A 115343-nucleotide genomic window follows, 5' to 3' on the forward strand; every position below is an offset into this window, starting at 1 on the left:
CGTTAGGAGGGCTTCTACCTCGGCTCGGCGGGGCGGGTCGGCGCCACGCCGGGCGCAGGTCAGCGCGGCCACCGTCGCGGCCTGCCGGAGCACCGCCTCCCACTGCGGCTCGGTGACCGCGGCGAGCCGGTCCGCCGGCCGGTCGCCGAGCGCGTCGAGGTCGGCCAGCGCGGCCAACAGGCCACCGGTGAACGAGTCACCGGCACCGACGGTGTCGACAACTGTGGTGCGTACCGCTGGTTCCTCGTGCAGCGTCCCGTCGGGGGCGAGCAGCCACGCGCCGTCGCCGCCCCGGGTCACCACAGCGCAGAGAACTCCGGCATCGCGCCATTCGGCCATCACGTCGGCCGCCGACCGGTCCGGGTGGAGCCAGGCGAGATCCTCGTCGCTGGCCTTGACCAGATGCGCGTGGCGCACCTGCCGGCGTACCCGTTCCTGCTCCGCAGCCCGGTCCGACACGATGCTCGGGCGCAGGTTGAGGTCGATCGAGACGGTGAGCGCGTCCCGCTGGCGTTCACGGGCGAGCAGATCCTCCAGTACCTGCGCGCCGGGTGCCAACGCGAGCGCCAGCGACCCGGTGTGCAGGGCTGTCGCCGGTGTCCCGGTGAGGTCGGGCAGTTCCTGCGGCGTCCACTGCCAGTCGGCCGCGCCTTCCAGCCGGAACTCGTAGCTCGCCTGCCCGGCCGCGTTCAGGGTGGCGACCGCTACCGAGGTGGGCTGGTCGGCGCGGACCGCCCAGGCCAGGTCCACCTGGTTGGCGTCCAGATGCTCGGTCAACTGCCGGCCGTACTCGTCGGGGCCGATCCGGGCCAGCAGGCGTACCCGCTGGTCCAGTCGGGCGAGCGTTACCGCGACGTTCGCGGGCGACCCGCCAGGCACGGCCCGCTCCCCCTCGGCGCTGACCACCAGGTCGATGAGGGCTTCACCCGCCACCACGATCATTCGGTCACCTCGCCCGGCTTGCGCGGGCCGGGGCCACCCAGCCCGTCGGCCGAGCGGGACAGCAGCACCGCCTGGTACGCGTGGTAGACGTCCGGCCGGCCGTGCCAGACCGTGTCCGAGGGCAGGTTCTGCGCGTCCAGCTCGTGCCGCCACCCGGTGTCGTCGATGAGGTTGCGGCGGGCGTACGCCCAGAAGACCTGGAACCAGTCGGCGTAGACGGCGTGCCCGGTGCGGCGGTGCAGGGTGACCGCCGCGCCGATGGCCTCGGCCACCACCCAGTGCATCCGGGAGCGGACGACGGGCCGGTCCTCCCAGTCGATCGTGTAGACGAAACCGTCGGCGCCGTCGACCGCCCAGCCGCGCCGGACGCTTGCGGCGAACAGGGCACGGGCGTCGGCGAGCAGCCAGCAGGGCGGCTGTGGCAGGACGGCCTCCAACTCCAGCAGCAGCCGGGCCCACTCCAGCCAGTGCCCGATGGTCGAGCCGTACGGCCGGAACTGGTCGGCGGGCTGCTCCCGGTTGTAGTCGGGCAGCGGTGTCCAGTCGGCGGTGAAGTGCTCGGGCAGCCGCCAGTCGTGTCGGGCGGCCTCGCCGTGCACGAGGTGGGTGGCGATGCGCAGGGCGCGATCGGCCCAGCTCGCGTCGCCGGTGGCGGCGTTGGCGGCGAGGAACGCCTCGACCATGTGCATGCTGCTGTTGGCGCCCCGGTAGTCCTCGGGGACGGTCCAGTCGCGGTTCCACGATTCGCGGACCGCTCCGGCTTCGTCGTCCCAGAAGTGGTCCAGCACCACGGCGAGCGCGTCGTCGAGCAGCTCGTGCGCGCCGGGTCGCCCGGCTCGGGCGGCGCTGGACGCGGCGAGCAGCACGAAGGCGTGGTCGTACCCGGCCTTGCGGTCGTTTGTCGGCTCGCTCTGCTGGTCCACGGCAGCGAACCAGCCGCCGTACTCCGCGTCGCGCAGCAGCGTGCGCAGCGCCGTGACGCCGTGGTCGACGAGGGCGGCGGCGTCCGGTTCGCCGTTGCGGTGGGCGAGCGCGGCCACGTGGGTCATCCGGCAGGTGATCCAGGTGTACAGCGGTTCGGCACGATCGGGTGTGCGGTCGTCGGTCAGCCACCAGAAGCCGCCCTCGGGCCGGAGGGCGCGGCGGGCGGTGTCGAGCAGGGTGCGGGACTGGTCGGCGAGGAACTCGTCCAGGTCGGGCAGGTCGGGTGACCCTGCCGGGACGGGGGCAGGTTCGGCTGCGGATCGGGGCACGTCGGTCATCTCAGCTGGTCACCGCCGGGTAGGGAAGGGACATACGGCCAGGATCGGCGGACGAACCGGGTCCGCGCCGGAAAACCGCAAACGGTACGCCGCGAACCGACCTGTCGGGTCGGGTACGCGAGGAGGAAAGCACCATCACCCTTCCTCCTCTTTTGTCCGTTGACATCGTTGTCACTGCTCAACCCTGCTCCGGCAGTCGCCGACTGTCAATTCCGCCTACGGTCCGGCCCGTCACACCGGTCCGGACGAACTCGTGACGGGCTGCCGCAGGATCGTGCGCTGCCGTTCGGGGGCGACTCTACGGAAGTCGCTCAGGTAGATCTCGTGGTGATCGCCGGCCATCTGCAACCCCTCGCCGGGGATGAACTCGTGGTGCATCCGGGCGAGCACATCCGCCTCGTCGTCGAAGGAACCCACGTGCAGCGTCTGCACGCACCGCCCCTCGGACAGCGTCTCCAGGCGTACGTCGGCGAGGCGCGCCGGCCGGCTCTTGACAGTGACCTGCTCGACGGCGGCGGTGAACATGGTCCTGTCGATCCAGTCCGGAACCATGAGCAGCAACGTCCAACTCCACAGCGACTTGTCCCGCGCCGCCGTGAAGGACGCCATGTCCTCGGCCCACCACAGGCCCTCCAGCGGAGGAACGACATAGTCGCGCCCCAGGCCAGTCTTGCTTGCGAACTTCAGCTTGTACGCCACCGGATAGAGCGCTTCGACAGCGGCTGTGAAGGCGGGCGACGTGTTGGGGTCGCCCTGCCCGTCGATCATGAGGTACCGCATGTCGGGCACGTCGACGATCCGGAACCGGCCCCGATTCGCCTGGTAGGTGTCGAGGGTCTTCTTGAAGTCGACCTTGCTCGTCATCGGGCACCCGTCACGACGGCCATGATACGAGCGTCGGTGGTCGCTCGCCTCGTCGCGGAGTTCGACGCTGACCGATAATCCAGCCATGCGGGTGACGATGGCAACCGATGCCGGCCACGCCGGGCGTACCAATGAGGATTTCGCCGGCGCCGTCGCGTCGGGCATGGTCCTTGTCGACGGCGCAGGTGGCATCACCGGTGTCGAGAAGGTCTGCCGCCACGGCGTGACCTGGTACGCCACCCGCCTGGGCGGCGCCCTCCTGGGCGGTCTGTCCGGGGACCGGAGCCTGCGCGACGTGCTGGCCGAGAGCATCGAGCGGGTCACCGACCAGCACCGTGACACGTGCGACGTCACCCACCCGATCAGTCCGTTCGCCGCCGTGGCCATGCTCCGGTTCTCCGACGGGCTCGTCGAACACCTGGTCCTCGGTGACGCCGTGGTGCTCGTCGGCCGGGCCGGGGCCGCGCCTTTCGTCGCCCACGATCCGCGCGAGGTGGTGATCGCCAGGTCCTTCGAGGCGCGTCTGAAAGGCGTTGCCGAGGGCAGCGACGAGTACCGGCGGCTGCTGCTGGAGTTGCGGGGCCGGCGAAACAGCCCTGGCGGCTTCTGGGTGGCGAAGGACGACCCGCACGTGGTGGACGAGGCGGTCTGCGGCAGTTGCCCAGCGGACGAGGTGACCACGGCTGCCCTGCTCAGCAACGGTGCGAGCCGCCTCGTGGACACCTTCGGGCGTACGGACTGGGCCGGGCTGCTGCACCTGCTCGAAACCGGCGGCCCCGACGAGGTCATCCGCCGGGTCCGGGAGATCGAGGCCCGCGACGGCGTCGCCACCGACGACGCGACGATCGTCTTCCGGAGCTGAACATTGATGACACGGAGCCGGGCCGGCACGCGGTCCAGGGGTTGCTGTCGTAGGGCAGCGATAGCCTGCCGACCATGACGAGCGCCGAGCTGGACGAGCTGATCGTCGCGGACGCCGACGGTTTGCGCGCCTGGTTGTCGGTAAACCACGCCACATCGCCCGGCGTCTGGCTCGCCCTTACCAGGAAGGGCGGCACCGTCACCACGCTGACCTGGCAGGATGCGGTCGACGAGGGCCTGTGCTTCGGCTGGATCGACGGGCAGGCACGCAAACGGGACGCCGAGACCTCCTGGATCCGGTTCACGCCGCGCCGCTCCCGCAGTTCCTGGTCGCAGATCAACGTCGCCCACGTGGCCCGGTTGGAGGCGCAGGGCCGGATGCAGCCCTCGGGCCGCGCCGCGGTGGAGGCCGCCAAGGCCGACGGGCGGTGGGCCGCCGCCTACGCACCACCGTCGAGGGCCGAGGTCCCGGCCGACCTGCTCGCCGCCATCGCCGCCAACCCCTCCGCCCAGGTCATGTTCGACGTGCTCACCAAGTCCAACAGGTTCGCTCTCATCCACCGGCTCAACGCCGTGAAACGGGCGGAGACGCGCGAGCGCAAGATCGTCGAGTTCGTCGCCATGCTGGCCCGCCACGAGACGTTCTACCCGCAGAAGGCAAAGCCTCCGACCACACAGTGACAGCCCCTCAGGTGGCGAGCTGGTCGCGGCTGCGGGTGAGGTACGCGTGTTCCGCGGGGTTGCTGGCAAGCCCGATGGCCCGGTCGTAGGCCGCCCGGGACTCGCCGCAGCGCCCGAGCCGCCGCAGCAGGTCGGCGCGGGCTGCGTGGAAGGCGTGGTAGCCGTCCAGGACCTCGGCGAGCCTGTCGATCTCGGCGAGCCCGGCGTCCGGTCCGTCCACTTCGGCCACCGCGACAGCCCGGTTGAGTCGCACGATCGGCGAGGGGTCGAGCAGCACCAGGCGACCGTAGAGGGCGACGATGGCCGACCAGTTGGTGTCCCGGGCCGACGGCGCTTCCGTGTGAACCGCGCTGACCGCCGCTTGCAACTGGTAGCGCCCGGGTGGCTCGCCGCCGTCCGCCACCGCCCTGATCCGCTCGCGTACCAGGGCGGCGCCCTCGGCGATGAGGGCGCGGTCCCAGGCGGCGCGGTCCTGCGCGTCGAGGGTCACCAACTCCCCGGTACGGGACACCCGCGCGTGCCGCCGCGCGTCGGTGAACAGCATCAGGGCCAGCAGGCCGGCCACCTCACCGTCGTCCGGAAGCAGCGCCCGGAGCAGGCGACCAAGTCGGATCGCCTCGTCGGTGAGGTCGACGCGCACCGGGTCGTCCCCCTCGCTGGCGAGGTAGCCCTCGTTGAAGACGAGATAAACGACAGCGAGTACGCCGGGAAGCCGCTGACGGATGTCGTCGGCCGAGGGCACCCGGTAGGGAATGTTCGCCGCGCTGATCTTCGCCTTGGCGCGGGTGATGCGTCGCGCCATCGTCGTTTCCTGCACCAGGAAGGCGCGGGCGATCTCGGCGACGGTGAGACCACCGAGCAGGCGCAGGGTGAGCGCCACCCGGGCCTCCACCGCGAGCGCGGGATGGCAGCAGGTGAAGACCAGCCGGAGCCTGTCGTCCTCGACGGGGCCGGTCGGCTCGGGAGGGCTGTCGTCGTACATGATCTGGGCCGCCTGATGCTTGGCGTCGCGCTGCGCATCACGACGGAGCCGATCGATCGCCTTGCGGGCGGCGGTGGTGGCGAGCCACCCGCCGGGATTCGGGGGTACGCCCTCGCGCGGCCACCGCTCCGCAGCCCTCAGGAACGCCTCGGCGGCCGCTTCCTCGGCGACGTCAAGGTCGCCGAAGCGGCGCGCGAGGGCAGCGACCACCCGTGCCCATTCCTCGCGGTGGGCGCGGGTGATCGCCTGCTCGAACGCGGAACCGGTCACGAGCTCATTTCATCGCGAAGCCGCTCCGCCTGCCGTCCCGGGACCCCGGAACCGGTGCACTTCCTGCGGCCAGTCGAGCACGACAGCGAGTCGGCCCGCCCAGTACCGCGCCGCCTCGTCGTCGGGCACGTCCACGACGGCGAAGCCGCCGAGGTGCTCCTTGGTCTCGACGTACGGGCCGTCGGTGAAGACCGGCTTGCCGTCGACACTTTCGACGCTGCACACCGCAGTGGACCTGTCGAGGGCACCGTTGGAGAAGATCAGGACACCTTCGGCCAGCATCTCCGCCATCACGGCGTGGCTGGCGACGGACTTCGCGCGTATCTCCTCCGGCGTGTGCTCGGGCACCCACTCGTCGTTGAAGGTGATCAGGTACTCCGGCATGATCGTTTCCTCTCACTCCCCGGACGAGGGGCCTCTCCCCGACCTCTCGCCTGCGGCGGCCCGGTCGGCCGCCGCACACTGGTTCCACGAGCGGCTACGCCCTGATACGACACCATCCCGGAATCTCTTCGTCGATGCAGCCCACCGCACCGACCGGGCGATGCCCCAGGATGGCCGGATGGATCTGCCCAAGGGACTTGACTGGGTACGTCGCTCACCCACCGGTCGGGCCTGGCTCGCCACACTCCCGACCTGGCTGGCCGAGTGCGCCGAGCGGTGGTCACTACGGCTCGGAAACCCCTTCGAGTACGCCTACGCCTCCTTCGCGGTCCCCGCCGACCTGCCGGACGGCACTGCTGCCGTGCTGAAACTCCAGTACCCGGACGACGACAGCCGGCACGAAGCCGACGCACTTGCCCACTGGGACGGCGACGGTGCGATCCGGCTGCTCGCCCACGACCCGCAACGACGCGCCCTCCTTGTGGAGCGCTGCCGGCCCGGCACCGCCCTGCACCACCTACCGATGGACCAGGCACTGGACGTGATGGTCGGCCTGCTCCCTCGGCTCTGGCTGCCGGCCGGCGAACCGTTCACCCCGCTGGCCGAGGAGGCCGCCGGCTGGATCGACCGGATGCCCCGCAACTGGGAACGGGCCGGCCGGCCGTACCAACGGCGAATCCTCGACGCCGCCCTCGACCTGCTCGCCGGACTGGCGTCGAGCCAGGGCGAGCAGGTGCTCATCAATCAGGACCTGCACGCCGGCAACGTCCTCGCCGCCGACCGCGAACCGTGGCTGGTCATCGACCCGAAACCGCTCACCGGCGAACGGGAGTTCTCGATCGTGCCCCTGGTGCGCGGTCAGGAACTGGGCCATTCACCGACGGCCGTACGACACCGGCTCCACCGGCTCAGCGGCGAGTTGGGGCTGGACCGGGAACGGGTCCGCGGCTGGACGATCGGCCAGACGCTGGCGTGGAGCATCGCCGACGACATCGTCCTTCCGCAGCAGGTCGAGGTGGTGCGCTGGCTGCTCGACGAGGATTGACCTCCGCACGTCAGGCGGTCGAGCACCGGGCGCGCGGGTGCGGCGCGGCGCCAGACTCAGCTGGGCTGGCAGGTGCGGCACCAGTAGAGGTTGCGGCCGGCCAATTCGCCCCGGCTGACCTCGGTGCCGCAGACGTGGCAGGGCGCGCCGGGGCGGCGGTAGACGTACACCTCGCCGCCGTGCCGGTCCACCCGCGCCGGCCGCCCCATCGCCTCCGGCAGGTGCGCGTCGCGCACGGTGTCGATCCTGCCGTGCTCGACCGCGAGCCGCATCAGCCCGACCAGGTCGGCCCACAGCGTGTCCCAGGCGGCGCGGGTCAGTTGCCGGCCCGGCATCGTCGGCGGCAGCCCGGCCCGGAACAGCGCCTCGGTCACGAAGATCAACCCCGTGCCGGCCACCACCGACTGGTCCAGCAGCAAGGCGGCCAGTGGCGTCGAGCTTCGGGAGATCCGGGCGTACGCCCGCTCGGGGTCGGCCTCCGCCCGCAGCGGATCCGGTCCGAGGCGGGCTCGCAGCGCGGCGACCTCGGGCGGGGTGAACAGTTCGCAGGCGGTAGGCCCACGCAGGTCCAGCCAGTGCCGGTCGCTGACCAGTCGCAGCCGTAGCTGACCGACCGGCTCCGGTGGCTCCCCCGACCCGTCGGTGAACTTTCCGTACAGCCCGAGGTGCACGTGCAACGTCAACTCGCCGGCGTAGTGGTGCAGAAGATGCTTGCCGTACGCCTCGGTGCCCTCCAGGACGGTGCCGGAGAGCCGCGCCGCCCCCTCGGCGAAGCGGCCCTGCGGGCTGGCGGCGTGCAGCTTGTCCCCTGCGAACAGCTCGGCATGCCGGGCCGCCAGGCGATGAATGGTGTGTCCCTCTGGCACGGGTGCCAAGGATAGCCAGACCCCCAGGGGCGGAAGCCCGAGCCGCGTAGGCCCCGAGGCGCTGCCAGCGGTCAGGGGCGCGGCGTCGTCAGCCCCGGTTGCTCGCCCTGCAACCCGGCCAGGAAGGCAGCCCAGGCGGCCGGGGCGAAGGCGAGCGCCGGGCCGGTCGGGGCCTTGCTGTCCCGTACGCCGACGACACCGGGAAGGTTGTCGGTCACCTCGACGCAGTTGCCGCCGCTCCCCCCGCTGCGGGTGCTCTTGCGCCAGATGGCACCGGCAAGGTCAGTCATGATGCTCCTCGATGATCGAAGTGATCATTTTCTCTGATTCTGCCTCACTCGACGCGAGCGCTTCCAGGTCAGACCAGACGTGTTCGAAGGCAGCCACCTCGGTTGGCTTGTCGAGGTAGAGCGCCCCGGTGATGTTTTCCAGATAGACGGTGGTGGGCTCGCTCGACGCCCGCCCGAGCGCCTGCGCGAAGCCCAGCAGGACGAACGTGCCCGTCTCGCTTGCCAGCGGCGGACCGGCGGCGAGCGGCAGCACGCGCAGGCTCACGTTCGGCAGGGCTGCCACGTCGAGCAGGTGACGCAACTGCCCCACCATGGCCCGGCGATCGGGGATCGCGCGGCGGAGCACTGCTTCGCTCAGGACGACCCGCAGGGTAGGCGCGGCGGGAAGCCGACGAACGAGAATGCCCTGTCGTTGCAGCCGCACCTCCACCAGCTTTTCCCGGTCTTCCCCGCTCATGCTGGGGTTCTTCCGGCGGAACAGTTCGGTGGCGTACTCGCGGGTTTGCAGAAGCCCAGGAATTAGCTCCGCGTCGTATTGACGCAGCGCGGTCGCGGATGATTCCAGACCGACGTACAGCGAGAACCACGACGGAACGACATCGCCGTACGAATGCCACCACCCCTTGGCGCGAGTTTCCTTCGCAAGCGCCGCGACGATCTCCTTCATATCTTCGGGTACGCGATAAAGGGCGCACATGGCACGCGCGTCCACCACGCGCACCGGAACCAGCCCTTTCTCGATGCGCCACACCTTCTGCCGCGAGCAGTCCAGCGCTGCCGCAGCGGCGTCAAGCGTCACGGAGGCGTCCTCACGAAGCTGGGTGAGCAGCCGCCCGAGCTGCCGCCGAGGCACCGTGGACCCGCTTGTTTCATCCGTCATGCAACATCGCCGCACCCTTCCTGCAACACCAGGTGTTGCGCCCCGCACCCAATTGTCTTCCATTCATCGTGCGTCAATACGGGCTCAGGCTAGAGCGGCCCGGAGTGTTGCACAAGGTGGCCAGCATGGAACACGCTGTCACACGCCGGAGCCTCCCGTGCAGCGTGAGCAGAAATAGCGTCGGCAATAGTCAACTGTCGCGACTCACCGCGTTTGCGGATTGGCCAGCGACGCCATTCCTTTGCGGAAGGACGACGCAGTGCGTGTGTCGTACAACGAATACCTGTTGGTCACCGCGCTGACCTTCGCCCGACGACATCGACCCGTCTGGAGTTGGGAACGCTGGCGCGAGGTGTGCCGCTGCGGCGCGGAGCTGCCCTGCCGAGCCCGCCATCGGATCCCGATCAGCCGTGGTCACTGGCCGACGTGACGGACGCGACGGGCAGGGCCGAGGAGCTGAAGCCCGGCAGCCTGCTGCTCATCGGCGAGGAGTGCTCGGTCCAGTTCGCCGGCGAGCGGGCGCTACGTCTGCGGTTGGTGAGTGTGGACGCTCGCCCGACGTACCCCGGCTGGGTCTGGTTGACCGGCTATGCCCTCGACGGCAAGGGCTTGGCCGTCGACCGCCGAGAGGTGTACGTGCAGCTGTCCGGAGTGCGGGTGCTCAACGCGGACCCGTGATCTCGGATTCATGGAAATCGCGGTGTCCCGAGCGCGTGGATACCCCGCTTTCCAGGAACCCGAGTCGATCAACGGAAACCCCGCGGCAAAGGCGGCGCTGAGCTAGCGCCGAGCGCCGCGTACCCCGGTTTGGTGTCAGGAAACGCCCGTCGGGGTATTTCAGGGCGGTACCGCGTGGGTGCCACCCGATCCTGTCGGCCACCACGCATTCAACAGGAGGTGTGTAGTGGTCAAGATTCCTTCGCTGTCCCGCCGGTCCGAGCCGGCGCCGACGCAGGACGAGAACGTCGACGGTCGCGATACCCCGGTCGGCGATCGCGCGAACACTGTGATGACCGGGGGCCGGTCGAACGACGGCCCCGCCAGCCCGGTGGTCACGGACCGGGACGCCGACCAGACGACGTACCGCAGCGGCGCCGCGCCCACCGAGCAGGCCGGCACCGCGGAGCGGCCCTCCGAGCAGGCCGCCGAGCGGCGGGCCGCCGAGCGGGCCGCCGTGGCCCGGGCCGCCACTGCCCGGCCGATGGAGGGCGACGCCCGCTCCACCACCGCGCCGTCGGCGGAGCGCATCGGAGCCGCGGACACCGACACCCGCACGGCCGCCCGGTCGGCAGACACCGACACGCGCACGGCCGGCCTGCCGGCGGACACCGACACCCGGCCCGGCATCGCTCCGACCCGGGGGCGCACCGACGAGCGGGACACCGACCTCGACCCCACCGCCCGGCGGTCCGCCACGACGGACGGGGCGGTGACCGACCGTCCGGTCGACCCGACCCCGGACCGGGCTGACTCCGAGCCTGCTGTGGTACGCGGCCCGAAGCCCCGCGCCAGCTTCCTCGCCACCCTCGGCCTGATCGTCGCGGTCGCCGGTGCGCTGTTCGTGCTGACCGGCACCTTGGCGGGGTACGGCATCGGGCTCGGCGCGTTCGGCGCGGTGCTCTCGGTGCTCGGCCTGATGGCCACCCGCCGTCGGCACGTCGCGGGCAAGACCGACGCGCTCTTCGGCATTCTGATCGGGCTCTCCGCCGTGGTGATCGGCGTGCTGGCGATGACCGGTCAGTTCGTGTGGCCTACCACCGATGGCGACTGGGTGCAGCGCTTCCGGGAGTGGCTTGACTCACAGTTTGTCGATCGTTTCTAGGGGGCACTGTTCGGCTCGCCGGTGGTGCACCGGCAAGGCCGGCGGTTCGCCGGTAGCCCGAATCTTCGGTGGTTCACCGGCCGGGCAACACTCGTTGAGGGGCGGCGGTTCGCCGCCCCTCAAGTGTGTCCAGGGTCCGGCAGCGGCCGCGCGCCCAGCGACCAGGGACCAGGGACCAGCGACCTGCGGCCAGCGGCCCGACACGCCAACCCTGTGGCCCGAAACTCGAATCGCGCTCACCGACCATCGCTACGCAACAAATCGCAGCCGAACCCCGCCTAGACGCAACGAATGTTCGGTCTGCGCAACTCTCGACGGTGGATCCTGTCGCTGACGCCGCATAGCGTTGAGCAACGGCGCCAGCCCGTGGGCCACGGTGGCCGGGGCGCGCCCGACCCGTGGGAGCAGGACCATGACGATGGACGCCACAAGCCAGCGCCTTTTGATGTGCCGGCCGACGTACTTCGCCGTCGACTACGCGATCAACCCCTGGATGGACCCGAGCGCACCTGTCGACACGGCTCTGGCCGTTCGGCAGTGGGAGCAGCTGCGCCAGATCTACAGCGACCTGGGCCACTCCGTCGAGGAGATCACCCCGGTGCCCGGCCTGCCCGACATGGTCTTCGCCGCCAACGGCGGCACCGTGATCGACGGCAAGGCGATGGCCGTGCAGTTCCGCGACCCGCAGCGCGCCGACGAGGCGCCCGCCTACCGGGCCTGGTTCGAGGCCGCCGGCTTCGAGGTGTCCGACCCCAAGCACGTCAACGAGGGCGAAGGCGACATCCTGCTGGCCGGTGACCACCTGCTGGCCGGTACCGGCTTCCGCACCGCGCACGCCGCGCACGCCCAGTTGCAGGAGGTCTTCGGCTACCCCGTGGTCACCCTGCAACTGGTCGACCCGCGCTTCTATCACCTGGACACCGCGCTGACAGTGCTCGACGAGCGGACGGTCGCGTACCTGCCCGAGGCGTTCTCCCCCGGCAGCCAGGCCGTGCTGCGGCGGCTCTTCCCCGACGCGGTGCACGCCACGATGGCCGACGCCGAGGTGCTGGGGCTCAACGCGGTCAGCGACGGCCGGCATGTGGTGCTGCCCGTCCAGGCCACCGACCTGGCCGCCGCACTGCGCGACCGGGGCTACGAAACCATCGGCGTCGACCTTTCCGAGCTGCGTAAGGCCGGCGGCGGACCGAAGTGCTGCACGCTGCGACTCCGTCAGGGAAAGGCAAGCAAGTGATCGTGGATGACATCCTGCGTACGCCGGGAGCGGTCCGGGACGCCGAGCGCTGGACAGCGCACAACTACCACCCGCTGCCGGTGGTGATCTCGTCAGCGGAGGGCGCCTGGCTCACCGACGTGGACGGCCGCCGCTACCTGGACTGCCTGGCCGGCTACTCGGCGCTCAACTTCGGCCACCGGCACCCGCAGCTGATCGCCGCCGCGCACGCCCAACTGGACCGGCTGACGCTGACCAGCCGCGCGTTCATCCACGACCAGTTCGCCGACTTCTGCCGTGAGCTGGCCGAACTGTGTGGCAAGGACCTGGTGCTGCCCATGAACACCGGCGCCGAGGCGGTGGAGACCGGCATCAAGGTCGCCCGCAAGTGGGGTTACCAGGTCAAGGGCGTGCCCGCCGGGCAAGCCAACATCGTGGTCGCCGAGGGCAACTTCCACGGCCGGACCACCACCATCGTCAGCTTTTCCACCGACGAGGACGCCCGCGCGGACTTCGGGCCGTACACCCCGGGGTTCACTGTCGTGCCCTACGGCGACCTGGCCGCCCTGACCGCCGCCATCGACGAGAACACGGTGGCCGTGCTGCTGGAGCCGATCCAGGGCGAGCAGGGTGTGGTGGTGCCGCCCGACGGCTACCTGCCGGGCGTACGCCAGGTCTGCACCGAGCGGAACGTGCTCTTCATCGCCGACGAGATCCAGTCCGGCCTGGGGCGTACCGGCGCGACCTTCGCCTGTGACCACGAGGGCGTCGTGCCGGACATGTACCTGCTGGGCAAGGCGCTCGGCGGCGGCATCGTGCCGGTGTCGGCGGTGGCCGCGAACGCCGACGTGCTCGGTGTCCTCAAGCCCGGCCAGCACGGCTCCACCTTCGGCGGCAACCCCCTCGCGTGCGCGGTGGCGATCGAGGTGGTCCGGCTGCTGGCCACCGGCGAGTTCCAGCGCCGCTCGGCCGAGCTGGGCGAACGGCTGCGCGCCGGTCTGGAAGCCCTGGTTGGCAAGGGCCTGGTCGGCGTACGCGTGCGCGGCCTGTGGGCCGGTCTGGACATCGACCCGGCGCTGATGAGCGGCCGGGAGGCGTGCGAGCGGCTCGCCGAGCGCGGTGTGCTCGCCAAGGACACCCACGGCTCCACCATCCGGCTCGCCCCGCCGCTGGTGATCACCGAGGAGGAGATCGACCTCGCGGTGGCCCAGCTCGCCACAGTGCTGGCCAGCTGACCGACCACGCTGAACGCAACTACAGGGAAAGTGCTGCCTCGACACCATCCGAAGCAGCACTTTCCCTGTTCTTGTGCAGATCTTGGCGGGCCGCACCGCACCGGGCGGGGCAGGGCACGTCAGGGACGGGGCAGTCGCATCGCCATCGTCGGGGCCTCCGCCATCACCGACGTGGGGGTGAACGGGGCCCCCGTGGGCAGTTCCTCGGCCCTACCGATCTGCACCCCTGGGTACAGCTCGACCATGTCCGCCTCACCCAGCACCCTCGACTGCTGGGGGGCCAGCGGAATCCGGTCCGACTCGGCCATCGAGCCGGAGGGCCGGATGCCGGAGCCGTTGGTGCTGATGTCGGTCACGATGACCTCGCCGACCCGCAGCTCGAAATGGACGTGACCACGGCTGATCCACCGCCGCGCCTCGTCGTTGAGCCACTGCCCGAGCATGATTCCGCCGTCCTGCTCCGGGGCACGGCCGGCCACCACAGGCTGGTCCTCGGTGAGCACGAACCGCCGCCGGACCAGGCCACCGACGCGCACCGCGAGCACCTCGCTGCGCGGCCGCGGGCCGCCGTCACCGAGCCGTACGCCGTGCCGGGGGCAGGTGGGCACACCGTTGCGCAGAGCGGGCGGTGGCTGCGCCGCCGGGCTGCGGTCCGCCCCACCGGTCAGGTCGGCGAACGCGCCGCCCCCACCGCCACCGCCGAACAGCGCGCAACCCGACTCCGAGCACCGCCACTGGCGGGCCAGCAGCTTCACGCCGGTCGGCGAGCGCTTGCCGGCAACGGGTGTGTGCCCGCCGCCGACGTGCGCGATGAACACCGGCCCACCAGCGCCGGGCACCGGGGCCACCACCCGACCGGGCTGCTCGACAAGCCAGGGGAACCGGCCGCGCAGGCCGTCGAAGCGGACCCGGCTGAGCACCGGCAGCCCCAGCAGGTCGGCGACCTCGAGCATCCGGTCACCGGGGTTGTCGAGCACCTCGACGAGGCCGTCGTCGGCCCAGCGGCGGACGACCATCCGCTCGTTGGAGGTGAGGTCCGCGTCGGAGAGCAGAGCCCGGTGCACCACGGCGTACACCTGGACGCTGTCCTCCTCCAACTCGCGGGAGAGCGCGTCGATGACCATGCCGAGGCGCAGCAGGCTTGCCGGCCGACCGCCGTCGATGTCCTGGTAGCGGATCACCTCGGCCAGGTCGAGCACGGCACGGGCCAGCGACGGGTCCGTGCAGACCCGACCCTCGATGGCATCGAGCACCTTGCTGATCTCGAACCTCATGAGGCACTCCGCATGATCTCGTTCGAGTCATCTCGTACCGCGTGTGCGGTGAGCAGGTCTGCCATGCGCCGACCCTACCGGTGCCGGCCGCCGGCATCGACCAGCGGCCGGGACCACTCGAACCGCGCAGCGACCGACCCGCTCAGCCGCGCAGCGGCCGGCCCACTCAACCGCGCAGCGGCCGGCCCACCTCGTGCAGGTGACCGAGCGCCTGCCGGTACGACTCGATCAGCCCGGTCTCGGCGTACGAGATGCCCTGCTCCGCGCAGTAGGCGCGGACGATCGGCTGTGCCCGGCGCAGGTTGGCCCGGGGCATGTTCGGGAACAGGTGGTGCTCGATCTGGTAGTTGAGCCCGCCCAGCGCGGTGTCCACCACGCGGCTGCCCCGTACGTTGCGCGAGGTCAGCACCTGCTTACGCAGGAAGTCCAGCTCGTCCTCGGCGGTCGGCATAGGCATGCCCTTGTGGTTCGGCGCGAACGCGCAGCCCATGTACAGGCCCCACAGCCCCTGGTGCACGACGGCGAAGAGCAGCGCCTTGCCCGGTGACATGACTGCCAGCAGCAGTGCCACGTATCCGGCGGTGTGCGCGACGAGCAGGCCCGCCTCCACAGCGCGGTGCCGCATCGGCGTGGCGTACCGGCCGTCGGGGTTGCGGCCGACGATCGCCCGGATGCTCGCCACGTGCAGGTTCAGGCCCTCCAGCAGCAGCATCGGGAAGAAGAAGTACGCCTGCCGCCGCGCCATCCACCGGCCGACCCCGCGGGTCTGTATGGCCTGCTCAGGCGTCCACACCAGGGCGCCGGCGCCGACGTCCGGGTCCTCGTCCTCGTGGTTCGGGTTGGCGTGGTGCCGGTTGTGCTTGTCGACCCACCAGCCGTAGCTGAGCCCGACCGCCAGGTTGCCGGCCACCAGCCCCACCAACTCGCTGGGACCGCGCCGACGGAACATCTGCCGGTGCCCGGCGTCGTGACCGAGGAACGCGACCTGGGTGGTGGCCACCGCCAGCAGAGCCGCGAGTGGCAGCTGCCACCAGGAGTCTCCGACCAGGACGACGGCCACCCAGCCGGCCACGAAGGCACCGAGGGTGAGCACGATCCGGGCGACGTACGAGGCGGGACGCCGCTCCAGCAGGCCGGCCTGGCTGATCCGTCGGGACAACTGTGCGTAATCACTGCCTCGCCGTTGTACCGGCGGTTCCGCCACCGCTCCGAGCGACATCGTTGCTCCCCGTTCCCGGTTCACCCGCACCGGGTGGCCCGGGGTTCACTGTCGAGTCTCCGGCAATCAGTTGCGCTGAGTAACCCAGACAACCCCCGGGTGGGGGGTAGGGCTCGCCCTACCCCCGCGCTCAGCCCAGCCGGCCCACCGCGTCGCGCAGCCGCGTCAGATCGCGACGCCGCCGCTCGTAGGTGGCGGCGAGCCCGATCAGCGCCAGCCCACCCACGCCCAGGTAGAGCCACCGGGGCAACAGGTCCCAACTACGGGCCACCTCGTGCAGCGCCAGGACCGCCAGCACCGCGCCGCCGAGCACCACCGGAGCCTGCCAGCGACGGCTGGCACCGCCCAGCACCGTGCCCAGCGCCGCCGCACCGAGAAGCAGCCGCCGCCAGGGCTGCGGGTCCGGCCCCGCCAGCACCGACACCAGGCTCGGCAGCAGCGCCGCGGCCAGCCCCGGACCGAGCGCCAGCCAGCTCGTCAGGTCGGGCCGTGTGCGCAGGGCCAGCAGACCCGCGCCGAGGGCGAGCGCCGCGGCAGGCACCGTGTACGCCTCCAGCACCGTCACCCCGCCGGACTCCAGCAGCACCCACACTCCGATCAACTCGCTCACTGCGGCGATGCCGCCGAAGGCCCACCGTCGGCCGGCCGGCTCGCCCCGGCGCAGCAGCCGCAGCGCAACTGCCACACCCCACAGCACACAGATGGTCGGGAAGTGCCGCGTCGACCCGACGGTCAGCAGCGCCGCCACCACAGCCACCGCCTGCGCGGAGGCGTCCAACACCCGACCGATCTGGGCGCGGGCGGCGGTCCCCGCTGGCCGCGGCCGTGCGGTCAGCGCACCGAGGGCCAGGACCAGCGCGGCCACCGCCAGCAACGGGTACGCCGCCGCACGCAGCGGCTGCCCGCCAGCAAGCGGGGCGGTCACCGCAAGCGCACACGCGGCCCCGATCGCCGCGAGGCAACCGGTGACACGCACCCCGGTAGCCCGTGCCGCGACGGCGACGACCACAGACGCCACGAGCAGGACTCCCTCTGCGGCGAGCGTGCCCGCACGGTTGGCCACGAGCCCTGCCACCCCGACCGCGACAAGCACCGCCCCCACCGGTACGGCGATCGGCGCGAGCGCCGGCCGGGGTGCGGCCAGGGCGGCGTACACCAGCGCGACCACCCCGGTGAGCAGCATCGCGGCCGGCAGCACGGGCCAGGGTGCGCCCGCCGCCACGAGCAGCACCGGCAGCGCGGCTGCGGCGAACGGCAGCGCGGGCAGCCACGGCGGGCGCACCTCTCGACCGAGCAGTACGGCGACAAGTGCCACCGCCACAAGCGCCAGCCCGGCGGGGAACCGCTCCGGTTCGGCGACGACTGTCGGCACACCGGACCAGACCTTCCCCCACCCGTCGTACGGCGCCACGAGTGCGCTCAGCACCGACGGCAGCGCCGCCAGCACGGCGACCCCGGCCAGCACCACACCCGCCGCGCTCAGCGCCCCCGACAGACCGACCGCCGACGGCCCCCCGACCGCCGACGGCCCCCCGACCGCCGGCGGCCCCCCGATTGCCGACGGCCCCCCTGTCGCCGGCACTCCCCCGATTGCCTGCGGCCCTCCGGTCGCCGACGGTGTCCCGGTCGCCGGCTGAGTGCCCGACGGCTCGCCGGCTACCGGCCGCTCTCCCGACCCGGCCGGCTCGGCACCTGTCGTCGACAGGTCCCACCGGGCGACGAACGCGACGCCAAGCGCCGCCAGCGCGGCGTACAGCGTCACGGGCTCGTCGCGCGCCACGACAAGTGGCGCGAGCCCGGATACGGCCGCCACGAGGATCGCGCCGCCAACCGCGTACCCGGTCAGGTTCTCCCGGTGGCGACGCACCGCGAGCACCCCGGCCAGCGCCAGCCCGGCGGTGGCCAGCGCGGCGCGCGCCTGCCACCAGGGCGGTGCGCCCGCGGCGAACAACGCCACCACGGCGATGCCGGGCAGCGCGACCTGCGCGACGGCCAGACCGACACCCGCGACCCACCGGTACGGCCCGACGGCCCGGCGCACCGCCAGCGCCGCACCGAGCACCGCGACGGTGCCGAGCACCACCAGGAACCCGACGGGGGCGGCCAGTGCCACCAGCAGCGCGTGGGCGAGCAGGACAGCACCACCGAGAGCCCAGCTCAGCAGGATGGCCGGTCGGGTCGACGGGCGGACCAGCGCGGCGAGCAGCAGCGCGACCCCGCCCGCCAGGTCGACGGCGACCACGGCCGGCCACGCCGCTGTCCAGGCGATGGGTACGGCGAGCAGCACCGCCACCCCGCCGGCCGACGCGAGCACCCCCCACACGCTGCGAGGCAGCAGCAGCGCCGACGCGCCGAACGTCAACGCCACGGCGGGAGCGACCTGCCAGCCCCAGCCCAGGTCCGGTCCCAGACCGGCCCCGTCCCACGGCGGCAGCGACCGGCCAGCGGTGGTGAACGCCAACGCGATGGTGATCACCAGCGCGACCTGCGCCGCACCCACCGCGACAAGGAGCGCCCCTACGCGCGGGCCGGTCCGCCAACCGGCCGGCAGCAGCCGCACCGCACCGGCCAGGCCGAGCGCCACCGTCGCCGCCGCGAGCAGCAGCAGCGAGGGCCACAGTTTGCCCACCGGGCTCACCAGTGCGGCCGCAAAAACCGGCACCAGCAGCGCCGCGGCCACGGTCCGCAGCGCCGGGCCACCGAAAAGCCAGGACGCTCCGAACGCGGTCAGCGCGACCAACAGCAGCGGCGCACCGGCCAGCAGCGGCGAGTCGAACGCCTCCCCGTACAGCAGCGGCACCAGGGCGCAGGCTGCGGCGCCCACCAGCGCGAGGATCTGGCCGGCGCCCGCGACGATCTGGCCAGCGAACCGGGCCGAGCCGGTCCCGTCACGCAGCGCGTACAGAACCGCCAGGTTCAGCAGCGCCACCCCGAGCAGGACAAGCGTCCAGCCTGTCGCACCGAAATCGGTCTCCACGGCCAGCAACGGCAGCACCGGTTGGGCGGCCACCAGGGCGGCGAACCACGGCCCGGTCAACCCGCTCAACCGGGCGTACCCCACAGCGATCGCCGCGCTGGCCCCCCCGACCAGCGCGGCGTACCGGGTGCCCGGCCAGTCGGTCACCCCGCCCAGGTTCACCGACCAGGCCGCGTACCCGTCGAGCAGTACCAGGAGCAACCCCACCGCGGCGAACGTCTCCGCAGTGCCCCGCAGCCCTCGATGGACCGCAAGCAGCGGAACGGCCAGGGTGAGTGCGGTGACCGCGGCGAGGATCAACGCCCGGCCAGCGACCCCTACCGACGCCCAGGCCACGGCCGTGAAGACCACCGCTGCCGTACCGAGCAGGAGTCCACCCAGGACGAACAGCAGACCCTGCACAGTCCGGGTCGAGGTCTCCGCCGCGCGCGGCCCCGAACCCGTCGCGACCACCGGCGCCGGCGCGTAGGGGCGCCCCGGGGCGACGTACTGCCCCGGCGCGACCTGCGGCCCTTGAACCACATGCGGCCCTTGAACGACCTGCGGGGCCTGAACGACCTGCGGGGCCGGTCGCACCGCGCGGACCATCGCCGCCAGCTCGGCCCGCCGCCGCGAGGCCGCCGTCAGCTGCCCAGCCAACTCGGTGTACGTCCGGCGAGCCCGCTCCACCTCCGGCCCCAGCCGGGCGACCTCCCGCCCCAGTCGGACCACCTCGGCCGCAAGCGGGTCGGGTGGGCGGCGGCAGCCGGTGCACCCGACCTTCAGATCAGCCGAGGCACCGCAGGCGGGGCAGGGGTAGCGGGTATCGTCCACCCGGCCATCATCCAGGCAAGATCGAAGACTGCCCAGAGTGCGCGTACCTAGGTGAGCGTTTCCGGACTGATCAGTGGGCAGCCCTGGACGTTCATGTACCGCGGGGCGGCCTGGCGGCTGAAACCCCCGATGTCAGGGCCGTGTGTGCTCGTGCACCCACGTGGCGTAACCGGGGTGTCCGCTCTCCACTCTGGACACCAGGATCTCCGGCACCTCGTACGGGTGACTGACGCGGATCTGGTCCACGAGTGCGGCGAGCCGGTCCGGCGCGGTCTTGAACTGCACGGACCACTCGGTGCTGGTGTCCACACCGGAACGCCACCAGTAGGTGCTGTCCACCTGACCGCCGACCTGGGCGCAGGCGGCGAGCCGTCCCGCGACGGCCGCGGCCGCCAGCACGTCGGCGACCGAACGCGCATCCACCACCGTCGTCACCACGCAGATATGGTCCACCAGCGCACCCTACGCGGCGCCGTCCCGATTGGCCGCGATCCAGGTGTCAATCTGCGCCCACCAGTCATAGAGCCAGTCGATGCGCTGCTGGCGGCCGGTGGGCACCTCCTCGGGCGGCACCGACCAGAACCGCATGACGATCCGCTTGTCCATGGGCAGTTCCCGCCACACGTCGGCGACGGTGAGCATCCGGTCCAGGCCGGTGTGGGCGACGAAGATGACCCCGGCGTCCGGGGCGGCGTCCAGCGCCGCGAGCATCCCTCCGGGCTGCGGGGCGAGCACGTGGCGCATCCGTTCGGCGCGCTGCGCCATCCGCTCCAGGCCGAGGGAGCGCAGCCGGGCGATGGCGCGCAGCCGCCGCTTCGGTGTGAAGTTGCCACCCTCCGGGAAGATCACGAAGGCGTCGTCGTCGTCGAGGCCGGCGGCCAGGTGCCCGACCTGGCGTACGGTCTCCTCGCCCCGCTCCGGCGTGGGCGCGATGAACCGGCTGGGCAGGCGGTTGAGCAGCACGTCGATCGCTGGATCCCACTGGAGGCTGTCCTTGAGCACGATCCGCGGCTCCCGGGCGAACCAGTTGACCAGAGCGTGGATCAGGATGAACGAGTCGCCCGGCCCGGCGTGCCGGCACAGCACCAGCTCGGGCCGGCCGGGCAGCGCGGTGTCCGGATCGGTGCCGACCACGTCGATGCTGAGCCGCAACGCCCAGCGGGCCTGCCAGAACAGCACCCGCAGGAACCAACCGGCAAGCACGTAGTGGGCCCGCTGGAAGGCCGGCGAGCGGGTACGCCAGCCGCACCCGGAGACGACCCACAGGAGAAAGAGCGCAAGCAGCGCGGCGGCGTCCCAGACGAGGTAGACACAGCCGATCCAGAGCAGCCGCAGCGGGCGTAGCCGACCGGGGACCAGCGGGGACGCGGCAATGGCGAGCAGCGCCCAGACCGGCAGCGTGGTCACCACGGTTATAGCGAGCAGAACGACAGCGGGGGCGATCAACAACCGGCGCAGCCACCTGGGGGGCAGCGGCATCACCGCTCCACGTTGGCGGCGAGATACCGGCGTGACGCGGTGTACGCCCGGCTGATCCGCCGCCCCACCGCCGCCATGTCCCGGTACGCCCACGGTGTGTCGTCACGTGGGTCGAGACCACCGGTCGGCAGGACGTGCACCTCGACCCCCTCGGGCAGCGCGGCCATCTCCCGGAAGAAGCGGTGCCTGCGGGAGATCTCGAACGCGACCTGCGCGATCTCCCAGGGCCGCCGGGGCGGCGTCAGGTCCCGCTCGATCCGCCCCACCTGGAGGACGAAGATCTGGCTCGCGCCGACGGCCACCGCCTCGCCGATGGGGATGGAGTTGACGATGCCACCGTCCACGTAGTGCGCACCGTCGATCTCGGTGGGTGGGAGCAGGCCTGGCACCGAGGCGGACGCCAGGACGGCCGGCACCACCGGGCCGGTGGTGAACCAGTGCTCGGCGGCCCGCTCGATGTGGGCGGCACAGCAGCGGAACGGCACCCGCAGGTCGGCGAATGTGGTGTCGGCGCCCAACTCGGACTCCAGCAGCCGGCGCAGCGGCCGGGGCGAGTGCAGGTGGGTGCGGGCGGCGAAGCGGCGCAGTTGCCTGGCGACCGAGTCGCCGTAAACCTCGCTGGCCTCGGGGGACGCCCAGAGCCGGACCAGCCGGTCGGTCACCCCCTCCGACGGGTCGGCGGCGACCAGCGCGCCGTTTACCGCGCCGATCGAGGTGCCGAGGACGATGTCGGGTTGGATGCCGGCCCGGAACAGGGCGCGCAGCATGCCCACCTCGACCGCGCCGAGGACTCCGCCGCCGCCGAGGACGAACGCCACTGGTCCCCCTGCCATGTCTCTCATCCTGGCACGGGCCCGCCGCCCACCGATGGGGCACCGTCGCAGGGTGGTCGGCGCGGGGCGGGCTCCACCACCGACGGTTGGCGTGATCGGCGTTGACAGGCACGACACATTCGCGCAACCTGATACCGCTCCCACCCCCGAGGGCAGGTGCGATCCGTGAACGCAGCACTTCAGCCGGGCCGATTGCTGGCCCGCAGGTACCGGCTCATCGATCAGATCGGTGCCGGCGGCATGTCGGTCATCTGGCGCGCCCGGGACGAGGTGCTCGACCGGGTCGTGGCGCTCAAGGTGCTCGCGCCGTCACTGGCGGCGGACGCGCGGTTCCGGGACATGGTGCGGGAGGAAGCCCGGGCGGCCGCCCAGTTGGTGCACCCGCACGTGACCTCGGTGCACGACTACGGCGAGACTGTGGACCCGGACGGGTCGATCACCTCGTTCGTGGTGATGGAGCTGCTCAGCGGCGAGGAACTGAAGCTGCGGCTCACCGAAGGCCCGCTGCCGTGGCCCGAGGCGGTCCAGGCCGGCGCACAGGTCGCCGACGCGCTGGCCGCCGCACACCGGCTCGGCATCGTGCACCGGGACATCACACCGGCAAACGTCATGATGACCGGGATGGGCGTCAAGGTGCTCGACTTCGGCATCGCGACCCGCATCGGCGCGCCGGACGAGGACGAGGACGGCGGCACCTTCGGCACCCCGGCGTACGTGGCCCCGGAGCGGCTGGACGGCGCTCCCGCCCAGCCGGCCACCGACGTCTACTCGCTCGGCGTCCTGCTGCACGAGGCGCTCACCGGCCGGGTGCCGTACCCGGCGGACACCTGGGAGCAGCTCAGCGACGCGCTGGCCAGCGGCCCGCCACCAACGTTTGCCGAGCTGCCGGAGCTGCCCGAGCCGGTGGCCCGGATCTGCCTGCGTAGCCTCTCGCTGGACCCGGCCGACCGGCCGACGGCCCGGCAGGTGGCCACCGTGCTGCGCGGTCACCTGCTGCCTGCCGATCCACCGACAGCGACCATCCGGGTGCCCGCGCCCGCCCCGCCACCGCCCACCCCGGCCCTGCCGGCGACCGAACCGGCGTTCGGGCAGGTCGGGCAGGCGGCCCCTGCGACGTTCGGCCAAGCCGGGCCGGCGACCGAACCGACCGTCGGGCAGACGACCTGGCAGCCCGCGCAGACTGCGGTGATCGAGGCCGGGCCGACGGCCGGCGACACGGCTTCGGCCGGCGAGCGGCCCCTGCGGTCACGCAGCCGCGTGGCGCTGCTGCTGGTCCTGGTGGTCGCTCTGGCACTTGTCGGCGCGGCCCTGCTGCCCGATCGACAGCCGGACCGTCAGGCCCAGCCCTCGACCGGCCCTGTGGCGCCCGCGCCCACCGATCCGCCGATCGACCCGGCTACCGATCCGCCGGTCGCCGAGCCGTCACCGCCGAGCGTGTCACCGTCGGCTCCGCCGCCTACCAGGGCTCCCACGTCGACGCCCGGCACCCTCAGCCAGGCCGCCAACCGGGTCGAGGGTCTCATCGAGGCCGGGCTCAGCGACGGGGAGATCCGCGCCGACGTCGGCCTCGACCTGCGCAACGAGCTGCGTAACCTGACCGCCGCTGTCGGCTCCGGCCGTGACGAACTGGCCCCGCCGGTGGCCCGGCTGCGCGAGAAGGTAGCGGTCCGCCTCGGCGAGGGCGGGATCAGTCCGGCGTACGCGCAGCGGCTCGACGCCGCCATCGTCGAGCTGGGCGCGGCCCGGGTCTGATCCCCGCGTCCGCTCCAACGGGCCGCTTGCAGCGACCGGGCTGGTCAGCGGGCCGCGACCGGGGTCGTCTCGCGGACCTCGGGCCGGCCGAGGGCGAAGCGTCGGTAGATGTCCTCGTAGCCGTACGCCATCCGCTCGACCGAGAAGTTCTCCGCGACGTGCGCCACGCAGTCCGCCGGGTTCAACTCGACCGACGCCCGCAGCGCGGCGGGTAGTTCGTCCGGCCGCTGGCACACCAGCCCGGTCAGACCGGGCCGCACCAGCTCGGGCACCGCGCCGCGGTCGAGGGCCACCACCGGCGTACCGGTCGCCATGGCCTCCAGCATCACCATGCCGAACGGCTCGTCCCACTGGATCGGCATGATGAGACAGCGGGCGTCGACGAGCATCCGCAGTGTCTCGGCCCGGTTGGCGTTGAGCACCACAGTCACGTCCTCGTCGATGAGCGGCGCGACGACCTGCTCGTAGTAGCGACGCTCGGCCGGCTCGTTGCACTTGCCGGCCAGCAAGAGCGGTAGGCCGGCCTCCCGGCAGGCGCGGATGGCCACGTCCGGGCCCTTGTCCGGGCTGAACCGGGCCAGCCACAGCACCGGCCCGGGGCCGGGCTCGGTCTTTCGCGGAAAACCGCGCAGGTCCAGCGCGTTGTGCACGGTGCCGGCCCAGGGCAGCGTCGAGTTGAGCCGGCGTTGGGCGTGCGAGATGGCCACCAGCGCCACGCCCTCGTCGACGTCGCCGAGCACGTCCCCGTACTCCCCCACCGGGTTGCCGTGCACCGTCGCCACGGTAGGTACGGCGCGGCGGCCGGCCACCAGCGGGCCGATTGTCGTGTGGTCGTGGATCACGTCGAAATCGGCGGGGGTGATCATGCGTTTGAGCCGGGCCAGGTGGGCCAGCTCGGGCAGCGACTCGCCGAGCCGCTCGTACTGGACCTCGGCAACTGTGGAGACGAAGCCGTTGGCGTCGGTGCCGTGCTGCTCACCGGCACCGAACAGGGTCACCGCGTGCCCGTGCGCGGCCAAGGCGTCCACAAGGCCGGCGACGACCTGTTCCAGGCCCCCGTAGCCGGGTGGCGGCACGGACAGCCACGGTGGAACCACCATCGCGATGCGCAACGACCGCTGCGACGAGCGGCGGTCGGCAGGCGGGTGGTTCACGACCACGAGTCCTCCCCCGTTGATCCCCCGGTTCGGGTGTCACGCCACCACCGTGGGGTGCGCGTGGGCGGCGGTTTCCCCTTGGCGCCACCGGTAAACCGGACAAGACGGACGCTCACCCGCCCACCAGGAGTTGGTCGTGGACGACCCGCACTCCCGGCGCGGACCAGGCCACCCGCTCGACCTGGTCCCGCTCCCACCAGGAGCGGACCACCCCGGAGAGGACCAGCGTCTCGCCGTCCACGTCCACGTCCACCGTCACCCGCTCGGCGCCGAGCGTCCGCGCCAGCGCCCGCTGGACGTCCTGGCGCAACCGCTCACCGTCCGTCGGCGTGGACGGTCGTACCTCAATGAGGTTCGTGATGCCGCGTACGCCGTCCAGACGGCGTACCTCACCCTCGGCGGCACGACGCTGCCACCCGAACTCGACCTCGCCGCGCAGCATCAGCCAACCGTTCGCCACTGTCACGTCGAGCCGTTCAGCGGGCACGAAGCTGTCCCACTCCAGCGCCCGCGAGGCCGCGAGGGCCAGGTCGGCGTCGGTACGCCCCGGGGCCCCCGGCAGGCGTACCTCGATGGTGTCGGCCACCGCCCGGACACCGCGTACGCGCCGCGCGCTGCGGACCGCCGCCCACCCCCGCGCGACGCCGTCCACGTATCCGCTCAGGGTCACGACGCCCCGGTCGACGGCCACGCCTATCTCGTTCGGCTGCAACTGCGGATCCCAGGCCAGCTCGGCCAGGACATCGCGCTGGATCCGCTCGTCGTCGCGGACAACCACCACCGCGCTCACGTCCCACCCCCGTACGGTCGCCGGTTCGCTTGCCGAACGTGCCGGGCCAACGGGTGACGGCGGTTCACCCGATCCGGGTGAACCGCCGCGCACCGCAGAAAAAAGCGGCGGGTGACGGAGCCAACCCCCTTGGCTCCGCCACCCGCCGCCGGAGGGAGGCAGGTTGGGTTTATCGGTTAGGACGTCTCGGCGAGCGTCACGGTTGCCGACTTCTCGGTGCCGTTCCGCTTGAACTGCACCTCGACCCGGTCTCCGACCTTGCCGGCCTGCACCGCGCCGACCAGGTCGTCGGAGTCGTTCACCGGCTTGTCGCCGAAGCGGGTGACGACGTCGCCGCGCTGGAGGCCGGCCTTCTCGGCCGGGCTGCCCGGGGTGACCGACGCGATGAGCGCGCCGCCGCCCTCGGCCTGGTTGACACCCACCCCGAGGGACGGGTGGCTGACCTTCTCGCCGCGCTGGAGCTTGCCCGCGACGTCCTTGGCCTTGTTGCTCGGGATGGCGAAGCCGACGCCGATGTTGCCGGTGCTCTGGCCGGAGGTGGCGATGGCGGTGTTGACGCCGATCACCTCGCCCCGGGTGTTGACGAGCGCGCCACCGGAGTTGCCGGGGTTGATCGGGGCGTCGGTCTGCAGCAGGCCGGAGATCGAGCTGGCCCCCTGGCTCTGCTGGTTCGGGTCCTGGGGCTGATTGTTGTCGCCGGCCCGGATGGTGCGGTCCCGGGCGCTGACGATGCCCGCGGTCACCGAGCCCTGCAACCCGAGCGGGCTTCCGAGGGCGAGCACCTGGTCGCCGACCTGCATGGCGTCACTGTCGCCGAAGGTGGCCGGCTTGAGGTCGCTCACGCCGCTGGCCTTCACCACGGCCAGGTCGGTCTTCGGGTCGGTGCCGACGATCTTCGCCTGGGCGTTCTTGCCGTCGGCGAAGACCACCTGCACCGAGTCGCCCGTGGCGGAGGCGACCACGTGGTTGTTGGTGAGCACGTATCCGTCGGCGCTGAGCACCACGCCGGAGCCCTCACCACTGTTGGTGGCGATGGAGACGACGCTGTCCTGAACGGCGGCGGCGATCTTCGGCAGGTCGGCGCTGTTGAGCACCGGGGCCGCCGTGTAGGTACGGGTGATGCCGTTGTCGCCGTCGAGGGCCAGCGCGAGCGCGCCGCCTGCCACACCGGAGCCGAGCATGAGGGCGAACACCGCGACACCGGCGCCTGCGAACTTGGCGATCCGGCTCGGCCGTGGCCCGGTGCCCGGCGGCGTGGCCTGCGGACCCCACGGAGGCATCGGCTGCCCGGGGTGCTGCTGGTGCTGGGCGTGCTGCTGGTAGGCCATGCCCGGCTGACCCCCGCCGGTCCAGCCGGACTGCTGACCCGCGTACCAGGGCGCACCCGGGTACTGCTGCGGATAGCCGGGTTGGCCGTGCGTGGGGTGCCCGGGGACCGGGTACGGCGCGGCGGAGGGGGTGCTCGTCGAGGGCTCGTAGCCGGTCGGCTGGCCGGCGTACCCGCTGGAGGGGGCCGGGGCGTCGGGAGCGGCGGTGGGGTGCGCGCCCTCGTCGGTCGAGACGACCTGGACGGGCGTGGTCGGGGAGTCGGTCTGCGCGCGTTCGTCGCGCGGCAACTCGGCGGTGGGGTGCGACGGCTCGGCGTCGGTGGGTGCCGGCCGCCGCTGCGGGTCGGACTCGAACTCGGTCATGGGACTACCTTCTCCCCAGGCACTGCGACCAACCTGGAATCGTCCTGGAAGTTGCCTGAAAGTCACTCGCCCACGCCCTCGACGTGTGGCACCTGCGGCAGCCGGACCCGGAAGGTGGCCCCGCCGCCCGGCGTCTCGACCACCTCGACCGAGCCGTGGTGGGCGGAGACCAGAGCCGCGACGATGGCCAGGCCGAGGCCGGTGCTGATGTTCCCGTCGGCCCGTCGGGTCCGCGCCGCGTCTGCCCGGTAGAACCGCTCGAAGACCCGCTCCGACTGTTCCTCGGTGAGACCGGGGCCGGTGTCGGCCACCTCCACCACGGCGAAGTTCCCTGGCTCGGCGCGCAGGCGCACGCTCACCTGGGCATCGGACGGGGTGTGGGTCAGCGCGTTTGTCACGAGATTGCCGATGACCTGGCGCAACCGCGCGTCGTCGCCGAACACGACGAGTGGGCCCGAATCGGGCGCGATCTCCAACTCGATACGCCGGTCCGGAGCGATCACCCGGGCCGCCTGCACCGCGTCGGAGGCGAGCACCGGCAGCTCCACCGGGGCCAGCGAGAGCGGCCGCTCCCGGTCCAGCCGGGCCAGCAGCAGCAGGTCCTCCACGAGCAGCCCCATCCGGGCCGCCTCGTCCTCGATGCGGCGCAGCAGGCCGGCGGTCTGCTCCGGTGCCCGCGCCGCGCCCTGCCGATACAGCTCGGCGAAGCCGCGGATGGTGGTCAGAGGGGTACGCAGCTCGTGCGAGGCGTCCGCGACGAACTGCCGCATCCGCTCCTCGGAGCGTCGCGCCCGCGCCTCGGACGCCTGGGCGGCGGCAGCGGCGTCGCGGGCGCTGCTCTCCGCCGAGCGGGCGGCGAACTCCGACGCGGCCCGGGCGGTGAACGCCGCCTCGATCTGGGTGAGCATCGCGTTCAGCGCTCGGGAGAGCCGTCCCAGTTCGGAGGTGGGTTGTTCGTGGCCCTCCTCCGGGTCGGGGACTCGGCGGGTCAGATCACCACCGGCGATGGCAGCGGCGGTCCGTTCGATCTCCACGAGCGGTTTGAGGCTGGTCCGGACGATCGCCGCGCCCACCGAGGCGAGCAGGAGCAGCACCGCGCCGCCCACCAGGAGGTCTATCCAGACCAGGCGCTTCACCGCCATGTCCACGTCGGTGAGGTGCTGGCCGATGGCCGCGAGCTGACCGTTCGGCAGCTCGGTGTAGAGCATCCGCCAGCGCACGTTGCTGGCCCGTGCCCGGACGGTGAAGGGTTCGCCTTCCAACTGCTCGAAGCCTGCGGCGTCGGCCGGCCACGGGGGCAGGTCGCCCATGCCGAAGCGTCTGTCGTCGAACTGGTAGCCGAGGACCCTGTCGCCGCTCGGGCTGGTCACCACCACCAGGTAGTCGGTCGGGATACCCAACCGACCCTGCTGCGCCGCCACCACCGCGCTCTCGATGCTGCGCGCCGAGCCGGTGAGTTCGCTGTCGACCTGGCCCACCAGGTAGCTGCGTAGGAAGAACGTGGTGAGCGAGCTGATGACCAGCAGCGCGCAGGCGACAAGGGCGAGCACCGCGGTCACGAGCTTCACCCGCAGTGGTACGGCCCGCAGTCGTCCCTTCGCCTGCTGGACCGCTTTCACGCCGCCGGCTTGCGCAGCACGTACCCCACGCCGCGGAGGGTGTGGATCAGCCGGGGTTGGGTGGTGTCGACCTTGCGCCGCAGGTAGGAGATGTAGGACTCGACGATGTTGTCGTCACCACGGAAGTCGTAGTTCCAGACGTGGTCGAGGATCTGCGCCTTGGACAGCACCCGGTTGGCGTTGAGCATCAGGTAGCGCAGCAGCTTGAACTCGGTCGGCGACAGCTGCACCCGCTGCCCGGCCCGGTGCACCTCGTGGGTCTCCTCGTCCAACTCCAGGTCGGCGAAGGTGAGCCGGGAGGGCGCCTGTTCACCGGTCGTGGTGCGGCGCAGCACGGCGCGGATCCGGGCGGTCAACTCCTCCAGGCTGAACGGCTTGGTGACGTAGTCGTCGCCGCCCAGGGTGAGCCCACGGATCTTGTCGTCGGTGGCGTCCCGCGCGGTCAGAAAGACCACAGGGGTACGCGTACCGCCCTCGCGGAGCATCCGGATGACCTCGAAGCCGTCGAGATCCGGCAGCATCACGTCGAGCACCACCAGGTCGGGCCGGTGGTCCTTGGCGGCGTTGAGGGCCGCGCTGCCACTGGTCGCGGTGGCCACGTCGAAGCCCGCGAACCGCAGGCTCGCGGAGAGGAGTTCGAGGATGTTCGGGTCGTCCTCGACGACGAGAAGTCGCGCCTCGGTTTGGGTAGCGGGCATGTGCCCATCATCGGTGACCTCACTGCACCGACGCTGGACGCTTCCTGGAAAATCCCTGTGAGTCCGGTCGGCGCGGATGTCAGCTGCGAAGGCTCTGTCAGCGCAGCAGCCGGCGGAGCCCGTCCAGGGTGCCGTCGAGGAGCCGGGTCGCGGTGCGCAGCTGGGTGTCGCTGAACCGCCGGGCGCGCGCCAGACGGCCGACCTCGGCGGCGAACGCGGCCAGCCGCTTATCGAACTCGTCGAGCAGGTCCGCGTCCGGTCCGTCGGACGACGCCGGCCGGGGCGGCGGGGCGGGCGGCTCCCACCGGGTACGCCGGGTCTGCCGGGTGGCCCCGTTCACCTCCCGCTTGAGGTCGCGCGTCGCACCACTCGACTCACCGCGCTCCTGGCCGGCGAGGGTGGAGAGGTCCGCCACGGAGGCGGCGATGTCCGCTTCCAGGACGGCCAGCTCGTCCGCCCGCTGGCGCAGCTCGCCTCGACCGGCATCGGTGATGGAGTACGTCTTGCGCCCTCCGCCTGCTGTGTGGCTGACCAGGCCCTCGGCTTCGAGGCGCTGGAGCCGGGGATAGATGGTGCCGGCGCTGGGCGCGTACAGCCCGAGGAACCGCTCCTCCAGGAGACGGATCAGCTCGTAGCCGTGCTTAGGGCCGTCGTCGAGGAGTCTCAGCAGGTAGAGCCGGAGCCGACCGTGGCTGAACACGGCGGTCACGGCGGCTCCTTCCGGTCGGGCTCCACGGTTGGGCGCGGGCCACGATGCTCCCGGGCGTCGCGGAGGCCCAGAGTTTAACCATCCCAACGGCGAAGACCTGGTGGCACCACGTGGTCGGGCAGGAATCCGCACCGACCGACGGTCGCCCCCCCGGGGGGACCAACCACCTCGGCCAGGGGCAGATCGGATGCCGCATACCGCCGGCCGCCGGCCGCGCCACTTGCCGCCGGCAACAGGTGTACGGCCGACTCGGCGGCCCGGGCCAGCAACCGCCGGTCGGCGTCACGGGCCGGGTGCAGCGCGGCGGCGATCGTCACAGTGACCACCAGGTCCCGCGCCGCCACCACCCTGGCCACCGAGCGCAGCAGGGTGTCCGCGCCGAGGAACGCGGCTGCCGTGGTGGCGGATCCGATGGCCTCGCACCGGTAGGCGAGTCGCAGCGGCACCACCAGGCTGCCCGAGTCGATGGCTGCCTGGAACATGGCCGGGCGGAACCCGCCCCCGGGGCGACACGTCACGGCGTCGTCGCCCGCGCACCAGGTCGTACCTTCGGGAAAGACCGCTACCGAGCGACCGGCGCGCAGCGTGTCGGCGAGCCGGCGCACGGTGGCAGGCAGCACCCGCGGCCGGGACCGGTCCACGAAGACCGTGCCGCCGGCGGCCGCGAGCAGACCGAGCACCGGCCAGTTACGGACCTCGCGCTTCGCCACCAGTCGGGCCGGCGCGACCGCCAGCACGGCCAGGATGTCCAGCCACGAGACGTGGTTGGCGACCAGCAGCGCGCGCCGCCGGGGCAACCGGCCCTTGATCACCAGTCGGACGCCGAAGGCCCGCGCGGTGGTCCGAGCCCAGCCACGCGCCAACGCCTGCCGCTCACACGCCGGCAACGCGGGCAGCACCGCCGCCACCCCCAGCCCGGCAAGCAGCATCCCGGTCGCCGCGGCCAGCCGGAGCACCCGGCGGGCCACCGGCACTGTCGGCACCTCGCCAGCCGCCGGCAGGCATTCCTCGCCGCAGCCGGAGGTCGGCCTCCACAGGTCGTGCGGTACGGCGGTCACCGCTGCGCCTCGCCGAGGAAGTGCCGCAGGTAGCGCGGGTTCATCCGGTCCAGCGAGAAGAGCACGTAGAAGTCCGCGCATCCGAAGTCCGGGTCGTACGACGGCTCGCCGCAGATCCACGCGCCCAGCCGCAGGTAGCCGCGCAACAGCGGCGGAACGGCGCTGGCACCGGCCGCCGAGCTGACAGCCGCCGTTGAGCTGACAGCCGCCGGCTCGGCGAACCACGGACGCAGCGGCCGGACCCGCAGCGGAGGCGGCGACAGGTGCCGGGCCTGTGCCTGGGCCCACACCTCGGCGACCGTCCGGCCGCCGTCGGCGATCGGGACGGAGGCGCAGCCACCGAGCCAGCGGGAGCCGCGCAGGTGCAGGTACCGGATGATCCCTGCCCACATCAGGTTGATCACCGCTCCGGAGCGGTGGTCCGGGTGCACGCAGGAGCGGCCCGCCTCGACCAGGTCGTCGCGCAGCGGGTCGAGCGCGGTGAGATCGAACTCGTCCTCGGCGTACCGCCGGTTGGTGCGCCCGGGCGGTAGCAGCCGGTACGTACCGACCACCTCGCCGCTGCTCTCGTGGCGGACGATCAGGTGGTCACAGTGGGCGTCGAAGGCGTCCACGTCCAACCCGGCAGCACCGGGACGGAGGGTGGCGCCTAGTTCGGTGGCGAACACCTCGTGGCGCAGGCGTTGCGCGGCCGCGACCTGGGTGGGGTCGTCGGCGATCAGCAGGGTGTATCCGCTGGTCGTCAGGGGTGCGCCAGCGACATGCAGAACGGCCATGGGACCTGTGTAGGTGCCCCGGGTGCCATCGGCGGTGACCACCGGTGTCGATCGGATGAACGGCGGCCGGCCGATGGACCCGACCGGGATCGTGCGAGGCTGCCGGAGGGCTGGCGCCGGTGCCGGCCACACCCCCACGGAGGTCGACACATGCGCATCGAGTCCCGCTACAACGGCCCTCCCGGCTCGGGCAACGGTGGTTGGAGCGCGGGAGTGTTCGCCACCGCGGTTGGCGGCTCCGAGCCTGTCGAGGTGACGCTGCGTCGGCCGCCGCCGCTGGACACCACGCTGAGCCTGGTGGACGGCGCGGTCCTCGACCCGGCCGGCGAGATCGTCGCCGAGGTCCGCCCGGCCGGTGACGTGGACGCCGTCGTACCCCCTGTCGACTGGGCGACAGCGGTGGCCGCCTCGACCAGCTACCCCGGGCTGGTCGAGCATCCGTTTCCCGGCTGCTACGTCTGCGGTCCGGACCGGGCGGACGGCCTGCGGATCTTCCCCGGCCGGCTGCCCGACGACCGGACCGCCGCGCCGTTTCGTGCCCCCGAGCAGGTCAGCGCGGCCACGGTCTGGGCGGCGTTGGACTGCCCCGGCGGGTGGACCGTGCTCGCGGCGGGCCGCCCGTACCTGCTGGGCCGGATCGCGGCGGCGATCGTCGCCCACCCCGCGCCGGGTGACGAGTGCGTGGTGACCGGCGCGCTGATCGGTGTCGACGGTCGCAAGGCGATGGTGCACACCAGCCTGTACGGCCCGGACGGCGCGCTGCTCGGGGCCGCCCGGGCCACCTGGATCGCCCGCTGACCTGCGCCGTCGTCCGCACGGGGGACGCGCCTCCACCGCGCGACGGACCACGCCGTACGGACCGCGCCTGATTGACCTTGTTGCTCGGGGCAGTCACGCTGTGCCACGGCGTACCTCGACGCCACGCACGGGAGGAGAACGATGACTGACGGGCAGCGAAGCCCCACCAGCGACGGTCAGATCGTGGTGTCCGGTCTGACGAAGCAGTACAAGAGTGTGCGGGCGGTGAACAACCTGTCCTTCACCGTGGCACCGGGGCGGGTGACCGGCTTCCTCGGCCCGAACGGCGCCGGTAAGACCACCACGCTGCGCATGCTGCTGAACCTGGTCACGCCGACCAGCGGCACGGCCACCATCAGCGGCCATCGGTACGCCGACCTCACCGACCCGCTGCGGCACGTCGGCGCGGTGCTGGAGGCTTCCAGCGCGCACAAGGGCCGTACCGGCATCAACCACCTGCGGGTCATCTGCGCGGCGGCCGGGCTGCCCAAGCAGCGGGCCGACGAGGCGTTGGCCCTTGTCGGGTTGACGCCTGCGGCGAAGCGCAAGTTCAAGGGCTACTCGCTGGGTATGAAGCAGCGTCTCGGCATTGCCGCGGCGATGCTCGGCGACCCGCGGGTGCTGGTCCTTGACGAGCCGGCCAACGGGCTCGACCCGGAGGGCATCCGGTGGATGCGTGGGTTCCTCAAGAACCTCGCCCACGAGGGCCGCACGGTGCTGGTCTCCAGCCACCTGCTGTCCGAGATGCAGTTGCTCGCCGACGACGTGGTGATCATCGCGGCCGGGCAACTGGTCCGGCAGGGGCCGGTCGACCAGGTTCTGGGGTCGATGACACAGGGCGCCCGCGTGCGGGTCCGCACCCCGCAGGCCGAGGCGCTGACCGCCGCGCTCAAGGCCCAGTCGGCCACCGTCGACACCGACGAGCACGGCACCCTGCTGGTCGCCGGGGTGGACGCCCCGACGATCGGCCGGGCCGCCCTGGCCGCTGGCGTGGAGTTGCACGAACTGACAACGGAACGGCCCGACCTGGAACGGGTCTTCCTGGAGCTGACGGCCGGAAAGGCGGGCATCCGATGAACCTCGTCCGATCCGAGCTGCTCAAGATCCGTACGACGAACACGTGGTGGGTCTTCGCGCTCATCAGTCTGCCGCTCTGGGCGCTCACCCTGCTCATCAACTGGTTGCAGACCGACGTCCTAGCCAGCGAGGAGTTCGGCGAGGTGCCGGCCGACCAGGTCGACACGCTGACGGCCGCGGCAAGCCCGGACGCGCTCTCGTCGAACCTTTTCACCACCGGGCAGTTCTTCGGTCTGCTGATCGTGATGCTGCTGGGCATCATCGTGGTGACAAGCGAGTTCTTTCACCAGACGGTCACCACCACGTTCCTGACCAATCCGCACCGCACCGCGGTGATGACCGCCAAGCTCGTTGCGGCGAGCGTTCTGGCGCTGCTGTTCTGGCTTGTCACCACCGCGTTCAACCTGGTCGCCGGTTCGTTGGTCCTGAACTCGGTCGGGTTGGGCTCGCAACTGGGCAACGACGCGGCCTGGCGCGCGATCGGGTTGAACCTGCTCGCGTACCTGCTCTGGGCGGTGTTCGGCGTCGGCATCGGGGTGCTGATCCGCAGCCAGATCGGCGCCACGGTGACAGGCATCCTGCTGTACCTGGGTGGCTCGATCGGGGCCATCGTGGTGATCAGCATTCTGGCCGCCCGCTGGGGTGACTGGATCAACAACCTGCAACTGCTGGTGCCGTCGCTGGCCTCGTCGCTGATGGTCACCGGCGCGGACATCCCCGGCAACCCGCCGCGCTGGGCGGGTGCCGCGGTGCTCATCGGGTACGCGGTGGTCACCGGCCTGGTCGGCACGCTGTTGATGCGTCGACGCGACATCTCCTGAGCGACCGTTTCCGGGGTTGGCGGCGGCACGGCCGCCACCCCGGGAACGCCGTACCGTGACGGCCTGTGGCGCCGCGCACGACCGGCATCCGTATTGGGTCGCTTTACCAGTTGGTGACCGGTCACGCAGCGCTTACTGAACTTCTGGCATCTTCTGTGAATCCGGCCACGGTGCGGAGGCGGAAATGCCAGGGAGTTTCGTACGGCGTAGCCTGGGAGTCGTCCTGTCCGTGCCGTTCACTGGCCCGGCGAGGCACCCGCGTGACACACAACCCGCGTGAAAGAGGCGATTACCGGCCGTGTCGACCCAGCAGACTTCGCAGGAGAACCCACTGGCGGGTTTCGGCCCGAACGAGTGGATCGTCGAGGAGATGTACCAGCGATACCTCGCCGACCCCACGAGTGTCGATTCTGCCTGGCACGACTTTTTTGCCGACTACCGACCGGCGCCGGGCGCCGGGACACCGCGCGGAGGTGAGGCGTCGGGCAAACCGGCCGCCGCACCCGAGCCGGCCGGCCAGCCGGAGGCGGCAGCCACGGTGAGCCAGCCGAGCAGCGCCCAGCCGGCCACCGCCGCTAAGCCGACCGCCGCGAAGCCGGCGTCGGCCAAGCCCGCCGCGTCGGAGGCTGCTCCGGCCAAGGCCGCACCGGCCAAGACCGCGCCGGGCAAGGCCGCACCGGCGAAGCCTGCCGCGAAGGCCGCCAAGGCCGACACGTCAAGCGATGACGGTCCGCAGACCACGCCGCTGCGAGGTGTCGCCGCGAAGATCGTCCAGAACATGGACGCTTCCCTGAGCGTGCCCACCGCGACGAGCGTGCGCGCGGTCCCGGCCAAGCTGCTTGTCGACAACCGCATCGTGATCAACAACCACCTCGCCCGTGGGCGCGGCGGCAAGGTCAGCTTCACCCACCTGGTGGGCTACGCGATGGTCCGGGCGCTCGTCCAGCACCCGGAGATGAACAACTCGTTCGCCGAGGCCAACGGCAAGCCGGCAGTGGTCCGCCCGGCGCACGTCAACCTGGGCATCGCGATCGACCTGGCCAAGCCCGACGGCAGCCGCAACCTGGTGGTCCCCTCCATCAAGGGCTGCGAGCAGATGGACTTCCGGCAGTTCTGGCAGGCGTACGAGGACGTGGTCCGGCGGGCGCGGCGCAATGAGCTGACCATGGAGGACTACTCCGGCACCACGATCTCGCTGACCAACCCGGGCGGCATCGGCACCGTGCACTCGATGCCGCGGCTGATGCAGGGGCAGAGCGCGATCATCGGCGTCGGCGCGATGGAGTACCCGGCGCCGTACCAGGGCATGTCCGAGACCACCCTCGCCGAGCTGGCGGTCAGCAAGATCATCACGCTGACCAGCACGTACGACCACCGGGTCATCCAGGGCGCACAGTCCGGCGAGTTCCTCAAGGTCATGCACGAGCTGATCCTCGGTGAGCACGACTTCTACGACGAGATCTTCACCTCGCTGCGCATCCCGTACGAGCCGGTGCGGTGGATGCGCGACGTGGCGGTCAACTCCGAGGGCCAGATCAACAAGACGGCCCGGGTGCACGAGCTGATCCACGCGTACCGGGTGCGCGGTCACCTGATGGCCGACACCGACCCGCTGGAATTCACCATCCGCAAGCACCCCGACCTGGACGTCCTCCAGCACGGGCTGACCCTGTGGGACCTCGACCGCGAGTTCCCGGTCAACGGCTTCGCCGGCCGCAAGCGGATGAAGCTGCGCGAGATCCTGGGCGTGCTGCGCGACTCGTACTGCCGCCGGGTCGGCATCGAGTACATGCACATCCAGGACCCGGAGGAGCGGCGCTGGGTCCAGGAGCGGATCGAGCGCAAGTACGAGAAGCCGTCCGCCGACGAGCAGAAGCACGTCCTCAACCGGCTCAACGCCGCCGAGGCGTTCGAGACCTTCCTGCAGACCAAGTACGTCGGCCAGAAGCGCTTCTCGCTGGAGGGCGGCGAGTCGCTGATCCCGCTGCTGGGTGAGGTGCTGGAGTGCTCCGCCGAGAGCGGCCTGGACGAGGTCGTCATCGGCATGGCGCACCGGGGTCGGCTCAACGTGCTCGCCAACATCGTCGGCAAGCCGTACGAGAAGATCTTCTCGGAGTTCGAGGGTCACCTGGACCCGCGCTCGACGCAGGGCTCCGGCGACGTGAAGTACCACCTGGGCCAGAACGGCAAGTTCACCACGCCCGGCGGCGACCACTCGGTCAAGGTGTCGGTGGTGGCCAACCCGTCGCACCTGGAGGCCGTCGACCCGGTGCTTGAGGGCATCGTCCGGGCCAAGCAGGACCGGATAGACCTCAAGCTGGAGGGCTACACCGTGCTGCCGCTCGCGGTGCACGGCGACGCCGCGTTCGCCGGCCAGGGTGTGGTCGCCGAGACGCTCAACCTGTCGCAGTTGCGCGGCTACCGCACCGGCGGCACCGTGCACGTGGTGGTGAACAACCAGGTCGGCTTCACCACCGCCCCGGAATACAGCCGGTCGAGCCTCTACAGCACCGACGTGGCCCGGATGATCCAGGCGCCGATCTTCCACGTCAACGGCGACGACCCGGAGGCCGTGGTCCGGGTGGCCCGGCTGGCCTTCGAGTACCGGCAGACGTTCAACAAGGACGTCGTGATCGACATGGTCTGCTACCGGCGACGCGGGCACAACGAGGGCGACGACCCGTCGATGTCCAACCCCCAGATGTACAAGATCATTGACTCGAAGCGTTCGGTGCGCAAGCTCTACACCGAGGAGCTGATCGGTCGCGGCGACATCACCGTGGAGGACGCGGAGGAGCTGCTGCGCGACTACCAGGCGCAGCTGGAGAAGGTCTTCAAGGCCACCCGGGACGCCGCCGCGGCACCGCGCCAGCTCAACCGGCCGCGCCGCGAGGAGGAGCCGGAGCCGCAGGTCGACACGGCCACCGACGTCTCCGTGGTGAAGGCGGTCGGCGACGCGCACGTCAACCTGCCGGAGGGCTTTACGCCGCACAAGCGGATCCAGCAGCTGCTCGACCGGCGGGCCAAGATGTCCGTCGACGGCAACATCGACTGGGGCTTCGGCGAGATCATCGCGTTCGGCTCGCTGCTGCACGACGGGGTCACCGTCCGGCTCGCCGGGCAGGATTCGCGTCGCGGCACGTTCGTCCAGCGGCACGCCTCGGTGGTCGACTCCCGCACCGGCGACGACTACCTGCCGCTGATGTCGCTCACCGGCGACGGCGAGCGCTCCCGGTTCTTCGTGCACGACTCGCTGCTCAGCGAGTACGCGGCGATGGGCTTCGAGTACGGCTACTCGGTGGAGAACATCAACGCGCTTGTCGCCTGGGAGGCCCAGTTCGGTGACTTCGTCAACGGCGCCCAGTCGGTGATCGACGAGTTCATCTCCTCCGGCGAGGTCAAGTGGGGTCAGCGTTCCGCCGTGACCCTGCTGCTGCCGCACGGCCACGAGGGTCAGGGCCCGGACCACACCTCTGGTCGTCCGGAGCGTTTCCTTCAGATGTGCGCCGAGGACAACATGCGGGTGTCCATCCCGACGACTCCGGCGAACTACTTCCACCTGCTGCGTCGCCAGGCCCTGTCGCCGAAGCGCAAGCCGCTCGTGGTGTTCACGCCGAAGTCGCTGCTGCGGCACAAGCTCTGCGTCTCCTCCGTCGAGGACTTCACCACCGGCACCTTCCAGCCGGTGCTGCGCGACACCGGCGCCCCGGCGCCGGAGGCGGTCAAGCGGGTGCTGCTCTGCTCGGGCAAGGTCTACTACGACCTGTTCCAGGCCCGTCAGGAGCGCGGCGTCACCGACACCGCGATCATCCGGATCGAGCAGCTGTACCCGCTGCCGGTGGAGGAGATCCGGGCCGCTCTGGCGCAGTACCCGAACGCGGAGGACTTCGCCTGGGTGCAGGAGGAGCCGGCCAACCAGGGCGCCTGGTCGTTCGTCGCGCTCAACCTGCTGGAGCACCTCACCGACGTCCGGCTGCGGCGGATCTCCCGCCCGGCCGCGGCCGCTCCGGCGGTCGGCTCGGCCAAGACCCACGAGGTCGAGCAGGCGGCTCTGATCGAGGCGGCACTCCCCCGCCCGTGACCTGAACGCACCGCGAGAGCCGGGGCAGCGCCGTCACCACGGCCTGCCCCGGCTCTCGTCGGCCCACCGACCACCCGCCCGGCCGCACCGGGTCGAGAGCATGAGGATGTACGCGATGTACTTCACCGACCGTGGCATCGAGGAGCTCGTGGAGCGCCGGGGTGACGAGCAGGTGACCCTGGAGTGGCTGGGCGAGCGCCTTCGGGACTTCGTCGACCTCAACCCCGAGTTCGAGACGCCGATCGAGCGTTTCGCCACCTGGCTGGCGCGCCTGGACGACATCGACGAGGACTGACCGCCTGCCGGACTACGCGCCGACGATTAACTGGCCGAGCCGCCCCGGCGGTGGAGGTTACGGCGCCGGGCGCGCGTCGACGGGCGACGGGGGCCTGACCGGCGCGATGGGCGGCGGTTCCAGGCCGGTCCGTCGCAGTTTCTGCCAGCCCAGCCGGCCGCCGGTCAGCGCGGTGACCACCGACTGGATGATCACCAGGTACATCAGTTGGCGGTACGCGAACTGCTGAAGCGGCAGGACCCACAGCACGCCGAGCTTCTCCCGGTCCAGTCGGAACGCCACCATTGCGGTGACCAGCTGCATGCCGAGCATCGCCAGCCAGGCGATTGCTGTGGCCTTCCGGTCGAGGAAGAACAGGCCGTAGAGCGCCATCAGGTCGATCACCGGCGCGAGCAGCGGGAGAAGCACTCCGAAGAGGCTGACGAAGAACAGGCAGCGCCTGGTGAACCGGCCTGAGGCGCCCCGGTCGAGCACTGAGCGGCGGTGCTTCCACAACGCCTGCATGGTGCCGTAGCTCCACCTGTAGCGCTGTTTCCAGAGCTGGCCGATGCTCGTCGGCGCCTCGGTCCAGGCGCGGGCCGTCTCCTCATAGACGATCTTCCAGCCGGCGCGGCCGAGGGCGATGGTGATGTCGGTGTCCTCGGCCAGCGTGTCGTCGGTCAGCCCACCGGCGTAGCGCAGCGCCTCCCGCCGGAAACCGCCGATCGCACCGGGCACCGTCGGCATGCAGCGCAGCGTCTCGTAGAGCCGCCGGTCCAGGTTGAAGCCGATGACGTACTCGATGTGCTGCCACTTGGCGATCAGGCTGCGCCGGTTGCCGACCTTGACGTTGCCGGCCACCGCGCCCACCCGGGGGTCGGCGAACGGCTGCACCAGCCGACGGACGGAGTCGGGCTCGAAGATGGTGTCCCCGTCGACAAGCACGAGCAGGTCGTGCCGGGCCAGCGCGATGCCGGTGTTCAACGCGCTGGGCTTGCCGCCGTTGGGCTTGCGGACCACCCGGACGTTCGGCAGGCGGAGCGCCTCGACGATGTCCGCGGTCCCGTCGGTGGAGCCGTCGTCGACGACGATCACCTCGATCCCGCCGGGATGGTCGCCATTGGCGAGCGAGCGGACCGCCGCGGCGATCCCCTCCTTCTCGTTGTACGCGGGCACGATCACCGACACCGGCTCGGTGACCGGCGGCCCCCACGTCCAGTCCCTGGACCGACGGCGGCGGGCGTGCCGGCCGGAGAGCACGATCAGCACTGCGGTACGCCCCACCGTGAGCGCGCCGACGAGGACGAACAGGACGCCGAGCACGCCCAGCACGTCGTCGGCGCCGCGCACCGCCCAGACCAGCATCCGGCCGCGCCAGCGGTCCCCGGCGGTGGCTGCCACCCCGGCGTCCACCCGGTGGTCGACACCGGCGGCGGCGAAGGCGAGGTTCAGTCCCTCGGTGGCGGTGACGAAGCGGTATCCCCGTTCCTTCATCAGCGGGATGAACCGGTCCAGGGCGGCCACTGTCTGTGAGCGGTCGCCGCCGGCGTCGTGCCACAGCGTGACCGCACCCGACGTACCATCCGGGGTCGCATTCTCGATGATCTTGTCTACGCCGGGTCGTGCCCAGTCCTTGCTGTCGGTGTCGTTGAGCACCGTCAGGTAGCCCAGATCCCCGGCGGACCTCACCACCGGCCAGTCCCGGTTGTCGATAGCGTTGGCGTGCGAGGAGTAGGGAAACCTGATCAGTGGGGTCCGCACGCCGGTGACGGCCGCCACGACGAGCTGCGTCCGGCCGTACTCCAGCTGTCGCCGCCAGGCCGGCAGCTCGGCGAGCTGGGGGTGGGTGAAGGTGTGCACGCCGACCTCGTGGCCACCCGCGACAAGGCTCCGGGCCGCGTCGGGGTGCCGGGAAACCTGCGAGCCCAGCACGAAGAACGTGCCCTTGACCTGGTGGGCGTCCAGGACGCGGAGCACCTCGGGGGTCCAGACCGGGTCGGGGCCGTCGTCGAAGGTGAGCGCGATCGTCCGCTCCGGCAGCCGGTAGGAGCGGACCTGCTCGCTGTTGGCGCTGATGATCGGTCCGCCGGTCACCACCGAGGTGGGGACGTCCCGCTGACCGCTGCTGCTCTGGTGGTGGTCCGGCGTGAAGGAGGCGTTCGTGTACGCGTTGACGAAGAGCACGCTGCCCAGGACGGCAAGCAGCATGCCGAGCAGGATCCACCGCGGTTGCGGTACGGCCCGGCGGCGGTGGCGGGTCGGTGTGATCGTCGGTTCAGCCATCGGCGCGGGGACCGACGGCCTGCTCGGGCCGTTCGTCCGGCACCGACGGCGGGTTCTCGGTGGGTGCCGTCACAGTGGGTGCGGGGGCCTGCGGGGCGGTCGGTGCCGGCCTGGAGGGGGTCGGCCGGCCCGCCGGGTCGCGGGTCGGTGGGCGGGTGGCGGCCGGCGGGCGGGTGACACTCGGTGACCGGGTGGGTGCCAGCGAGGGGGGTAGCGCCGGGACTGCTGTGGGCGCCGTGGTGACCGTCGGCGTGCGGGGGGCAGCCGTCGACGGATCGGGAACGGCTGCGGTCGCCCCGGTCTGCGGTGCGGGCCGCTCGGACTGCTTGACCTCGTCGACGAACGGGAGCACCGTGTGCGGCTCCACCACGCCAGCGAAGCTGACACCCACCAGCGCGGTGTAGATCAGGCCGAGTAGCCCCGCGACGTACGCGAGCAGGCGCAGGCGGGAGAGGCGCCGACCGCTGGGGTCGACGAAGACCGGCGACTGCTTGCGTACAGCGGTCATCAACGCGGTGGGGTTGTCGGACCGCCCCATGATCATGGTCGGTGCGTCGAACAGGGACGGACGCACCTCGGTCGGCGCGTCGGTCAGGGCCGGCCGCCCGTCGAACAGGGCCGGGCGCACCTCCGTGGGCGCGTCGGACAGGGCTGGGCGCACCTCGGTCGGCGCGTCGAGGAGGGACGGCGCCACGGGCCGCCTGGACGTCCGGTGGGGTACGCGCGGGAGTCGGCGCGAGCCATCGACATCCATAACGCGTCCGGTACGCTTCGAGTCGGCGGCCGAACCGCAGCCTGCCTCGCCTGCGGGCATCGACCTCCCGATCGACGTATCGTCGCTGCTCACACGGTGGGCAGTCATGGCGCGAAGTCTAGGCGCGAATATCGCTCACCTTCATCTTCCGTCTCGCTGATGAGACATGGGCCGCACGCATGGGCCCCAGCAAAAAGATCATGCAGCCGTATGACTACTCAGAGTAGTCGCCCATTCGGTCGATCGACCGCCAGGCCAGGTCTGATCGGGCCGGCCGACGTGACGAACCGGGGTCGTACCCCGCCGAGCAGCCGACCCACCCCCTCGAACCGGACCGCCCCCGCACCCGGCCCGGCAGACGGCGCATGTCGATCGCCTCGCCCGGTCGCCGGCACGGCCACATTCGCACCCCATATCCGGCTGGTGATGTCGCGGTCCAGGGCCACCGGACCCGCGCGCGGCAGACGGTGATCTTCTAGGGTGGGTGCGTGGCCCGCAGCGTCTATCTGACCAGCGTGGGGTCCGGCGGGGGCAAGTCGACCATCGCCCTCGGCCTCGCGGAACTCCTCTCCCGGCAGGTCGAGCGGATCGGCGCGTTCCGACCGCTTGTCTCCGGCAGCCGACCCGACCCGATCCTCGCGCTCCTGCACGACCGCTACCGGATCGAAGTGCCCGAGGACGAGCTGACCGGCACGACGTACGCCGAGGCGGCCGCGCTTGTCGCCGACGGCCGCCGCGAGGAGCTGATCTCGCGGATCGTCGAGCGGTACCGGGCTGTCGAACGGCGCTGCCCGGCGGTGGTCGTGGTGGGCAGCGACTTCGCCGACGGCGGGGACGGCGCCGGCCCCCGCGAGCTGGCCTTCAACGCCCGGCTCGCCACCGAGTTCGGCAGCGTGGTGGTGCCCGTCGTGGACGGCTTCGGCCAGCCGCCCGAGTCCATCGCGGCGACGGCGCGTGGGGCGTACCACGATCTGGTGGACCTGGGCGCGACGGTGCTCGCGGTCATTGCCAACCGGGTGTCCGAGCCGATGACGTTGCCAGAGCTGCCGGTTCCCGCGTACGCCATCCCGGAGGTGCCGACCGTGTCGGCGCCGACGGTGGCCGAGGTCGCGACGGCGCTCGACGCCACGCTGCTGGCTGGCGACGACGCCACACTCGGTCGGGACGTCCTCGACTACGTGGTCGGCGCGGCGCACGTGCCGATCCTGCTCGACCACCTGACCGAAGGGGCGCTTGTCATCACCCCCGGCGACCGCGCCGACCTGATCGTCGCGGCGAGTGCCGCGCACGTGGCCGGGCAGGTCTCGCTGGCAGGCGTGATCCTCACCCTCGGCGAGCAGCCCGACCCCCGGGCGATGCGCCTTGTCGAGCGGCTCAACACCGGGTTCGCCGTGCTGTCGGTGCCCAGCGACAGCTACGACACCGTCGAGGCGTCCAGCCGGATCGAGGCGCGGCCCAGCCCGGCCAACCCGCGCAAGGTGGAGGCCGCCCTCGGCGCGTTCGAGGGCAACGTGGACACCGCCGACCTGGCCCGCCGGCTGCGGGTCAGCCGGTCGGAGCGGGTCACCCCGCTGATGTTCGAGTACGACCTGATCGACCGCGCCCGGGCCAACCGCCGCCGGCTGGTGCTGCCGGAGGGGACCGAGGAGCGGATCCTGCGCGCCGCCGAGATCCTGCTCCGCCGGGGCGTGGCCGACCTCACCCTGCTCGGCCGTCCGGACGACATCGCCCGCCGCACCCGTGAGCTGGGCATCGACCTGACCGGCGCGGACGTCGTCGACCCGGTCAGCAGCCCCTGGCGGGACGAGTTCGCGGCCGAGTACGCGAAGCTGCGCGCCCACCGGGGGGTCACCGTCGAGCTGGCGTACGACGTGGTGGCGCAGGCCAACTACTTCGGCACCCTCATGGTGGCCACCGGGCACGCCGACGGAATGATCTCGGGGGCCACGCACACCACCGCCGCCACCATCCGGCCGGCGTTCGAGATCATCCGTACGGTCCCGGACGTCTCGGTGGCCTCCAGCGTCTTCTTCATGCTGCTCGCCGACCGGGTGCTCGTCTACGGCGACTGCGCCGTCAACCGCGACCCGGACGCCGCGCAGCTCGCCGACATCGCGATCTCGTCGGCCGACACCGCTGCCCGGTTCGGCATCGAGCCCCGGGTGGCGATGCTGTCGTACTCCACTGGCAGCTCGGGCGCGGGCGCGGACGTGGAGAAGGTCGCCACGGCCACCGAGCTGGTCCGGGAGCGCCGCCCCGACCTGCTGGTCGAGGGACCCATCCAGTACGACGCGGCGATCGACCCGGCGGTGGCCGCGACCAAGCTGCCCGGCAGCCCGGTGGCCGGCAAGGCCACTGTCTTCATCTTCCCGGACCTCAACACCGGCAACAACACCTACAAGGCGGTGCAGCGGTCCGCCGGGGCGGTCGCCGTCGGCCCGGTGATGCAGGGCCTGCGCCGGCCGGTGAACGACCTGTCCCGGGGCGCGACAGTGCCGGACATCGTCAACACGGCGGCGATCACCGCCATCCAGGCCGCCACCGAGGAGGGCTCGTGAGTCGGGTACTTGTGCTCAACTGTGGGTCGTCGTCGGTGAAGTGGCGGCACTACGACGGGGACCGGACCCTGGACAAGGGCACCGTCGAGCGGGTCGGCGAGCCCGGCGGCGGCCCCGCCGACCACGCCGGGGCCGTACGGCAGATCCTCGGCGATCTGGACCTGGACGGGCTCACCGCGGTCGGGCACCGGGTGGTGCACGGCGGGCGGAAGTTCAGCACCCCGGTCCTCATCGACGACGCGGTGCTGACCGCGATCCGCGACCTCGTGCCGCTCGCCCCGCTGCACAACCCGGCCAACCTGGCCGGCATCGAGGTGGCCCGGGCGGCGCTGCCGGACGTCGCGCAGGTCGCCGTCTTCGACACCGCGTTCCACCACACCCTGCCGGAGGCCGCCGCGACCTACGCGATCGACCTGGACACCGCGCAGCAGTACGGCATCCGCCGGTACGGCTTCCACGGCACCTCGCACGCGTACGTCTCCCGACGCACCGCCGAACTGCTGGACCGCCCGTACGACAAGCTCAACACCATCACCCTGCACCTGGGCAACGGCGCGAGCGCCTGCGCGGTGTCCAACGGCCGCAGCGTCGCCACCTCGATGGGGATGTCCCCGTTGGAGGGGCTGGTGATGGGCACCCGCAGCGGCGACCTGGACCCGACCGTGATCTTCCACCTGCGCCGTGAGGGCGGGATGTCGGTCGACGACATCGACGACCTGCTCAACCACCGCAGCGGCCTGCTCGGGCTCACCGGCGTCAACGACATGCGCGAGGTGCTGCAGCGCCGGGCGGCCGGGAATCGGGCCGCCGCGCTGGCCTTCGACGTGTACTGCCGGCGGATCACCGGGTACGTCGGCGCGTACTACGCGCTGCTCGGCCGGGTCGACGCGATCACGTTCACCGCGGGTGTGGGCGAGCACGCCGCGCCGGTGCGGGCCGCCGCACTGGCCGGGCTGGCCCGGCTGGGCATCGCCGTGGACTCTGACCGCAACGACGGCGACGGCGACCGGCTCATTTCGCCGGACGGCGCCGAGGTGAGCGTGTGCGTCATCCGCACCGACGAGGAACGGGAGATCGCCCAGCAGACCCGTGAGGTGGTCGACGGCGGCGGCTCGCAGCGCCAGCTAGGCGACGAGCCAGGCGACGACGGCCACCAGGAGCACGACGACCGCAGCCACACCGATGATCAGCGGGAGGCGGGACGGTGACTCCGTCGACCCGGCGGCCTCCGGCGTCTGGGTGAACGCGCGGAACGCCTCGGTGTTGCCGCTGGGGTCCGTGTAGTTCTCAGCCATGCCGGTGACAGTAGCGAAGACGGCGTCGGCGTACCGTCCCGCCCACTCCGTCGGCCCGTGTCGACCCGGCCGGCGGAGTCGACCCACCCGGGTGGCGGTGCAGCCGGGCCGGACGGCGGGCTCGCGGCGCACCCTCTGCCACCTACGGTGAAGCCATGGGGGCGGGGCGGCTGATCGCCGTACTTGTGGTGTCGGCTCTGTTGGCTGGCTGCGCGCCTGCCACCGCCGCGCCGGGCGGGTCCAGCATCCCGGCGCCGGCGCGTCGGGCGCCCGAGGGGTCGTACGCCGTCGGCGTGCGTACGTTCACCCTCGATGCGCGCTCGGCGCGTCCCCTGCCGGTGACCATCTGGTACCCGTCGTCGACCGGCAACGTGGCCCCCGGGCGGTTCCCGGTGGTGATCTACAGCCACGGTCTGTACAGCCGGCCCGAGTTGCACGCCGGGCTGACCACCCGGTGGGCGGCGGCCGGATTCGTGGTTGCCGCCCCCGCTTACCCGCACACCCGACAGGGAGCCGCCCGGTTCACCCGGGCCGATGTCCGCAACCAGCCCGCCGACGGCTGGCGGCTCATCCGGCACCTGAGCCGCCTCGACAGCGAGCCCACCGATCCGCTCGCCGGCCACCTGGACCTCGCGTCGATCGCCGCCGCCGGGCACTCCGCGGGCGGCTTCACCACAAGCGGCATGTTCGCCGAGGGCCACCCCGCCCGGCTGCGCTCCGGCATCGTGATCGCCGGCGGCGGACTGCCCGGCAGCTTCGCCGGGCCCGTCGCTCCGCTGCTCTTCGTGCACGGTACGGCCGACCAGGTGGTGCCGCTGACTGTCGGCCGGGCCGCGTACGCGCGCGTACCGGGGCCGGCCGCGTTCCTCAGCCTGCTCGGTCAGGGCCACGGCGAATACCTGACACCGGGCAACCCCGGTTTCGCGGCGGTCCTCGCCACCACCATCGACTTCCTCCGCTGGACCCTCTACGGCGACCGGGCAGCGGGAGCACGCCTGCCCGTCGGCGCCCGCACGCCCCTGACCCGCTACGAGTCCCGTCCGCCCCACTGACACCAACACCCCGGCTCGCGAACCGGTTACACGGCCACCTGGCCGGTCGATGTGGCGTCGTCCCCGCCCTGGCGTTCGGCGTTGCCATCCTGGTCGAGCAGGTCCTCGTACACGCCGATCTTGAAGGTGATCAGGTCGAGGCACTGGGCGAGCCGGCCCATCTGGCCGGTGACGCGCTCGTGGTGCTCGCGCAGGAGCGCGAGCCGCTCGCGCTCATTGCCGACGCCGTCGCGGACGAGGTCGGCGTACCGCCGGAGCGCGGGCAGCGGCATGCCCGAGGCGCGGAGAATGATGCAGACGGTCAGCCAGTCCACGTCGTCCTGGCTGTAGACGCGACGTCCGCCGGGGCCGCGGCGTATGGGGCTGACGAAGACGCCCTCCTGCTCGTAGAAGCGCAGTGCGTGCACGCTCAGACCGGTGCGCTCGGCGACCTGCCCGATGCTCAGAATCGCGGGGACGTCAGCCATGTCGTGCAGGATAACGAGGGTTGACCTAGAGCCGACTCTAGCTCCTAGGGTGCCAGGTGATCATCAATGAATCGCCAGAGGAGCATCGCCATGCGCTACCGCACCCTCGGCGGCACCGGCATCGAGGTGAGCACCCACTGCCTCGGGACCATGATGTTCGGTGCCGTCGGCAACCCCGACCACGACGACTGCGTCCGCATCGTCCACACAGCCCTGGATGAGGGCATCAACTTCGTGGACACCGCCGACATGTACGGCCAGGGCGAGTCCGAGCAGATCGTCGGGAAGGCACTGCGAGGGCGGCGCGACGACGTCGTACTCGCCACCAAGGCGCACTTTCCGATGGGCGAGGGGCGCAACCGCGGTGGGAACTCGCGACGGTGGATCCTCACGGCGGTCGAGGAGAGCCTCCGGCGTCTGGACACCGACTGGATCGACCTCTACCAGATCCACCGCCCCGACCCCCGCACCGACATCGAGGAGACGCTCTCGGTGCTCACCGACCTCGTACGCCAGGGCAAGATCCGCGCCTTCGGCTGCTCGACGTTCCCGGCCGAGGAGATCGTCGAGGCGCACCACGTCTCCGAGCGTCGCGGCCTTGGCCGGCTGCGCACCGAGCAACCGCCGTACTCGATCCTGGCCCGGGGAGTCGAGGCCTCGCTCCTGCCGGTCTGCCAGCGCTACGGCATGGGGGTGCTGGTCTGGAGCCCTCTCGCCTTCGGGTTCCTCACCGGCAGATACCGCAAGGACCAACCCGTCGACCTGTCGACCGGGCGTGCCGTCCTGCGCCCGGCGCAGTTCGATCCCACGATCGCCGAGAACACCGCCAAGCTCGACATCGTCGAACAGCTCGTCGACCTCGCCGCACAGGTCGGCTGCACGCTGCCGCAGCTCGCCATCGCCTTCACTGTGGCCCATCCCGCCGTCACCTCGGCGATCATCGGGCCACGGACCACCGGGCAACTGGAGGATCTGCTCAAGGGCGCCGCGCTCACCCTCGACGACGCCGTCCTCGATCGGATCGACGAGATCGTGCCGCCCGGAACCAACAGGTACAACCCCAACGCCGCCTTCCCACCGCCCGCACTTACCGACACCGCACGCCGACGGCGACCACTCGCCGAACGCGCCGCAGCGTGAGGTGGGTGGGTGACGGAGTCGGCACAGCGCGCCCAACCCGGTGACCCCGGCAGGGCACAATTGGCCTCATGTCTCGTCGCGTCACTGCCACGCTGCTGGCCACCACTCTGCTCATGGCCGGTCTGGTCGGCTGCTCCTCGGACGCCCCGGAGACCGAGAGCGCGCCGGCGCCGGCCACGCCACCGCCCGCCGCCAGCGCCACACCGACACCGCAGGTCCCCGCCGGGACCGCGCCGGAGACCGCCTTCGCCGTCGGCGTACGCCAGCTGAAGCTGAACCGGGACGGCCGTGCGCTGCCGGTCACGCTCTGGTACCCGGCGGCCGGGAAGGCCGGCGGCGCGGCGAAGCGGTCCGCGACGGCCGCCCAGGGCCGTTTCCCTGTGGTGATGTTCAGTCACGGCCTCACGGGCCACCCGGACGACTACGCCCCACTGCTGACCCGGTGGGTGGCGGCCGGTTTCGTCGTGGCCGCTCCGATCTTTCCGCACACCTCGCGGGGCAGCGACGGCAAGCTCGTCGACGTGCTCAACCAGCCGGCCGACGTGTCGTACGCGCTGACCCAGGTTCTCAACCTGGACGCCAAGGCCGGCGACGGCCTGCGCGGCAGGCTCGCCACCGACCGGGTGGCGGCGGCCGGCCACTCGGCCGGCGGGGTGACCACCATCGGCCTCTTCACCGGCGCCCGGGACGAGCGGCTGGACGCCGGGGTCGTGTTCGCCGGTACGGCCGTCGGCGTGGGCACCGCCTTCGCGGGTGCCGCCGCCCCGCAGTTGTTCGTGCACGGCGAGTTGGACGAGGTCGTCGACTACGCGGCAGGCAAGGCCGTCTACGACAAGGTGCCCTGGCCGAAGGCGCTGCTGAGCCTGCCCAAGGGCGACCACGGTCGGGGGCTGCTCGGCAACGTCAAGACGCTGCGGGTCGTCTCGGACACGTCAATCGAGTTCCTCCGCTGGTCGCTGTACGGCGACGCCGCGGCCAAGGAACGCCTCTCCACCGGTGCCGAGCGCGGCGACCTGGCGACCTTCGACGATCACCTCTGAGCACTGCCGCCCCGCGTTGCGCCCGCGCCGGGCAACGCACGGGACAGCAGCGCGTCAGGCCGTGTGGTCGATGACGATCTTTCCGAAGGCCTCTCCGGAGTGCAGGCGGGCGAAGGCGTCCTCGACCCTGCTGAACGGCACCACGCTGTCCACCACCGGGCGCACCTCGTTCTCGGCGCAGAACGCCAGCAGCTCGTACAGCTCACCGGGGGTGCCCATCGAGGTGCCCAGGATCTCCAGCTGCATGGCGAAGACGCGCCGGAGGTTGATCGACGGCTGGTGTCCGGCCGTCGCGCCGGACACCACGATCCGGGCCGTCGGCGCTGCCGACTTCAGCGAGTGGTCGAAGGTGGCAGCGCCGACCGTCTCGATCACCACGTCGACCCGCTCCGGGAGCCGGGCACCCGGTTCGAAGGCGGTCGCGCCGAGCGCGGTGATCCGCTCCCGCTTGCCGGCGTCGCGGCTGGTCGCGTACACCCGCTTGCCCATCGCGACGGCGAGCGCGACGGCCGCGGTGGCGACGCCACCGCCCGCGCCCTGGACCAGCACGCTGTCCGCGTCCGCGACGCGGCCCTTGGTGGTGAGCATCCGCCACGCGGTCAGCCAGGCCGTGGGCAGGCACGCCGCATCGGTCGCCGCCAGGCCCTCGGGCAGCGGGATCAGATTCGACCGGGGTACGGCCACCCGCTCGGCGAGCGTCCCGGCGAAGTGCTCGGAGAGGATTGACACGCCGCGCGGGTCACCCGGGGTGACGACCACCGGGTAGACGACGACCTCGTTGCCTTCGGGGTCCACTGCGACCGCGTCGCAGCCGAGGATCATCGGTAGCTGGGCCTCGGTGAGCCCCACCCCGCGCAGCGACCAGAGGTCGTGGTGGTTGAGCGAGCTGGCCCGGACCTGCACCGTCACCCAGTCGTCCTCCGGGTGGGTCGGCTCGGGTCGCTCACCGACGGTGAGCGCGGCGAGGGGATCGGCGTCGTCGAGTCGGGAGGCAAAGGCGGCACGCATGATCGGCACGGTAACAAGCTGAGCGGCCGTTAAGAAGGGCCCTTCCCACGCCCGGTGCGTGAGAAAGACCCTTCTCCTTTGACTCCCCGCGCCGACCTCATCCTCGACGACGCCCGTGGGTCAGCAGCTCACCGGCGGGCGACGCCGTCACGACGGGCCGCCTCGGCGACGGCTTCGGCGACGGCCGGCGCGACACGCGGGTCCAGCGGCGACGGAACGATCGCGTCGGCGGTCAGCGACTCTGCCACCACGCCGGCGATGGCGTCGGCGGCGGCGACCTTCATCCCCTCGGTGATCCGGGTGGCCCGCGCGTCCAGCGCGCCGCGGAACACACCGGGGAAGGCAAGCACGTTGTTGATCTGGTTGGGGTAGTCGCTGCGCCCGGTCGCGACGACCGCGACGTGCCGGGCGGCCACGTCGGGATGCACCTCCGGAGTCGGGTTGGCCAGCGCGAACACGATCCCGTCGGGTGCCATCCCGGCGACCGCGGCCTCCGGGATCTGGCCGCCGGAGACGCCGATCAACACGTCCGCGCCACGCAGCGCCTCGGTGATGTCGCCGTGCCGGCCGGCGGCGTTGGTGCTCGCCGCCAGCTCGGCCTTGGTGCCGGTCAGCTCGGTGCGGTGCCGGCCGATGATCCCCTTGGAGTCGCAGACGACCACCTGGTCGGGGTTGACGCCACCGGCGATCAGCATCTTGGTCACGGCGACGCCGGCGGCGCCCGCGCCGCTCACCGCCACCCGCAGGTCGCCGAGCTTGCGGTCGAGCAGGCTGGCGGCGTTACGAAGCGCGGCGAGCACCACGATCGCGGTGCCGTGCTGGTCGTCGTGGAAGACCGGGATGTCAAGCGCCTCGTCCAGCCGCCGCTCCACCTCGAAGCAGCGCGGCGCGCTGATGTCCTCCAGGTTGATTCCGCCGAACGAGGGTGCCAGCGCCTTCACCACCGCGACGATCTCGTCCACGTCCTGGGTGTCCAGGCAGATCGGCACCGCGTCCACACCGGCGAACTGCTTGAACAGCACCGCCTTGCCCTCCATCACCGGCAGCGAGGCGCGCGGGCCGATGTTGCCGAGCCCGAGCACCGCCGAACCGTCGGTGACCACTGCCACCGCGTGCGACACCCACGTGTAGTCGTCGGCCAGGTCGGGGTCGGCCGCGATCGCCTCACATACCCGGGCAACACCAGGGGTGTACGCGAGGGACAGGTCCTCGCGGCTGGTGAGTGGCACCGTCGAGGCGACGGCCATCTTGCCGCCCACGTGCAACTGGAAGACGGGATCAGCGGGGTCCACGGTGGACGAAGACATGGTGGTGACTCCAGGATCTGGCGAACAGATGGGGCGGCCGGGCCTCGCCGCGAGGTGGGCAGCGAGCGTGGCGCGCGGTGCGGGGGGTCACCCGGGCACTTTGCGAGCATAGTGTCGACACCGCCGCCCCGATGTGAGCAGGGTCATAAAGGGTGACGGGACACCCGTCCGGGACGCGGCCAGTAGCGGGCCACCACCCTCCCCCGCACGTCGGCCACCCCGTACGCCCGGGAGTCGTCGGTGACCAGGTCGTTGTCCCCGCGCAGCCACCAACCGCCGTCCTGCGGCCGGACCGCCCGCTTCACCACCAGCAGCTCGGGGCGCGTCCGGAACACCGCGACCACCACGTCACCGGGACGAACAGGGCGGCCGCCCGGGCGGACCAGCACCGCGTCACCGTGCCGTAGCGTCGGGGCCATGGAGGGCCCGGTCACCAGGACAGCGGTCAGCGGCCACCGCAGCCGGGGAGCTTCCGCTGGTTGATCGGCGCGCACTGGTTTCACCTCCAGCCCGCTCGGGGAGCAATCCCAGGAGTAATGTCGCCTTTGATCATCGCAAACCTGCCATGGAGGATCCCGATGCGACTTTCCCGCATCCTTGCGCCCCGCGTCACCGCGAGCGCTCACTGCGACCTGCCGTGCGGCGTCTACGACCCGGCTCAGGCTCGGATCGAGGCCGAGTCGGTCAAAATGATCTGCGAGAAGTACCAGGCGAACACCGACCCGGAGTTCCGCACCCGGGCGGTCATCATCAAGGAGCAGCGCGCCGAGCTGGTCAAGCACCACCTGTGGGTGCTGTGGACCGACTACTTCAAGGCGCCCCACTTCGAGAAGTACCCGAACCTGCACACCCTGTTCAACGAGGCCACCAAGCTCGCTGGCGCCGGTGGCGTCAAGGGCAGCCTGGACCCGGCCACCGCCGACCAGCTGCTCGCGAAGATCGACGAGATCTCGAAGATCTTCTGGGAGACCAAGAAGGCGTGACGTCTCCCGTCATTCCGACGATCCGGCCGGCACGTCCCGAGGACGTGCCGGCCGTCGTCGCTATGGTGCACGAGTTGGCGGAGTACGAACGCGCGCCCGACGAGTGCCACCTCACCACCGACCAGCTGACCTCGGCCCTGTTCGGCGCGGCCCCCGCCCTCTTCGGCCACGTCGCGGTGGACGAGCAGGACGTACCGGTCGGCTTCGCCCTGTGGTTCCTCAACTTCTCCACCTGGGCCGGGGTGCACGGCATCTACCTTGAGGACCTGTACGTCCGACCGGCCGCCCGGGGCACCGGCGCGGGCCGCCTGCTGCTCGCCACCCTTGCCGACATCTGCGTTCAGCGGGGCTACCGGCGGTTGGAATGGTGGATGATCGACTGGAACCCGGCGGCCGGCTTCTACGCCTCGATCGGCGCCGAACAGATGAGTGAGTGGGTCCCCTACCGACTCAGTGGTGACGCGCTGAACGACCTGGCCACCCAAGTGCGAGCCGTCGCGGCGCGCCCGAACCATTGACCGGGTAGAGTCCCCGACCGGGGGGATGAGGCGTGACTCAACTGACCGGCCAGCCAGCGACCGACGACGACGTGGTGCACCTCACCGTGCCCGCCGACGGCGGTTACCTCGGCGTGCTCCGCACCGCCACCGCCGGCCTCGCGGCCCGGTTGCAGTTCGCGCTCGACGAGATCGAAGATCTGCGGATCGCTGTCGACGAGGCGTGCGCCATGCTGCTCGCCATCGCCACCCGGGATGCCGAGCTTGAGTGCCGGTTCTCGGTGACCGACGACGCCCTGACCGTCGAGGTGACGGTGCCGACAGTGCGAGGTGCCACGCTGCCCGGCGAGTCGTCGTTCGCCTGGAAGGTGCTCACCGCTCTCACCACCTCGGCGGCTGCCACGGCCGCCGACGGCCGGGCGACGATCTCGTTGCTCACCCGCCGCTCCAGCGCCCTCTGACCAGTTCGTCACGCGCGCGGTAGCCCGGGCCGCTGACTCGGCATTCCGCTCGCCCGGCGGTCGTCTCCGCCGGCGTTTGTCACTCGAAGCCGAGGGCTCGCGTTGTCGGAGGGCTCACCAGAAGCCAGGCGATGCCGAGACCGAGCGCCATGAGCGGCACGCCCAGCCAGCCCAGGCCGGCCTGGATCATGAACCATCCGATCGGCAGCAGCATCAACTGGAGCACGATCGCGGGGGCGCGTGCGCCGGCCCGGCGGCGCAGCAGCGCGCGGCCCAGCGCCCAGAGCGCGACAGCCCCGCCGATGGCGAACGCCGTCACCAACAACGCCGACGCGAGGTCGGTGGTGGTGGCGGTGATGTCGGCCCAGACCAGCCACGCGGCGATCAGCCCGACGGCGACCGCCTCCGCCCACAGCAGCCGAACCGCCCAGCGGAGTGTGACGGGAATCGGAGCCGAGTCGATGGTCACGCGCGCCACGATACCTGGGCTACCGGAAGGTACAGTGCCGCCCATGCGGGCCGTCCTGGTGGTCAATCCGAAGGCCACCACTACCAGCGAACGCAGCCGGGACGTGCTTGTCCGAGCGCTGCGCAGCGAAGTCGACCTCAGTGTGCGCTACACCCGCCGCCGCGGGCACGGCATGACGCTGGCGCGTGAGGCCGCCGCCGAGGGGGTCGGCCTCGTCGTCACCCTCGGTGGCGACGGCACGGTGAACGAGGTGGTGAACGGCCTCATGGCGGCCGAACCACCAGCGGGTCCGCCGGGTGCTTCGATGGCCGACCGGCTGCCCGCGCTGGCCACCGTTCCGGGCGGCTCGACAAACGTGTTCGCCCGCGCGTTGGGCCTGCCCCGGGAGTGGCCGGAGGCGACCAGCATGATCCTCGAAGGACTGCGCCTGGGCCGGCAGCGGACGGTCGGGCTGGGTCTCGCCGACGACCGCTACTTCACCTTCTGCGCCGGGTTCGGGCTGGACGCCGCCGTGATCCATCGGGTGGAGCAGGCTCGACGGCGGGGGCGCGTCTCCACGCCGGGGCTCTACCTTCGCTCGATCATGAACCAGTATTTCCTCGCCTCGGACCGGCGGCATCCGGCCATCAGCCTGGAGCGCCCCGGTGAGCCGGTGGAGGACGAGCTGGCGACAGTCATCATCCAGAACACGGCCCCGTGGACGTACCTGGGTGAGCGGGAAGTCAACCCGAACCCGGACGCGTCGTTCGACCTCGGGCTGGATGTACTGGCACTGCGTCAGCTCCGTGTGGCTAGCACAACACGGACAGTGACTCAATTCCTGTCCCGGAAGCCGGATCGCACCGGCCGACAGGTGTTACGACTGCATGACACTGCGGAGTTCACGCTGCTCTCCAGCCGTCCCCAGGCGTTCCAGCTGGACGGCGACTATCTTGGCGAGCGGGAGAAAGTCAGATTCACATCCATTCCCGCCGCACTGAGAGTAATCTACTAGGTCTCGGGTACTGCCCTAGGTCGACGCGGGCCACCGCAACCGCGACGGCGGCCACCGCCACACCGAGGGGCAGGTGCCGGAAATGTCAGCAATGTCACGCGGACTGTACTATATTGATCCACGACTGTGGCACGGCGGGTAACCAGGAAGGTGCTGGAACCCGGACAAATGTGTTGTGGGCTTGCTCACCGCACGGAGTTTTTCCGAGCGTCACCCTTGACATCACGAGTGTTCGTGAAAGTATTCACAAGCGAACTTGAGTTACCGGGACATTGCGCGGATACGCTCGGCAGGCCGAGCTGTTCCAGCAGGTCCCCGGACTAACTGCCTGCTCACGCATTGCCGAATGGCCAGACGCGAACAGTCACCATCGGCATTGCGTATGCATATAGGGAAAAGCACTACCAGCAATACATTGCCACCCATCCAGAATGAGGAGTGTTGCCGCCATGGACTGGCGTCACCATGCTGTCTGCCGCGACGAGGACCCGGAGCTGTTCTTCCCGATTGGGACGTCCGGACCGGCTCTCCTGCAGGTCGAGCAGGCCAAGGCCGTCTGCAGGCGCTGCTCCGTGACCGACCAGTGCCTGCAGTGGGCGCTCGAGTCGGGTCAGGACGCCGGCGTCTGGGGCGGGATGAGCGAAGAGGAACGGCGGGCCGTCAAGCGGCGCGGCGGCCTCCGGGTGCTGCGCGCTCACTCCGCCTGATTTCCCAACGACAAAAGCTGTACGCCCCAGCGGGTCCGCCCGATGGGGCGTACAGCTTTTTGACCCGTCAGACAGTTGGCGATAGGCCACTGTGTTCATCGACCCGTCGCAATACCAAACCGGCCAACTCCGGGGCGTCGGTCAACGGGGTGGCCACCGTCACCGCACCGGCCGCCAGAGCCGCCTTGGCCACCGCGTCGTAGAACAGGCCGGGCGCCAGGAAGTACGCGGCGACCGCCACCCGGCTGGCACCGGCCTCCCGCAGCCGCGACACCGCCGCATCTGTCGCCGGTGGAGCCGCCGAGGCGTACGACACACGGCAGGGCATCCCGAAATCCGCGCTGAGCGCGTCCGCCACCCGCCCCACCGAGCCACGCGCCCGCGCGTCCCTGGTGCCGGCGGCGGCCAGCACCAGCGCGTCGAAACGGCCCGGACCCACTTGACCGAGCCGACGGCGCAATCCGGCCAGCAGCAACGGATCCACAGCCCCGCCCGCGGGGCCGAGCACGTCGGTCACGCGGACCGCGAGGGTGGGCGCCGCCCGCGTCGCGGCGGCGACGGCCGCGGGGATGTCCACCCGGCGGTGGTACGCGGCGGTCAGCAGCAGCGGCACCACCACCGCGCGCCGGTGACCGGCCGCAGCCAGCCCTCGCAACACCTCGGTCGGACCGGGCTCGGTGTGGTCCAGCCAGCTCGACAGGACCTGAAGGCCGGGCCGGGCCGCCGACACCGCCCGGGCCAGCGCTCGGGTGGCCTCGGCGGCTCGTGGATCACGGCTGCCGTGGGCGACAAGCACCACGGGCGGCGCCCCGCCGGCCAGTGTCGCGCCGGTCGGGGTCGCCGAAACGGAGGTCAGACGTGCAGCCCGCACTCGGTCTTCTCGAACATGGCCCACCGGCCGGCCCGTGGGTCCTCACCGGCCTTGGTACGCCGGGTGCACGGCCAGCAGCCGATCGACCCGTACCCCTGCTTGAACAGCTCGTTGACCGGGACGTTGAAGCGGGCGATGTAGGAATCCACATCCGCCTGCGACCAGGCCGCGATCGGGTTGACCTTTACCTTTCCGCGCCGCGAGTCGAAGGTCACGACCGGAGTGTTGGCGCGCGTCGGCGACTCGTCCCGGCGCAGACCGGCGGCCCAGGCGTCGTACCCGGACAGGGCGCGCTCCAACGGCTCCACCTTGCGCAGCTGGCAGCAGTCGTCCGGTGACTTGTTGAACAGTCGCGGGCCGTACTGACCGTCCTGCTGGCCCACTGTGAGCCGGGGCCGGATCGACCTGACGTTCACCGGTAGCGTCCGGGCCACCTCGTCGCGCACCCGGAGCGTCTCCGGGAAATGCAGGCCGGTGTCGAGGAAGACCACGTCCACGCCCGGGGCGACCCGGGACACCAGGTGAGCCAGCACGGCGTCCGCCATCGAGCTGGTCACACAGAACCGGTCGCCGAAGGTCTGCGCCGCCCAGCGGGCGATCTCCAACGCCGGGGCGCCCTCCAGATCCCGAGCGGCCTGCTCGGCGAGCGTGCGCAACTCCTCAGGGCTACGACGGGTCGGGTCGGCCGGCGTCGGCCCGCCGGGGCCGACAAGGCCCAGGCCGGCGGCGGAGACGAGGCTCATCGGGTCACCGCCCGCGACAGCAGGCCGGTGAACTTCACCGCGAAGACCCGGGTGCAGGCGTGGCACTCCCAGGCGCCGTGCCCCGACTCGTGCGGCCGCAGGTCTTCCTCGCCGCAGTACGGGCAGTACAGAGGTGCCGCTCGGTTCTCGCTGCTCACCGCAGTTCCTCCTCGTCGACTCTGATCACCCAGTTGGCGAAAGTCTCGCCAGTGCTCCGACCAGCCAGGTAGCGGCGAGCCAGCCGTTCCACGTACTCCGGAAGCTCGTCGGCGGTGGTCTTCAGACCCCGCAGCTTGCGGCCGAACCCGGCGGTCTGCCCCTGCGCCATGCCCAGGCCGCCGCCCAGGTGCACCTGGAAGCCCTCCACCTGCCGGCCGTCCGGGCCGACCACCAGCTGCCCCTTGAGGCCGATGTCGGCCACCTGCGTACGCGCGCACGCGTTCGGGCAGCCGTTGATGTGGATCGAGATGTCGGCGTCGAAGTCGCGCAGCCGCTGTTCCAGCCGGGCCACCAGCTCCTCGCCGCGGGCCTTGGTCTCGACGATTGCCAATTTGCAGTACTCGATGCCGGTGCACGCCATGGTGCCGCGCCGCCAGGCCGACGGCCGCGCCTCCAGGCCGATCCCGCGCAGGGCGTCGACAAGCGACTCCGTCCGCTCCGACGGCACGTCGAGCACCAGCAGCTTCTGGTACGGGGTGAGCCGCACCCGGTCGCTGCCGTGCGCCTCGACGACGTCGGCCAGTTGGGCGAGCTGCCCGCCGGACACCCGCCCGACCACCGGGGCGGCACCCACGTAGTGCCGCCCGTCGGCCTGCTCGTGCACGCCCACGTGATCGACCGGCTTCGACGGCAGAACGGGCGCCGGACCGTCGAGCAGCGTGCGACCCAGGTATTCCTTCTCCAGCACCTCGCGGAAGCGCTCCACGCCCCAGTCGGCCACCAGGAACTTCAGCCGGGCCCGGTTACGCAGCCGGCGGTAGCCGTAGTCGCGGAAGATCCCCACCACCCCGGCCCACACGTCCGGCACCTCGGCCAGCGGCACCCAGACGCCGAGGCGCTGGGCGAGCATCGGATTTGTGGAGAGCCCGCCGCCGACCCAGACGTCGAAGCCCGGGCCGTGCTCGGGGTGGTCGACGCCGAGGAAGGCGATGTCGTTCGACTCGTACGGGGTGTCGACAAGCCAGGAGATCGACGTCTTGAACTTGCGGGGCAGGTTGGAGAACTGCTTGTCACCGACGTACCGGGAGACGATCTCGTCGATCGCCGGGGTCGGGTCGAGCACCTCCTCGCGGGCCACACCGGCGACCGGGCTGCCCAGCACGATCCGGGGGCAGTCGCCGCACGCCTCGGTGGTCTGGAGACCGACCGACTCCAGCCGACGCCAGATCTCCGGCATGTCCTCGACCCGGATCCAGTGGTACTGGATGTTCTGCCTGTCGGTGATGTCGGCGGTGTCCCGGGCGAACTCCCGCGAGATGTCCGCGATCACCCGCAGTTGCGCCAGGCTGAGCTGCCCGCCGTCGATGCGGACCCGGAGCATGAAGAACTCGTCCTCCAGCTCGTGCGGCTCCAGCACTGCGGTGCGCCCACCGTCGATGCCGGCCTTGCGCTGCGTGTAGAGGCCCCACCAGCGGAACCGGCCACGCAGGTCCTGCGGGTCGATGGAGGCGAAGCCGCGGTGCGCGTAGATGGTCTCGATGCGGGCCCGGACGTTGAGCGGGTCGTCGTCCTTCTTGATGCGCTCGTTGGGGTTGAGCGGCTCGCGGTGGCCGAGCGCCCACTGACCCTCACCCCGGGGCTTGCGCGGCGCCCGGGCCGGGCGTGCCGTCGAATCTCCGGAACGGGCCGGGATGCTGCTGACCGCCATCGCGGCGTCCTCCGTTGTCTGCTGTGCCTCGGGGTACGCGGGCGCGACGGCCGGCCCGGCGAGCGGGCGGGACAACGGTGTCTGAGACAGCCGGCGCGGAGCGCGCCCGAGACAGATGGGTCGGGCGTCGTCAGTAGGCCGGACAGATCGCGCTGCGCACGCGGCCGTAATCGACGTGGCGGCGAGCCACGAAGCGGCGGACGACAGCGGCGGTCATGGGCTCATGCTGCCACACCCGATGGGGGCCGGCCAATGTCCGCGTGTGGGATCCCACATCACGGACCGAGACGCCTCCACTACCCCGCGATCTTGCACTTACTGACGCGACATAAGAGGCGCTCCACTCATATCGGCGACCGAAAGTGCAAGATCGACGCGGGTTGGTGGGGCGACATCGGCGTGGCTGTTGCGGGCTGAGCTCGTGGGGCGGTTGCGCGTGGCAGGCTCGAGGCTGTGGGCGGATTGTCCGAGGAGTCGACCAAGGGCCTACCGGTCTGGCTTCCTCCGGCGCTGCTGACCCTGGCGGTGACAGTGACGGGGCTGGGGTCGGCGCAGCTCTGGCGCGACGAGCTGGCCACCTGGAGCGCCGCCACCCGGTCCCCCGGCGAGCTGGCTCGGCTGGCGGGCACCATCGACGCCGCCACCGGCCCGTACTACCTGCTGATGCACGGCTGGGTCGCTGTCTTCGGTGACTCCACGGTCGCCCTGCGCGTGCCAGCCGTCCTGGCGATGACTGTCGCCGCCGGGCTGCTCGCCGTACTCGGGGAGCGGTTGGTCGACAGGCGCACAGGTCTCTTCGCCGGGCTGCTGTTCGCTGTGCTTCCCGGCACCTCCCGCTACGGTCAGGAAGCCCGCCCGTACGCCCTGGCCACCGCGCTCGCGGTGCTCGCGACCCTGCTGCTTGTGACAGCGCTGCGACGGCCGGGCTGGGCACGGTGGGCCGGGTACGCCGCAGCCGTGGCCGCCCTCGGGCTCACCCACCTGATAGCGCTCACCCTGCTGGCCGCGCACGCGTTGGTCGTGCTGATCACCTGGTGGAGAGGCCCCGCCGCAGCCGGCATCGCCGCACCGGTCGCCGGGCCCGCGCCGGACTGCAGGCCGGCACCGGTCGCCGCGCCCGCGCCGGGCGGCGAGCCGGTACCGGTCGGCAGGCCGCCCGGGGTGATCGGAGGACCCGGCGGTCGGGACCGACGGCTGTGGCGGTGGGTGGTGGCCCTGGTGCCGGCCGCGCTGGTGGTGACTCCCCTGCTGCTGCGCGCCCGCACGCAACGCTCCCGGCAGTTGAGCTGGGTCGCCCCGGCCCGGCTGGACGACCTGAGCGCGCTGCCCGGTGGGGTGGCCCAGAGCAGCGTGGTGGGTGGCCTGGTGGTCGGGGTCGCCGCGCTCGGGGCGGCCCGGCTCGGGCGGCGCGCCCTGCTGCCGGTGAGCGCGCTGCTCCTGCCCGTCGCGCTGCTCTTCGCCGCCGGTGCGGTCGTACCGCTGTGGGTGCCTCGGTACCTGGTCTTCGTGGTGCCCTTCGCCTGCCTGCTGGCCGGCGCGGCGCTGGCCGGCGTGTCCGCGCCGGCCGCGCTGGCCGTGGTGGTCGTGACCGGCCTGCTCGGCCTGCCCGATCAGACCGCGCTGCGGCGCACCCACGAGTGGCCCCGCAGCGCCCCGGTGGACTACGCGGGGGCGGCACGGGTGATCGCCGACGGCCAGCGGCCGGGCGACGCGGTGGTCTACTCACCCCGGGACAGTTGGCTGTTCCTCGATCTGGGCATCGGGTACCACCTCGACGACCCACCACGGGACGTCCTGGTCACCGAGGACGAGGTCCGTCGCGGCGACCTCTGGGCGGCCGAGTGCGCGCAGCCGGCGCAGTGCCTCGACGGCACGTCACGGGTCTGGCTGGTCGTCGCCGGGCGGCGTGCCGAGCCCCTGGCCGGCATACAGGGCCCCAAGGGCGACGCGCTGCGCGCGGACTTCACAGTCGCGCAGGTCTGGCAACGCCCCGGCCTGACCGTCGCCCTCCTGACCCGCCGCACAGCCTCCTGACCCGCCGCACAGCCCCTGGACGCCGCTCGGCGTCAGACCTGTGAGCGCCCGTCGGGGGCGCTGCGGGCCAGCGGGACGACAAGCAACGCCTCGGTGCCTCCGTTGGCGCCGGCCCGGAGCTCGATGGTGCCGCGCAGTTCCCCGGTGACCAGGGCCCGGACGATCTGGAGGCCGAGCCGGCTGGCGCGCTCCGCGTCGAAGTCCGGCGGCAGCCCGCGCCCGTTGTCGGTCACCGACACGTGCAGCATCTTGCGGAACCGGTGCGCCGAAACCACCACCTCCGGCCGCCCGGACACGTCGGCGGTCGACACCCCGGCGGGACCGGCGTCGGTCTCGTCGGCGGTCTCGTCGGCCGGCGGGAAGCCGTGCTCGACAGCGTTGAGCAGCAGTTCGTTGAGGACCATCACCAGTGAGGTGGCGATCTCCGCCGGCAGCACGCCGAAGCTGCCCTGGCGGCGCATGCCGACGCTCACCTCGGTGGCGGCGACCTCGGTGGCGGCGCTGGCCACGCGGTCGACGATGCCGTCGAACTCGACCGCCTCGTCGCTGGACATGGACAGCGTCTCGTGCACCAGAGCGATCGAGGCGACCCGGCGGACCGACTCCTCCAGGGCGACACGCGCCTCGGGCATGGCTACCCGGCGAGCCTGCAACCGCAACAGCGCGGCGACAGTCTGGAGGTTGTTCTTCACCCGGTGGTGGATCTCCCGGATGGTGGCGTCCTTGGTGATCAGCGCCCGGTCCCGGCGGCGTACCTCGGTGATGTCCCGGACCAGCACGAGCGCCCCGATCGGCACCCCGGCGGGCATCAGCGGCAGCGCGCGGGTCAGCATCGTGGCCCCACGGGCGTCGATCTCCCGCCGGGGCGGTGCCTCGCCGCGTAGTGCGGCCAGGATGCCGTTCGCGGCTTCGGTGCCGTCGAGCGGGTCGCCGGCCAGTCGCCGGTGCAGCACGGCCAGGTCCTCGCCCACCAGGTGGGAGGCGTAGCCCAACCGCCGGTACGCGGACTGGGCGTTCGGGCTGGCGTAGGTCACCTTCCCGCCGGCGTCCAGCCGGACGAGACCGTCACCGACGCGCGGCGCGGAGGTGGTCTCCCCCGGGTGCCGGGGCGGCGGGAAGGTGCCGTCCGCGATCATCTGGGCCAGGTCGTCGGCCGTTGTCAGGTAGTTGAGTTCCAACTGGCTGGGCGTACGCGCGGTGGAAAGGTTGGTGTCCCGGCCCACCACGGCGATCACGTCGCCGGCCTCACCCTCGGCGGTACGCAGCCGGACCGGGATCGCCTCGTGACGAGCCGGTACGTCGCCGTACCAGACCGGGTCGCCCTCCCGCCAGATCCGCCCCTGGGAGTACGCGACCCCCAGATGCGCCACCTCGGGCCCGCCGATGATCCGCCCCACCTGGTCGTCCTGGTACGCGGTGGGAGCGGTCGTCGGACGGACCTGGGCGACGCAGAGGAACGTGCCATCGGCGTCGACCGGCACCCAGAGCAGCAGGTCAGCGAAGGACAGGTCGGACAGCAGCTGCCAGTCGCCGGCGATCCGGTGCAGGTGGTCGATGTCGGCCGGTCGGAGATGGGTGTGCTCCTCGGCGAGGTCGCGCAACGTGGACACGGTGACCAGCCTGCCACGCCGCGCCTCACATCGTCGCGGTGACCTTCTTCAACCCGCGCGGCGCGTCCGGATCCTCTCCCCGGGCCAGCGCCAACGACAACGCCAACCGCTGCAGCGGCAGGATGTCCAGCAGCGGCGCGTACCGCTCGTCGACCTCGGGGACGGCGAGCCGGGTGGCGCCCGGCACGTCGGCGGAGCCGACCACCACGACATCCGCGCGGCGCTCACCGAGGCGGGGCAGCACCTCACCCATCGACCGGCCGCCAGGGCCGGACCCGACCACGGCGAGCACCGGGACCTCCGGGTCGGTCATCGCGAGCGGGCCGTGCAGCAGGTCGGCGCCGGAGAACGCGAGCGCCGGCAGGTACGAGGTCTCCATCAGCTTCAGCGCGGCCTCGCGGGCGGTCGGGTACGCGTACCCGCGGCCGGTGGTGACCAGTTGCTGCGCGAACCGGTAGCGCGGTGCGAGCTGGGCCGGGGTGTCGTCGGCGAGGGTCCGGGCGGCCAGTTCGGGCAGCGCGGCGAGCGCCTCCCGTTCGGCGGCCGGGAGCACGCCGTCGCCGGCCCGGATGCCCTCCACAAGCATGAGCAGGGCGAGCAGCTCGGCGGTGTACGTCTTGGTGGCGGCGACCGCCCGCTCGTGCCCGGCGGCGATGTCGATGCTCAGCTCGGCCGTCTCGGTCAGCGGCGAACCGGGGGCGTTCGTCACAGCGAGGGTGAGCGCACCGGAGGCGCGTGCGGCGCGCAGCACCTCGCTCAGGTCGGGTGAGCCGCCGCTCTGGCTGACGCCGACGACGAGCGCGTCGGACAGGTCGGGGCGGGCGCCGAACAGGGTGACCGCGCTCGGCGACGCGAGCCCGGCGGGCAGGCCGAGCCGGATCTCGGTCAGGTACGCCCCGTAGAGGGCAGCGTGGTCGGAGGTGCCCCGGGCGGTGAAGACCACGTGTCGTGGACGCCGCTCGGCGACCACTGCCGCGACCCGGGCGATCGCCTCGGCGTTGACGGTGGAGAGCAGGCGCTCGTAGCCGTCCGGCTGCTCATCGATGTCGGCGGTCATCCCGGCCCCTGCACGTGTCACGAACACTCCCCTCATGCGCGGTTGCCGCGCGTTTCCTGCTCAGTCTTGCACGTTTGCTTCGGTCAGAGCAATTGATCGAGCATGAGTGCGCAGGTGATCACCTAAACTCCTCAATATCAACTACGCTGTGCGGGCTGTTTCGCTGCGACGAGAGGACGACGTGCCCGAGGGAAGGGACGACCCCGCGCTTTCCGCGACGGAGGAGCTGGCCCTGGCCCGGCTGGCACTTGACGAGGGCGACCTACGCCACGCCGCCGACCACCTCGCCAGCGCGCTGGCGCGGGCACCCACGCTGCCCGAAGTACACGAAACGCTGGCCCGGCTGGCCGCGGCCGACGGCGGCGGGCTCGACCTCTTTCCGATCACCCACCACACCTTCGTCGGCGCCGTCGTGGCCCGGGCACACCTGCTTGCCGCCGCCGGCCGCCCCGCGGAAGGGCTGGAACTGCTGGCCGCCGCCACCGGCCACGCACCCGGGGCACAGTGGGCCGGCGTGCCGTGGGTGACCGCGTCCGAACTGGTCGAGCGGCTGGACCCGGAGCACATCGCCCGGGTCCTCATGCAGGTCTGCGCCGCGCTGCCCGACCCGGTGCCCCGCGCCGGCCGGAACGCCCTCAGCCCCTACCTCACGCTGGCCCGCAACGCCGCCACCGTCCACCCGGAGCACGGCCTTCTGCTGGGCGCGGCGTCCGCGCTGGCCCGGCGGCTCGGCGAGGTCCCGCTGGCGATCCGCTGGGCCAGCCGAGGAGTACGGTTCCAGCCGTCGAAGATGGGCGAGGTCTGGCTCGGGTACGCGTACCGCAGCGCGGGCCGGACCCGCGACGCCCTCGCCGCGCTATACCGGGCCGTCGAGTTGGACCCCGACGACCTGGCCATCTACGCCGACATCGCGGGCACCCTGGCCGACACCGGCCGGCTCGACGAGGCGCTGGAATGGACCGAGCGGGCGCTGGCCCGCGACCCGTCGTTCGACTGCGCTGTGCACACGGCGCACCGCCTGCGGCACCTGCGCGACGGCGACCTGTCCCACCTCGTCGCGCTCGCCGACTTCATCCGTGACCACCCGGACGACAGTCACGAGCACGGCGACCTCGCCCAGTGCTGCCGGGGCCGCCCCTGGCTCGGACAGTTGACACCGGCCGGCGGTCCGCTCGTCGACGCGCTGCGCCAGGCGGTCGCCGACGACGACAACGGTCTCGGCAGCGCCGTACGCCTCACGGCGGTAGCCCCGCCGAGCGCCCTGCGGACGGCCACGTCGGTGGCGCCCGGGCTGCGGATCGAGGTGACGGGCACACCGGAGCCCGACCCGCGCGAGCCCCGGCGGGCGTCCGCCCAGCGGCTGTGGAACTTCGCGGAGAACGTACCGACGCCAGCCGTGCCGGCACCCTCGGCGGCGGCGGTCGAGCGCATCGGCCAGGTGGCCCATCCGGCCTGGCCCCATCCACCGGCCGCCTACGACGCGGCGGTGGGCCTGGCCGGGCTCGATGTCGGCGACCTGCTCGGGCTGCTTGTGCACCCGCCAGCGGCACCGGCCAACGCGCTGGGCCGGCTGCTGGCCGCCCAGGACCCGTCGATCTGGGTACGCGGTGTGCAGGTGTGGGCCTGCCTGGGCCTGCTGCACCACCGCACCGACGAGCCGTGGGAGGAGTCGACAAGGCGTCGGGTGCTGCTGGACCTCGTCTGGGGCGTGGAGGACTGGGTCACCGAGGCCGCGATGTTCGCCCTGGTCACCGCCGCGTGGGTGGATCCCGACGTACGGCCGGACGTGGCAGGGGTGGTCGCTGAGCGACTGGCCGACGTGGCAGCCGTGACCCAGGCCCGGCCGGTGCCGATAGCGGTTTCACTTGCCCACCTGGCGCTGGCCGCCCCGGAGTTGGACGCCGAAACGGCGTCGCTGGCAACCAAACTGATAGGCGACCTGGCCACCCCGCAGCTCCCGCGCCCCCGCAATCCGCTACGCCGCCTCTGGCAACGCCTGGTAACCCACCGCCGCCGCTAGCTCCCCCGCACCCGTCCCCCCTCGCGATCTTGCACTTGCTGTCGCCGACTTGCCGGGAGTGCGGTTTTTGTCGGGGCACAAAGTGCAAGATCGCGAGGGCATGAGGGCGCGGTTACGCGACTGGGGCTTTGCCGAGGGCTGCCTCGGCTTCTTCCTCGGGAGTGGCCTGCGGCGCCTCGTTGGCGGTACGCAGCGGGATCTCCTTGATGAACCAGGCGAGCACCGGAATCACGACGGTGAACAGCACCGCCCAGAGGAACACGTGTGAGATCGCGTCGGCGAGGCCGCCGAGCACCAACTCACGCGCCTGGGCGGGCAACTCCCTGAGCTTCGCGATGTCCATACCGCCGCCGGCCTCACCACCGAAGGCCGCGCCCGCGCCGGAGTCGGCGAGCCGACTGGCGAAGATCGCGCCGAACAGCGAAATGCCGAACGAGCCGCCGATCGACCGGAAGAAGGTGGCCGCGCCGCTGGCCGCGCCGAGGTCCTTCTGCTCCACGCTGTTCTGCGCGATAAGCATGGAAGTCTGCATGAGGAAGCCCATGCCGGCGCCCAGCACGACCATGTACAGCGAGGACTGCAACTTGCTGGTGTCGGTGTCGAGCATGGCCAACAGCCCCATGCCCGTGGCCATCACCACGCCACCGATGATCGGGTACGCCCGGTACCTGCCGGTCTTCGTGATCGCCCGCCCGACGACAAGCGAGACGACGAGCATGCCGAACATCAGCGGCAGCAGCAGCAGACCACTGTTCGTCGCCGAGGCGCCCTGCACGGTCTGCTGATAGAGCGGCAGGAAGTTCATCGCGCCGAACATCGCGAACCCCAGCAGGAAACCGATGAGCGAGATCAGTGCGAAGTTGCGGTTGGCGAAGAGCGCCAGCGGGAGGATCGGCTCCGGCACCCGGCGCTCGACCAGGCCGAACGCCACAAGCGCCACGAGCCCCAGCGCGGCCAGGCCGAGGATCTGCGGCGAGGTCCAGTCGTACTCGTTGCCGCCCCAGGTGGTGATCAGCACGATCGAGGTGATGCCGACCGAGAGCAGCCCGGCGCCGAACCAGTCGATCCGGTGCTCGGTGCGGTACTTCGGCAGGTGCATCGTGGTGATCAGCAGAACCAGTGCCACGCCGCCCAGCGGCAGGTTGACGTAGAACGCCCAGCGCCAGGAGAGGTGGTCGGTGATGAAGCCGCCGACAAGCGGGCCGGCGACCATGGCGATGGCCATGATGCCCGCGATCATGCCCTGGTAGCGCCCACGCTCGCGGGGCGGAACCAGGTCACCGATGATCGCCATCACGCCGACCATGAGGCCGCCGGCGCCGAGGCCCTGCACGGCCCGGAAGGCGATGAGCTGCACCATGCCGTCCTGCGGGCCGCCCAGCATCGCGGAGCCGGCCATGCCGCAGAGGGCCGAGCCGAGCAGGAAGATGCCGACCGAGGTCAGGAAGACCGACTTGCGGCCGTACAGGTCACCGAGCTTTCCCCAGATCGGGGTCGAGACGGTGGTGCCCAGGACGTACGCGGTGACGACCCAGGTGAAGTGGTTGAGGCCGCCGAACTCACCGACGATCCTCGGGAGCGCGGTGCTGACGATCATGTTGTCGAGCATCGCGAGCATCATCGCGATCATCAGCCCGAATAAGACGACCCGGACGTTGGGTCGTGCGCTGGTCTCGGTCCCGTGGCTCATCGGTAAGCTCCCCCGAAGTGCTCGCCTAACTTACTTGCCGACCGGTCAGTCAGCTTACTAGCCGGACGGTAAGTTGGGTGCCAGCTAGGGTCAAGTGATTTGGAGAGACATGGTGAGGGAGAGCACAGGCGGCACCCGCGAACGCATCAAGGCCGTCGCGTTGGAGCTCTTCACCGAGCAGGGGTACGAGAAGACGTCGCTGCGCGAGATCGCCGAGCGCCTCAACGTCACAAAGGCCGCGCTCTACTACCACTTCAAGAGCAAGGACGACATCGTCGCCAGCTTCGTCGAGGAGCGGCTGGAGCGGATGGACGCGCTGATCGCCTGGGCCGATGAGCAGCCCGCGACCCTCGACACCCGGCGCGAGCTGATCTCCCGGTACGCCGACACGATGTTCGGCGGCGAGCAGCCGTCGGTGATGCGTTTCTTCGAGCAGAACCAGACAGTGCTGAAGAGCGTTGCCGCCGGCCAGCAGCTGCGGAGCCGGATGATGCGTCTGGCCTACGCGCTCTGCCGGGGCGACGACTCCCCCACCGCCCAACTGCGCGCGGCGCTGTCGCTGTTCGCGGTGCACAGCAGTTGGTTCGCGGTCCGTACGCCGGACATCACCAACGACGAGCGCCGACGGATCGCCCTGGAAGTCGCCGACGAACTGCTGGCCAGCATCAGCGAACAACCCGACCCGGGCGCGGCCCAGCAAGCGACCCGCAGCACTGAACCGCCCGGTTAGAGCGGGTGAATCAGCTGCGGCGGAGATCGAGGCGCAGGCCGAGAAGGTCGACGCCCGGCAGCGGCGACCAGTCCTTCTCGGGCACCCGGACGAAGCCCAGCCGCTCGTAGAGCCGATGCGCCGGTGCGGCCATCCCGGCGCGTACGCAGATCAGGACCGCCGTGCAGCCCAACTCGGTCGCACGGTCGACGCACGCCTGAGCCAGCACCGCGCCGACACCACGGCCCTGGGCCGCCGGGTCGACAGCCAGCATGCGGAATTCCGCCTCGCCCGGCCCGGCCAACTCGGCGAAGCGGGTCCCCGGAAGCACGAACGTCACCGAGCCGAGCACCGCACCCGTCGCCTCGTCCACGGCGACCAGCACCTCGCCGCTGTCCGCCCGGGTCGACACGTCGGCAAGCACATCGCCGTACCCGTGCTCGCCCTTGAGCTGCCCGTCCGCCTCGTACGCGGCCACTGTCAGTCGGGCCACCGCCGGGAAGTCGGACGCCTCGGCGGGCCGGACCCGCAGGCCGGTCAACCGATCACCGCGATGAGATCGCCGTCCTGCACGACGTCGCCCTCGTTGACGGCGAGCTGCTGGACCACACCGTCGGACTCGGCGATGACGGGGATCTCCATCTTCATCGACTCGAGGATCACCAGGGTGTCGCCCTCGGCGACCGTGTCGCCCGTCGACGCGACGACCTTCCAGACGTTCGCCACCATCTCGGCGCGGATCTCCTCGGCCATGTCCACGGCCCTCCCTTTTCGCGATGTGCCTGCCGACGTATCCAATCACGGGAGGGTCTGGCGTGGGTGTCGAGCGGCGCTGCCCGCATGCCGGACAGCCCCGGGGGAAGGCCCCGGAGGTCGACCGCACTACCATCAGCGGGTCGGACCCTACGCCGGGCGGCCGGTGGGTGCACCGGCGCGAGGCCGCGCGCGACACGGATCCGACCCATCACGAGGAGGTCAGCATGGCGAAGAAGTCCCGCAAGAAGAAGGCCCGCAAGAAGAGCGCCGCGAACCACGGCAAGCGTCCCAACTCCTGAACGTGCCGACGGGTCGACGGCCCGTCGTCGGTCAGACCAACCCGGCGGACGCCGGGTATGCCGGTGGCCCGGGTCGATATCGACCCGGGCCACCGCTTTACGTTCGATCCGGTACGCCGACCACTGGTCGGCCGGTCCGGTAGGGCCGACGGTCAGTCGGCCAGCTCGCGGGAGTCGGTGGTCTCGAAGACCACCAGCTCGGTGAGCTTCACGCGCAGCCGCTCCCGCAACTGGTCCGGGGCGGTCTCGTTGCCGCAGCACCGAGCCACCAGCGCCCGCACCTCCTGCTCCAGGCCGTACTCGCGCAGGCATGGTCCGCACTCGTCGAGGTGGTGCCGGATCAGCAGGCGCCGCTCGTCGGCGCACTCCAGATCCAGGTAGAGGTAGACCTCCGCGAGCACCTCACGGCAGTCCGTCTCGTGTGGCTTCCCACAGCTCACGTCACACCTCCCGGCCGGCAGCGGCGGCGGTCGAGCCCTTCGCGGACCGGGCCGAGCTGAAGCCCCGCTCCGCGGCGTACTGCTCGAGCAGCTTGCGCAGATTACGACGGCCCCGGTGCAGACGCGACATCACGGTGCCGATCGGCGTGCCCATGATGTCGGCGACCTCCTTGTACGAGAAGCCCTCGACGTCGGTCAGGTAGACAGCCAGGCGGAACTCCTCCGGCAACTGCTGGAGGGCCTCCTTGACGTCGCTGTCCGGCAGCCGGTCCAGTGCCTCGGTCTCGGCTGAGCGCAGACCGCTGGACGTGTGCGACTCGGCCTCGGCGAGCTGCCAGTCGGTGATCTCCTCCGTGGGCGCCTGGATCGGTTGGCGCTGCCGCTTGCGGTAGGAGTTGATGTAGGTGTTGGTCAGGATCCGGTAGAGCCAGGCCTTCAGGTTGGTGCCCTGCTCGAACTGGTGGAAGGCCGCGTACGCCTTCAGGTATGTCTCCTGGACCAGGTCTTCGGCATCCGCCGGGTTGCGCGTCATGCGCAGCCCAGCAGCGTAGAGCTGATCGACGAAAGGCATCGCGTCCCGTTCGAACCGGGCCCTGCGCTCGTCCGTCTTCTCGGTGGTCAACCGCACATCCCCTCGCGTCGGATGCTTTCCCGCCGAGGATACGCGCACGGACGTGCCCGCAGATTCACTTCCGGCTGGTGTGCCCGTGCTCACCGCCCTCACACCGCCCGGCCCCACACCGCCCGGCCTCGCGGTCGCGGGCCAGGCCGGAGCATCCAGCAGCCGCTTGAGCTGCTTGGCGTCCCGCTCGTCCCGTTCCAGGCTTCGTGTCTCGGTCGGCACCGGTCACCCCCCTCGCAAAAGTCGTCCGGGGGTAGTAACGCGATAGGGAAGCTGTCGCATTCCATCGTGCTCTCCCGTTCCTGGTCCCGGCCCCGGCGACGGCCGGCGCTGGGACCAGGAAGGGCCTGGGAGGACTGGCGTCGCCCGCTCGAACCGGGCCGGCGGCACCATCGAGAGCAACGAACCGCGCCGGGCACCGGAAACGGCCGACCCCCACGAGCCACAGCTCAGTCGGCTGTCCAGCCGTGGGCACGCAGCCAGTCCCGCACGGCGGCAGCGGTGCCGGCAGGGTCCCGCCGCAGGTCGTGCGTCTCACCTGGCCGGGTCACCACCTGCACGGCCGGCCCCGACTCGGGCACCCCGAACGGATCCCGGTCGCCGTTGACCACAAGCGTCGGCAGCCCGGTGTCGAGTTCGGCAGCCCGGGAGCGTTCCGGCCGGCCCGGCGGGTGCAGCGGAAAGGCAAGCGCCAGCACTCCGGCCGCACCCACGGCATGAGCCGTGCGACAGGCCACCCGGGCACCGCTGGACCGACCGCCCACCAGCAGCGTCGGCACGTCGGCGTGGCGGTGACGCACCGCGGCGAGAACGACCGTCCACGCCTCGTCGAGGTGCCCGGCGGGGGCCGGCGCACGCCGGCCGGCGACCCGGTAGGGCTGGGTCACCCGGACCACCGTGAGGCCGGCCGAGACCGCGGCGTCGCGCACCGCGAGCAGGTCGGGTGCGTCGACGCTGCCGCCCGCGCCGTGCCCGAGCACCAGCAGGCTGGTGATCGGGCGGTCCGGCACGTCCGTGTCGATCCGCGCCGGACCGCGTGGGGTGTCGATCTCTTCGCTGGGCAGCACCGACCCATTCTGCGCCGTTCCGACCCGTCACCGGGATCGGAACGCGCCGGTGGTCAGCTCAGCGGCACCAGCGTGAGCAGGCGGTCCCGCACCGGCGGGCCGGCGTCGTCGAGGGCGTCCGGATCCGGCTCGACCTCGCCCCGCCAGGCGACAAGCATCGCCCGCCGTTCGCGGGGCGTGGTGGCACCCCACACCCCGTGGCAGTCACCCACCTCCAGCGCCCACGCCAGACAGGACCCCTGCACATCGCAGCTGCGACAGAGTGCGACGGCGGCGTCCGCCGGCTCGTTGGGCGCCGGAAAGAACGTCTCCGGATCCACACTCTGGCATGTCCCTCTGGTGCGCCACGCGTCGTCTTGTCGTCGTTCCCGCAAGGCCCGCAGCAGTCGCGGATCCTGCCGCGCCGCGGCCACCTCGTGCGGGCGTGGCATACGCGCCCGTGTCATTCCACCCACCTCCCCCGTGGGACCGGCAAGATCGGTGGATGCCATCCGCCCCGTGCGAATACGACAGCCACTACCGGCGCTGTGTTGTATCGCACTTCTGGTGATCGGGACAAGTGGCTGCCGGGAACCTGACTGAACTGATGGGCGACGAATCGATCGGAAACCTGGCAAATCGGCGCTTGGCGATGTGTGCCGGCTTCAGAACAGAGTCAGCTCCTGCGGTGCCAGCGCCGACCCGACGGCCACCCGGGCGGTCAAACCGGGCCCGTCGTTGCGAACGTCACCCACCGCCGGCCCAACCGGACGGACCTCCAGCGCGCCCAACTGCCCTGCCGACGGAGGGGCCAGCAGTTGCTCCGGCTCGTCGCTCGACGACAGCCACGACGACCAACGCTCCGGCGGCAGAAGCAGCGGCATCCGGTCATGCACCTCGGCCAACTCGCCGAGCGCCGCGGTGGTCAGCACGCTGAAGGTGAGCCGGGAATCAGCCCCGGACTCCCACACCGACCAGATGCCAGCCAGGGCGAGCACCGAGCCGTCGGCGGGTGTCATGTAGTACGCCTGCCGCCCGCCCTCCGGCAGGCGTACCCACTCGTACCAGCCGTCGGCCGGGACGAGGCAGCGGCGGCGGGCGAACGCAGGGGCGTACGCCCGGCTGCTGGCCACCGTCTCGGACCGCGCGTTGATCATGCGGGCCGCGCCGGCCGCGGACCGGGACCAGTGCGGCAGAAAACCCCAACGCCCCACGCAGAGACTGCGGTGCCCTTCCGGGGTCATCCGGACCAACGGCACCGGGTCGGTGGGGGCGACATTGTGATCCGGCTGGACCCGGCCCTCGGTGTCGTCGGACGACTCGAACAGCGCGCTCAGCTCACCGGCGCCACGGGTCGTCGCGTACCTGCCGCACATGCGCCAACGCTAGCCTGTCGATGGCCCGCCGGCTGTCCCGCCAACCGGGAGTACGACCGCTGGTCGGTGCCGACGGCCGGTTGACACGGCAGAATGTAACCGTGGGGAATCTGACCGCCACCCGGCCACCGCAGCCGTGGAGCGCACCGACCGCATCCGACCCGGTGGCGGCCACGCTGCGCCTGCCCGGTTCCAAGTCGCTCACCGCACGGGCCCTGGTGCTCAGCGCGCTGGCCGCCGGCCCGTCGACGCTGGCCGGGCCGTTGCGTGCCCGGGACACCGAGTTGATGGCGGCCGGTCTGCGCGCCATGGGCACGTACGTGTCGATGAGCGACGACGAGCGCTGGCTGGTCCGTCCGCACCCGCTGAGCGGGCCGGCGCACGTCGACGTGGGGCTGGCCGGCACTGTGATGCGGTTCGTGCCGCCGGTGGCGGGGCTGGCCGACGGACAGGTCACCTTCGACGGCGACCCACACGCCCGGACCCGGCCGCTCGGTCCACTGATCGAGGCGCTGCGCTCGCTGGGAGTCCGGATCGACGTCACCGGCACGGGCAGCCTGCCGCTCACCGTGCAGGGCTCCGGTGGGGTCACCGGCGGCGAGGTGGTGATCGACGCGTCCGCGTCCAGCCAGTTGGTCTCCGGTCTGCTGCTGGCCGCCCCCCGCTTCGACAGTGGTCTCGTGGTGCGCCACGTCGGCCCGCCGGTGCCCTCCGCGCCGCACCTGCGGATGACGGTGCAGATGCTGCGGGCCGCCGGCGCGGCCGTCGACGACACCACACCCGACGTGTGGACCGTCGAGCCCGGCCCCCTCACCGGGCGCGGCTGGGAGATCGAGCCGGACCTCTCCGGCGCGGTGCCGTTCTTCGCCGCAGCCCTCGTCACCGGCGGTGAGGTCACCCTCCAGGGCTGGCCGCACAACAGCGCGCAGCCGATCGAGCAGCTCCGTTCGCTGCTGCACCAGATGGGTGGCGAGGTCAGCCTCTCCACCAACGGGCTGACCGTCCGGGGCACCGGCGTGGTGCACGGCCTGACCGCCGACCTGTCCGACGTCAGCGAGCTGACCCCCGTGCTCACCGCGCTGGCCATGCTCGCCGACTCGCCGTCGGTCTTCACAGGGGTCGGGCACATCCGCGGCCACGAGACCGACCGCCTCGCCGCCCTGGCGCAGGAGTTCGCCGCGCTCGGGGCAGACATCACCGAGGCGCCGGACGGGTTGTCGATCCGGCCCCGGCCGCTGCGCGGTGGCACCTTCCGCACCTACCACGACCACCGCATGGCGCACGCCGCCGCGGTGGCCGGTCTCGCCGTGCCGGGCATCGAGGTCGACGACGTCGGGTGTACCTCAAAGACCATGCCGGAGTTCCCGGCACTATGGTCAGCGATGGTGACCGGCAAGAACTGAGGCGAGAAGAGGACAGGTCCTGGCGACCAGACGGCGGGAGTACGACGAGGACGACGTACGGGTCCGGCCCGGAAAGTCGTCGCGCCCGCGTACGCGCACCCGTCCCCAACACGCCGACGCTGTGGACGGCTTCGTCATCGCCGTCGACAGGGGTCGCTACACCTGCGTGCTTGCCGGTGCCGAGCGCGGCGTGGCCGGTGCCGAGCTGCCCACGATCACCGCGATGAGAGCCCGTGAGCTGGGCCGTAAGTCGGTGGTGGTGGGCGACCGGGTCAGCCTTGTCGGGGACACTTCCGGCGCCGAGGGCGCTCTCGCCCGCATCGTCCGGATCGCCGACCGCCGGTCGGTGCTGCGCCGCACCGCCGACGACGACGAGAGCACCGCCGAGGGTCGGCTGGAACGGGTGGTGGTCGCCAACGCCGACCAGTTGGTGATCGTCAGCGCGTTGGCCGACCCGCCGCCGCGTACCGGGTTCATCGACCGCTGCCTGGTGGCCGCCTATGACGCGGACGTCGAGCCGCTGCTCTGCCTCACCAAGGCCGATCTGGCCGGGCCGGAGGAGGTGCTGGGCTACTACGCCGAACTGGAGCTGCCGTACGTGCTCAACCGCCCCGACGCCGACCTGGCCGCGCTGCGCGCGCTGCTCGGCGGCCGGGTGTCGGTGCTGGTCGGGCACTCCGGGGTGGGCAAGTCGACACTTGTCAACCGGCTCGTCCCGGACGCCGATCGCGCCGTCGGCGTGGTCAGCGCGATCGGCCGCGGCCGACACACCTCGACGAGCGCTGTGGCGCTGCGGCTGCCCCCGGTGCCCGGCGTGGACACCGACCCGGGCTGGATCATCGACACCCCCGGCATCCGCAGCTTCGGGCTGGCGCACGTCTCCGCCGACAGCCTGCTGCACGGCTTCCCCGACCTGGTCGAGGGCACCGTCGACTGCCCGCCGAACTGCCCCCACAGCACAGACGAGGCCGAGTGCGGGCTGGACGCCTGGGTGGCCGCCGGCAAGGCCGACGCGCGCCGGCTGGCGTCGTACCGCCGGTTGCTCGCCTCCCGCGCCGGTGAGGGCGACTCGCGGGGCGACGCCGACCAGCGCGGGCCCGGCGAGGGCGACCGGCGCGGGCCGGACGAGTGAGCCGCCGGGCATCGGCTAGGTTGCCGGCATGACCGGGTACGCCGACGACCTCACCCTCGCCCACCTGCTCGCCGACCGGGCCGACGCCGTCGCCACGGCCCGCTTCCGGGCGCTCGACCTCCGTGTGGAGTCCAAGCCGGACCTCACACCGGTGTCCGACGCGGACACCGCGGTGGAGCGGGAGATCCGCGCGCTACTGGCGGAGCACCGGCCTGGTGACGGGCTGCTCGGCGAGGAGTACGGCGCCAAGCCGGACACCGACCCCGGCGGCCGCCGGTGGATCGTCGACCCGATCGACGGCACCAAGAACTTCGTCCGCGGCGTGCCCGTGTGGGCCACCCTGATCGCGCTCTACGACGGCGACCGGCCGGCGGTCGGCGTGGTGTCCGCACCGGCGCTGGGGCGGCGCTGGTGGGCCAGCGCGGGCGCGGGCGCGTACGCCGGACCGGGCCCTGCCGCCGGCGAGCGGATCAGCGTCTCGGCGGTCGGCCGGATCGACGACGCCAGCTTCTGCTACTCGTCGCTTACCGGGTGGGAACGCGCCGGCCGGCTCGACGCGATGCTCGACGTGATGCGGGCCAGCTGGCGCAGCCGGGCGTACGGCGACTTCTACGGCTACATGCTGCTGGCCGAGGGTGCGCTTGACGTGATGGTCGAGCCGGAGTTGTCACTGTGGGACGTGGCGGCATTGGTGCCGATCATCACCGAGGCGGGTGGCACGGTCACAGATCTGGCGGGTCGACCGGCTCCGGCGGGCGCGCCGGGCACCGAGAGCAGCGTGGTGGCGACCAATGGGTTGCTGCACACCGACATCCTCACTCGACTGGATCGGCCAGCCGAGCGCTGACCCCCGGCAACCTCTATCCTCGCCAGGTGGTCTCCTCCGGCTGGTGTTTTCTCGCGGCGATGATCGTCGCGTACGGCTTCGCCAACCTTCTCCAGTCGGTGGCTGCGGCCCGCACAACGGTCCACCACACCTTCGACCCGGGTCTGCTGTTGCGCCTCGCCGGGCACCGGACGTACCTCGTCGGGTTGGGCTGCCAGATCGGCGGTTTCGTGCTCGCGTTCCTGGCCCGGCGGGACCTGCCGCTGTTCCTGGTGCAGGCGAGTGTGGCCGCCGGGCTCGGGGTGACCGCCATCCTCGGGGTACTGGTGCTGAAGTGGCGCCTGCCGCTGGCGGAGGTGGTCCTGCTGGCTCTGCTCTTCGCGGGAATCACCGCGCTGGTGCTGGCCGCCCGGCCGGCGCCGTCACGGCAGCTCGGCACCGCCGGCTCGGTCGTGCTGCTGGCGGCGCTCGGGCTCATCGGGGTGCTCGGCGTCTTCGCCGTCCGGCTGCACGGCGCCCCCGGGTCGGTGGCGCTGGGTTCGCTTGCCGGCCTGGCGTTCTCCTCGGCCGCGGTCGCGGCCCGGCCGCTGGCTTCGGTGCCGTCGGCCGAGGCGTTCCTGTCCAACCCGCTGCTCTACCTGCTGATCGCGCACTCGATCGTCGGCCAACTGCTGCTCGGCCTGGCCATGCAGCGCGGCTCGACGACCGCCGCGGTCGCCGCAATGGACGCCGCCGGTGCGGTACCGGCGGCGATCGTCGGGCTGCTGCTGCTCAACGACAAGATCTGGCCGGGCCGGGAGTGGTTGGCGGCGGTCGGATTCCTGGTCACACTGGCCTCGGTGATCGGCCTGACCCGGTACGCCAAACCGCAGCAGGAACGGTCCGTGCCGCAGCAGGGTGGGCGGGCCATGGTCGGCATCGGCCGGCCTGTCTGAGCCGACACCGACCACGACCCGCCTGGGTTCACGCCTCCACGGGCTTGCGGCGGCTCACCACCCGCTCGTAGAGGCGCTCAAGCGCTCCGGCGGTGCGTTCCCAGGTGTAGCTGCTGCGGACCCGGTCCACCGCGGCGTGCCCGTACGCGAACCGGCCGGCGTTGTCGGTGAGCAGCCGGCGCAGGGACACGCCGAGCGTGCGCACGTCACCGGGCGGCACCAGACGGCCGGTGACCTCGTCCACCACTGCGTCGGCAAGGCCACCCATCGCGTAGCCGACAACCGGCACGCCGCAGGCCATGGCCTCCAGCGAGACGCGCCCGGCCGAGGAGTACCGCGGTGTGCAGGCCACCACGTCCGCCGACCGGTACCAGGTGGCCATCTGGTCGTGCGGCACCGCCCCGACCAGACGTACCTGGTCGGCCAGCCCGGCCCGTTCGGCCAGCTCGCGCAGTCGGCGTGCCTCTGCGTGGTTGGCCAGTTGACTGGCCGGCGGTCCACCGGCGATCACCAGCTCGGCGTCGCCGACCAGGCGCATGGCCCGGATCAGGTCGTCCTGGCCGTGGCCCGCGGTGAGCCCGCCGACGGAGAGGATCCGGGGCCGCTGCTCGCGCGGCGCCGCCTCACCGTCAGGGTGGAACAGTTCGGTGTCCACCCCGGCCGGCACCATCGCCACCGAGCTGCGTTGCAGACCCATCCGGGTCAGCTCGTCCACCTCGTCGTTGCTCTGGGCGACAGCGATGTCCACCGCGCGGGTCAACGCCCGTTCCAGCGGGATCCGCTGCCCCGGCCCGTCGTAGTGGCCGCCCAGGTGTCGCAGTTGCTCGATGCCCAGTGAGTGGAAGGTCTGCACCACCGGTATGTCGGTTTCACGGACGGCGTGCGCGGCGGCCAGGCCACCGATCCAGTAGTGCCCGTGCACCACCTCGGGCCGCCAGGCGCCGCCCCACTCGTCGGCCAGCCAGCGCCCGAACTCCGTCACGTGCGGAATCAGCTCGGCGGTGGCCAGCCGGGTGGGCGGGCCGCTGGGCACCCGGTGCACACGGTAGCCGTTGACGTCCGCCGTCACCGGCAGCTCCGGGTCGTCGCGGCGTTCGTAGATCCGGACATCATGGCCGCGAGCGGCCAGCTCTTCGGCGACCCGCGCGATGTGCTGCTGGGTACCGACCGGCGGGCCGTCGGCGTGCCGGTACGAACTGCTGTGCGCGCAGACGAGGCCGACGCGCATGGGTCACCTCCCTGCGATCTTCTCCTCGGCGGTCCGGTCAGAGCGTCCCATTAACCTGAGGGCCTGGAGCCGAAACCTGGCAGATCGGGAAACACCCCACCTCAGCTGCGTCGGCACCTGCGCCACGGCAGTCCCAACAGCCCGCCGCGACGCACCAGATCACGCTTCCCGATGATCGTCCGGCGGCCGGTGGTATGACCTGGTCCGCCCGGGGGTACCGCTCAGGAATGCCGCTGACCCGCAGTCTCGACGATTCGACCGTGGTGATCACCGGCGCGTCCAGCGGGATCGGCGCCGCCACCGCGTACGCGCTGGCCCGCCGGGGTGCCGCCGTCGTGGTGGCCGCCCGCAGCGAGCCGGCACTACGACAGGTGGCACAGCGCTGTCGGGAGCTGGGCGGTCGGGCGTTGGCGGTGCCTACCGACGTGACCGACCTGGAGTCGGTGCTGATGCTCGCCGATCGGGCCGTGGACGAGTTCGGCCACCTGGACGCCTGGGTGAACAACGCCGCCGTGAGCGCTGTGGGCCTGTTCGACGAGATCCCGGTCGCCGAGTTCCGCCGGGTGCTGGAGGTCGACCTGCTCGGCGCTGTGCACGGCATCAAGGCCGCCCTGCCGTATCTCAGCGCTGCCGGCGGCGGGGTGCTTGTCAACAACGCGTCGGTACTCGCCGAGGTGGCGATGCCGTACCAGTCGGCGTACAACACCGCCAAGCACGGCATCCGTGGGCTGGCCGACACCATCCGGCAGGAGCTGCGGGTCACCGGCCGGAGTCAGATATCCGTCTGCACGGTGCTGCCAGCCACCATCGACACCCCGTTCTTCCGGCACGCGGCAAACCACAGCGGCCGCGAGTTGCTGCCACCCCCGCCCGTTTATCCGCCGGAGGTGGTGGCCGAGACCATCGTCCGGTTGCTGCGCCGGCCGCGCCGCGAGGCGTACGCCGGCGGTGCCGCCCGGTTGGTGGGCCTCCAGTGGCGGCTCGCGCCGGCGCTTGTGGAGCGCACCCTCGGCTGGTACGCCCAGCGGACCCAGTTCGGCCCGGGTGCCCGGCTGGACACCAGCGGCAACGTGTTCCGGCCCGACGGGCAGGCAAGCCACGACGGTGGTTGGAACGGTCGTCGCCGGCACCTGGTGCGGATGACCGCCGCCTTCGGCCTAGCGGCGGCCGGCACCGCGGTCGGCACGATCGCGGCGAAGAGCCGCCGATCCCGGTCAGGTCGCTGATGACGGGCATCGACCGGCCGAACACGCCGTACCTCGGCGTGCCGAGCGGCGGCGCGGCGGCGCCCGCCGGCACGCGCTGCCGCGTGGAGGTGGACGACTCGTCCGCGGTGGTGCGGTTGAGCGGCGTGCTCGACCCGGCCGCCGCCGACACGGTCCGCGACGCGCTGCTCGCGCGGCTCTGCGACCGGCCCGGCCCGATCGTCGCCGACGTGACCCGGCTCCGGGTCGACGAACCTCCGGGGCGGAGTGTCTTCGCCCAGGTCCGCCAGGAGGTCGCCGACTGGCCCGCAGCGGATCTGCTGCTCTGCGACCCGGCGGTCTCCGGGGCCGGTAGCGCCGACACCGCGTTCGCCGGTGTCCCGGCCTGGCCCACCCTGGACGGCGCGCTGGCAGCGCTCGCCGCGACGCCACTCGCGGCGGTGCTGACCGTCGATCTGCCTCCCACCGTGGAGGCCGCTCGGCAGGCCCGCGAGTTGGTTGCCACCGGCTGCCGAAACTGGGGCATGCCGGCGTTGACCGAACCGGCCCAGATCGCGGTCACCGAAATGGTCAACAACGTGGTGGTGCACGCCCGGACGGTGATGAACGTCCGGCTGGCGCCGTACGACAACACACTGCAACTGTCGGTCCGTGACCACTCCCCGCGCTGGCCGACGTTCGCCGGGGTGTCCCCGCCGACGCGTGCCGGCGGCCGGGGCCTCCTGTTGATCGACACGATGGCCCGTCGCTGGGGTACCAGCGTGGTGCCGGACGGCAAGGTCATCTGGTGCGTGCTGCACCCGGACGACGAGGCCAGGGCGTTCGGCTGACGGCGGTTCCGCCCCCGCTGGCCGGTTCACTCCCGCATGACCGGCAGTGCTCCGGTTACGGCGGGAGGGCAGCGGGTAGTGATCAGACATGCGCGACAACGAGTACCCGACCCCCGTGTCCGACACCGAGGCGGAGGGGCTGCCCGACACCGCCGACGACGACTCGACCGCCAACGACGACGTCCTCACCGGGCGCGAGGCGGACGGCCCGGAGCCGGCCCAGCTTCCCGGCGACCGGACCCCGGTGGCGGTGGACCGCTTCGGCACCACTGCCGACGAGCAGCTCGACGGCGAGTCGCTGGACTACAAGCTCCAGCGGGAGAGCTTCGAGCGCCCGGTGGACGACCCGCTGGCCGGCCCGGTCGACCCGAAGATCGCCCTTGAGGCGGACAACGAGGCGGCCGCCGCGGAAGCCCAACTGGACGCCGACGTGATGGATCCGGGCCCCACCTCGGACCCGAACTCGCCGGTCTCCCTCTACGACCACGGCCAGCTCGGCACTGTCGCCGACGCCACGGTGGGTCGTCTGGTGCAACCGGACGAGGGGGCGCACACCGGCCAGGAGACCGACTCCGTGGCGTACGACGCCGGGTCGGCCGGTGGTGGGGCGACAGCCGAGGAGCTGGCCATCCACGAGACCGAACCGCCGCGTTCGGTCTGAGCGGGCTCAACCGTCCAGGCCCCGCTCGATGGCGTAGCGGGTCAGCTCGACCCGGTTGTGCAGTTGCAGCTTGCCCAGCGTGTTCTGCACGTGGTTCTGCACAGTGCGGTGGGACAGGCCGAGCCGCTGCGCGATCTGCTTGTACGACATCCCCTTTGCCACCAGGCGCAGCACCTCCGTCTCCCGGTCGGTGAGCCGGGGTGTGCCGGGTTCCGCGCTTCCGGCCGGCCCGGCCCCCGGCCCCGGCCCGGTGGCCAGCCGGCGGTACTCCCCCAGGACCAGCCCGGCCAGGCCGGGCGTGAACACCGGATCACCGACGGCGGTACGGCGCACCGCGTCGAGGAACTCGGCGGGCGCCGTCGACTTCACCAGGTAGCCGGTGGCGCCCGCCTTCACCGCGTCGAGCACCGACTGCTCCTCACCGCTGGCGCTGAGCATCAGCACCCGCACCTGAGGGAGCGCGGCACGCAGCCCGAGGACCACCTCGACACCGGAGATGTCCGGTAGTTGCAGGTCGAGGACGACGACGTCGGGCCGGGCGGCGGCGGCCACCCGGATCGCCTGCCGTCCCTCACCGCTGGTGGCCACCACGAGGAAACCGGCCTCGGTGAGATCGCGGGCCACGCCTTCCCGCCACATCGGATGGTCGTCGACGACCATCACCCGCAGGGCGGTCACCGTCCGGCCCTCGGCACTGTCAGCTCGATCTCGGTGCCGGCCTCGGGGGCCGAGATGATCCGTACCGTCCCGCCGAGGTCGGCCACCCGGCCCTGGATCGACTGGCTCACTCCGAGCCGCCCCTGCGCGGCGGCCTCGTCCAGTCGGCCGTCCGGGATGCCCGGCCCCTCGTCACGGATCGACACGGTCACCGTCTCCCCCTCGTCCTCGACCAGCACCCAGGCCCGCCCACCGGCGTGGCGTCCCACGTTGTCCAGGGCCGCGCCCGTCGCGGCAGCGACCTCCCGGGCCACCTGCCGGGGCAGGGGCACCGGGGTCGCGGGCGCGGACAGCGACACCGCCGTCGAGGCGTACCGGCCGAGCAGAGCACGAAGGTCGACCGCGTCCGTGTCGGGCAGGTCCGGCCCGACGGCACCGGCCGGGGCGCTGCCTGCGATGAGCGCCCGCAGGGCGGCTTCCTGCTCGCCGGCCAGCCGGGCCAGCTCACCGGCCTCGCCGGGCAGGTCCGCGCCACGCCGCTGCACCAGCGCCAGCACCTGGAGCACCGAGTCGTGGATGCCCCGGGCCAGCCGTTCCCGCTCCCGGGTGGCCGCCTCCAGCTCCACGGCGCGTTGCAGGCGCTCCTCGGCGTCGGCGGCAAGGCGCGCCACGTGCCCGACCACCACACCGGCGAGCAGCATGAGGATCACCCCGGTGAACGAGGACTGGCCGATCCGCTCACGGGTGGCCAGGTCCGCGCCGGCCACGAGCAGCGCGGCCACAGTGCCCCGCCGCCGGCCACCGGAGACGGCCCAGGCCAGCACCGGGCCGGCCATCCAGGCAACCCCAAGAGTGGGTACGCCGCTGGCGAGCGCCTCCCGCCCGACCACCCACGGGGTGGACAGCACGACGGCCATGACGACGCCGAGGTCGGTCAGCAGCAGCGGCCAGCGGCGCCAGCTCGGTCGGGCGTACGCGACGCTTGTCGCCGCGGTCCAGGCGACCATCACCAGGATCAGGGCACCGACCGCTACCGGGTGGGCGTACCGGTCGGCGTCGCGCACCGCGAGCGCGCAGACGTACGCCAGGGAGGCCAGCCGGAACACCGTGAGCGCCCGCCAGAGCGGCACCTCGAATCCACGCGGCGGCGACGGCATGGCGGTCAGGATGCCACAGCCGCGCCAACGCCGCGAAAGGCAGAGAGTGCGGGCCGAGAAACCCTGACGTACGGTTGAAAAGCCGCGAAACACGCCGGGATCCGCCGTCGGAACGGGGGCATGATGAACGCAGATCCGCACGCACCGCGTACGGTTGTGCCCATCGACCCTGCCCTCCTGATCGCCGAGGCCTTCGACCAGGCCCAGGTGACCGAGATTCGACACTCGGTCGCCTCCTGCGCGCATGCCTCCGGTCTCGCCGGCCAACGGCTTGACGACTTCGTGCTGGCGGTCAACGAGCTGATCACCAACGCGGTGCGGCACGGCGGCGGGCGCGGGTGGCTACGACTCTGGCAGGAGCCGGGCGTGCTGGTCTGCGAGGTCGCCGACCACGGCCGCGGCATCAGCCCGCAACGGCTGGGCGACCGACGCCGGCCGGCCCCGGACACCGCCGGCGGCTGGGGTCTGTGGCTGGCCCGGGAGCTGACCGACGCCATGGAGATCGCCACCAGCGGCGCCGGGACCACCGTACGCATCACCGCCGTCCTCACCGCCTCCGACCACACCCCGCGCTGACCTCGGGCCTCGACGGCCAGCGCGGGCAGTGGCAGCCGCTGGCAGCGGCCGGATCAGGCGAAGAGGGCGGAGACCGACTCCCCGTTGTGGATCCGGCGCATCGCCTCGGCCAGGGCGGGAGCCACCGACAGGACCTGGAGTTCGGGTACCTGTTTGGCGGCCGGGATGGGAACGGTGTTGGTGCAGACGATCTCCAGGACGCCTTCCTGGTCGCTGAGCCGCCGCAGCGCGTCAGCGGAGAAGAGACCGTGCGTGCAGGCCAGCCGGATCGAACGCACCTTCAGGCCGCGCAGGTGCTCCATCAACTCGATGACAGTACTGCCCTTGGCGATCTCGTCGTCGAGCACGATGACGTCACGGTCGGCCACCTCGCCGATCACCGCGCTGATCTTCACAAGGTCGTCGCTGAACCGCTGCTTCGCTCCGGCAGCTACCGGTGTGCCGAGCATCCGGGCGAAAGCCGCCGCCTCCTTGGCGTTGCCGAGGTCCGGCGAGACCACCACCGTGTCGCTGAGGTCGTAGCGCCGGAAGTGGGTGGCCAGTTCGCGCAGCGCGTGGAGATGGTCCACGGGGACGCTGAAGAAGCCGTGCACCTGCGGCGAGTGCAGGGTCATCGCGAGCACCCGGTCCGCGCCGGCCGAGGTGAGCAGGTCGGCGACGAGCCGGGCACCGATGGAGATCCGTGGCGCGTCCTTCTTGTCCGAGCGGGCGTACGCGTAGTGCGGCAGCACCACAGTGATCCGGCCGGCGGACGCGCCCCGGGCGGCGTCGATCATCAGCAGCAGTTCGACCAGGTTCTCCTGCACCGGGGGCACAAGCGGTTGGATCAGGAAGACGTCACGCTCGCGGCAGTTGGCCTGCAACTGCACTTCGAGGCAGTCGTTGGCGAACCGGGAGACGCGCACCGGATGCAGCGGCACCCCCAGGTGAGCGCAGATCTCGGCGGCGAGGTCGGGATGGGCGGTTCCACTGAAAACGGCGATGTCACGCACGTTCGCACATCGTAGGCGACGCGTAGGCCGACGTGACGACGGTCGCACCGTGCCACCGCTTTGGGTACGGTGCTGCGGTGACCCCCGAGTACGTCGCCGCCATCGACCAGGGCACCACCTCCTCGCGGTGCATCGTCTTCGACTCCGCCGGGGAGATCGTCGCCGTGGCCCAGCGCGAGCACCGGCAGATCTTCCCCCGGCCGGGCTGGGTGGAGCACGACGCCGAGGAGATCTGGGACAACGTCCAGCAGGTGATCTCCGAGGCGTTGCGGTCCGCCGGGACGGACGCGGCTGGTCTGGCCGCCGTGGGCATCACCAACCAGCGGGAGACGACACTGGTCTGGGACCGGGCCACCGGCCGCCCGGTGGCCAACGCAATCGTCTGGCAGGACACCCGCACCGGGCCGCTGCTGCGCGAGCTGGCCTCGGCGTACGGCGAGGAGCGGTTCCGGGTCCGCACGGGCCTGCCGCTTGCCACCTACTTCGCCGGCCCCAAGTTGCGCTGGCTGCTGGACGAGGTCGACGGCCTGCGTGAGCGCGCCGAGCGCGGCGAGGTGCTGTTCGGCACCATGGACAGCTGGCTGATCTGGAAACTGACCGGCGAGCACGTCACCGACGTGACGAACGCCAGCCGGACCATGCTCATGGACCTCACGACGCTCGACTGGGACCCGGAACTGCTGGACGCCATGGGCGTGCCTGCGGCGATGCTCCCGGAGATCCGCTGCTCCGCCGAGGTGTACGGCACGGCCACCGGCGTCCTCGACGGGGTGCCGGTGGCGAGCGCGCTGGGCGACCAGCAGGCCGCGCTGGTCGGTCAGACGTGCTTCCAGCCGGGCGAGGCGAAGTGCACCTACGGCACCGGCAGCTTCCTGCTGCTCAACACCGGCGCCACACCTGTCCCGTCGACGCACGGCCTGCTCACCACCGTCGCCTACCAGATCAAGGGCCAACCGCCGGCGTACGCCCTCGAAGGCGCCATCGCCGTCACCGGGTCGCTCGTGCAGTGGCTGCGCGACAACCTCGGCCTGATCTCCACGGCCGCCGAGGTGGAGGAGTTGGCCCGCACCGTGGACGACAACGGCGGCTGCTACGTGGTGCCGGCGTTCTCCGGGCTCTTCGCACCGCACTGGCGCAGCGACGCCCGCGGGGTGATCGCCGGCCTTACCGGCTACATCACGAAGGGGCACCTGGCGCGGGCGGTGCTTGAGGCGTCGGCGTGGCAGACCCGCGAGGTGGTCGACGCGATGGACGCCGACTCCGACGTGGCCCTGCGCCGACTCCGGGTGGACGGCGGGATGACCGCAAACGCCCTGCTCATGCAGTTCCTCGCCGACGTGCTCGACGTGCCGGTGATCCGCTCCCGGATCACCGAGACCACCTGCCTGGGCGCGGCGTACGCGGCTGGCCTGGCTGTCGGCTTCTGGCCCGACCTGGCCACGTTGCGCGCGCAGTGGCGCTCCGACGCGCAGTGGGAGTCGACCATGGCACCGGAGCTACGCGACAGGGAGCTGCACAACTGGCGCAAGGCGGTGCGGCGCACCCTCGACTGGGTGGAGTGACAAGCGCCAGCGACCGGGTGGAGTGACGCTGGCGACCGGGTGAACTGACGCAGGCCCGGTGCCGACGCCCACACGTCCCGGCCAAGCACGCGCGCGCAGCGCGGTGCGGACCCGGCGGATCGCCGGCGGCCCGCTCAGCTCCAGCGGTTGCCGGTGAGCTTCTCGTACACCTCGACGTAGCGGGCGCGGGTCGCCTCGACGACCTCGACGGGCACGTCCGGTGCCGGCTCCTGCTTGTCCCATCCGCTGCCGGTGGCCCAGTCCCGCACGTACTGCTTGTCGTAGGAGAACTGCACCCGGCCCGGCTGGTACGACTCGGCGGGCCAGAAGCGCGACGAGTCGGAGGTGAGCAACTCGTCGGCGAGGACCAGGGTGCCGTCCGGCGCCCAGCCCAGCTCGATCTTGGTGTCGGCGATCAGGATGCCCCGGTCGGCGGCCAGCTCCGCGCCGCGCCGGTAGACGTCGATGGTGATCTGCCGCAGCCGCTCGGCGGTGGCCTGACCCACCTTGTCCACCACGTCGTCGAACGTGATCGGCTCGTCGTGCTCGCCCATCGGCGCCTTGGTCGACGGCGTGAAGATCGGCTCGGGCAGGATCGACGCCTCACCGAGCCCCCGGGGCAGCGGCACGCCGGAGACCGCGCCGGTGCGCTCGTACTCCCGCAGGCCGCCGCCGGTGAGGTAACCCCGGGCGACGCACTCGACCGGGACCATGTCCAGCCGCTGGCAGCGGATGGCCCGGCCGGCGAACTCGGCCGGCACGTCGGTGGCGGAGATGACGTGGTTCGGCACGAGGTCGGCGAGCTGCTCGAACCACCAGAGCGAGAGCGCGGTGAGCAGTCGACCCTTGTCTGGGATCGGCGTCGGCAACGCCACGTCGTAGATCGAGATACGGTCCGAGGCGACCAGGATCAGGTCGTCGCCGTCGGCGTAGACGTCCCGGACCTTGCCCGAGTGCAGAAGTTCCACGCGCCCTAGTACACCACGCGGCAGCGGCGGTCCGGCTTCGGCCACCCGCGCGGGGGCCGGCCACCAGGGATGACCGGATGGACGTTGACACCCTTGTGCGCCGCCTGCGTGAATGGTCCGACCCCGCCCGCAGGTACCAGGAGACCCCGTGCCCGTTGTTCGACAGCCGATCGACCGCCTCGGCGCGGACCCGGGCCGGCGCCGTCTGCTCAGCGCGCTGCTCGGCGCTCCCCTGCTGGTCACCGGCGGACTGGCCGGGTGTACCGACGAATCCACCACGTCGGCCGAGAACGGGCCTGTCGAGCTGTCGGTCTTCTGGTGGGGCGGGCAGAAGCGGGCCGAGTTGACCGAGAAGGCTCTGCGGCTCTACTCGGAGCGCAACCCCCGGGTCACCTTCCGCGTCACCTGGCAGGGCGCCGACGGCTACTACGACCGGCTGGCCACGCAGGCTGCCGGCGGCAACATTCCGGATCTGATCCAGGTCGACGACGCCGTGCTTGCCGAGTACGCCGAGCGCGAGATCGTTCTCGACCTCACCGACAGTGTCGCCGACCGCCGGTTGGACCTGGGCGGTCTGCCGGACGGTCTCGTCCGCTCCGGCACCGTGGACGGCCGGACGATGGGGGTGGCCGCCGGGCAGACCCTCGGGGCCGTGGTCTTCAACCGTGACCTGCTGCGCGAACTGCGGGTGCCCGAGCCGCGCGGCGGAATGTCCTGGGCGGACTACATCGCCTGGGCCACAGAGGTCACCGAGGCCAGTGACGGCCAGGTGGCCGGTACGGTCGACGCGTCCGGCGACTACCGCGCCTTCTGGTTGTGGTTGCGTTCGCAGGGCGGCGAGTTCTATCGGGGCCGACAGATGGGCTTCGGCGCCGACGAACTGATCGCCTGGTTCGAGCTGTGGCAGCGGGCACGGGCAGGGCGGGCCACTCCTGGCGCGGCCCTCGTGGAGCAGTCCGACAGCGGAGAGCCGGCCCGGCAACTGGTGGTCACCGGGTTGACCGCCGCGTCCTTCGCCTGGTCCCACCAGCTACCGGACCTGCAACGGCTCACCGATGCGGAGCTGGGCGTGGTGGGCATCCCCGGCCCCCCGGGCTCGCAGTGGGCGAGGGCGTCGATGTACTGGTCCGCGTTCCGCGGCACCCGCCACCCGGACACCGTCATCGACGTGATCAATTTCCTGACCACGAACGGCGAGGCCGGCACGGTTCTCGGCCACGAACGCGGCCTCAACGCCAGCATCCCCGTACGCCGTTACACCGAGGGCAGCATCACCGACCCGGCTCAGCAGCGCGCCGCCGCGTTCGGCGCCAGCATCGCAGACCAGCTCGGGCCCGCACCCGCGCCGCCGCCGATGGGCCACGCGAAGGTACGTTCGCTGCTTGTCACCGCCGCGGAGAGCATCCGCGGCGGGCGGGCCGGCACGCGCGCGGCCACCTCACGATTCCTCTCCCTGGCCAACGCCGCACTGGCGGCGTGACCGCCGGGCGGTCCCGCAGCGCCGCCCGGCGTCGAGCTGACATCCGCACCCGGTCAGGCGGCATCGGCCTGCGCCGCTGAGTGCGCCAGCGGGGCTCGGCGACCGCAGGCCGTCGCCCGGGTGAACGGGGTCAGCGCGGCGGGCCTCCACGGCGACCACGCATCAGGCGCAGCAGCAGGAACACGATGATCGCCACCACCACGAGGCAGCAGAGCAGGCCGATGAAGCCGAAGCCGCCTCGGGACCGCCGCCGAGCGGCCTCCACCACGATCTCGCCGGTGCCTGTGGACGCCCAGGCCGCGACGGGCACGAACACCGTCAGCACGACCGTACCGAGGACCGCGCCGAGCCGGCCCCACCACCTACCGAAGGAAGACATGCGCCCATCCTCCCCGAAGGGTGCAACCTCGGCACGCAGGCCCACCCCGAAAGCCGGGACCGGGCCGGCCGTACGCGACGATCCGGCAACCTCCCGGCAAAGAAGGTGATCTTTATATGAATCACGGAGGTGATCGAATCTGATCAACGTTCAACTCTGGAGGATCTGTGCGGCTCTCTCTCCCCCGAAGATCTGCGGCAGCAGCGGTAGGCGTCACAGTCGTCGCCGCTCTGGTCACCCCCACTGCGGCCCACAGCGCCCCCGCGCCCCCGCCGACGGCTCCACCGGCCACGACCGGCACCGCACACGGTGCTCCCGTCACGGTCACGCTGATCACCGGCGACAAGGTGACGATGACGCCGGGACGCGACGGCACGCCGCCCACAGTGGACGTGGTACGCGCGCCGGGTGCCACCGGCTCGGTACGCGTCGCCACCGAGGACGGGGACACCTACGTGTACCCCGACGAGGCGCTGCCTTACCTCGCCACCGGGCAGCTCGACAAGCAACTCTTCGACGTCACCGACCTCGTCGCCCAGGGCTTCGACGACGCACGGAGCCCCACGCTGCCTCTGATCGTCACCCGCGAGCCGGGTGCGGCCAACCGCCGGGCCAGCACCGCTCTGCCGGGCGCGGAGACCACACTGGAGCTGCCCTCCGTCCGTGGCGAGGCGATCCGCACCCGCCGGGCGCAGTCCGCCGACTTCTGGTCGGCCCTCACCGGCGACGCGCCATCCGCAGGTACGTCGTCGACAGGCCGGTCCGCCGGCACCGCGACCCCCTCGTTCGCGGCCGGCGTGGAAAAGGTGTGGCTCGACGGCAGGGCGACGGCGGCTCTCGCCGACACGACAGCGCAGGTCGGTGCCCCGGCAGCGTGGGCGGCAGGAGGCACCGGCAAGGGCGTCCGGGTCGCTGTCCTGGACACCGGAGTCGATACGACCCACCCGGATCTCGCCAACCGAGTGGTGGCGTCCCGCAGCTTCATCCCGGGCGAGGACATCGTCGACCGCAACGGGCACGGCACCCACACCGCCTCCACCGTCGCCGGAACGGGCGCCGCCTCCGGCGGCAGGGAGCGGGGAGTCGCCCCCGGTGCCGACCTGGTGATCGGCAAGGTCCTCGACAGCAACGGAGGCGGGTCGATCTCCGGGATCATCGCGGGGATGGAATGGGCGGCGCGTACCGAACGCGCCAAGGTGATCAACATGAGTCTGGGGGTCAGCGCCTGGCACACCCAGGACGACCCGCTGAGCCAGTCCCTCACCCAACTGACCGCCGAGACCGGCGCGCTCTTCGTCGTCTCCGCGGGTAACAGCGGACCCGACCCGTACACCATCGGGGCGCCGGGGACCGCGGACGCCGCGCTCACCATCGGCGCTGTCGACGGCTCGGACCGGTTGGCCGACTTCTCCAGCGCCGGCCCCCGCATGATCGACGGAGCCCTCAAGCCCGACATGACCGCACCCGGCGTGGACGTGCTGGCGGCGCGCTCGCAGCACCTCCCCTGGGGTGAAGGCTTCTACCGGGCGGACAGCGGCACCTCGATGGCCGCGCCCCACGTCGCCGGGGCTGCCGTCCTGCTGGCCCAGAAACACCCCACGTGGAGCCCGCAGCAGATCAAGGACGCCCTGATGGGCACCAGCGTGCGTACGCCCGGCTACGACGCCTACCGGGCCGGCAGCGGCAGGCTGAACGTGGCCGCCGCCTACCACCAGGACCAGATCATCGCGTCCGGGTCGGTGGACGCCGGCCTCGTCGCGTCACCGACCGACGCACCGCCGCAACGCACCAGCCGGAAGATCACCTACACCAACACCACTGACAGTCCCATCACGTTGGACCTGTCGGTTGATCGTGGCGACTCTCCGGCGACGACGTTCACGGCGGGCACCGGCCGGGTCACCGTCGCGGCCCGGGCGACCTCGACTGTCGACGTCGTGGTGGACCCGGCAGGACTCACCGCCGGCAGGTACTCCGCCCAGGTCGTGGCCCGCCACGCCGGCGGTGAGGTGCACACGGCCATCGGTGTCGCAGTGGAATCCGAGAAGTACGACCTCACCATCCACCTGAAGGACCGCGCCGGCCGACCCATGAGCGGCGAGGTCGAGATCGTCAGCGCCGACGGTGGTTCCACGTTCATGTGGGTACGGGACGGCACGCTCACCAGCCGCTGGACGCCCGGCTCCTACGCGGTCGTCGCCGCCGCCGACGTGGAGGGTCTGCACGGCGCCCACTCCCTCGGGCTCGCGATGCTCACCGCCCCCGAGGTGGACCTGACGACCAACCGGGTCGTCGTGCTCGACGCCGCCAAGGCCCGGCAGGTCAAGGTGGCGACGCCCCAGCCGACCGCCGTCACCAACAGCCGCATCGACGTCTACCGCTCGTTCACGTCCGAGGAGCCGACGCCCAGCGACACGAGCGCGCTGCGGGAGACGTTCTGGCCCGGCACCGTCTACGACAGCCTGTGGGCTCTGCCGACAAAGGGCAAGGTCAGGAAGGGCAGCTTCGTCCTCACCACCCGGATCCGGGCCGAGCAGACGCCACTGGAGATCATCCACAACGGCCGCCGCGTCGGTGACCCCCTCGTGCAGCCCGGGTCCCGGCCGATGCCCGACGGCACGTCGCGCCTGGACGCCGTCTTCGCCGGCACCGGCACGAAGGCCGACTACGCAGGCATGTCCGCCCGTGGCAAGGCGGTGGTCGTACGCGACAGCGACGCCGTGACCCCCACCGACCAGGTGGCGGCGGCGCTGGCCGCCGGCGCCGCGCTGCTCCTGGTGGTCAACGACGGTGAGGGCCGCAGCAGCGGATGGTACGGAAACCCCGACGGTACGACGACCGGTGCGCTCCCGGTCGCCACACTGGTCCGGGGCGAGGGCGAAGCCCTGATCCAGAAGATCACCGACTCCGGCCGGAAGGGCGTACGGCTCAGCATCACCGCCCACCCCTCGCCGGCATACCTGTACGACCTGGTCGACTACCACAGGGGCGGGGTGCCGAACGACCCGTCGGCCAAGACGGGTCGCGGCGACCTCGCGCGGATCGACACCGAGTTCGCCCCGCCGCCGGGTCAACTCTCCGCCGAGATGCGCGTCGACTTCCCGCCGTACGAGTGGGCTGCGGCCCGCCCGTTCCCGTTCCGGCAGGTAGCCCCGGGTCCGCGTACCGACTGGGTCTCCGCTGGCGCGGGCATCAGGTGGAAGCAGTACGTCGACGTGCTCAACTGGGCGCGGTCGAACACTGACGAGATCGCCTACCGGCCGGGCAGTGTCCAGAAGGACAGGTGGTTCGGCCCCATCACGCGGCCACGCCTGCTCACCTACGACATCCCGTTCCGCGGTGAGGGCGGGATCAGCGCCTACATCCAGGCGTTCGGCGACGCGGGTGCCGCGCACAGCGGCGGTGCCAGCATGCGGCAACGGGTCTCGCTCTACCAAGGCGACAGGCAGGTCAGTCAGCTCGAAGGCTGGCCGGAGTTCTACGCCGGTGACCTGTCACCGCGGAAGCTGCCGTACCGGCTTGTCGTCGAGACGGAGGGCAACCCCGCCTACAGCCCGTACTCCACCACCACGCGCACCGACTGGACCTTCCTCTCGGGCGCCACCGACGGCGTACAGGCGATCCCGCTCGTGCAGTTGGACTACGGGACGGACCTGGACCTGGCGGGCCGCGCGACGCGCAGGACCGACCTCGCCATCACGCCGGTCGTGGTGGGCAGCACCGCCGCGAAGGACGGGGTGTCCTCGCTCGGCCTGGAGGTCTCCTACGACGACGGCCGCACCTGGCAGCGGCAGTCCCTGACGGAGCACAAGGGCACCTGGAAGGCGACGCTGAACGCGCCGCACCGTTCGGCCTTCGTTTCCATCCGCGTCACCGCCACACAGCGCAACGGCGGCGGCGTCACCCAGACCGTCATGCGGGCCTTCGGCCTCAGGTGACATCCGTGGAGGGGCCGGTGGGCACCGGCCCCTCCACGGGCTGACGGAAGACCACGCGGGAACGAGAAAGCCCGCCTCCGGCGAACCGGAAACGGGCTTTCTCTTTCGTAGCGGGGACAGGATTTGAACCTGCGACCTCTGGGTTATGAGCCCAGCGAGCTACCGAGCTGCTCCACCCCGCGTCGACTGGTTAACCCTAACCCATCCCTTTTGACGATGATCGGCGGGGTCCTCCGACCGGACACCAGATCTCCGGAATGTCGAAAGCCCGCCTCCGGCGAACCGGAAACGGGCTTTCTTTCTCGTAGCGGGGACAGGATTTGAACCTGCGACCTCTGGGTTATGAGCCCAGCGAGCTACCGAGCTGCTCCACCCCGCGTCGGTTCACTAACCGTAGCGCACCGACCCGGGGCACCGCAAAGCGACTCCGATACCGCCGCCGTCGACCCCTCTGACCTGCGGCTTTGTCAGCCATCGACGCCCTACGCATCCGGTACCGACACGGCGGAGCCCCCGCCATCAAAAGGATGGCGGGGGCTCCGTGAGGTGCTTTCCGGGTGGCTGCGGTCAGCCGCCCGTACCCGGGCTGCCGGTCGGCGACGGCGGCGCTGCGCTGCCGCTCGGCGCCGGCGTACCGGCAGGGTTGGCGGCCTGCTGCGCCTGCTGGAAGGCGGTGAGCGCCTCGTCCAGCGCCTTGAGCGCGCGACCGTACCGCTCGAAGTCGCCGGACGTCTGCGCGGCCCGGACCTCGGTGATGGCGGTCTGCACCCGCTCCGCGGCGGTTGCCAAATCACCGGTCAGCGGCGGCGCGTCACCACTGGTCGGAGGCGGCGTCGTGGGCGTGGGCGTCGTCGGGTTGCCTCCGGTGGTCGGCGGCGGTGTCGCCTGCCCAGCCCGCTTGCCCTGCTCGACCAACTGCTTGATGCCGTCGTTGATGTTGTCGGCCAGCGCCACGAAGGACCCGCCGTCACCGTAGGAGAGCAGCACCTTCTGCAACAGCGGGTACGCGTCCTGCTGGTTGCTCTTCACGTAGACCGGCTCGACGTAGAGCATGCCGTCGGCGAAGGGCAGCGAGAGCAGGTTGCCGTAATGCACCTGCGCCTGGTTGCTGGAGAGCAGGTTGAGCTGCTGACGGATGTTCGCGTTGTTTGTCATCTGCTGGTGCACCTGCACCGGACCGGAGATCCGGGTCTGGTCCGGCAGCTCCAGCACCTCCAGCCGGGGCTTCCCGTCGACGTACGACCCGGAGATCAGCGCGGCCAGGTTCTGCCTGCCGTTCGGGGTGACCGCGGAGGTGAGCTGGAACCGAGGGCTCTCCTGCCCGGGGAACTGGGTGAACAGGTAGTACGGCGGCTGCTTCTGGCCGCTGTCCGGAGCGTCCGGCACGTTCGGCACCTGCCAGAAGTCCTGCGCGGAGTAGAAGTCGCCCGGGTTGGTCACGTGGAACTTGGTGAGCAGGTTGCGCTGCACCTTGAACATGTCCGCCGGGTAGCGCAGGTGCTCGCTCAGCTCGACCGGGATGTCCGCCTTCGGCAGCACCAGGTCACCGCCGAACGCCTTGTTCCACGCCTTGAGCACCGGGTCGGTGTCGTCGTACTCGTAGAGCTTCACCGTGCCGTCGTACGCGTCGACGGTGGCCTTCACCGAGTTGCGCATGTAGTTGACGTTCTCCCGGGCCAGCTGGAAGGTGCCCCGGTTGGTCAGCTCGTCGGTGGTCTCGGTCTGCAGGTTGACGCGCTCGGCGTACGGGTAGGTGGCCGCCGTGGTGTAGCCGTCGACGATCCACTGCACCCGACCGTCCACCACCGCCGGGTACGGGTCGCCGTCCAGGGTGAGGAACGGCGCGACCTTCTCCACCCGGTCCCGCGGGTTACGCACGTAGAGCAGCTTGGAGTCCTCGTTGACCGCCTCGGAGAGCAGGAAGTTCGTCTCCTGCTCCTTGATGGCGTAGAGCAGCCGCCGGGCGAAGGAGCCGATCTCGACGCCGCCCTCACCGGTGTAGGTGTAGGACTCGCCGCCACCCTCACCGACCGGCCGGTCGAACTCGGCCTTCTTGTTCGGGTCGGACTGGCCGACGATCGCGTAGTCGTCGGCCGTCATCCGCTCGCCGTAATAGATGCGCGGCTGCTTGGCCGGGATCTGCTCGGTCTGCGAGGAGCACGCCTCCTGGGTGCGCTCGCCCAGGAAGCCCGAGACGAAGAACGGCTGCCCGCCGCAGACCACCTGGTTGGCCGGGGCGGCCACCAGGCCGTACCCGTGGGTGTAGACGGTGTGCCTGTTGATCCAGGTGTTCTGCTGGTCGGTCAGTTCGCCGTAGTTGATCTCCCGGACGCCGACCACGTAGTCGGAGACCTTCCCGTTCACGCCGTAGCGGTCGATGTCCAGCTTGGGGCCGAAGTCGTAGAAGCCACGCACCTGCTGCAACTGGGTGTACGTCTCGCTGACCAACTGCGGGTCGAGCAGCCGCACGTTCGACACGACGGAGGTGTCGGTGGCCAGGTTCGCCGGTGGGGTGAGGTTGTTCGCCGCGTACGGGGTCGTCTCGGTGACCCCCAGCCCGAACGCCGCCCGGGTCGCGTCGATGCTGCGCTGGATGTACGGCGCTTCCTTGTCCTTGAGGCTCGGCTTGACCTCGAAGGTCTGCACCGCCCAGGGGTAGATGCCGCCGATCGCCACGGCGGAGACACCGAGCAGGGCGAGCGAGATGCCCGGCCACACCAGGTTCCGCATCCAGGCGTTGGAGAACACGATGATCGCGATGGCCACCACGATCGAGATGTACGCCAGGATCTCCTTCGCCGGCAGCAGCGCGTTGACGTCGGCGTAGCCGGCGCCGTACAGCTTGGCGCCCTCGTTGTACTCCAGCAGCATCGCCCGCCGGTCCAGCACGTACGCGACGGCCTTGAGCAGCACGAAGGCCGCGACCAGGCTGCTCAGGTGAGCCCGGGCCGCGTTCGTCATCCGGTCCCCGACACCCTGGAGGCGGACCCCGCCGAAGAGGTAGTGCACCGCCAGCGCACCGATCAGGGCCAACACCACAGCGGTGAAGGCGACGCCGAGCAGGTAACGCCAGAACGGCAGCTGGAAGACGTAGAAGCCGATGTCCACCCCGAACTCCGGGTCCTTGATCCCGAAGTCACCACCGTTGCGGAAGAGCAGCCACTGGTTCCACCGGCTCTGCGCCGACAGGCCGGCGAAGAGGCCGATCACCACGGCGGTCAGGGCGATCCAGGTGCCGAGGCGCGGGCTGAGCACCATGCGATAGCGTTCCAGCGCGGCCTGCTCGACCGAGTGCGGACGCAGCCGAGGGCGCAGACGGTGGGCCAGCCAGAGGTTGCCACCGACGATGACGGCCATACCGAGACCGATGGCGAGGAAGAGCAGCAGCCGGGTGAACAGCACACCTGTGAAGACCTCGGTGTAGCGCACCTCGTCGAACCAGAGCCAGTCCGTCCAGGCCTGGACGCCCCAGCCCAGCAGGGTGAAGAGCACGAACACCCCCACCAGGACGGCGATGGTGACACGTCCGCGCCTACTCATCTTCGGTAGGGGGCTGCTGCTACGCATTACCACTGTTGGCTCCGCACGCTCGATGTGATCGGCTCCGACCAGGCACCCAGAGTACGGGGTGTTCCTGAACGTGTCGGGACACGGTCACGAGCGTCAGCAGCGGGTCGGCTGGCCTCCGGCACGCAGTGTCTCCAGCGCGGTCATCGCCTCGGTGAGGGAACCCACCCGCAGAAGCGGCAGATCAGGCTGCGGATTGCGGACCGCCTCGGCGCAGTTGTCCGCCGGAACGAGGAACGCCTTGGCCCCGGCACGCTTCGCGCCGACGAGCTTCTGGGCGATCCCGCCGATCGGGCCGACGGTGCCCTCGTCGTCGATGGTGCCGGTGCCGGCGATGACTTTGCCGCCGGTCAGGTCCGCCGGCGTCAGCTTGTCCACGATGCCCAGGGCGAACATCAGGCCGGCACTCGGACCGCCGATGTCACCCAGGTCGATGCTGAGCGTGAACGGGTGCGGTTGCTGCTGGTCTATCTCGATACCGATCCGCGGCCGACCGTCCTGCTCACGACTTGTCACCTTCGCGGTGGCCGGTACGCCGTCACGGGTGTAGCCGATCGTCAGGGCCGTACCGGCCGGCTTGGCCCGGACCAGCTCGGTGAGCTTCGCGGCCACCGGCACCGGCTGACCGTCGACGGACGTGACGATGTCGCCGACCTTCAGCAGACCGGCGGACGGTCCGTCCGCGGCCACCGTCTTGACCACCACCTGCACCGGGAAACCCAACTCGCGCAGCGCGGCGGTCTCGGCGCTGGTCTGCGACACCTTGAAGTCCTCGGCGTTGCGCTGCTCGACCTGCTCCGTCGACTCCCCCGGTGGATACACCAGCTCGCGCGGCACCACCGCCTCGTCGTCGGAGAACCAGCCGGCGATCGCCGATCGCAGCCGCACAGTGGGCTGCACCCCCACAGTCGTCAGCCGAAGCTGCCCGGCCGACGTCGAGGTCTCCCGCCCGGTGATCTGGATGACCTCCTTGCCGTCGGCCGTACCCAGGGTGTTGACCGTCGGGCCGGGGCCGAGCACCACGTACGGGATCGGCACCCGGAGCACCCCGATGCTCAGCAGAGCGGTGAACAGGGCACCGAGCAGGACCGTCAGGCCACGACGTCTCATGCGCCAGAGCGTACCGATCTCCCGGAGCCGGGCTGCCCGATGCGCGCGCGACTTCGCCCTCAGCGCAACCCCAGCGGCGGCTACCTGGGGCTCGGCCCGCGTACCGTAGACGTCGTGCCTGATATTCCGTTCGGTTTCGCGCTCCCGGGTGGGCAACCACCAGACCCCAACGATCCCGCGCAGATGCAGCAGTTCATGTCGCAGTTGCAGCACCTGCTCTCCGCGCCGGGCAGCGGGCCGGTCAACTGGGACCTGGCTCGGCAGGTAGCAGCCAGCCAGCTCGCCGCCGCCGGTGACCCGGCAGTGTCGCCGTACGAGCGCAACGCCGTCGAGGAGGCGTTGCGCCTGGCGGACCTGTGGTTGGAGCCGGCGTCGTCGTGGCCGTCGGGCATCCAGACCCCGGTGGCCTGGAACCGCAATGAGTGGATCTTCAAGACGCTTGACGTGTGGCGCAAGCTCTGCGACCCGGTGGCCAGCCGGATGGTAGGCGCGATGGGCGACCTGGTGCCGCCGGAGGCGCGCGCCCAGCTCGGCCCCATGCAGTCGATGGTGGCGACCCTCGGTGGCGCCCTCTTCGGCGGCCAGTTGGGACAGGCCCTCGGCTCGCTCGCCGCGGAGGTGCTCTCCGCCGGCGACATCGGGCTGCCGCTCGGCCCGGCGGGCACGGCCGCGCTGATCCCGGCCAACATCCGGGCGTACGGCGAGGGCCTGGAGCTGCCCGAAGACGAGGTACGCCTCTACGTGGCGCTGCGCGAAGCCGCCCACCAGCGGCTGTTCCAGCACGTCCCGTGGCTGCGCGGCCATGTGCTCAGCGCCGTCGAGATGTACGCCTCGGGCATCCGGGTCAACCGGGAGGCGATCGAGGAGGCGATGGGCCGGGTCGACCCGACCGACCCGGAGTCGATGCAGGCGATCGCCCTGGAGGGCATCTTCACCCCGGAGGACAGCCCGGCGCAGAAGGCCTCGCTGGCCCGGTTGGAAACCGCGCTTGCCCTGGTCGAGGGCTGGGTGTGCCACGTGGTGGACAGCGCCGCCAGCGAGCGGCTGCCCAACGTCGTACGGCTGGGTGAGGCGTTCCGGCGTCGCCGCGCCGCGGGTGGCCCCGCCGAGCAGACCTTCGCCGCGCTCGTCGGTCTGGAGCTGCGCCCCCGCCGGCTGCGCGAGGCGGCGGCCCTCTGGGCCGCGCTCACCGAACACCGCGGCATCGAAGGCCGGGACGCCGTCTGGGGCCACCCGGACCTGCTCCCGTCCGACGACGACTTCGCCGACCCGGTGGCCTTCGCGATGAACGACATGGACCTGAGCGAGCTGGACAACTTCGACTTCACCGCACCCGGTGGCGCGAAAGAGCAGGCCCCGGGCCAGCCCGCCGACGGCGACGACACCGACGACGGCGACGACACCAAGCGCTGACAGTCAGAGCCCAGAAGTCCGGGCGCCCGCGCCGCTCAACGGCGGGCGCCCGGCTCATTGGTCGACAGGTGACCGCGATGGCCTCGGAAATCGCCGGCCGGAGTCACCGTTGATCAGGCTGGCCGCCTGCGAGCTCGTCAGGCGTGCCCGCCGCCTCCCGAAAGCAGAACGCCTGGGCTCGTCAGGTTGCCGCCGCGCCCGGGAGGGAGCAAGCGCGCGGGCCCCTCATGCGGGCCGGCCGACTCCGGGGGCAGAACGCCTGGGCTCGTCAGGTTGGCCGGCCGGCGCCCGAGAGCAGGGCGCGGGTGGCTTCCCAGCCTTCGAAGGCCGGGTCCAACGTGGCCAGGTCGGCCGGGCCGCGCAGTCGTCGCCAGCCGGCGGTGACGGCGACGTCCCCCGGTCGGGGCGCGCCGGCCCGGGCGTCGGTAGGGGTCGCTGTGTCCAGGTCAAGCGGGCGTAGCCAACCCGGCGCCGGCAGCCGCGCGGCGACCCCGAGCAGACCCGGGCCGCCGCCCTCGACCGAAGCCACCGCCACCGGCCGGGTGGTGAGCGGGCGCAGCAACTTGCCGACCGTCAACGCCGGTAGGTCGGGCACGTCGCCGGCGAGCACGGCTGCCTGTTCGTAGCCGTCCACGGCGGCGAACACCGCGTTCGGCGTCGGCTCGGCCACCTCGTACACGGTGGTGCCGGGCCAGACCAGTGCATCCGCCAAGGCACGGTCGGCAGGGGTGACCGCGACGGCGACGTCCACCTCGTTGAGGGTGGCGATCAGGTCGATGACGTCCTCGGCGAGCGCCGCTCGCCAGTCTTGCCGGTCAACGCCGGGCGGCGACCAGCGGACCGGACCGAGCAACGCCACCACAACCCGCCGCGCCATGCCCAGACCATATCCCTCCGCCCCGGCCCCGTCGCCCCACCCCAGCCCTGCTTCCGTCCTGGTGGTGGGTGAGCCTCCGTGCTGGTGGTGGGTGAGCTTCCGTCCTGGTGGTGGGTGAGCGGCCTCGATCAGGGCGTTCCCACGGCTCCCGCCCCGCCTTCACCTGTGCCGACCCGACCAAGCCCGATCCGACCCCGATCTGCGGGGTGATCGAAGCTCACCGGGCGGAACCACACCCAGAAGGTGCCGGCACCCTGCGCGGCGGGACGTCGACAGAGGCGCGGCGGCCGAAGGACCGAAGCTCACCGGCGGAACCACGGCCGGAGAGGCGACGACTCCCCGCGCGGCGGCGCCGGCAGAGGCTCGACAGCCCGAGGGGCGACGGCGGACCGGTCAGGTGGGGACCGGGGCGCAGGAGGCGGCGGCTACGCCTTCGAGGTAGCCGCGGGCTCGTTCGGCCTTGGGGTAGCGGCCGACAAGCGCCCAGAAGCGGGCGTTGTGGCTGGGCACGATGAGGTGGGCAAGCTCGTGCAGCAGCACGTAGTCGATCACCCATTCGGGCATGTCCTGCACGCGGTGGGAGATCCGGATGCTGCGATCGGCGGGTGTGCAGGAGCCCCAGCGGCCGTTCTGGTTGGTGACCCACCGGACGCTGAGGGGCACCGCCTTGTCGCCGTACCCGCTGAGGTAGAGACCGATCAGACGGTTGGCCCGGGCCACCAGTTCGGCGTCGGAGCGGGCAAGTCGACCCTCGCGTGCCGCGAGCCGGGCGAGCATCCGGTCGACCCACTCGCTCTCCTCGGCCCGGGAGAACTGGTCCGGGATGAGGACGACGACCCGCTCACCGTCCCGGTACGCGGACACCGTGCGTCGCCGGCGCTGGCTGCGCCGCACCTCGACGACCGGCTTACGCGTCCCCGCCATCACTGGCCCGCGCAGCCTCGGCTACGTGTCACGAAGGAAAGCTAATGCGTACTGACCAGGGGTCCGCAAGGGTCAACCACCCGACACGCGTCCAGAAAGTGATGATTGGTCGCTCGGCGTCCCGAAAATTTCTTGGCTGCACCGCCGCCAGCCGCCTCGTCACCCATGGTGAACACCGCTGGCGGCCGCATGCCCCGCACCACCGTAGATGATCACCTTCGGGGTACTCGCACGGGTGTCTGCGACGGTTCGTCGGCGTGTCCCCGCCAAACTGACTTATCCGACCTAATTCGCCATGCACACTCTCGACGTCGACTTGCTCACAGGTCGATGCACAGCTGACATGGAACCGCCCAGACCTGGGTAGGGTCCGCGGACCAGCGGTCACGAGGGTGGCTGCGGAATGAGACCCAGCGCCGGCCGCCCCGCGTGGCCCGCCGCCGGGGCACCCGCCGGGACGGCATCGACCGGCGGACGAGACGAGGAGGGGCACCGTGGCCGACCAGGCCCAGAACTACAACGGTTACTGCGTGAAGTGCAAGGAGAAGCGGGACTTCGAGGGGCACGTGGAGGTCTCGAAGACCGGCATGAACATGGCCAAGGGCAAATGTCCGGTATGCGGCACAACAGTGAACCGCATCCTGGGCAAGGCGAAGGTCTGACCGTACGGGTCAATGGGGGGCGGGGTGGCCGAGCGGTCACCCCGCCCCCCGTTGCCGGTCCGGCGGGTCTCCCTGTCGGGTGACTGACACGGTTACCGGCGAGTTGTGGATAACCCGGCAAATCCTGTGGACAGCGCTGGATACAGCTCCGGCCATCTGTGGATAACGATCGACCCTGCGCAGGGGCTCGGTCACGATTCGTCATCATGAGTCGTACCGCACTGCCCCGCCCGATGCTGCTCCCCGGCCTCAGCCGCCTCTGGCGGGACAGGCACACGCTGCAACTCGGCATCGGCCCCGGCCTCGCCGTGCTGTTGGAGCTTGCCAACCCACGCGCCGCCCACCTGCTCGATCTCCTTGACGGCACCCGCAGCGAACGCGCCGTGCTCACCCAGGCGAGCGCGGTCCGGGTCACCGCCGACGACGCCCGTACCCTGCTCGACGCCCTGCGCGCGGCGGGCCTCCTGGTGCCCGCGCACAGCCTGCTCCCCCGCGACCTCGCCGGGCCGGCCCGTGCCCGGCTCGCCGCCGAAGCCGGGGCGTTGGCCCTGGTCGCGGCCCGACTGCCCGGAACTCCCGCGCAGATCCTGCGGCGACGGCGAGCGGCCCGGGTGCTGCTCACCGGGGCAGGGGCGCTCGGCGGGCCGCTCGCGATCGCGCTGGCCCAGTCCGGCGTCGGGCAGGTGATCCCGGACCTCACCGGCCCGGTCCGCCCGATCGACCTGGTCGGCACCGGCATCCCGGCGACCGACATGGGTGCCCCGCTGGCCCGGGCGGTGCGGGCCGCCATCGACCGCGTCGCCCCGGGCACCGGCACCCATCCGCTCCGGAGCCCGCGGGCGGACCTGGTGATCCAGCTCGGCACGGACCGTCCGCCAGCGCTCCTCGCCGCCGGCCTCGCCCAGCGCCGTCAGCCGCATCTGCTTGTCACCGTCCGCGAGGGCGTACCGGTCATCGGTCCCCTGGTCCGCCCGCCCGCCGGGCCCTGCCTGCACTGCATCGAGCTGCACCGGACCGATCGTGACCCGGCGTGGCCGCGACTCGCCGCCCAGCTCGCCGCGGCCGAGCCGGTCGCCGCCGGCACGACCGGCACCCTGCTCACGGCCATCGGGTACGCGTTGACCGAGGCTCTGGCGCATCTCGACGGCGGGAGCCCGGAGACGTTGGGCGGCGCCATGGAGATCACCGACTCGTGTCGCTTTCGCCGCCGCAGCTGGCCGCCACACCCGGCGTGCGGGTGCTCGCGGAGCCGGGTGTCGGCACCAGCCCGGCCGCAGAGCAGCAGCGGAGCCCTCCGGTCGGTAACAATGACCGGGTGACCGACATCCCGCGCCGGGCCGTGTCCCGGACCGCCAAGCTCGCCGCCCTGCCGCTCGGCTTCGCCGGCCGGACCGTCCTCGGCATGGGAAAGCGCGTCACCGGGATCGCCTCCGACGTGATCTCCGCAGAGATCCAGCAGCGCACCGCCGAGCAGCTGTTCAGCGTGTTGGGCCAGCTCAAGGGCGGTGCGATGAAGTTCGGCCAGGCGCTCTCGGTCTTCGAGGCGGCGCTGCCCGAAGAGATCGCCGCGCCCTACCGGCAGGCGCTCACCAAGCTCCAGGAGGCGGCGCCGCCGCTGCCGGCCGCGAGCGTGCACAAGGTGCTTGCCGAGCAGCTCGGCCCGGACTGGCGCGATCGGTTCGTCGAGTTCAACGACACTCCGGCCGCGGCGGCAAGCATCGGCCAGGTGCACCGGGCGCGGTGGCGCGAGCCGGGGCTCGACCCGTCGGGCGAGCCGAACAGCCGCGACGTGGCCGTCAAGATCCAATATCCGGGGGCGGGTGACGCGCTGCTCGCCGACCTCAAGCAGCTCTCCCGTCTGGGCGGCATGTTCCGGGCCATCCAGCCCGGCCTCGACATCAAGCCGCTCCTTGTCGAGTTGCGCGAACGGATCACCGAGGAGCTGGACTACGAGCTGGAGGCCGAGTCGCAGCGCGCCTTCGCCGCCGCGTACGCCGACGACCCGGAGATCTTCATCCCGGAGGTGATCTCCGGGGCGCCCCGGGTGCTTGTCACCGAATGGGTGACCGGCACCCCGCTTGCCGACATCATCCGGGAGGGCTCCGAGGAGCAGCGGGACGAGGCCGGCCGGCTGATGGCCACGCTGCACCTCTCCGCGCCGCAGCGGGCGGGTCTGCTGCATGCCGACCCGCACCCGGGCAACTTCCGGCTGCTACCCGACGGCCGCCTCGGGGTGATCGACTTCGGTGCGGTGGCCCGGATGCCGGAGGGAACACCGGAGCCGATCGGTCGCATCGCCGGGCGGGCGCTGCGCGGCGACGCCGACGGGGTGGTCGAAGGGCTCCGGTCCGAGGGGTTCATCGGGGCCGACGACGAGATCGACGCCGAGGGGGTCCTCGACTTCCTCCGTCCGATGCTGGAGCCCATCGCGGCCGACGGGTTCCGGTTCACCAGGGCCTGGCTGCGGGCCGAGGCGGCGCGACTGGCCAGCCCCCGCTCCCCCACGTACCAGTTGAGTCGCCAGCTCAACCTGCCGCCGTCGTACCTGCTCATCCACCGGGTGACGCTCGGGTCGATCGGCGTGCTGTGCCAGTTGGAGGCGAAGGCCCCGTACCGGGGCATCCTGGAGCGCTGGCTGCCCGGCTTCGCCCCCGTGGCCTGAACGTCACGAAGGGCGGGTGCCGGCCGGCACCCGCCCTTCCGCATGGGGTGGTACTAGAGAACGCCCAGGTCGCGTGCCGAACGGTTGCGGCTCTTCATGGCGACGGTACGGGCGGAACGGGTTGCCTCAGTGCTCGTGGTGGTACGACCGGCCTGAGGCCGGCGCATTCGAGCCCGGGACAACGCTTCGTGGAGTAGTTGCATCTCAAAGGCTCCGTTCGGAACGTTCAACATCGTCGTCTCTCTAACTGCCGGTGTGGCACCGGCGTAGTTGGTACGGATTCGGGAAGTTGTCAGGCTGCCAGCCGGACCGCGCCGCGCGCCTCGGACAGCCCACTGGCCTCCAAGCGCGCCTCGGCCTCGACCCGCAGTGCGGCGTCACGAGCGACGTCCTCCTTACGCGGACGGCCACGGGGCCGCTTGCGCGGGACGACCGCGCCACGCTCGAAGATCTCGCCGCCCCAGACGCCCCACGGCTCCGCTCGCTCGACCGCCCCGGCGAGGCACTCGACGCGCAGCGGGCAGTCCCCGCAGAGCGACTTGGCCAGCTCGAGCTCGGCGGGCGAGTCGGAGAACCACAGGTCGGGGTCGAACTTCCGGCAGGGCAGGTTCGCCTCCATGTCGACGCTCATGTCGACGGGGGCCAACGCCAGACTCATCGCCCGGTCACCTCTCTCTCACTTCGATCTCGTGGATCGCATTCCGACGTACTTCGGCGGGGCAAAAAACTAGGCCGCGGATCCCGGTAAGCGGGTTCCGCGGCCTCGAGGTGAGCCGGTGTCTGATGGTCAGACCGGTCTGCCTCGAGGTGGAACGCCGCGGAGATCCGTGCGCTTCTTGGCGCCCTGGATGCCCATGCCCGTGATGCCACTGGTCCCCTCGATTCCGGTGGCCGGTGCAACGGTCAGGTTCAGTTCGACCTGAACCTGGTGCACCTGCGGAACCGACGGTCGCGTGGCCGGGAGGGCCACCCAGACAGCCGACAGCGGAGCGTGGACAGACGGCATCGCCGTCGGACGCTCATAGGTGAAGATCTCCACGGTGGCCACCTCCCTCACGTTCCTCGATCGACTGGACCAACCCCGGTGAGCAGCCGGAATGGCGCCGCTCGCGTGGTGTGTCCTGAGGCTATTCCTCGCCACAGGGCGAGGGCAAACGAATTTACGACGAGATTTCGAAAGTTTTCTCCGGGCAGACATCGTCCACACTCGCGCCCCCCACCAGCGCCAGCACCGACTCGCCGTACAGGCCCAATTTGCGAGGGCCGATGCCCGCGATGGCGATCAGCTCCTCGGCCCGGCCGGGGCGTCGCTCGGCCAGCGCGGTGAGGGTGGCGTCGGTGAAGACCACGTACGCCGGGACCTTCTGCGTGCCGGCCACCCGCTGCCGCCACTCGCGTAGCCGTTCGTGCAGCTCGTCGTCGATGTCGGACGGGCAGGTGGGGCAGCGACCCAGCTTGCGGTCCGGGCCGGCGAGCAGAGTGGCGCCGCAGATCCGGCAGGACATGATCTGCGTCCGGCGGCGCTCGGTGCGGCGGGCCGGGCCGGTGCCGGGAGCTGCCCGCTCGGTGCCGCCGGAGCGGTCGAGTTGGGGCAGGAAACGCGACGGCCGCCGGGCCCGGCCTCCGGGCGAACGGGCGGCGGCGTACGACAGCCAGAGCCACTCCCGCGCCCGGGTGATCCCGACGTAGAGCAGTCGCCGTTCCTCCTCGACCTGCTCGACGGTCTTGGCGTACATGGTGGGAAGCGTGCCCTCGGCGAGGCCGACAAGGAAGACGGCGTCCCACTCCAGGCCCTTGGCCGAGTGCAGGGAGGCGAGGGTGACCCCGTCCACGGTCGGTACGTGCTGCTGGGCGGCCCGGCGGGCCAGTTCCTCGGTGAAGTCGGTGAGTGTGACAGGGCGTTCCACCGACGCCGCCTCGCCGATCGGCACGAGTTCGGGCGTGGCCGCGTACTCCTCGGCGAGCTGGACCAGCGCGGCCAGGGCCTCCCAGCGCTCACGGGCGGCGCCGCCGGCCGGGGGTGCGTCCGGAGCCCAGCCGACAGCGGTGAGCGCCTCGACGACGGCTGCCGGCAGTGGGGTCTCCCCCGGGATCGAGCGGGTGGCGGCACGCAGCGCGACCATCGCCTGGCGGACCTCGGTCCGCTCGAAGAACCGCTCGGCACCCTGCACGACGTACGGCACCGCGGCCTCGGTGAGCGCCTTCTCGTACGCCTCGGACTGCGCGTTGATCCGGAACAGCACGGCGATCTCCTTCGCCGGCGTGCCCGCGTCGATGAGCGCTCGGCAGCGGGCTGCCACCGCGTTGGCCTCGGCCGGCTCGTCGGTGAAGATCCGCAGGTCGGGTTCGGGGCCGGGTGGGCGCTGCCCGCTCAGCTCCAGCCGCAGCCGGGCCTCGGTGCCACGGGCCTGCGAGATCACCGCGTTGGCCAGCCCGACCACCTGCGGGGTGGAGCGGTAGTCGCGGACCAGCCGGACCACCGTGGCGTTGCGGTGCCGGCGGGGGAAGTCGACCAGGTACGCCGAGGTGGCCCCGGTGAACGAGTAGATCGTCTGGCTGGCGTCGCCGACCACGGTCAGGTCGTTGCGGCCGGCCAGCCAGGCGTCCAGCAACCGCTGCTGGAGTGGGTTGACGTCCTGGTACTCGTCGACCACGAAGTGCCGGTACTGGGTGCGGATCTGCTCGCCGACGTCCGGGTGCTCCTCGATGCCCCACACCGCGGCACGCAGCATGTCCTCGAAGTCGATCACGCCGTTCGAGCGTTTGAGCTGCTCGTACGCGGTGAACACGTCGGCGACCTTCGCCGGCTCGTGCGGTGTGTCGCGCAACGCCCGGGCGGCGGCCACCACGTAGTCCGTCGGCTCGACAAGCGACGACTTGGCCCACTCGATCTCGCCGGCCAGGTCGCGCGCGGCGGCCCGGTCGGTGCGCAGGCCGACCCGGGCGGCGGCGAGGGTGACCAGCCGCACCTTGCTGTCCAGCAGCTCGGGCATGGCCCGGCCGGACAGCAGGCGGGGCGCGAAGTACCGCACCTGCCGCAACGCGGCCGCGTGGAAGGTCCGCGCCTGGACACCGTGCGCCCCGAGCAGAGTGAGACGGTGTCGCATCTCGGCGGCGGCACGGGCGGTGAAGGTGACCGCGAGCACGTGCCGGGGGGATATCTCACCGGAGAGTGCCCGGTGGGCGATCCGGGAGGTGATCGCCCGGGTCTTGCCGGTGCCGGCGCCGGCAAGGATGCAGACCGGGCCGGCGGGCGCGGTCACCGCGGAGCGCTGCTCAGGGTCCAGCCCGGCGAGTACGCGTTCCGACGCTGAGTGAACCACCACAACCAGGAATCATCTCAGCTCCTCCGAACGTTGTAGCGGACAGCCTCGGCTTGATCCGCAAGCCGCGGCCGGAGGAGTTGGAGGATCCGACCATGCTGACGATGTATTCAACCCCCTGGTGCGGCTACTGCCACCGGCTGAAGTCGCAGCTCGACCGGGAGGGCATCGGGTACGAGGTGGTCGACATCGAGCAGGACCCGAAGGCCGCGGAGTTCGTGATGGGTGTCAACGGCGGCAACCAGACGGTGCCGACGCTGCGGTTCGCCGACGGCAGCGCCCTCACCAACCCCTCGATCACCCAGGTCAAGCAGCACCTGGCGGCTCTCACCGCCTGACGGGCGAGTCACCCCTCGACGAACGGCCGTCCGCATCCGGGCGGCCGTTCGTCGCGTCCGGCGTCGGTCACCGCCGGGGCACGCGCGGGGTTCCCGTCGTCGTCGGCTTGTCGATCTCCACCTCGGCCGGGCGGCGCTGCGCCGGAATGGACGGGCTCGTCGGCACTGTGGGCGGCAGGAGCGGGCGGCCCCCGGCCGGCGGGCTCAGGTGTCGGCCCCGCCAGAGATAGGCGCCGGCCGCGAAGGTGGCCACCCCGACAAGCGCGAACAGCGCCCGGTAGTCGAGGACACCGACGAGCAGCGCGCCAGCGCCGATGGAGAGCGCCTGCGGGCCGCTGACCACCGCCTGGGTGGCCGCGGCGACCCGACCGACGAGCACCGGCGGGGTACGCCGTTGGATGAGTGTGTGCAGCCCCACCATCGTCAGCGGAAGCGAGACGCCGGCCAGCAGCACCGCCACGAAGGCGAGCCGCAGATCGGGGTACGCGAGCGCGAGCGCGGCCGGGGAGAAGAAGGCCACGCCTGCGGCCAGCGTGCCGACCTCGCCGAGCCGGCGGACCAGCGCCGGTGAGCAGAGCCCGCCGAGCAGCCCGCCCACGCCCTGCACTGTGACCAGCACGCCCACGAAGGCGGCGTTGCGGCCCAACCCCTGGTCGATGTAGGCGAAGATCAGCGACTCGCTGAAGCCCATCACCAGCGATCCCAGCCCGTAGCCGAGCAGGGCCCGACGCAGAGCCGGCACACCGGCCAGGTGCCGCAGGCCGGCACCCAGCTCGGCGGGCCAGCGCAGCCGCACGGTCGGCGTGCTCGGCTGCGGGTTGGGCACCGCGGTCACCACCACGGCGGCCGTGACGAAGCCGATCATGCCGATCCCGGCCAGCGCCCACCCGCCGAACGCGGCGTAGAGCGCCGCGCCGACAAGCGGGCCGACAAGACGAAGCCCTTGGCGTACGGTCTGCAGCGCGCCGTTCGCCTCGGCCAGCAGCTCCACAGGCACCAGTTGCCGGATGAGCCCGCTGAGCGCCGCGCCGAGCGTGATCGAGGAGAGGCCGTACAGGGCGGCGACCAGGTAGACGAGCCAGATGTCGCCGGCGTCCCGGACCGTGAACAACGGGGTGAGCAGCGCCGCGGTGACCAGGTTGGCGGCCACGAAGAAGGGGCGGCGCGGGTACCTGTCGACGAACCAGCCGACAAGTGGCGCCAACGTCATGGGGGCGATGACGGCGAAGATGGTGCCGCCGGCCAGCCCGCTGGAGCCAGTCAGATCCTTGACCCAGATCGCGAGTGCGAGCAACAGGATCGATTCGGCGGTCATGCTGGCAAGCAGACCAGCGAAGAGCAGGCGAAAGTCGGGTCGGCGCAGGACGGTGCGCATGGGATCCCTCCGGCGGGATGGCGTGCCCTGGGGTGGGCGGGGTCGACGGGGCCGCGACCGCGGGGTTCGCCGTCGTCACGGCGTACCCACGGTCCATTTTTCGCAAGACACGCCCCCGCCGGAACCTCCGGCGCCGGTCGCGCCGTCCATACTGACCGTGGGGGCCGAATTTCATACAGTTACCGTCGCGTCTGCGGCGGTCGACGGGAAAGAGGACACTGTGCCTCCTGCCGCACCCAGCCCGATCATGCGTCGCCGCAGGTTGGGCCTAGAGCTGCGCCGCCTGCGCGAGGTCGCGGGCTTCACCGGTGACCAGGTCATCGAGAGGATCGGTTGGGCGTCCGCGTCCAAACTGTCCCGGTTGGAGAACGGTCGCAGCCGACCGGACCCGCAGGACGTAGCCGTGCTGCTCGACCTCTACGGTGCCGACGCGGCACTGCACGACGAGCTGCTCGGGATCGCCGGTGAGGCCGGCGACATGCGGGGCTGGCTCAAGAACTTCCCGGTGATGACTCAGCAGCAGCGCAGTTGGGCCGAACTGGAGGCGGGCTGCGCGGAGATCTCCGAGTACAGCCCGGTGCTGGTGCCCGGCCTGTTGCAGACCGCCGGGTACGCGCGGGTCCGGATCGTCTCGGCCCGCCAGGTGGCCGAGAGCGCCGGTGAGCCGAAGCCCGGCGACGAGCCGGAGACCGAGGTGCAGGCGCGGTTGGCCCGCCAGTCGCTGCTGACCCGGGAGCCGCACGCGCCGCGCTACACAGCCGTGCTGGAGGAAGCTGCCCTCGGCCGGCGGGCCGGCCCACCGGAGGTGCTGCACGAGCAACTGGTCCAGTTGTGCGAGCTGGCCCTTCTGCCGAACGTGACGCTGCACGTGCTACTTCGGGACACCCAGATCGGCGATTGGTACCTTCCGCCGACCGCGTTCTCCCTCTATCGGTTCGCCGATCCACTCGATCCGGAGACATTGGCCATCGAAGGGGGGTTCACCGACGTCATGTCGACCGAGGCAAACACGCTAAATCGCTATAAAGTGGCGTTCGAGTGGCTATGCACGGCGGCACTTAACGCCTCGGACACCCTCTCCTGGCTGATCGAGGCGACAGGACGGGTGACCGAGGCGACGCCCCCATCCACAGTGGCGTTCGGCCCGGCAACGGCGCCGGTCCAACGTCGCCGCGGCTCGGGGCGGCTGACGGAACTGTGAACCAGGGACCTCCGTCGGGGCGTGCGGCACCACTCGTCCCATCGGATCGGTTCACATCAGGAGCAGAACCATGAACAACATCCACAACACGCCGTCCATCTCCGCCGACTCGTTGGCGGACGCGCCCTGGCGTACCAGCACGCGCAGCCAGACCTCCAACTGCGTCGAGGTCGCCCCGCTGGGCACCGGACCGTCAGCGGTCGCGCTGCGCGACAGCAAGGACCGGGGTGGCCCGGTGCTGCTGTTCAACCGGGCCGGATGGCTCGGCTTCATCGCTGGAACCAAGACGGGCCAGTTCGATCTGAACTGAGCCGTCAGCCAGAAGCGGGGCCGTCGGCAGTTCGCCGGCGGCCCCGTCGCTGCATCCGCGTCGACCCGCTGACCAGGCATCCACCGATCGGATGACTCGAAATCAATAGGCGCGTTTCACTTGCTGGGATGACTACGCGGCGTAGCATGACCGGTGAAGGTGGAACTTCCACACCGCTCATTTGTCGCGGTTCATCCGGAGACCCACATGCGTTTCCTGATCGTTCGCACCGACATCCGCACCGTCGCCGACGGGGACATCGCCGCGGCCTGGGCAGACGGCCACCGACTCCGCGACGAGACGACCACGCCCGAGCCGCGCCGACAGATCGTGCACGCCGAGGACCGCGACGCCGCGCTGCTGCTGGCCCGGGCCCTGTCCACTGTCGGCGCGGTCCGCGCCGGAAAGCAACGGGTCAAGGTCCTGCCGCTCAGCGAGCCACGGCCCGTGTTCCGACGCCGATCAGGCATTACCGGCACCTGACCCAGACGTCCGCCGTGGTCGGACCGGCTCCCCCGCCGCGTTACCCGCCCAGATCGACCACGGCGGCCCGTGTTCCCGGCCCGTGACCGCCGCGGCAACGGCGGCCACGGGTCGGGACCGCACTCACCCGCCGGTGTCCACCCAGCCATCCAGCCAGCGGTGGATGAGGAACAGCGCGATCGACGACGGCGGCGGCAGCATCAGCCGCGCCCCGTCACCCACGTCCACTGTCCGACCGGCCAACGCCGCCCCGATCTCGGCACGGGTGAACCACCTGGCGTACGCGATCTCGGACGGGTCGACCCGCACCGGTTCCGCCGGGTCCGCGACGGCCAGGAAGCCCAGCATCAGCGAGCCGGGGAACGGCCACGCCTGGCTGCCGACGTACCCGATCCGGTCGACAGTGATGCCCACCTCCTCGCGGACCTCGCGCAGCACGGCGGCCTCCGCGGACTCCCCCGGCTCGACGTAACCGGCCAGACAGGAGTAACGCCGACCGCCCGGGGTGCCCGCCCAACCGGCGTTGTTACCGAGCAGGCAACGTCCGTCCGGCCCGGCCACGCCGTCGTGCACCAGCACGATCATCGCCGGATCGGTACGCGGCCAGATCCGCCCTCCGTTGCGGTCAACCCGGGACCAACCGGCCTCGTCCATCGCGGTCGGCGCCCCGGTCGCCGACGAATAGCCGTGCCGGGTGTGCCAGTTGACCAAGGCGAGCGCCGTGGTGAAGATGCCCGCCTCCCGGTCGGCCAGCAGGTGCCCCACCTCCCGCAGGTTGACCGCCCGGGTCCCCGGCAGCGCCGGCAACGGCGTGTCCACCGCGAAGACCGGCACCCCGTCCGGCTCGACACCGAGGAACATGGCGATCGCCTCGGAGCCGGCCGGCACGTCGTCCGCGGCGAACAGCACAAGCGCCGGAGGTGACACGTCGGTACGGGCCAGCGTCTGCCCTTCGGTCGAGTCGAGCAGCAGCACCCGGCCGCGCAGCCACGCCTCGGTGAGCCACAGCGAGTCGCCCCGCCGGTGCGCCACCCGATCCAGGGTGGACCGGGCCAGCGGCGGCACCATCTCCCCGCTCACGACGCGCCCGCCCCGGCCGGCGAGACCGGTCGGATCACGGCTGCACCGGCTCGACCCGCACCGTGGTCAACGCTGCCAGCCCGTCGGCCACCCGCTCCGCGTCGCCGAGCACCACGACCGCCGCCCGGGACGGCGCGAGGTGGTGGGCCGCGACCCGCGCCACGTCGTCGACGGTCACCGCCGCCAGTCGGGCCGCGTACTCGGCGAGGAAGTCCAGACGCAGGCCGTTACCGGCGTACGCACTTGTCAACGCCGCCAACCCGGCCTGGGTGGACATGCCGAGCTGAAGGGTGCCCAGGGCGTACTGCCGAGCCTGCTCCAACTCCTCCGGCTTCGGCGGAAGCGACGCCATCCGACCCAACTCGTACGTCGTCTCCAACAGCGCCGGGCCGGTGACCTCGGTGGCCACCTCGGCCGCTGCGACCAGGATCGATCCGGCCACCGAATGCTCGATCACCGAGTGCGGGCCGTACGTGTAGCCCTTGTCCTCGCGGATGTTCTCCACCCAACGGGAGGAGAAGTAACCACCGAAGACCAGGTTGGCCAGTTGCAGAGCAGCGTGGTCCGGGTCGGTACGCGGCACCGCCGGCAGCGCCACCCGCAACGAGGACTGCACCGAGCCAGGCCTGTCGACAAGCAGCAGCGGCCCCGTCTCCAGCGGCGGGATGGCCGGCAGGGTCGCCGTACGCCCGGCACCGCCCCAACCGCCGAGCGCCCGCTCGACGGCGTCCAGAGCCTTCTCCGGCTGCACGTCACCGACCACCACCAACTGCGCGCCGGCCGGATGTACCCGCTCGGCGTGCAGGGTACGCAGCGCCGCCGGCCGCACAGCGCGGATCTGACCCGGCTCCGGGGTCTGCGCCGCGTACGGGTGCCGCCCGTAGATCCGCTTCAGCAGCGCCTCCCGAACCAGGTGCGTCGGCTGGCTCTGCGCGACCTGGATCCGGTCGATCAGCCGATCCCGCTCGGTCGACACCTCGTCGCCGGGATAGCTGGCACCGGTCAACACCTCGGCCATCAGCTCAAGCATCCGGTCGAGCCCGGTGACCAGGCCGGCACCCGAGAGCATCAGCCGGTCCGCGTCGACGCCAGCGGACAGCCCGGCGCCCACCTTCTGCAACTCGGCGGCGATCTGCACGCTTGTCATCGACTCGGTGCCCGAGAGCATGGTCTGCGAGAGCATCGCGCCACGCGCCACGTTGACCCGGCCGAACGGCACCCAGAGCCGCAGCTCGACCAGCGGCACCGCCGGCCGGCGTACCGCGATCACGGTAAGCCCGTTGCCCAGCGTGCGCTCGGACTGCTTCGGCACCTTGAGCTTGCGCGTGGGCCCGAGCGCCGGCAGCGCACGCGGCCCAGCAGACACGGTGACGCTCATCGGGCACCTCCGGGAATGACCTCGATCGTGGCGCGGCGCTCCGGACGCAGGGTCGCCGCGGCGGCCCGGACCTGCTCCTCGGTCACGTCACCGACAAGGCGGGGCAGGTCGTTGAGCAGACCCGGCTCGCCGCGTTGCTGTTCGAGGACTGCCATCTGCAACGCCCGGCCGAGCACCGCGTCGGTGTCGCGCAGCAGGTGGGTCGCCATCCGGGCCTGGGTCCGGGCCAGTTCCCCGTCGGTCAGCCCGTCGGTGGCCAGCCGGTCCAGTTCCTCGTCGACGGTGCGCAGCATCTTGTCCACGTCACCTCCGGGCGGCAGGTGCGCCTGAAGCAGCAGCGCTGTCGGGTCCCGCACGTCGAACGGGTCACCCATGAAGCCGAGGTACCCGCTGAGGCCGGTCACCGAGCGGTCCCGCTGGACCAGCCGCTCGACCAGCCGTGAGGCGTCACCGTCGGTGAGGACCTCGGCCAGCACCACGTACGGCAGGTAGCCGGCGAAGTCGGTGATCGGGTCGGGCACCCGCCATGCGCCAGCGACCGCCGGCAGGGGTGCCAGGGCATCGGTGTACGAGGTGCGCCGCTCGGCGGTCAGGTCGGGCTCGGTGAAGTCGGGCCGGACCGGTGCGGGGCGAGCCGGTACGTCGCCGAAGTGCCGGGTGATCAGCTCGGTCGCCTCGGTGACGTCGATGTCGCCGCTGACAGCCAACACCGCGTTACCGCAGGCGTAGTAGCGGCGGAAGAAATCCTCCGCGTCGGCGACGGTGGCCGACTCCAGGTCGTCGAAGGAGCCGTAACCGTCGTGCGCGTTGGGGAACGTGTCGAACATGACAGGCGGCAGGGTCAGCCAGGGAAAACCACCGTACGGGCGGCTGAGCACGTTGACCCGGATCTCCTCCTTGACCACGTCGACCTGGTTGCGCAGGTTCTCCTCGGTCAGCCGGGGGCCGCGCATCCGGTCCGCCTCCAGGAACAGCGCGCGTTCCAGCGCGTTGCTCGGCAGCGTCTCGAAGTAGTCGGTGTAGTCCAGGTGGGTGGAGCCGTTGAAGGTGCCCCCAGCGCCCT

106 protein-coding genes, 2 tRNA genes and 2 pseudogenes (1 of these 110 running past the window's edge) are annotated in these 115343 nt (G+C 71.5%); 47 read left to right on the forward strand and 63 right to left on the reverse strand.

Annotation, left to right across the window (positions count from 1 at the left end):
* The 3 genes from ADK66_RS26950 to ADK66_RS26960 all read right to left on the reverse strand — a co-directional run.
* The coding region (locus ADK66_RS26950; RefSeq protein WP_053660181.1) for a carbohydrate kinase at window positions 1–942 on the reverse strand (942 nt) is incomplete at its 3' end.
* Window positions 939–2204: an AGE family epimerase/isomerase gene (locus ADK66_RS26955; RefSeq protein ID WP_082377691.1), complete on the reverse strand. Its 1266-nt coding sequence runs from the start codon at window positions 2202–2204 to the stop codon at window positions 939–941. The genes ADK66_RS26955 and ADK66_RS26950, both read right to left, overlap by 4 nt.
* Window positions 2205–2435: 231 nt before the next feature.
* The gene (locus ADK66_RS26960) at window positions 2436–3068 is read right to left on the reverse strand and encodes a GyrI-like domain-containing protein (protein WP_053660183.1); all 633 of its coding nucleotides are present in this window, start codon (window positions 3066–3068) and stop codon (window positions 2436–2438) included.
* 85 nt (window positions 3069–3153) lie between these two features.
* On the opposite strand from ADK66_RS26960, the gene ADK66_RS26965 reads away from it, so the two are divergent.
* Window positions 3154–3930 (forward strand): hypothetical protein, encoded by a 777-nt coding sequence (locus ADK66_RS26965; RefSeq protein WP_231640216.1) that lies wholly within the window; start codon window positions 3154–3156, stop codon window positions 3928–3930.
* A 74-nt stretch (window positions 3931–4004) separates the two neighbouring features.
* A complete protein-coding gene (locus ADK66_RS26970; protein WP_053660186.1) occupies window positions 4005–4610 on the forward strand; it encodes a YdeI family protein in 606 nt (201 codons plus the stop codon).
* A gap of 7 nt (window positions 4611–4617) precedes the next feature.
* On the opposite strand, the gene ADK66_RS26975 is transcribed toward ADK66_RS26970, so the two are convergent.
* On the reverse strand, window positions 4618–5862 hold the full coding sequence (locus ADK66_RS26975; protein WP_053660188.1) for an RNA polymerase sigma factor: 1245 nt from the start codon (window positions 5860–5862) through the stop codon (window positions 4618–4620).
* Window positions 5863–5871: 9 nt separating this feature from the next.
* Entirely contained in the window at window positions 5872–6246 is a 375-nt protein-coding gene (locus ADK66_RS26980) for a YciI family protein (RefSeq protein ID WP_053660190.1), read from the reverse strand.
* 178 nt (window positions 6247–6424) lie between these two features.
* On the opposite strand from ADK66_RS26980, the gene ADK66_RS26985 reads away from it, so the two are divergent.
* Window positions 6425–7291: an aminoglycoside phosphotransferase family protein gene (locus ADK66_RS26985; RefSeq protein ID WP_082377692.1), complete on the forward strand. Its 867-nt coding sequence runs from the start codon at window positions 6425–6427 to the stop codon at window positions 7289–7291.
* Between the two features lie 56 nt (window positions 7292–7347).
* Here the strand turns inward: ADK66_RS26985 and ADK66_RS26990 are convergent, their stop codons facing one another.
* The 3 genes from ADK66_RS26990 to ADK66_RS27000 all read right to left on the reverse strand — a co-directional run bounded on the left by ADK66_RS26990 (window position 7348) and on the right by ADK66_RS27000 (window position 9327).
* Window positions 7348–8157, reverse strand: coding sequence for an Fpg/Nei family DNA glycosylase (locus tag ADK66_RS26990; protein WP_053660195.1), 810 nt, complete (start codon window positions 8155–8157; stop codon window positions 7348–7350).
* Window positions 8158–8228: 71 nt separating this feature from the next.
* Window positions 8229–8447, reverse strand: coding sequence for a DUF397 domain-containing protein (locus ADK66_RS26995; protein ID WP_053660196.1), 219 nt, complete (start codon window positions 8445–8447; stop codon window positions 8229–8231).
* Window positions 8440–9327: a helix-turn-helix transcriptional regulator gene (locus ADK66_RS27000; RefSeq protein WP_053660199.1), complete on the reverse strand. Its 888-nt coding sequence runs from the start codon at window positions 9325–9327 to the stop codon at window positions 8440–8442. Before ADK66_RS27000 ends, ADK66_RS26995 begins: the two co-directional genes overlap by 8 nt.
* A gap of 259 nt (window positions 9328–9586) precedes the next feature.
* Here ADK66_RS27000 and ADK66_RS31090 point away from each other — a divergent pair, with 259 nt between their 5' ends.
* The 5 genes from ADK66_RS31090 to rocD all read left to right on the forward strand — a co-directional run bounded on the left by ADK66_RS31090 (window position 9587) and on the right by rocD (window position 13597).
* A complete protein-coding gene (locus ADK66_RS31090) occupies window positions 9587–9757 on the forward strand; it encodes a hypothetical protein (RefSeq protein ID WP_231640217.1) in 171 nt (56 codons plus the stop codon).
* The gene (locus ADK66_RS27005) at window positions 9754–10005 is read left to right on the forward strand and encodes a hypothetical protein (RefSeq protein ID WP_369814834.1); all 252 of its coding nucleotides are present in this window, start codon (window positions 9754–9756) and stop codon (window positions 10003–10005) included. The genes ADK66_RS31090 and ADK66_RS27005 overlap by 4 nt, the downstream gene beginning before the upstream one ends.
* 226 nt (window positions 10006–10231) lie before the next feature.
* The gene (locus ADK66_RS27010) at window positions 10232–11149 is read left to right on the forward strand and encodes a DMT family transporter (RefSeq protein WP_053660201.1); all 918 of its coding nucleotides are present in this window, start codon (window positions 10232–10234) and stop codon (window positions 11147–11149) included.
* A gap of 418 nt (window positions 11150–11567) precedes the next feature.
* Window positions 11568–12383 carry a dimethylargininase gene (gene ddaH, locus ADK66_RS27015; RefSeq protein WP_197281655.1) on the forward strand — a complete coding sequence of 272 codons (816 nt, stop codon included), beginning with the start codon at window positions 11568–11570 and terminating at the stop codon, window positions 12381–12383.
* Window positions 12383–13597 carry an ornithine--oxo-acid transaminase gene (gene rocD / locus ADK66_RS27020; RefSeq protein WP_197281656.1) on the forward strand — a complete coding sequence of 405 codons (1215 nt, stop codon included), beginning with the start codon at window positions 12383–12385 and terminating at the stop codon, window positions 13595–13597. Before ddaH ends, rocD begins: the two co-directional genes overlap by 1 nt.
* 119 nt (window positions 13598–13716) lie before the next feature.
* Here rocD and ADK66_RS27025 read toward each other — a convergent pair whose 3' ends face one another.
* The 6 genes from ADK66_RS27025 to ADK66_RS27050 form a co-directional block, all read right to left on the reverse strand.
* The gene (locus tag ADK66_RS27025) at window positions 13717–14871 is read right to left on the reverse strand and encodes a hypothetical protein (RefSeq protein ID WP_053660208.1); all 1155 of its coding nucleotides are present in this window, start codon (window positions 14869–14871) and stop codon (window positions 13717–13719) included.
* Window positions 14872–15037: 166 nt separating this feature from the next.
* Entirely contained in the window at window positions 15038–16090 is a 1053-nt protein-coding gene (locus tag ADK66_RS27030) for an acyl-CoA desaturase (protein WP_053660211.1), read from the reverse strand.
* A 130-nt stretch (window positions 16091–16220) separates the two neighbouring features.
* Window positions 16221–19880 carry an SCO7613 C-terminal domain-containing membrane protein gene (locus ADK66_RS27035; RefSeq protein ID WP_053660213.1) on the reverse strand — a complete coding sequence of 1220 codons (3660 nt, stop codon included), beginning with the start codon at window positions 19878–19880 and terminating at the stop codon, window positions 16221–16223.
* Between the two features lie 132 nt (window positions 19881–20012).
* Window positions 20013–20333 carry a divalent-cation tolerance protein CutA gene (gene cutA, locus ADK66_RS27040; protein ID WP_053660216.1) on the reverse strand — a complete coding sequence of 107 codons (321 nt, stop codon included), beginning with the start codon at window positions 20331–20333 and terminating at the stop codon, window positions 20013–20015.
* A 9-nt stretch (window positions 20334–20342) separates the two neighbouring features.
* Entirely contained in the window at window positions 20343–21359 is a 1017-nt protein-coding gene (locus ADK66_RS27045; protein WP_053660220.1) for a 1-acyl-sn-glycerol-3-phosphate acyltransferase, read from the reverse strand.
* Window positions 21359–22192 carry a patatin-like phospholipase family protein gene (locus tag ADK66_RS27050; RefSeq protein ID WP_053660222.1) on the reverse strand — a complete coding sequence of 278 codons (834 nt, stop codon included), beginning with the start codon at window positions 22190–22192 and terminating at the stop codon, window positions 21359–21361. The genes ADK66_RS27045 and ADK66_RS27050 overlap by 1 nt, the downstream gene beginning before the upstream one ends.
* A gap of 165 nt (window positions 22193–22357) precedes the next feature.
* Between ADK66_RS27050 and ADK66_RS27055 the strand changes: the two genes are divergently transcribed.
* Window positions 22358–23944, forward strand: coding sequence for a serine/threonine protein kinase (locus ADK66_RS27055; protein ID WP_053660225.1), 1587 nt, complete (start codon window positions 22358–22360; stop codon window positions 23942–23944).
* Window positions 23945–23988: 44 nt separating this feature from the next.
* Here ADK66_RS27055 and ADK66_RS27060 read toward each other — a convergent pair whose 3' ends face one another.
* The 8 genes from ADK66_RS27060 to ADK66_RS27095 form a co-directional block, all read right to left on the reverse strand.
* Window positions 23989–25044, reverse strand: a complete 1056-nt coding sequence (locus ADK66_RS27060) for a glycosyltransferase family 4 protein (protein WP_053660585.1) — start codon at window positions 25042–25044, stop codon at window positions 23989–23991.
* A gap of 169 nt (window positions 25045–25213) precedes the next feature.
* A complete protein-coding gene (locus tag ADK66_RS27065; protein WP_053660227.1) occupies window positions 25214–25891 on the reverse strand; it encodes a BON domain-containing protein in 678 nt (225 codons plus the stop codon).
* Between the two features lie 176 nt (window positions 25892–26067).
* On the reverse strand, window positions 26068–27582 hold the full coding sequence (locus tag ADK66_RS27070) for a S1C family serine protease (protein WP_053660230.1): 1515 nt from the start codon (window positions 27580–27582) through the stop codon (window positions 26068–26070).
* 62 nt (window positions 27583–27644) lie between these two features.
* A complete protein-coding gene (locus ADK66_RS27075; RefSeq protein WP_053660236.1) occupies window positions 27645–29201 on the reverse strand; it encodes a HAMP domain-containing sensor histidine kinase in 1557 nt (518 codons plus the stop codon).
* Complete coding sequence (locus ADK66_RS27080; protein ID WP_030336721.1) at window positions 29198–29899, reverse strand: response regulator transcription factor; 702 nt, start codon at window positions 29897–29899, stop codon at window positions 29198–29200. Before ADK66_RS27080 ends, ADK66_RS27075 begins: the two co-directional genes overlap by 4 nt.
* A 97-nt stretch (window positions 29900–29996) precedes the next feature.
* Entirely contained in the window at window positions 29997–30608 is a 612-nt protein-coding gene (locus ADK66_RS27085; protein WP_053660238.1) for a PadR family transcriptional regulator, read from the reverse strand.
* A gap of 74 nt (window positions 30609–30682) precedes the next feature.
* Window positions 30683–31666 carry a 1-acyl-sn-glycerol-3-phosphate acyltransferase gene (locus tag ADK66_RS27090; RefSeq protein WP_082377693.1) on the reverse strand — a complete coding sequence of 328 codons (984 nt, stop codon included), beginning with the start codon at window positions 31664–31666 and terminating at the stop codon, window positions 30683–30685.
* The gene (locus ADK66_RS27095) at window positions 31663–32442 is read right to left on the reverse strand and encodes a GNAT family N-acetyltransferase (protein WP_053660587.1); all 780 of its coding nucleotides are present in this window, start codon (window positions 32440–32442) and stop codon (window positions 31663–31665) included. The genes ADK66_RS27090 and ADK66_RS27095 overlap by 4 nt, the downstream gene beginning before the upstream one ends.
* Window positions 32443–32592: 150 nt before the next feature.
* Between ADK66_RS27095 and ADK66_RS27100 the strand changes: the two genes are divergently transcribed.
* The 5 genes from ADK66_RS27100 (at window position 32593) to ADK66_RS27120 (ending at window position 39514) form a co-directional block, all read left to right on the forward strand.
* Complete coding sequence (locus ADK66_RS27100; protein WP_053660240.1) at window positions 32593–33240, forward strand: hypothetical protein; 648 nt, start codon at window positions 32593–32595, stop codon at window positions 33238–33240.
* A 141-nt stretch (window positions 33241–33381) separates the two neighbouring features.
* Window positions 33382–34317, forward strand: coding sequence for an ABC transporter ATP-binding protein (locus tag ADK66_RS27105; RefSeq protein ID WP_053660243.1), 936 nt, complete (start codon window positions 33382–33384; stop codon window positions 34315–34317).
* Window positions 34314–35138: an ABC transporter permease gene (locus ADK66_RS27110; protein WP_053660245.1), complete on the forward strand. Its 825-nt coding sequence runs from the start codon at window positions 34314–34316 to the stop codon at window positions 35136–35138. The genes ADK66_RS27105 and ADK66_RS27110 overlap by 4 nt, the downstream gene beginning before the upstream one ends.
* Before the next feature lie 298 nt (window positions 35139–35436).
* Window positions 35437–39219: a multifunctional oxoglutarate decarboxylase/oxoglutarate dehydrogenase thiamine pyrophosphate-binding subunit/dihydrolipoyllysine-residue succinyltransferase subunit gene (locus tag ADK66_RS27115; RefSeq protein WP_053660247.1), complete on the forward strand. Its 3783-nt coding sequence runs from the start codon at window positions 35437–35439 to the stop codon at window positions 39217–39219.
* 115 nt (window positions 39220–39334) lie between these two features.
* Window positions 39335–39514: a DUF6104 family protein gene (locus ADK66_RS27120; protein WP_053660250.1), complete on the forward strand. Its 180-nt coding sequence runs from the start codon at window positions 39335–39337 to the stop codon at window positions 39512–39514.
* A 57-nt stretch (window positions 39515–39571) separates the two neighbouring features.
* Here the strand turns inward: ADK66_RS27120 and ADK66_RS27125 are convergent, their stop codons facing one another.
* Entirely contained in the window at window positions 39572–41776 is a 2205-nt protein-coding gene (locus ADK66_RS27125; RefSeq protein WP_053660252.1) for a bifunctional polysaccharide deacetylase/glycosyltransferase family 2 protein, read from the reverse strand.
* Complete coding sequence (locus ADK66_RS27130) at window positions 41769–42470, reverse strand: hypothetical protein (protein ID WP_053660254.1); 702 nt, start codon at window positions 42468–42470, stop codon at window positions 41769–41771. The genes ADK66_RS27125 and ADK66_RS27130 overlap by 8 nt, the downstream gene beginning before the upstream one ends.
* A 548-nt stretch (window positions 42471–43018) precedes the next feature.
* Between ADK66_RS27130 and pta the strand changes: the two genes are divergently transcribed.
* Both pta and ADK66_RS27140 read left to right on the forward strand, forming a co-directional pair.
* Window positions 43019–45088, forward strand: a complete 2070-nt coding sequence (pta, locus tag ADK66_RS27135) for a phosphate acetyltransferase (RefSeq protein ID WP_053660256.1) — start codon at window positions 43019–43021, stop codon at window positions 45086–45088.
* A pseudogene (locus ADK66_RS27140) lies at window positions 45085–46197 on the forward strand (acetate kinase); the annotation flags it as partial. The gene pta and the pseudogene ADK66_RS27140, both read left to right, overlap by 4 nt.
* Before the next feature lie 15 nt (window positions 46198–46212).
* On the opposite strand, the gene ADK66_RS27145 reads toward ADK66_RS27140, so the two are convergent.
* On the reverse strand, window positions 46213–46515 hold the full coding sequence (locus ADK66_RS27145) for a hypothetical protein (protein WP_053660258.1): 303 nt from the start codon (window positions 46513–46515) through the stop codon (window positions 46213–46215).
* A 23-nt stretch (window positions 46516–46538) separates the two neighbouring features.
* Here ADK66_RS27145 and ADK66_RS27150 point away from each other — a divergent pair, with 23 nt between their 5' ends.
* Window positions 46539–47435 carry a hydrolase gene (locus ADK66_RS27150; RefSeq protein ID WP_053660261.1) on the forward strand — a complete coding sequence of 299 codons (897 nt, stop codon included), beginning with the start codon at window positions 46539–46541 and terminating at the stop codon, window positions 47433–47435.
* 26 nt (window positions 47436–47461) lie between these two features.
* Here ADK66_RS27150 and ADK66_RS27155 read toward each other — a convergent pair whose 3' ends face one another.
* On the reverse strand, window positions 47462–47902 hold the full coding sequence (locus ADK66_RS27155) for a MerR family transcriptional regulator (RefSeq protein WP_053660263.1): 441 nt from the start codon (window positions 47900–47902) through the stop codon (window positions 47462–47464).
* A gap of 90 nt (window positions 47903–47992) precedes the next feature.
* On the opposite strand from ADK66_RS27155, the gene ADK66_RS27160 reads away from it, so the two are divergent.
* Entirely contained in the window at window positions 47993–49042 is a 1050-nt protein-coding gene (locus ADK66_RS27160; protein ID WP_053660265.1) for an aldo/keto reductase, read from the forward strand.
* Window positions 49043–49110: 68 nt separating this feature from the next.
* Complete coding sequence (locus ADK66_RS27165; RefSeq protein WP_082377694.1) at window positions 49111–50082, forward strand: chlorophyllase; 972 nt, start codon at window positions 49111–49113, stop codon at window positions 50080–50082.
* Between the two features lie 54 nt (window positions 50083–50136).
* Here the strand turns inward: ADK66_RS27165 and ADK66_RS27170 are convergent, their stop codons facing one another.
* The 3 genes from ADK66_RS27170 to ADK66_RS27180 form a co-directional block, all read right to left on the reverse strand.
* Window positions 50137–51099 carry a Zn-dependent alcohol dehydrogenase gene (locus ADK66_RS27170; protein WP_053660268.1) on the reverse strand — a complete coding sequence of 321 codons (963 nt, stop codon included), beginning with the start codon at window positions 51097–51099 and terminating at the stop codon, window positions 50137–50139.
* 119 nt (window positions 51100–51218) lie between these two features.
* Window positions 51219–52397, reverse strand: a complete 1179-nt coding sequence (locus ADK66_RS27175; protein WP_053660270.1) for an NADP-dependent malic enzyme — start codon at window positions 52395–52397, stop codon at window positions 51219–51221.
* Window positions 52398–52540: 143 nt separating this feature from the next.
* Entirely contained in the window at window positions 52541–52891 is a 351-nt protein-coding gene (locus ADK66_RS27180) for a S24/S26 family peptidase (RefSeq protein WP_053660272.1), read from the reverse strand.
* A gap of 84 nt (window positions 52892–52975) precedes the next feature.
* On the opposite strand from ADK66_RS27180, the gene sodN reads away from it, so the two are divergent.
* From sodN to ADK66_RS27195, 3 genes are read left to right on the forward strand one after another with little or no spacing between them, the layout of a single operon-like run.
* Window positions 52976–53380: a superoxide dismutase, Ni gene (gene sodN, locus ADK66_RS27185; protein ID WP_053660274.1), complete on the forward strand. Its 405-nt coding sequence runs from the start codon at window positions 52976–52978 to the stop codon at window positions 53378–53380.
* A complete protein-coding gene (locus ADK66_RS27190) occupies window positions 53377–53898 on the forward strand; it encodes a GNAT family N-acetyltransferase (RefSeq protein WP_053660276.1) in 522 nt (173 codons plus the stop codon). Before sodN ends, ADK66_RS27190 begins: the two co-directional genes overlap by 4 nt.
* Window positions 53899–53930: 32 nt before the next feature.
* Window positions 53931–54338 carry an ATP-binding protein gene (locus ADK66_RS27195; protein ID WP_053660278.1) on the forward strand — a complete coding sequence of 136 codons (408 nt, stop codon included), beginning with the start codon at window positions 53931–53933 and terminating at the stop codon, window positions 54336–54338.
* A 79-nt stretch (window positions 54339–54417) separates the two neighbouring features.
* Here ADK66_RS27195 and ADK66_RS27200 read toward each other — a convergent pair whose 3' ends face one another.
* On the reverse strand, window positions 54418–54807 hold the full coding sequence (locus ADK66_RS27200) for a hypothetical protein (protein ID WP_053660280.1): 390 nt from the start codon (window positions 54805–54807) through the stop codon (window positions 54418–54420).
* 43 nt (window positions 54808–54850) lie between these two features.
* On the opposite strand from ADK66_RS27200, the gene ADK66_RS27205 reads away from it, so the two are divergent.
* Complete coding sequence (locus ADK66_RS27205; protein WP_053660282.1) at window positions 54851–55801, forward strand: diacylglycerol kinase family protein; 951 nt, start codon at window positions 54851–54853, stop codon at window positions 55799–55801.
* A 449-nt stretch (window positions 55802–56250) separates the two neighbouring features.
* A complete protein-coding gene (locus ADK66_RS27210; RefSeq protein ID WP_007072794.1) occupies window positions 56251–56508 on the forward strand; it encodes a WhiB family transcriptional regulator in 258 nt (85 codons plus the stop codon).
* A gap of 67 nt (window positions 56509–56575) precedes the next feature.
* Here ADK66_RS27210 and ADK66_RS27215 read toward each other — a convergent pair whose 3' ends face one another.
* The 4 genes from ADK66_RS27215 to ADK66_RS27225 are packed head-to-tail and all read right to left on the reverse strand — an operon-like array spanning window position 56576 to window position 59989.
* Window positions 56576–57328 carry a sirohydrochlorin chelatase gene (locus ADK66_RS27215; RefSeq protein ID WP_053660592.1) on the reverse strand — a complete coding sequence of 251 codons (753 nt, stop codon included), beginning with the start codon at window positions 57326–57328 and terminating at the stop codon, window positions 56576–56578.
* A 32-nt stretch (window positions 57329–57360) separates the two neighbouring features.
* Window positions 57361–58122, reverse strand: coding sequence for a phosphoadenylyl-sulfate reductase (locus tag ADK66_RS27220; protein WP_053660284.1), 762 nt, complete (start codon window positions 58120–58122; stop codon window positions 57361–57363).
* The gene (locus ADK66_RS32025) at window positions 58119–58280 is read right to left on the reverse strand and encodes a hypothetical protein (protein ID WP_167942873.1); all 162 of its coding nucleotides are present in this window, start codon (window positions 58278–58280) and stop codon (window positions 58119–58121) included. Before ADK66_RS32025 ends, ADK66_RS27220 begins: the two co-directional genes overlap by 4 nt.
* Window positions 58277–59989, reverse strand: a complete 1713-nt coding sequence (locus ADK66_RS27225) for a nitrite/sulfite reductase (protein WP_053660594.1) — start codon at window positions 59987–59989, stop codon at window positions 58277–58279. The genes ADK66_RS32025 and ADK66_RS27225 overlap by 4 nt, the downstream gene beginning before the upstream one ends.
* A 462-nt stretch (window positions 59990–60451) precedes the next feature.
* Here ADK66_RS27225 and ADK66_RS27230 point away from each other — a divergent pair, with 462 nt between their 5' ends.
* Window positions 60452–62023, forward strand: coding sequence for a glycosyltransferase family 39 protein (locus ADK66_RS27230; RefSeq protein WP_157552989.1), 1572 nt, complete (start codon window positions 60452–60454; stop codon window positions 62021–62023).
* Between the two features lie 32 nt (window positions 62024–62055).
* Here the strand turns inward: ADK66_RS27230 and ADK66_RS27235 are convergent, their stop codons facing one another.
* A complete protein-coding gene (locus ADK66_RS27235) occupies window positions 62056–63633 on the reverse strand; it encodes a PAS domain-containing sensor histidine kinase (RefSeq protein ID WP_053660288.1) in 1578 nt (525 codons plus the stop codon).
* A 25-nt stretch (window positions 63634–63658) separates the two neighbouring features.
* Window positions 63659–64690 (reverse strand): SIS domain-containing protein, encoded by a 1032-nt coding sequence (locus ADK66_RS27240; protein ID WP_053660290.1) that lies wholly within the window; start codon window positions 64688–64690, stop codon window positions 63659–63661.
* Window positions 64691–64871: 181 nt separating this feature from the next.
* Between ADK66_RS27240 and ADK66_RS27245 the strand changes: the two genes are divergently transcribed.
* Window positions 64872–66710 (forward strand): tetratricopeptide repeat protein, encoded by a 1839-nt coding sequence (locus tag ADK66_RS27245; protein WP_053660291.1) that lies wholly within the window; start codon window positions 64872–64874, stop codon window positions 66708–66710.
* 112 nt (window positions 66711–66822) lie between these two features.
* Here the strand turns inward: ADK66_RS27245 and ADK66_RS27250 are convergent, their stop codons facing one another.
* Complete coding sequence (locus tag ADK66_RS27250) at window positions 66823–68400, reverse strand: MDR family MFS transporter (protein WP_053660292.1); 1578 nt, start codon at window positions 68398–68400, stop codon at window positions 66823–66825.
* A 109-nt stretch (window positions 68401–68509) separates the two neighbouring features.
* Between ADK66_RS27250 and ADK66_RS27255 the strand changes: the two genes are divergently transcribed.
* On the forward strand, window positions 68510–69130 hold the full coding sequence (locus tag ADK66_RS27255; protein WP_197281650.1) for a TetR/AcrR family transcriptional regulator: 621 nt from the start codon (window positions 68510–68512) through the stop codon (window positions 69128–69130).
* 10 nt (window positions 69131–69140) lie between these two features.
* On the opposite strand, the gene ADK66_RS27260 is transcribed toward ADK66_RS27255, so the two are convergent.
* The gene (locus ADK66_RS27260) at window positions 69141–69650 is read right to left on the reverse strand and encodes a GNAT family N-acetyltransferase (protein WP_053660293.1); all 510 of its coding nucleotides are present in this window, start codon (window positions 69648–69650) and stop codon (window positions 69141–69143) included.
* Complete coding sequence (locus tag ADK66_RS27265; RefSeq protein ID WP_197281651.1) at window positions 69647–69868, reverse strand: biotin/lipoyl-binding carrier protein; 222 nt, start codon at window positions 69866–69868, stop codon at window positions 69647–69649. The genes ADK66_RS27260 and ADK66_RS27265 overlap by 4 nt, the downstream gene beginning before the upstream one ends.
* A 221-nt stretch (window positions 69869–70089) precedes the next feature.
* Here ADK66_RS27265 and ADK66_RS32790 point away from each other — a divergent pair, with 221 nt between their 5' ends.
* Complete coding sequence (locus ADK66_RS32790; protein ID WP_369814844.1) at window positions 70090–70164, forward strand: 50S ribosomal protein bL37; 75 nt, start codon at window positions 70090–70092, stop codon at window positions 70162–70164.
* A 152-nt stretch (window positions 70165–70316) separates the two neighbouring features.
* Here ADK66_RS32790 and rsrA read toward each other — a convergent pair whose 3' ends face one another.
* From rsrA to ADK66_RS27295, 5 genes are all read right to left on the reverse strand, one after another.
* Entirely contained in the window at window positions 70317–70604 is a 288-nt protein-coding gene (gene rsrA, locus ADK66_RS27275; protein ID WP_053660297.1) for a mycothiol system anti-sigma-R factor, read from the reverse strand.
* 1 nt (window position 70605) lies between these two features.
* Entirely contained in the window at window positions 70606–71448 is an 843-nt protein-coding gene (locus ADK66_RS27280; RefSeq protein ID WP_053660300.1) for a sigma-70 family RNA polymerase sigma factor, read from the reverse strand.
* A gap of 227 nt (window positions 71449–71675) precedes the next feature.
* Window positions 71676–72293, reverse strand: coding sequence for an alpha/beta family hydrolase (locus tag ADK66_RS27285; protein ID WP_053660302.1), 618 nt, complete (start codon window positions 72291–72293; stop codon window positions 71676–71678).
* A gap of 53 nt (window positions 72294–72346) precedes the next feature.
* Entirely contained in the window at window positions 72347–72739 is a 393-nt protein-coding gene (locus ADK66_RS27290; RefSeq protein WP_053660304.1) for a WhiB family transcriptional regulator, read from the reverse strand.
* A 198-nt stretch (window positions 72740–72937) separates the two neighbouring features.
* Window positions 72938–73648 (reverse strand): SOS response-associated peptidase, encoded by a 711-nt coding sequence (locus tag ADK66_RS27295; RefSeq protein ID WP_053660306.1) that lies wholly within the window; start codon window positions 73646–73648, stop codon window positions 72938–72940.
* 101 nt (window positions 73649–73749) lie between these two features.
* On the opposite strand from ADK66_RS27295, the gene aroA reads away from it, so the two are divergent.
* The 4 genes and pseudogenes from aroA to ADK66_RS27315 all read left to right on the forward strand — a co-directional run bounded on the left by aroA (window position 73750) and on the right by ADK66_RS27315 (window position 78015).
* Window positions 73750–75051: a 3-phosphoshikimate 1-carboxyvinyltransferase gene (aroA, locus tag ADK66_RS27300; RefSeq protein WP_053660308.1), complete on the forward strand. Its 1302-nt coding sequence runs from the start codon at window positions 73750–73752 to the stop codon at window positions 75049–75051.
* Window positions 75052–75172: 121 nt separating this feature from the next.
* Window positions 75173–76183 carry a ribosome small subunit-dependent GTPase A gene (gene rsgA / locus ADK66_RS27305; protein ID WP_053660310.1) on the forward strand — a complete coding sequence of 337 codons (1011 nt, stop codon included), beginning with the start codon at window positions 75173–75175 and terminating at the stop codon, window positions 76181–76183.
* Between the two features lie 28 nt (window positions 76184–76211).
* A complete protein-coding gene (hisN, locus tag ADK66_RS27310; protein WP_053660312.1) occupies window positions 76212–77030 on the forward strand; it encodes a histidinol-phosphatase in 819 nt (272 codons plus the stop codon).
* A 59-nt stretch (window positions 77031–77089) separates the two neighbouring features.
* A pseudogene (locus ADK66_RS27315) lies at window positions 77090–78015 on the forward strand (hypothetical protein).
* Here ADK66_RS27315 and ADK66_RS27320 read toward each other — a convergent pair.
* Window positions 77973–79172 (reverse strand): glycosyltransferase, encoded by a 1200-nt coding sequence (locus tag ADK66_RS27320; RefSeq protein WP_053660316.1) that lies wholly within the window; start codon window positions 79170–79172, stop codon window positions 77973–77975. The pseudogene ADK66_RS27315 and the gene ADK66_RS27320 sit on opposite strands and share 43 nt — an antisense overlap.
* Before the next feature lie 227 nt (window positions 79173–79399).
* Here ADK66_RS27320 and ADK66_RS27325 point away from each other — a divergent pair, with 227 nt between their 5' ends.
* From ADK66_RS27325 to ADK66_RS27335, 3 genes are all read left to right on the forward strand, one after another.
* Window positions 79400–80398: an SDR family oxidoreductase gene (locus tag ADK66_RS27325; RefSeq protein ID WP_053660318.1), complete on the forward strand. Its 999-nt coding sequence runs from the start codon at window positions 79400–79402 to the stop codon at window positions 80396–80398.
* On the forward strand, window positions 80398–81207 hold the full coding sequence (locus tag ADK66_RS27330) for an ATP-binding protein (RefSeq protein ID WP_053660321.1): 810 nt from the start codon (window positions 80398–80400) through the stop codon (window positions 81205–81207). The genes ADK66_RS27325 and ADK66_RS27330 overlap by 1 nt, the downstream gene beginning before the upstream one ends.
* Before the next feature lie 88 nt (window positions 81208–81295).
* Window positions 81296–81868: a DUF5709 domain-containing protein gene (locus ADK66_RS27335; protein WP_053660323.1), complete on the forward strand. Its 573-nt coding sequence runs from the start codon at window positions 81296–81298 to the stop codon at window positions 81866–81868.
* A 6-nt stretch (window positions 81869–81874) separates the two neighbouring features.
* Here ADK66_RS27335 and ADK66_RS27340 read toward each other — a convergent pair whose 3' ends face one another.
* Together ADK66_RS27340 and macS are read right to left on the reverse strand one after the other, a co-directional pair.
* Window positions 81875–82528, reverse strand: a complete 654-nt coding sequence (locus ADK66_RS27340; RefSeq protein ID WP_053660600.1) for a response regulator transcription factor — start codon at window positions 82526–82528, stop codon at window positions 81875–81877.
* Window positions 82529–82542: 14 nt separating this feature from the next.
* A complete protein-coding gene (macS, locus tag ADK66_RS27345) occupies window positions 82543–83682 on the reverse strand; it encodes a MacS family sensor histidine kinase (RefSeq protein ID WP_053660325.1) in 1140 nt (379 codons plus the stop codon).
* Window positions 83683–83802: 120 nt separating this feature from the next.
* On the opposite strand from macS, the gene ADK66_RS27350 reads away from it, so the two are divergent.
* The gene (locus ADK66_RS27350; RefSeq protein ID WP_053660327.1) at window positions 83803–84258 is read left to right on the forward strand and encodes an ATP-binding protein; all 456 of its coding nucleotides are present in this window, start codon (window positions 83803–83805) and stop codon (window positions 84256–84258) included.
* 53 nt (window positions 84259–84311) lie between these two features.
* On the opposite strand, the gene ADK66_RS27355 is transcribed toward ADK66_RS27350, so the two are convergent.
* Complete coding sequence (locus ADK66_RS27355) at window positions 84312–85250, reverse strand: ribose-phosphate pyrophosphokinase (RefSeq protein ID WP_053660329.1); 939 nt, start codon at window positions 85248–85250, stop codon at window positions 84312–84314.
* Between the two features lie 77 nt (window positions 85251–85327).
* On the opposite strand from ADK66_RS27355, the gene glpK reads away from it, so the two are divergent.
* Window positions 85328–86812, forward strand: a complete 1485-nt coding sequence (glpK, locus tag ADK66_RS27360; RefSeq protein ID WP_053660602.1) for a glycerol kinase GlpK — start codon at window positions 85328–85330, stop codon at window positions 86810–86812.
* A 134-nt stretch (window positions 86813–86946) separates the two neighbouring features.
* On the opposite strand, the gene ADK66_RS27365 is transcribed toward glpK, so the two are convergent.
* Window positions 86947–87780 (reverse strand): phosphoribosylaminoimidazolesuccinocarboxamide synthase, encoded by an 834-nt coding sequence (locus tag ADK66_RS27365; RefSeq protein WP_053660331.1) that lies wholly within the window; start codon window positions 87778–87780, stop codon window positions 86947–86949.
* A gap of 148 nt (window positions 87781–87928) precedes the next feature.
* On the opposite strand from ADK66_RS27365, the gene ADK66_RS27370 reads away from it, so the two are divergent.
* Window positions 87929–89260, forward strand: coding sequence for an ABC transporter substrate-binding protein (locus tag ADK66_RS27370; protein ID WP_231640218.1), 1332 nt, complete (start codon window positions 87929–87931; stop codon window positions 89258–89260).
* A gap of 130 nt (window positions 89261–89390) precedes the next feature.
* Here ADK66_RS27370 and ADK66_RS27375 read toward each other — a convergent pair whose 3' ends face one another.
* A complete protein-coding gene (locus ADK66_RS27375; RefSeq protein ID WP_053660335.1) occupies window positions 89391–89639 on the reverse strand; it encodes a hypothetical protein in 249 nt (82 codons plus the stop codon).
* A 167-nt stretch (window positions 89640–89806) separates the two neighbouring features.
* On the opposite strand from ADK66_RS27375, the gene ADK66_RS27380 reads away from it, so the two are divergent.
* A complete protein-coding gene (locus ADK66_RS27380; protein WP_197281653.1) occupies window positions 89807–93577 on the forward strand; it encodes a S8 family serine peptidase in 3771 nt (1256 codons plus the stop codon).
* Window positions 93578–93685: 108 nt separating this feature from the next.
* On the opposite strand, the gene ADK66_RS27385 is transcribed toward ADK66_RS27380, so the two are convergent.
* From ADK66_RS27385 to ADK66_RS27400, 4 genes are all read right to left on the reverse strand, one after another.
* A tRNA-Met gene (locus ADK66_RS27385) sits at window positions 93686–93759 on the reverse strand.
* 123 nt (window positions 93760–93882) lie between these two features.
* A tRNA-Met gene (locus tag ADK66_RS27390) sits at window positions 93883–93956 on the reverse strand.
* 188 nt (window positions 93957–94144) lie between these two features.
* On the reverse strand, window positions 94145–97144 hold the full coding sequence (locus tag ADK66_RS27395) for a UPF0182 family protein (protein ID WP_082377697.1): 3000 nt from the start codon (window positions 97142–97144) through the stop codon (window positions 94145–94147).
* 96 nt (window positions 97145–97240) lie between these two features.
* Window positions 97241–98254 carry a PDZ domain-containing protein gene (locus ADK66_RS27400; protein WP_197281654.1) on the reverse strand — a complete coding sequence of 338 codons (1014 nt, stop codon included), beginning with the start codon at window positions 98252–98254 and terminating at the stop codon, window positions 97241–97243.
* Window positions 98255–98368: 114 nt separating this feature from the next.
* Here ADK66_RS27400 and ADK66_RS27405 point away from each other — a divergent pair, with 114 nt between their 5' ends.
* Window positions 98369–99667 (forward strand): zinc-dependent metalloprotease, encoded by a 1299-nt coding sequence (locus ADK66_RS27405; protein WP_053660606.1) that lies wholly within the window; start codon window positions 98369–98371, stop codon window positions 99665–99667.
* A gap of 268 nt (window positions 99668–99935) precedes the next feature.
* On the opposite strand, the gene ADK66_RS27410 is transcribed toward ADK66_RS27405, so the two are convergent.
* On the reverse strand, window positions 99936–100544 hold the full coding sequence (locus tag ADK66_RS27410) for a hypothetical protein (protein WP_053660341.1): 609 nt from the start codon (window positions 100542–100544) through the stop codon (window positions 99936–99938).
* 393 nt (window positions 100545–100937) lie between these two features.
* Window positions 100938–101468 (reverse strand): M48 family metallopeptidase, encoded by a 531-nt coding sequence (locus tag ADK66_RS27415; RefSeq protein ID WP_053660343.1) that lies wholly within the window; start codon window positions 101466–101468, stop codon window positions 100938–100940.
* A 494-nt stretch (window positions 101469–101962) separates the two neighbouring features.
* On the opposite strand from ADK66_RS27415, the gene ADK66_RS32030 reads away from it, so the two are divergent.
* The 3 genes from ADK66_RS32030 (at window position 101963) to ADK66_RS27425 (ending at window position 104792) form a co-directional block, all read left to right on the forward strand.
* Window positions 101963–102130, forward strand: a complete 168-nt coding sequence (locus tag ADK66_RS32030) for a DUF5679 domain-containing protein (protein ID WP_167942864.1) — start codon at window positions 101963–101965, stop codon at window positions 102128–102130.
* Between the two features lie 206 nt (window positions 102131–102336).
* The gene (locus tag ADK66_RS27420) at window positions 102337–103449 is read left to right on the forward strand and encodes a TOMM precursor leader peptide-binding protein (protein ID WP_053660345.1); all 1113 of its coding nucleotides are present in this window, start codon (window positions 102337–102339) and stop codon (window positions 103447–103449) included.
* On the forward strand, window positions 103446–104792 hold the full coding sequence (locus tag ADK66_RS27425; RefSeq protein ID WP_053660608.1) for an AarF/ABC1/UbiB kinase family protein: 1347 nt from the start codon (window positions 103446–103448) through the stop codon (window positions 104790–104792). The genes ADK66_RS27420 and ADK66_RS27425 overlap by 4 nt, the downstream gene beginning before the upstream one ends.
* A 292-nt stretch (window positions 104793–105084) precedes the next feature.
* Here ADK66_RS27425 and ADK66_RS27430 read toward each other — a convergent pair whose 3' ends face one another.
* From ADK66_RS27430 to ADK66_RS27440, 3 genes are all read right to left on the reverse strand, one after another.
* On the reverse strand, window positions 105085–105450 hold the full coding sequence (locus ADK66_RS27430) for a WhiB family transcriptional regulator (protein WP_053660347.1): 366 nt from the start codon (window positions 105448–105450) through the stop codon (window positions 105085–105087).
* Between the two features lie 129 nt (window positions 105451–105579).
* A complete protein-coding gene (locus ADK66_RS27435) occupies window positions 105580–105831 on the reverse strand; it encodes a hypothetical protein (protein ID WP_053660610.1) in 252 nt (83 codons plus the stop codon).
* Between the two features lie 121 nt (window positions 105832–105952).
* A complete protein-coding gene (locus ADK66_RS27440) occupies window positions 105953–108118 on the reverse strand; it encodes an ATP-dependent DNA helicase UvrD2 (RefSeq protein ID WP_053660349.1) in 2166 nt (721 codons plus the stop codon).
* 92 nt (window positions 108119–108210) lie between these two features.
* Between ADK66_RS27440 and ADK66_RS27445 the strand changes: the two genes are divergently transcribed.
* Entirely contained in the window at window positions 108211–108453 is a 243-nt protein-coding gene (locus ADK66_RS27445) for a mycoredoxin (protein WP_053660612.1), read from the forward strand.
* 67 nt (window positions 108454–108520) lie between these two features.
* On the opposite strand, the gene ADK66_RS27450 is transcribed toward ADK66_RS27445, so the two are convergent.
* On the reverse strand, window positions 108521–109828 hold the full coding sequence (locus tag ADK66_RS27450; protein WP_053660351.1) for an MFS transporter: 1308 nt from the start codon (window positions 109826–109828) through the stop codon (window positions 108521–108523).
* A gap of 220 nt (window positions 109829–110048) precedes the next feature.
* Between ADK66_RS27450 and ADK66_RS27455 the strand changes: the two genes are divergently transcribed.
* The 3 genes from ADK66_RS27455 (at window position 110049) to ADK66_RS27465 (ending at window position 111822) form a co-directional block, all read left to right on the forward strand.
* Entirely contained in the window at window positions 110049–111029 is a 981-nt protein-coding gene (locus tag ADK66_RS27455; RefSeq protein WP_053660353.1) for a helix-turn-helix transcriptional regulator, read from the forward strand.
* A gap of 70 nt (window positions 111030–111099) precedes the next feature.
* Window positions 111100–111339, forward strand: coding sequence for a DUF397 domain-containing protein (locus ADK66_RS27460; RefSeq protein WP_053660355.1), 240 nt, complete (start codon window positions 111100–111102; stop codon window positions 111337–111339).
* Window positions 111340–111546: 207 nt separating this feature from the next.
* The gene (locus ADK66_RS27465) at window positions 111547–111822 is read left to right on the forward strand and encodes a hypothetical protein (RefSeq protein ID WP_053660357.1); all 276 of its coding nucleotides are present in this window, start codon (window positions 111547–111549) and stop codon (window positions 111820–111822) included.
* Between the two features lie 123 nt (window positions 111823–111945).
* Here the strand turns inward: ADK66_RS27465 and nudC are convergent, their stop codons facing one another.
* The 3 genes in view from nudC to ADK66_RS27480 are tightly spaced (at most 46 nt apart) and all read right to left on the reverse strand, a layout consistent with a single transcriptional unit that may run on beyond the window.
* Window positions 111946–112890: an NAD(+) diphosphatase gene (nudC, locus tag ADK66_RS27470; protein ID WP_053660614.1), complete on the reverse strand. Its 945-nt coding sequence runs from the start codon at window positions 112888–112890 to the stop codon at window positions 111946–111948.
* 46 nt (window positions 112891–112936) lie between these two features.
* Window positions 112937–114280 (reverse strand): pitrilysin family protein, encoded by a 1344-nt coding sequence (locus ADK66_RS27475; protein WP_053660359.1) that lies wholly within the window; start codon window positions 114278–114280, stop codon window positions 112937–112939.
* On the reverse strand, window positions 114277–115343 hold the 3' portion of the coding sequence (locus tag ADK66_RS27480) for a pitrilysin family protein (RefSeq protein ID WP_082377700.1). The gene runs 241 nt beyond the window's last position; only the last 1067 of its 1308 coding nucleotides appear in the window; its start codon lies off the right edge, out of view; it ends in the stop codon at window positions 114277–114279. The genes ADK66_RS27475 and ADK66_RS27480 overlap by 4 nt, the downstream gene beginning before the upstream one ends.

The sequence above is a fragment of the Micromonospora sp. NRRL B-16802 genome (genome assembly GCF_001279555.1).
Lineage (GTDB): Bacteria > Actinomycetota > Actinomycetes > Mycobacteriales > Micromonosporaceae > Micromonospora > Micromonospora profundi.

Coding starts and splice junctions, on each gene's coding strand:
- ADK66_RS26955 (WP_082377691.1), bottom strand. CDS start 2,204: ATGACCGACGTGCCCCGATCCGCAGCCGAACCTGCCCCCGTCCCGGCA.
- ADK66_RS26960 (WP_053660183.1), bottom strand. CDS start 3,068: ATGACGAGCAAGGTCGACTTCAAGAAGACCCTCGACACCTACCAGGCG.
- ADK66_RS26965 (WP_231640216.1), top strand. CDS start 3,154: ATGCGGGTGACGATGGCAACCGATGCCGGCCACGCCGGGCGTACCAAT.
- ADK66_RS26970 (WP_053660186.1), top strand. CDS start 4,005: ATGACGAGCGCCGAGCTGGACGAGCTGATCGTCGCGGACGCCGACGGT.
- ADK66_RS26980 (WP_053660190.1), bottom strand. CDS start 6,246: ATGCCGGAGTACCTGATCACCTTCAACGACGAGTGGGTGCCCGAGCAC.
- ADK66_RS26985 (WP_082377692.1), top strand. CDS start 6,425: ATGGATCTGCCCAAGGGACTTGACTGGGTACGTCGCTCACCCACCGGT.
- ADK66_RS26995 (WP_053660196.1), bottom strand. CDS start 8,447: ATGACTGACCTTGCCGGTGCCATCTGGCGCAAGAGCACCCGCAGCGGG.
- ADK66_RS27000 (WP_053660199.1), bottom strand. CDS start 9,327: ATGACGGATGAAACAAGCGGGTCCACGGTGCCTCGGCGGCAGCTCGGG.
- ddaH (WP_197281655.1), top strand. CDS start 11,568: ATGGACGCCACAAGCCAGCGCCTTTTGATGTGCCGGCCGACGTACTTC.
- ADK66_RS27025 (WP_053660208.1), bottom strand. CDS start 14,871: ATGAGGTTCGAGATCAGCAAGGTGCTCGATGCCATCGAGGGTCGGGTC.
- ADK66_RS27030 (WP_053660211.1), bottom strand. CDS start 16,090: ATGTCGCTCGGAGCGGTGGCGGAACCGCCGGTACAACGGCGAGGCAGT.
- ADK66_RS27045 (WP_053660220.1), bottom strand. CDS start 21,359: ATGCCGCTGCCCCCCAGGTGGCTGCGCCGGTTGTTGATCGCCCCCGCT.
- ADK66_RS27050 (WP_053660222.1), bottom strand. CDS start 22,192: ATGGCAGGGGGACCAGTGGCGTTCGTCCTCGGCGGCGGCGGAGTCCTC.
- ADK66_RS27060 (WP_053660585.1), bottom strand. CDS start 25,044: ATGGTGGTTCCACCGTGGCTGTCCGTGCCGCCACCCGGCTACGGGGGC.
- ADK66_RS27070 (WP_053660230.1), bottom strand. CDS start 27,582: ATGACCGAGTTCGAGTCCGACCCGCAGCGGCGGCCGGCACCCACCGAC.
- ADK66_RS27080 (WP_030336721.1), bottom strand. CDS start 29,899: ATGCCCGCTACCCAAACCGAGGCGCGACTTCTCGTCGTCGAGGACGAC.
- ADK66_RS27095 (WP_053660587.1), bottom strand. CDS start 32,442: ATGGCCGTTCTGCATGTCGCTGGCGCACCCCTGACGACCAGCGGATAC.
- ADK66_RS27100 (WP_053660240.1), top strand. CDS start 32,593: ATGCGCATCGAGTCCCGCTACAACGGCCCTCCCGGCTCGGGCAACGGT.
- ADK66_RS27105 (WP_053660243.1), top strand. CDS start 33,382: ATGACTGACGGGCAGCGAAGCCCCACCAGCGACGGTCAGATCGTGGTG.
- ADK66_RS27110 (WP_053660245.1), top strand. CDS start 34,314: ATGAACCTCGTCCGATCCGAGCTGCTCAAGATCCGTACGACGAACACG.
- ADK66_RS27120 (WP_053660250.1), top strand. CDS start 39,335: ATGTACTTCACCGACCGTGGCATCGAGGAGCTCGTGGAGCGCCGGGGT.
- ADK66_RS27125 (WP_053660252.1), bottom strand. CDS start 41,776: ATGGCTGAACCGACGATCACACCGACCCGCCACCGCCGCCGGGCCGTA.
- ADK66_RS27150 (WP_053660261.1), top strand. CDS start 46,539: ATGGGGGCGGGGCGGCTGATCGCCGTACTTGTGGTGTCGGCTCTGTTG.
- ADK66_RS27155 (WP_053660263.1), bottom strand. CDS start 47,902: ATGGCTGACGTCCCCGCGATTCTGAGCATCGGGCAGGTCGCCGAGCGC.
- ADK66_RS27160 (WP_053660265.1), top strand. CDS start 47,993: ATGCGCTACCGCACCCTCGGCGGCACCGGCATCGAGGTGAGCACCCAC.
- ADK66_RS27165 (WP_082377694.1), top strand. CDS start 49,111: ATGTCTCGTCGCGTCACTGCCACGCTGCTGGCCACCACTCTGCTCATG.
- ADK66_RS27175 (WP_053660270.1), bottom strand. CDS start 52,397: ATGTCTTCGTCCACCGTGGACCCCGCTGATCCCGTCTTCCAGTTGCAC.
- sodN (WP_053660274.1), top strand. CDS start 52,976: ATGCGACTTTCCCGCATCCTTGCGCCCCGCGTCACCGCGAGCGCTCAC.
- ADK66_RS27205 (WP_053660282.1), top strand. CDS start 54,851: ATGCGGGCCGTCCTGGTGGTCAATCCGAAGGCCACCACTACCAGCGAA.
- ADK66_RS27210 (WP_007072794.1), top strand. CDS start 56,251: ATGGACTGGCGTCACCATGCTGTCTGCCGCGACGAGGACCCGGAGCTG.
- ADK66_RS27220 (WP_053660284.1), bottom strand. CDS start 58,122: ATGAGCCTCGTCTCCGCCGCCGGCCTGGGCCTTGTCGGCCCCGGCGGG.
- ADK66_RS27225 (WP_053660594.1), bottom strand. CDS start 59,989: ATGGCGGTCAGCAGCATCCCGGCCCGTTCCGGAGATTCGACGGCACGC.
- ADK66_RS27240 (WP_053660290.1), bottom strand. CDS start 64,690: ATGACCGCCGACATCGATGAGCAGCCGGACGGCTACGAGCGCCTGCTC.
- ADK66_RS27250 (WP_053660292.1), bottom strand. CDS start 68,400: ATGAGCCACGGGACCGAGACCAGCGCACGACCCAACGTCCGGGTCGTC.
- ADK66_RS27255 (WP_197281650.1), top strand. CDS start 68,510: ATGGTGAGGGAGAGCACAGGCGGCACCCGCGAACGCATCAAGGCCGTC.
- ADK66_RS27290 (WP_053660304.1), bottom strand. CDS start 72,739: ATGACACGGGCGCGTATGCCACGCCCGCACGAGGTGGCCGCGGCGCGG.
- ADK66_RS27295 (WP_053660306.1), bottom strand. CDS start 73,648: ATGTGCGGCAGGTACGCGACGACCCGTGGCGCCGGTGAGCTGAGCGCG.
- hisN (WP_053660312.1), top strand. CDS start 76,212: ATGACCGGGTACGCCGACGACCTCACCCTCGCCCACCTGCTCGCCGAC.
- ADK66_RS27320 (WP_053660316.1), bottom strand. CDS start 79,172: ATGCGCGTCGGCCTCGTCTGCGCGCACAGCAGTTCGTACCGGCACGCC.
- ADK66_RS27325 (WP_053660318.1), top strand. CDS start 79,400: ATGCCGCTGACCCGCAGTCTCGACGATTCGACCGTGGTGATCACCGGC.
- ADK66_RS27330 (WP_053660321.1), top strand. CDS start 80,398: ATGACGGGCATCGACCGGCCGAACACGCCGTACCTCGGCGTGCCGAGC.
- ADK66_RS27335 (WP_053660323.1), top strand. CDS start 81,296: ATGCGCGACAACGAGTACCCGACCCCCGTGTCCGACACCGAGGCGGAG.
- ADK66_RS27340 (WP_053660600.1), bottom strand. CDS start 82,528: ATGGTCGTCGACGACCATCCGATGTGGCGGGAAGGCGTGGCCCGCGAT.
- macS (WP_053660325.1), bottom strand. CDS start 83,682: ATGCCGTCGCCGCCGCGTGGATTCGAGGTGCCGCTCTGGCGGGCGCTC.
- ADK66_RS27350 (WP_053660327.1), top strand. CDS start 83,803: ATGATGAACGCAGATCCGCACGCACCGCGTACGGTTGTGCCCATCGAC.
- ADK66_RS27375 (WP_053660335.1), bottom strand. CDS start 89,639: ATGTCTTCCTTCGGTAGGTGGTGGGGCCGGCTCGGCGCGGTCCTCGGT.
- ADK66_RS27395 (WP_082377697.1), bottom strand. CDS start 97,144: ATGCGTAGCAGCAGCCCCCTACCGAAGATGAGTAGGCGCGGACGTGTC.
- ADK66_RS27400 (WP_197281654.1), bottom strand. CDS start 98,254: ATGAGACGTCGTGGCCTGACGGTCCTGCTCGGTGCCCTGTTCACCGCT.
- ADK66_RS27410 (WP_053660341.1), bottom strand. CDS start 100,544: ATGGCGCGGCGGGTTGTGGTGGCGTTGCTCGGTCCGGTCCGCTGGTCG.
- ADK66_RS27415 (WP_053660343.1), bottom strand. CDS start 101,468: ATGGCGGGGACGCGTAAGCCGGTCGTCGAGGTGCGGCGCAGCCAGCGC.
- ADK66_RS27420 (WP_053660345.1), top strand. CDS start 102,337: ATGAGTCGTACCGCACTGCCCCGCCCGATGCTGCTCCCCGGCCTCAGC.
- ADK66_RS27430 (WP_053660347.1), bottom strand. CDS start 105,450: ATGAGTCTGGCGTTGGCCCCCGTCGACATGAGCGTCGACATGGAGGCG.
- ADK66_RS27445 (WP_053660612.1), top strand. CDS start 108,211: ATGCTGACGATGTATTCAACCCCCTGGTGCGGCTACTGCCACCGGCTG.
- ADK66_RS27450 (WP_053660351.1), bottom strand. CDS start 109,828: ATGCGCACCGTCCTGCGCCGACCCGACTTTCGCCTGCTCTTCGCTGGT.
- ADK66_RS27460 (WP_053660355.1), top strand. CDS start 111,100: ATGAACAACATCCACAACACGCCGTCCATCTCCGCCGACTCGTTGGCG.
- ADK66_RS27465 (WP_053660357.1), top strand. CDS start 111,547: ATGCGTTTCCTGATCGTTCGCACCGACATCCGCACCGTCGCCGACGGG.
- nudC (WP_053660614.1), bottom strand. CDS start 112,890: ATGGTGCCGCCGCTGGCCCGGTCCACCCTGGATCGGGTGGCGCACCGG.
- ADK66_RS27475 (WP_053660359.1), bottom strand. CDS start 114,280: ATGAGCGTCACCGTGTCTGCTGGGCCGCGTGCGCTGCCGGCGCTCGGG.